Origin of the sequence: Winogradskyella sp., assembly GCF_028282165.1 — a bacterium.
Taxonomy (GTDB): Bacteria; Bacteroidota; Bacteroidia; order Flavobacteriales; family Flavobacteriaceae; genus Winogradskyella.
Map to the genome: position 1 here is coordinate 1 of NZ_JANQIM010000027.1, position 115343 is coordinate 115343.

Sequence of the window (115343 nt, forward strand, 5' to 3'; positions counted from 1 at the left end):
ACAGTCCACATTAGCAGTAATGCTATTTATAAGGGAAAGTTCACCTTTTACAATAGTTACAGAAAAGGAGTTGCTAAGCTTTTCAATCAATTAAAAAAGCATTTTGATTTGGTCATCCTGTCTGGAGACAATGAAGGAGAGCGCGAGAACCTGAAAAAACTATTGCCAGCAAAAACCAAATTGATTTTTAACCAAAAACCTGAAGATAAATTAGAATTCATTAAATATCATCAATCTGAAGGTGCAAAAGTTTTAATGGTTGGTGATGGTCTCAATGATGCTGGTGCTCTGGCACAGAGTGATGTAGGTATCGCAATTTCAGAAGATGTTAATATTTTTTCCCCCGCTTGCGATGCCATTTTAGACGCTACAAAATTCAAGGAATTACACCATTATATAAAAGCCTCAAAATCTGCAATTAAGATTATCAAATGGAGCTTTGTGCTCTCATTTATATATAATGTTATCGGCTTGTATTTTGCCGTTACGGGTCAATTAGCTCCAGTTGTAGCCGCTATATTGATGCCGTTAAGTTCTATAAGTATTGTAGTCTTTACAACCATTTGCACCAATCTTTTAGGACGAAAACTAAAATAAAAAAAATCGACATGATAAATGTCATGTTTTAAAAAAAGGTTCAACTGTAAATTTGGGCCATAACTTCAAACAGGTATGAGTGTTATATATATTGTCTTAACAGTAAGTGTCATTGTTGGCATAGCTTTCTTTATCATTTTTTTATTGGCTGTAAGATCTGGGCAATACGATGATAGTTACACCCCATCGGTGCGCATGTTGTTTGAAGACGAACTCGTAAAAGAACCTTCTAAAGAATCAACACATACAAAAACTGACTAATTTTTTTAATATGGAAATGCAACAATTCTATTACGATAATAAAATCGTCAAAAAATTCCTCTACGCTACCATTGTTTTCGGTGTGGTTGGGATGCTGGTTGGGCTAATTCTAGCCTTTATGTTTTTATTCCCAAACATGACCGATGGTATTTCGTGGCTGAGTTTTGGCCGATTAAGACCATTGCATACAAATGCTATCATTTTTGCCTTTGTAGGTAATGCCTTGTTTGCTGGTATTTATTATTCTATGCAACGTTTACTCAAAGCAAGGATGTTTAGCGATCTATTGAGTAACATTAATTTCTGGGGCTGGCAATTAATCATTGTTGGTGCAGCAATCACCTTACCTTTAGGTTTTACTACATCCAAAGAATATGCAGAACTAGAGTGGCCATTTGATATTGCCATTGCTTTGGTTTGGGTGGTATTTGGTGTAAATATGATCGGGACTATTCTTAAGCGTCGCCAACGTCATTTATATGTTGCTATTTGGTTTTATATCGCCACATTCGTAACTGTAGCTGTCCTTCATATTTTTAATAGTTTGGAATTACCTGTTAGTGGTCTTAAGAGTTATTCGGTTTATGCTGGTGTACAAGATGCCTTGGTACAATGGTGGTATGGCCACAATGCGGTTGCGTTCTTTTTAACAACGCCTTTCTTGGGATTAATGTATTATTTCGTTCCTAAGGCAGCAAATAGACCTGTGTATTCGTATCGATTATCTATTGTACACTTCTGGTCATTAATCTTTATTTATATATGGGCAGGACCTCACCATTTATTATACACAGCTTTACCAGAATGGGCACAACATTTAGGTGTTGCATTTTCAGTAATGTTGATTGCGCCATCTTGGGGAGGTATGATAAACGGTTTACTAACCTTGCGCGGAGCTTGGGATAAAGTTCGTACGGATCCTGTTCTTAAATTTATGGTAGTAGCTATTACTGGTTATGGTATGGCCACATTTGAGGGCCCAATGCTTTCACTTAAGAATGTTAATGCCATAGCACATTTTACCGATTGGATTATTGCACATGTCCATGTCGGTGCGCTAGCATGGAATGGTTTCCTAACCTTTGGTATGATCTATTTCTTAATTCCAAAATTGTTTAAAACAAAATTGCATTCTATTGGCTTGGCAAATGTTCATTTCTGGATAGGCACATTAGGTATTATCCTTTATGCTTTACCGATGTATGTGGCTGGTTTTACTCAAGCTAGTATGTGGAAGCAATTTAGACCAGATGGTAACCTAGTTTACGGAAACTTCTTAGAAACAGTAACAGAGATTATCCCAATGTATTGGATGCGTGCTATTGGTGGTACACTATATGTCATTGGTATGTTAATCCTAGTGTACAATGTGATTATGACAGTTGTCAAATCTAACTCTAAAGTGACTGATGAATTAGCAGAAGCCCCAGCATTACAGCGTGTATCTAAGCGTAGAGTAGCTGGTGAAGGTTGGCACACTTGGTTAGAGCGTAAACCTGTATTGTTAACTATTTATGCTACGGTTGCCATATTGATTGGTGGTATCGTACAAATTATTCCAACCATAGTTGTAAAATCCAATATTCCAACCATTAGTAGTGTAAAGCCTTATACACCTTTGGAGCTAGAAGGGCGAGATCTATACATAAGAGAAGGTTGTGTGGGTTGCCACTCGCAAATGATACGTCCGTTTAGAAGCGAAGTAGAACGCTACGATTGGACTAATGATAAGCAATACTCAAAAGCTGGAGAATATGTTTACGACCATCCATTCCTTTGGGGAAGTAAACGAACTGGTCCGGATTTACATCGTGTTGGCGGAAAATATTCAGACCCTTGGCACTTTAAGCATATGTACGATCCACAAGAAATGTCAACAGGCTCCATAATGCCAGCTTACCAATGGCTCATTAGAAATGAATTAGACAAGTCTATGACCGAAAAGAAAATGAAAGCTATGGTATCCTTAGGAGTACCTTATACTGATGAAGAAATTACCAATGCTCAAGAGTCAATGGATATGCAATCTGAAGCTATTATGAAAAATTTAAAAGAAGATCCTGATCTATTAGAATCATTTGAAAACGGTAAAAAAGAAGCCCTAGCTAGTGGTGAAGATTATGTAGAAATGAAGGATAGAGAGATTATTGCACTTATCGCCTATCTACAACGTTTGGGTACGGATATAAAAGTAAAAGACATCGCTAACGAAACCGCTCAAAACCAATAAGATTATGCTAAAATTTGTAAAAAATCATATGGAAAGTATTACGGGTATTGAAATATATCCGATAATATCGCTCTTAATATTCTTTATCTTTTTTGTAGGCTTGTTTTATTGGGTCATCACAGCTAAAAAAGAATATATCACGACTGTTAGTAATTTACCACTAGACCAAAAAACAACAAAATAACATCATGAGACATTTAATTCCATCATACATAAGAGTCCCCGTTGTATTTTTCGCTATCGTAGGGCTTGTAGAATACTTTATTGATTCTGGTGATCAACCAGCGTTTATGGAGCAACCTATTATAATGCTATTCTTATTATTAGTATTACTCATATTGTTAGCTATAGAAGGGATTGTAGGTTCTATGGACAATATTCTTTACCAAAGTTTAGATGAGGAAGCTAAAGCAAGATATGATGCGCAAAAAGCCGCACCATCAAAACTCGTACTTTGGATAAAAAAGACGTACAAAAAGCTTCTAGGCTCTAGACCAATGGAGGAAGAAGGCGAAATCATTTTAGATCACAACTACGATGGTATTAAAGAGTTAGATAATAGTCTTCCGCCGTGGTGGCTCTATGGTTTTTATATCACTATTATATTTGGGGTGGTTTATATGGCACGTTACCATATTTTTAATGCCGACGACCAGTTTGTAGAGTATGAAATTGAATATGCAGAAGCAGAACGTGCCATTGAAGAATACAAAAGAACAGCAAAAAATTTGGTGGATGTCAATACCGTTGAAGTATTAACTGAAGCTTCAGACCTAAAAGCAGGACAGGCAATTTTTGTAGAAAAATGTGTGGTTTGCCATAAAGCTGATGGCGGAGGTGGTATTGGTCCAAACCTTACCGATGAATACTGGGTATTAGGTGGTGGTATTAAAAATGTATTCCGTACGATTTCCGAAGGTGGTCGTGCTGGTAAAGGTATGGTATCCTGGAAAAAAGAAGGGCTTTCACCTCTTGAAATGGCGCAAGTCGCCAGTTATGTTTTAGAATTTCAAGGGACTACGCCTGCTGAACCTAAACCTGCCGAAGGTGATATATGGGTAGATGAAACCGCCAGTGAAACAAACAGCGACAATTCAGAAGATGGTTCGGATGCTATGAAAGCATCAGAAGACGAAACTTTAGTTGAAGACGCTACTGTAGCAGAAGCAGACGAATAAAAAGAGAAACCGTCCCAAAAACTATAAAATGGAAACGCCAGCAAACGAAGTTTTTAGAGATTCTATTGGCACCATCAATGAGGAAGGTAAACGCAACTGGATATATCCTAAAAAACCTTCTGGTTGGTATTACGATAAACGAAAAATTGTAAGCTACTTCTTGTTAGCGTTCTTATTTGCAGCACCATTTGTGAAAATTAATGGTAACCAGTTTTTAATGTTTAATGTCCTAGACAGACGTTTTAACATCTTTGGTTTTCCATTCTGGCCACAAGACTTCCATCTTTTCGTCATTTCTATGATAATCGGTGTGGTCTTTATCACGCTATTTACAGTAGGTTTTGGTCGTATATTTTGTGGTTGGATTTGCCCTCAAACCATTTTTATGGAAATGGTCTTTAGACGTATTGAATACTGGATCGATGGAGATCGCAATAAGCAAATGCGTCTGGATCGCCAAAAATGGGATGCTGAAAAAATAAGGAAACGACTCTTAAAATGGTTTATATTTTTGGTGGTGTCCTTTTTAATTGCAAATGTGTTTCTGGCTTATCTTATAGGAGGCGACAAGCTTCTTAATTATATTAAAGATGGTCCATTTGAACATTTAGGCACATTAATTCCACTTCTCATATTTACAGCAGTCTTTTATTTCGTTTTTGCTTGGTTTAGGGAGCAGGTCTGCATTATCGCTTGTCCTTATGGTCGCCTACAAGGTGTGCTCTTAGACAATAAATCAATTGTTGTTGCTTATGACCATAAACGCGGAGAAGGCAAAAACGGTAGAAAGAAATTTAGGAAAAATGAAGATAGAGTAGCTCTGGGCCATGGTGATTGTATTGATTGCTTTCAATGTGTACATGTATGTCCAACAGGTATCGATATTAGAAACGGCACACAGTTAGAATGTGTGAATTGTACAGCATGTATAGATGAGTGCGATACCATCATGGAAAAAATCAACCTTCCTAAAGGCTTAATTCGTTATGCTAGTGAAGAAAATATAGAGAATAAAACACCTTTTAAACTTACAGCACGCATGAAGGGCTATATTGCTGTGTTAGTTATTTTAATTGGTGTCTTGGCCGGAATGTTGACCTTAAGAAATGATATCGAAGCACGTATTTTGAGATTACCTGGTCAATCTTACGAACAAAAAGGCGAAAACATCATCAGCAATGTGTACACATACAAGTTGGTTAACAAAACTTCGCACGACATTGAAAATGTAAGCTTCAAAATAAGAGACATGGATGGTGAGATAAAAACGGTTTCGGCATCTAATGAGTTCATTGTGAAAGCTCAAGAGTTTGCAGAAGGGACTTTGTTTATCGAATTGAAAAAAAGTGATCTATCTGGCGATAAGAATAAATTGAGAATAGACATCTATAGTAATAACGAATTAATCGAAACCACTACTGTAGGCTTTCTAGGACCGAGAAACTATAATTAAGACGTTATGAAAATAAATTGGGGAACAGCAATCGTTATAGCATTTATAGGGTTTATAGGATTTATCATGTACTTTGTAGTAAACATGGCAACCAATGACAAATATGATCACGACTTGGTCGTAGAAGATTATTATCAACAGGAATTAAAGTTTCAGAACGATATTGACAAAGAAAAAAATTCAAAAACATTAAAGACCAATGTATCCTGGCAAAAAACCCAAGACGGTATTCTTATTACATTTCCAGAAGACTTAGATATAAAAGACATCAAAGGTAAAGTGTTCCTATATAGACCATCTAATAAACAACTAGATTTTGAAACTCCTATTTCATTATCTAACCACAATTTGCTCATACCTGACAATCGTTTACTAGATGGTCGCTGGAACATTACAATAGATTGGACTTACGACAACAATTCCTATCTCTTTAAAGAAGCCATCAATTATTAGCATGCTTTACTCTGCATTCATATTAGGTTTATTAGGCAGTTTGCACTGCGTTGGTATGTGCGGTCCTATTGCCTTTATGTTGCCAGTAGATCGATCCAATTCATTCAAAAAAGTAAGCCAAATTAGTATTTACCATATTGGCAGGTTATTGGCCTATAGTTTAATAGGCCTAGTTTTTGGCCTAGTTGGTAAAAGCCTTTACATTTTCGGTATACAACAACAGTTGTCTATAGCTATAGGCATTTTAATGATTGTTTTGGTATTGATTCCTTATAAAATGTTTGCCAAATACAATTTGTCAAAACCTCTTAACAAAGTTATTTCCAAAGTAAAATCTAATCTTGGTCAAGCACTTAAGAAAAAAACAGCTGATACCTTCATCACAATTGGTTTTCTTAATGGTTTTTTGCCTTGCGGTTTGGTCTATATGGCCGTTTTTGGTGCTATCGCTACAGGTAGTTTGTTGCAAGGTAGCTTTTATATGGTACTATTTGGTTTGGGCACTGTTCCTTTAATGACCTCTGCTATTTATTTAGGCAAGTTCTTAAACCAAACTATTAAGCAACGAATACAAAAGGCTATTCCAATATTTGTAGTGATTATAGGTACGTTATTCATCCTAAGAGGTTTAGGCTTGGGGATCCCATACCTCTCTCCTGCTCCCATCGTAGAAATGGCATCAAGTGCTATTGATTGTCATTAAAGGTTTATATTTAATCTCATATTCAATATCAACCAGAATTAATGCAAACTAAACAACCGTATCAGCCAAAGAGCATCATTAAAACGATGACCACTTTACACTATGCCTATTCTTTTGCAGTACTGGTTTTTGGAACTATTGCATTATACATCACTGATAATGCCACAATGAACCTTAATGATACTAATGACATCTTTTTTTATTTGGTTCCGATACTTGCTGTAGGTGGTGTTATGGCAAGTCATTTTCTTTTCAATAGTCTCCTGAAAACCGTTCATGCAAAGTCAACTTTAAAGGAGAAACTTACCAGTTATCAATCCGCGAGGATTATCAGATTGGCCCTAATTGAGGGACCAGCAATTTTAGGTATCGTCATCTTTATAACGACTAGTAATCTATTCTATCTTATTATTTCTGCAATATTATTGGTATACATGATTTTTCTAAGACCTACGCTTCAGATTATTAAACAAGATCTAAATCTTACAGTAGATCAGAACAAGGAGCTTAGAGAAGCCTTAAAATAAAAAACGCCAAGGAAACCAATCCTTAGCGTTTTAACTTGATATTAAATAACACTAACTAATAAACATCAAGAACTATATCTTAAAGGTCATAACCGGCAACGTAGAATGATTAGCGATATCTTCAGAAATACTACCTTCAAAGAAATGCGCTAAGCCCTTTCTGCCATGGGTTGCTACGGCAATTAAATCCGCCCCGATATTATTGGCAAAATTCAGAATACCTTTCTCTATAGAGTAATCTGAGACGATATGTACACTATCGAGATTATCTAAATCGCCATCGGCTTTTTTCAAGAATAAAGACACGCGTTTATCGATCTCAGTTGAACTTTTAAAGTTGCCATCAGGAGCATTCACATATACCAAATGCATTTTGGCTCCAAGTTTTTTAAAGGTCACTCTAGCATTAAGATAAGGCGTTATGGCCTCTTCAGAAAAATCGCTTGCAAAAACCCCATTTTCAAAATCCAACAAAATTGGATTGTGCTTAATCACTAAGACTGGTACATCAGCATGGCGAACTACTTTTTCTGTATTAGAACCTACCAACACTTCTTTTACGCCACTGGCACCGTGAGAGCCCATAACGATGAGATTGGCATCATACTTATTGGCAACCTCATTTACTTCGCTCCAAACTTTAAAATGCTTTACTATTGGGGTAATCTTAATGCCATCTAAATAAGGCTTATTTAAAAAAGCCTCAAATTTTTGCTCAGCCAACTTTAAATAAAACACAGCTTCTTCGTTAATAGAATTTTCATCCGAAACGAGTATTGCGTTAGATAACTCTAACATATGCAACACAAAGAGTTCTGAACCATATTTTTGGGCCAAGTTGGCCGCAGCCTCCAGAGCAAACTCTGAATGCTCAGAAAAATCTATAGGTACGATAATTTTTTTCATGGTATTCGTTTTATATGGTCATTGAAAATAATTGGGTATCTGGCTTTTTGCGTTGCAACAGCAAATCAAAGGCCATACAAATGTTTCTTATAAAAGGTCTCCCTTTTTCAGTTACGGTCATTTGCTTTCTTCCAAAAGCAATTAATCCGTCTTGTTCTAATTCTTTTAGTTTTATGAGGACATCCGGCAATTCATCAAACTTCATTTCTGGTGTTATCCATGATGTTTTGAAATGGCACATTAAATTGAGAATATGCTGTCTAATCTTAAGGTCCTCATCATTGAGTATGTGCCCCCTGTAAACCGGAATAATGTTCTCACTCACTAAATGATAATACTCTTCTATGGATTTTACATTTTGTGCAAAACCATACCAACTGTCACTAATTGACGAAACACCCAAACCAATCATAGCTTGGGTTTTAGATGCAGTATAGCCCATAAAATTGCGGTGCAAGGATTCACTCTGCATAGCTTTATATAAGGCATCTCTTCTAAGGGCAAAATGATCCATCCCTATCTCGACATAACCTACTTTCTCTAATAAGAATTTACCTGTCTCATATTGCTGGCGTTTAGATTCGGCACTCGGCAAATCCGTATCCTTAAAACCGCGTTGTCCATTACCTTTTATCCATGGCACATGTGCATAACTATAAAATGCGATACGATCTGGCATCAAGGCTTCGGTCTTTTTAATAGTCTCAATAACATCGGCTTCAGTCTGAAACGGTAATCCGAAAATGATATCATGGCCTACGGATGTATATCCTATTGTTCTGGCTAAATCCGTAACGCGTTTTACATTTTCAAAAGACTGTACACGGTTGATGGCTTTTTGAACAGTAAGATTATAATCCTGAACACCAAAACTAACACGTCTAAATCCTAAATCGTACAACACTTGCAAATGTTCGGCTGTAGTATTATTGGGATGGCCCTCAAAACTAAATTCGTAATCCTTGGCTATCTCAGAAACTTTAAGTAATTCAGAAATGAAGAATCTTAAATTTTCTGGTGAGAAAAACGTAGGCGTACCACCTCCAATGTGAAGCTCCTTTATTTTAGGTTTTGTCCCCAATAATTTTCGGTACAAGCTCCACTCCTTTAAAACAGCTTTGATATAAGGTAACTCAACTTCATGACGTTTGGTGATGCGCTTATGACAACCACAAAATGTGCAAAGACTTTCACAAAATGGCAGGTGCACGTACAAACTTATACCTTCTTCGTTGTTAGATTCATCAAAGGACTGTTTCAGCACTTCTTTCCATTCGCGTAACGAAAATGAATCTGCATTCCAATACGGAACTGTTGGATAACTGGTATAGCGTGGACCTGCCACATTGTATTTATTTACTAACTTTTGGCACATATTTATCTTTGTCTTATATCAAAATTACTCGTAAGGCATTGTAAAAAATATGATTTTTGTCATGTAACGATTTAATAAACAGATAAATGCTAAAAAGTTTTCCTTTCGAAGTCTCTCTTGCTGATAAACAGAGTATTATTTTACCCGAAGCTCCTATTGCCGATTTTGTAAAAAAGAATTACAAACGCATTAAAGTTTTAGCCTCTTTTGAAGATAAAACCATTGAATTTTATGCGGCTTTAAAACGTGAAAAATCGGGTCAATATAGGATTTATTTTAGCAAAGCAAAGCAAAAAGCATTAGGTATATTTGTGAATGATTATTTTGAGCTGCAAGTGTTTGAGGATACCTCAAAATATGGTGTGGAGATGTCTGAAGAATTGGAAGCTGTTTTGTTGAGCGATTATGATGCCTACACCGTTTTTGAGAAGCTTACACCAGGGCGGCAACGTAGTATCATTTATGCCATTTCTAGATACAAATCTCCTCAAATGCGTGTGGACAAAGCGTTAATATTCACCGAAAACCTAAAGCGCGGTATTACCGACCAAAAACTTTGGTTAAAGAAGCATTAAACACACTTGTTTAAAAAGGCTTATATCCTTAACTTTACTAACATCTAAAAAAACAAACCATGAAACATCTAAAACTTTCCTTATTAGCCTTCAGTATTATTTTTGCAACAGCCTGTAAAAACGATAAAAAAGAAACAGAGGAAGTAAAAGACACTACAGAACAAACAGCAACTAAGGAAACACCTAAACAATCAAAAATTGCAATTGCACCCCTTACAGATTCTCCTGCATATGCCAATGCAAAACTTATGTTAGATACACCAGAAACAATGACTATAGCTAAAGCTGGAGATGTTGATTTTAACTTTACACTTGAAGACTACGCTCTTGGAGATCAAACAGATAGTGCTAATGCTCAAAAATTGGCGAATTCTGGTAAAGGGCAACATATTCATTTTATTTTAAACAATCAGCCTTATTCTGCACACTATGAACCAAATATCAAAAAAGAAATTCCGGCAGGTGTACACCACCTCGTCGCTTTTTTAAGCCGTTCTTACCATGAGTCTGTTAAAAATGACAACTCAATGGTAGTTAGAAAATTAGTTGTTGGAGAAAACGCTCAAGACAGCTTAGGTTTAGACATGGACGCACCAACGTTGATTTACAGCCGACCAAAAGGAACCTATGTTGGGAAAGATACCGAAAATCTACTTTTAGACTTTTTCGTATTGAATACGGAATTATCAGAAACTGGTAATAAAGTATTAGCTACCATAAATGGAGAAGAATTTACTATTCATCAATGGGCACCACATGTAGTTACTGGTTTGCCTATGGGTGAAGTAACCATTAATTTACAATTAGTTGATGCTGAAGGCAATGTACTACCTGGTCCCTTTAATACGGTTGAGCGCAAGGTTACATTAAAAGCTGAGTAAAACAGAATTTAACTTTATATAATAAGAACAGGTGTAGCTAGTGCTGCACCTTTTTTGTTTCTTATATTATGTGATCATTTGATCATAACTTCTTGTGCTTTGATTGTTATGCTATAAATAAGTAATATATTTGCAAAAAAATATTATTGCAACTAAGTTGCATTAGGATTAATAAAAATAACACTATGAAAATAAAAAACGGTAATATAGATATTATTGCATTGACAAGTTCGCTAATTTGTGCCATACATTGTGCAGCCATACCCATTGTACTTTCATTTTCGTCATTAAGCAGTTTGCATTTTTTAGAAAACCCGTATATAGAGTGGTTTTTTATTTGTCTGGGTGTAATATTTGTTTTTATTTCGCTTTGGCCCAGCTATAAAAAAATTCATCACAAATTAAAACCGCTACTTTTTGCATCTTTAGGTTTTATTCTAATTGCAATTGGAAGGTTCGAATTTACCGAGTTATGGGAAATTAGCAATACAGTTCTTGGTGCTTCATTAGTATCAGTTGCACATTATTTTAATTGGAGAATTTTGAAAACGAAAAGAGACCATCAACATTAAATGATTACTACAAAAGATCTAACATTTTCTTATAAACAAGAAGCGCATACGTTTAGCTTTCCAGATATCGTTTTAAAAGAGCAAGAAAACTTACTTATTTTAGGTAAGTCAGGCATAGGAAAAACAACATTATTGCATCTTTTGGCAGGTTTATTAAAACCAAATGGAGGAAGCATATTTATAGATGATTTAGATATTAATTCGTTGTCAGCAAATAAATTAGATGCTTTTAGAGGAAAAAACATAGGGCTTGTGTTTCAAAAAAACCATGCCGTTCGTTCATTGACGGTTTTTAAAAATTTACAAGCGCGACTTTTTTTAAGTAGAAAAAACATCAAAAATACCGTCATTGACGGGTTACTGGAGGAGTTAGACCTAATTGAATATAAAAATCGTAGAATAAGTGCGTTAAGTGAAGGACAATTACAGCGTTTAGGTATTGCAATGTCTGTAATACACAATCCAAAAGTAATTTTAGCGGACGAACCGACTTCGAGCTTGGATGACGAAAACTGTAAGATTGTTATAGAATTACTTAAAAAACAAGCTGAAAAGAACAATGCTAATTTAGTGGTCATAACACACGATCATAGGATAAAATCATTCTTTCAAAATTCAATCACATTATGAACATCTGGAAGATTAGCGTTGAAAATATAAAATCAAAACCGCTCTACACCTTATTAAGTGTTTTCATGTTAGCATTGAGTATTGCTTTGCTCCTTGGAATTCAACAATTGAAAACCTCATTTAAGTACCAAATGGAAAACAACTTAGGAGATATTGATTTGGTAATCGGCGCCAAGGGAAGTCCACTTCAACTTGTACTATCTTCGGTCTTGCATTTAGACAATCCCACGGGAAACATTCCTTTTAAAGAAGCCAATAAATTTGGAAGAAATCCAATGATTAAAAAGGCAGTGCCCATTTCTTATGGAGATAACTACAAAGGCTTCAGGATTGTTGGCACTGCCCCAGAATTTATGACATTTTACGAAGCGGAGATAGAGAACGGTCGTCAAGTACAAAAATCTCTGGAAGTTATATTAGGCCATATGGTGGCAGAACAGCTTCAGCTTAAAATAGGCGATACATTTTTAAGTTCTCACGGATTAGTAGATAATGATGCCCATGTACATGATGACGAATTTACAGTAGTTGGTATTTTAAAACCTACACAAAAAGTAATAGACCGCTTAATCGTGACCAACTTAGAAAGTATATGGGATGTTCACGACCACGAAGACCATGAAAATCTGGACAATCACGAAGATAAAGAAGAACACGAGGACCACGAAGATCATGACAACCATGGAGATCACCAAGATCATACGGATGATGAACATCACGACCATGAAAATCATGAACACAATGACCACGAGGAAGACAAGGAAATTACTTCACTATTAATTTCATTTAGAAATCCAGCTGCACTTTTAACACTTCCGAGAAGAATTAATGAGGATACCAATATGCAAGCCGCATTACCAAAATATGAGCTAAATAAATTATATGAATATACGGGCATAGGATTTAAAACGATTTCTTGGATAGCTTATGTCATTCTTATTATCTCAGGAATGACTATCTTTATAAGCCTATATAAGATGATAAAAGAACGCGCTTTTGATTTAGCCCTTCTAAGAACATACGGTGCCAGTAATACCCAATTGATAAAAATGGTAACTTACGAAGGCTTAATCATTATATGCTTTGCTTTTATAATTGGTTTTATATTTACAAAAGCTGGACTATACTTTCTGTTCAATTATCTAGAAAGTGGATACCAGAAGACCATCGTACAGGCATTGCCCATAAGCGAAGCATTGCAAATTATTGGCTTGGTTTTTGCTATGATAATTTTATCAATTTCATTAGCAATATACCCAATTATAAAAATGAATATATCTACAATATTAAGTAATGAAAAATAAAATTATAATAGCTCTTATTTCCCTCACTTGCTTTACAAGTTATGCTCAGAAAGAAATTACGTGGCAAGATTTGGCCAACATAACATTTGAAAGAAAATACTTTCCTATTTATGATGAGTATTTTTTGTACCCGTATTTTTCTTCCGATATGAAGGCCCTAGAAGGCAAAGAAGTAACGATAACAGGTTATTTTTTGGATATCGATCCCAAGGGTGAAATATTCATTTTATCCAAGGGGCCAATGTCTTCTTGTTTTTTCTGTGGCATTGGTGGTCCCGAAACAGCTATAGAGCTTCATTTTTCATCAAAGCCCTCCTTTAAAATGGATGATGTCGTTACAATAACCGGAACTCTAAAACTTAATAGTGAGGATATAAATCACTTTAATTATATTTTGAATACATGTGAAGGTGAATTAGCCAATTAAAAAAGTATTGCTTATTCCCTGCAGATAAACGCAACTCGGTTGCGATTAAAGAATTCTTAGTAAATTTGTAATCACGTTTAATTTTTATCTTTTACCATCTATGCATATTTCAAAAAAACTTCCCGTAACAGTCCTAAGCGGTTTTCTCGGCGCAGGAAAAACGACATTGCTCAATCATGTTCTTCATAATAAACAAGGCCTAAAAGTTGCGGTTATCGTCAATGACATGAGCGAGGTCAATGTAGATGCCGAATTGGTAAAAAGTGAAAACACGCTATCCCGTACCGAAGAAAAATTGGTCGAAATGAGTAATGGCTGTATTTGCTGTACACTACGTGAAGATTTAATGATAGAAGTAGAACGATTGGCCAAAGAAGATCGGTTTGATTACCTCCTCATAGAAAGTACAGGGATTAGCGAACCAATTCCCGTTGCACAAACCTTTTCCTTTGTGGATGAAGATAACAACATTGACCTATCGCGTTTTAGCTATGTCGATACCATGGTTACGGTTGTGGATGCCTTTAACTTCTTCAAGGATTTTGGAAGTCCAGAGACCCTTATGGATAGGGAACTTACAGATATTGAAGGTGATTATCGTACTATTGTAAACTTATTGACTGATCAAATCGAATTTGCCAACGTTATTATTTTAAATAAAACAGATTTAGTCTCCGAAGATCACCTCGCCATATTAAAGGCAACCATTCAAAAATTAAACCCTTCGGCACGTATTCTCGAATCTAGCTACAGTAAAGTAGACCCTAAAGAAATTTTGAATACTGGTTTATTTGATTTTGAGGAAGCCGAACAAAGTGCGGGTTGGATAGAAGAACTCAACAAAGACGAACATACACCAGAAACTGAAGAATATGGAATATCTTCTTTTGTATATCGTACAAAAAAACCTTTTGATCCAGAACGATTTTTAAATTATGTTCAAGATAAATTCCCTAATAACATTATTCGAAGCAAAGGTTTGTTTTGGTTGGCCTCTCGACCAGATCAAGCTTTGATTTGGGGGCAAGCCGGCGGTTCCATAAAAGCCGATAGTGCTGGCGTATGGTGGAGCAGTATGCCTTTCGAAAATCGTATTCAGCAATTGGCATTTGTAGAAAATAAAGAACTAATAGAGTCTGATTGGGATGTTACCTTTGGCGACCGAAAAAATGAAATTGTTTTCATTGGACAAAACATAAACGAAGCACACATAAGGACACAACTAGATAATTGCTTGTCAACAGATGAAGAACTGTCTACTCAAGAATGGATGGATGGTTATGAAGACCTGTGGCCTATAGAAAGAGCTTATGCTTTGTGATTATTGGTTAATTAACGAACGTTTTGAATAGGTGATCGAAAATGAATAAGATATGAAAATAAGAATATCGATAAGCTCATTGCTTTTAGCTTCAACGCTTATTTCATTTTCCCAAAACTTTTATTTTCCTAAAAAAAATTATAATGATGGTACCATATTATCTAAATCCCTACCAAAACTAGCTGAGCAACTACAAGAATCATTGACGATATCTTGGACAGAAGTATCAATGAATACAAAAATGAATCTAGCTTTAGCGGCTAAACAATATGAGAATGCTCTTATTTACCTAGATTCGCTAAGACTACCTTTTAATGAAGATTATAAGTATGGTGTATTTGTCCCTTATGAACTCTATGCTAAAGTTCAAAATAATATAGATGATAATACTTCCTTTAAAACACTTTTAGAATCACAATTCACCCAAACATTTACTTCAATTAATGTACCATCGCAAGAAATTATTGAGAGTAATGCTATGGTTTCTGTTGATGGTTTTAAAAAGTCCTTTGAAACCATCTTAGAACAACGGAAGGCCAGTGATACCATTCAGATGAAAGAAGCGATTCAACTTATTAGAATGTTCAATGCTTATAACGTTTTTAAGGAAACTGTTCCAACACTAAAAAGTGTGATTGAAGCGTACAATCAAAAAACTTACACTATTGAAACAGCCAATATTAAGGTACGAGATAGCAGTAAATTACGGGCCCATATTGTACGGAAAAAGAACGGGTTAGGAAAACGACCAACAGTCTTTATTTTTAATATTTATGCCGATTCTATACGTGATATTGGGCGAGCAAAGTTTTATGCAAAAAAGAATTACAACTGTGTTGTTGCTAATACCAGAGGAAAATCAATAGAAGGCAAAGAAATTTCACCTTTTGAATATGATGGGAAAGACGCTCACGATATCATTGATTGGATAAGTAAGCAGAATTGGAGTAATGGAGAAGTGGGCATGGTTGGTGGCAGTTACTTAGGTTTTGGACAATGGGCAGCTACTAAGCAACTTCATCCTGCTCTAAAGACCATTATGCCTCAGGTGGCCGTGGGACCTGGAATTGATTACCCAATGAACGGTAATGTATTTATGAGTTACATGCTTCGCTGGATAAATTATGTAACCTCTAATAGAACAACAGACTATACAGACTTTTCAAATATCATAAAATGGAACAGTATTTATAAAAAATGGTATGAGAACGGAGCTTCATTTCGCTCTCTAGATAGTATCGAAGGACGGCCAAATACAGTTTTTCAACGCTGGTTAGACCATCCTTCATACGATTCATTTTGGCAAGACATGGTACCTTATAAAGCAGATTTTTCAAGAATTGATATTCCTGTTTTGACCACTACTGGTTATTTTGATGATGACCAAATGGGTGCTTTATACTACTACAAACAACATCATAAGCATGATCCGGACGCTGAACATTATTTGATTATTGGCCCTTATTCCCACAGCGGTGCGCAACTCTATCCAGAGAAAGAAGTATATGGCTACAAGGCAGATTCAGTAGCGACCTCATTTAATTTTAGAAATCGTTCTGTAGAATGGTTTGACCATATTTTAAAAGGTGCGCCACAACCGTCATTTCTTAAAGATAAGGTCAATTTTCAAGTTATGGGAACAAACACCTGGTACCATACTAGCTCTTTATCAGAAATGAGCAATGACACCTTAACCTTGTATTTTAGCACTACAAAATTGGATGCGAATTACACTTTAAGTCCAAATAAATCCACAGGTTATATTGAGCAAAAAGTAGATTTTAAAGATCGTAGTGATGCCGTGGATTTTAAATTTGAAGTGCTAAAGGATTCCATTACCTCTGATATCTCAAATTCGGTAAGCTATGTTTCAAAACCTTTTGAGAAACCTACCATTATAAGTGGTTCATTTATAAACTCCATTAAAGCATCGATTAATAAACACGATGTTGACATAGTCATAAAGGTTTATGAACTTATGCCAGATGGAAAGTACTTTAGCTTGTTTTCAGCTAGTGGCTTTAGTACCTTGCAAAGAGCAAGTTATGCCAAGGATAGAACCCAACGTCAACTGCTGTATCCTGAAAAAAAAGAGACCATAAATATTAGTACATCCTATGTAACATCCAAACAAGTGAGTAAAGGTAGTCGATTGGTAGTAGCTTTAGGTATAAATAAAAACCCTAATTGGCAGATTAATTATGGGACTGGTAAGGATGTTAGCGATGAAACCATAGTGGATGCCAATGAGCCATTAATCATCAAATGGTATGGGGATAGTTTTATTAAAATACCTATATTGAAAGAATAATAAAAAATGACTCATATCCATATCAAATTAAATATACAGGCTATAATGTCTAGACATTTTTTTCAAACAATACTTTTTTTACTTTACTGTGTTCTGGGCAACTTTCAAACAATAGCCCAATCAAAAAAAGAACCGCTTTCATTCAACGATGTTAGACAATGGCGTACCCATTCGATTAGCTTATCCGACAATGGAGAATGGTACACAAAGCTATACAGCTTGTTCGATAAGCCTGAGTCTGAAAAAGATACCATTACGGAACAAAAGTTGGAAAACTATTTTGATGATAATAATCAAACCGACATACTTTATATCTGTAATTCCAAGGAAGGCATCAAATATAAAGTTCCTGATGGCAGTAAACCTATGTTTTCACATTCATCAGACTGGGTAGCATATCAAATAAAGCCAAAATCCGAAAAAGATAAATCTGATAAAAATGAAAAAGAGGAAACCTTTATAGAACTCAAGCACCTCAAGTCTGGTTTTACGGTAAAATACAAGTCTAGTGCAAAGTATCAATTTCTTGAAGACAAAAATTACTTCATTACTACTGATAAAACTAGTCTTTTAATATATGACTTGGATCATAGAAAGGAACACTACATAGGCAATATTGGCGAATATGTAATTAATAAAAAATCAGATTACATTGCCTATACAATTAACTCAAAAGATAAGCGCGGTAACGGTATTTATTTATACAATCCAAAGCTAATGACTACCAAAGCCATTGAAACAGGTAATCGTGTATATTCTAACTTATCTTGGAATCATCACAACACGAAGTTAGCTGCTTATAAGTTTCAATTGCTTGATGATGAAGTGGACTATAAGAATATGGAAATTGTAGTATTTAGTACCTTGGATTCAAATCCCATAAAGACAGACAAATACACTGTGAAAGATATAAAAGGATTGCCTGAACTGATTGGACCAGCAACAAAATCTAGAAATAACATCGATGTGATTCGTTGGAGTAAAGATGATAGCCGTTTATTTCTTAAACTCAAAACATATCCAGCTGAAGAAGACAAGAATGATAAAAAGAAAAAAGATGACAAGGAAGAAGCCACCGTTCAGATTTGGCACTGGAAAGACAAAAAGCTCTTGTCTGAACGTATTATGGAATATGATGACAAAAAGAATGAGGTGTTCGATGCTATCTTCTTTAGAAAGACAAATACCATTGTACAATTAACAGGTGAAGATATTCAAAGATTAATTCTTAGCAAAGGAACAGATCAGTGGGCTATTGGTACGGATAATCGTAATTATATCTCAGATTGGGATATATACAAAAACGATTTATATCGAATTAATCTTACAACTGGTGATAAGACATTAATAGAAGAACAATACAGTTCTAGATATAGTACTGGAATAGAAATATCACCTAACGGAGATAATGCAATTCTATGGGACGGAACTCATTACTGGTCCTATAATTTTAAAAAGAATACAAAAACAAATATTTCAAATGACACAGGTATTTCCTTTGTAGATAAAGAATATGACAAATTTGGATACAATCCAAATTACGGCTTCGTAGGATGGGTTAAAAACCAAAACGCCGTTATAGTAAATCATAAACTAGACCTATGGCTATTGCCTTTAGATAAAAGTAAGAAAGCTCAAAATCTTACAAAAGATATCACAACTAAGGATTCTATTCGTTTTCGATTTGAAGATTATCGTTTTAAATATGAACCAGAGATTGAGGATCGATACATTGACCTTTCAAAACCAAATTTTTTATATGCATTCAATATGCAAACTAAACATGCTGGTTACTATAATTTACAAGATGGAAAATTAAAAAAACTTATTTATGGTCCAAACGGTTATGCAGACCCATACCGAAGATATGCTATAACAAAAAGTAAAAACGCTAAGGTCATCATCTTTAAAAAAGGAGATTACCAAAATTATCCTGAAGCTTATTTGACTAAGTTAGATTTTTCAGAACCAAAAAAAATAACCAACACCAATCCACAACAACAGCATTTTAAATGGGGTAAACGCATATTGATAGATTATACCAATGACGACGGAGTACCACTACAAGGTATTTTGAGTATTCCAGAGGACTATAAAAAAGGAGAAAAATCACCTATGATAGTGTACTCTTATGAAAAGCTTTCAAATCGGAGATATAACTATGCGATACCTTATTTAAATGGCGCTACAGTTCCTGAAATGCTATATGTGTCCGAAGGTTATCTCTTTCTAAGACCCGATATCCATTTTAATATTGGCACACCACATTCAGATATGCACGAAAGTATAGATGCCGCCATTGAAAAAGTGATTGAATTGGGCTACGTAAACGAACAAAAAATAGGTTATGAAGGCTTTAGTTTTGGCGGGCATTGTGGTATGTATATCTCAACGCAAGACAACAAATTTGCCGCTATAGCCGCAGGAGCAGGAGTAAGTAACCTCGTTCAAGGATTTAACATTGATATTGTGAGAGATGGTAGTAACGAACAAGATTATTACATGACAGGCCAAGGCAGGCTTGGTACAGATCCAACCACTAATACTAAAATGTATATTACGGAATCCCCCGTATTTAATGCAGCCACAATGAATACTCCTCTGCTACTATTCCATGGCACTGCTGATAAGGTTGTACAATGGGAACATTCATTTGGGTTCTACAGTATTTTACGCTATCTTAAAAAACCCGTTGTTTTTCTCTCTTATTTAGATGAAGGCCATGGTTTGAGAAAGGAAAGTAATCGACTGGATATTCAAAAAAAACTGAAAGCATACTTTGACCACTATCTAAAAGATGTAGAAGCAAAAGATTGGATGATTGAAGAAATACCTTACATTCCTAAAGAAAAACCAAAAGAAAAGGATGAGGAACAAAGGACACTTCCAAAATGGAAAAAGGCACAACCATAAGAAACATATAAAATGAAAACTTAATACTGGCAAAAGTAAAATATGGCTAAAAAGACATCTTATACTTTGTAAAATCTAAATACTAAAAAATTAATTATCACAAAAACCATCAATTCATAAAAAAATGAAAACTAAAATGAAACGACTAAACTATATTCTAATTGCCCTTTTGTTCACTATACCTACATCGATCTTTGCTAACGAAGGTATGTGGTTTTTAATGCATATTGAACGTCTTAACCACCGCGATATGCAGAAAATGGGCCTACAGTTAACATCCGAAGAAATCTATAGCATTAATAACCAAAGTTTAAAAGATGCTATTGTGCAATTCGGCGGCGGCTGTACAGCAAGTATTATATCGAGCAATGGTTTGGTACTTACAAATCATCATTGTGGGTATAATGTTATAGCCGAATTATCTACTGCCGAGCAGAACCACTTAAAAAATGGTTTTTGGGCAAAATCATTAGATCAAGAATTAAAACCGCAAAATCTATCCGTAAGATTTTTTGTGAGAATGGATGATGTAAGTGAACGAATTCTATCAAAAGTTAATGACTCCATGACAGAAAAAGAACGTGAAGCTGCCATCAACAAAGAGATTGCTAAAATTCAAGAAGAAAATAATGAAGGCGGAAAATACACCGTTTCGGTAAGATCTTTCTATCAAGGCAACGAGTATTATTACTTTGTATATGAAGATTATACAGATGTAAGATTGGTGGGCACACCACCTGAAAGTATCGGAAAATATGGAGGCGATACTGATAATTGGGAGTGGCCACGCCATACAGGAGACTTCTCTTTATTTAGAGTATATGGAGATGCTAATGGACAACCTGCGGAATACTCAACTGACAATGTTCCACTGAAAGCAAAATATCATTTACCCGTTAATATCAGTGGTGTAGAAGAAAACGACTTTGCCATGATTTTAGGTTATCCAGGACGCACCAATCGCTGGATGCCTGCGAAAGGTATAGAACAAAATGTTAAGTATGCTTATCCTGCATGGGTCGAAGGCTCTAAACTAAGTATGGATGTCATGAAAAAGTATATGGATAAAGATGAATCCATAAATCTAATGTACGCTTCACAGTATGCAGGGATTGCCAATTATTGGAAAAATCGCCAAGGCATGATAGATGCCTTAACCAAGCATGGAACTGCGGCTACAAAACGCAAAATAGAGGCGAAATTTGATAAATGGGCCAATAAATCAAAGAATAAGGCTACTTATGGTGATGTTATAAATACTATTAATAAATATTACAGCCTTACCAATGAAAAAGCACAACACGACAACTATTTATACGCTTTACTGCGGTCATGTAAATTCTCTATACTTCCTTACAGAATCGGTAGAGGACTTGAAAATTATACTGCTTCAAATGATGCAAAACGTAAAGACTTGTTGCCCCAATTATCAGCATTAATAAATAGTTCGTACAAAGACTATCACTTACCTTTAGAAAAAGAAGTCTTGGCAGAACAACTTAAGCTATATGCTACAAAGTCTAATTATCCGCTACCAGAACTAGTAAGTGAAGTAGCAACAAAACAGGATTTTGACAACTATGTTGAGGCTATTTTTAATCTGAGTATGTTCTCTTCTAAAGAGCGCGTAGAATCATTTTTAAAGTACCCAAATGCCGACTTATTGGCAAATGATCCGCTTTACAAGTTATCATCAGCCTTATTGGCAAAATATAGAGAAGAACCAGAAGATCTTCAGCAACCTTTAAATGATTTCCAAAGAGCATTTAGATTATTAGTCGAAGGATTGCGTACATCTGAAATAAGTAGAATCAAGTATCCTGATGCAAACTCTACACTTCGATTATCATATGGTAAAGTAAGAGCTTTACCTAAAGATGCAAGAAATGATGCTGCGATTAATAACTACACCACCTTTAAGGGCGTTATCAATAAATACAAGCCAAATGATCACGAGTTTGATTTGCCCAAAGACATGCTAGAGTTTTATGAAAAGAAAGACTACGGACGTTACGCTAATAAAAAAGGACAACTCCCAGTAAACTTCTTGACAGACAATGACATTACAGGTGGAAACTCAGGATCACCAGTACTTAACGGAAAAGGAGAATTAATAGGCTTGGCTTTTGATGGTAACATTGAAGCTATGGCAGGTGATGTAATATTTGATAAGGATTTACAACGAACAATAAATGTTGATATTCGCTATGTACTTTGGTTAATTGACAACTATTCTAATGCCAAGAACATTGTAGATGAACTGACAATTATAGCAAAGTAGGGTTAGTTTTTAATATTGAATGCGTTATAATGAAATTAAAAATTCATTATAACGCATTTTAATTTATAGGGTATGATATAAAATATCTTTCAAAGGATTATTTAACAAAAGTATTAATGTAACTGAGTTTTGCTTATAAAATAATATTGTATTTTTAATTGTGAAAAAATCAATCTTTTAATACCAATCTAGTTATGTTACAAAGAAAATTTGACGATCTAGTAAAATCAGAATTCCCTGGTGCCATGGATGCCAAAGACACCTCAATTCACTACTTAGGGAAAATGCAACTCGAATATAAGATAGACATTTCCAAGGTGTTAATGGCGACATCCGTATGTTCAGATGATATAAATGTCCCTTCCACTACGTTCTTTAATGTATTATTTGGTCCGTTTATTATGGGAGGATTAGGAGGGCTTCCTTTTGCCGGCCAAACTGGTATGACGGCATTTGCACACCATATTCCAGATGGAGGAAGTGCCTTCATTTTTTATGGTCCTCACATTGGTGTTACCCTTGATGGTGAATTGGGTAAAATGTACAGACCTCGCCAAGAAGAAACCGGAAATTCTTGCGGTGCACTGATGCTCGCCTTAAGTCGATTTGAAGACAGTAATTACAAACCTATAGTAAATGATGATGACTATCAACAAATGAAACTTGAAGAAAGTTTATTACCCTTCAGGGATGATATTCTAAATAGTGATAACCCACAAAAAGCTATCACCGAAGCCACTTATAAAATTATTGATAAAAAAGTTCATGAACATATTAAAACATGTAGAGATGAATTTCATGTGGATCGCGTTACTCTTTTGGGCGGTATCATCATTAATACCGACTACGGATTAGATGATTATTTTGCGGTAAGAAACTTTGAGGTCATCTACCTTAAGCATTTATAACACTAAACACTCACCAAATAGCATTATGGCATACAGTCGTAGAAAGTTTATTTCCTTTTTAGGTAAAGCGAGTATAGGAGCAGCAATAGTCCCTCCATTCTTAATCTCTTGTGGTAATACAAGTACACCTGCAGAGACTAAAGCTTTATCAAACGATGAGCTTAAAAAATTAAAGAGTTTTGTTTTAGAGGCACTGCCAGCCTCAGACAAGGATGATTTACTTCTAACTAAAGGGCTAGATTATCACACCATAATAAAATGGGGCGATAAGATAAGTAATGAAGATACCTTTGGGTTTAATAATGATTTCACCTGTTTTATTCCACTAGACAAAAACAATCCAAAAGATGGTTTATTATGGGTAAATCACGAGTATATCAACTCACTTTATATTGCAGGTTTTAATTATAGAGACTACGAAAATCCGCTGGAGCATATCACCTTAGAACAAGTCGATAAAGAGATGTACAATGTAGGTGGAAGTATAGTAAGAATTAAAGAAGAAAACGGTAAATGGAAAGTGATTGAAAACGATCCATACAATAGAAGAATTACCGGAAAAACACCAATTCAATTAAATTGGGACCACCCTATTAAAGGGAAAACCAGTGCAATAGGAACACTAGCTAATTGTTCTGGTGGAATTACACCCTGGAACACCTTTCTCACTTGCGAGGAGAACTATGATGGTTTCTATGGCGAAACTGAATATGATGAAAATAATATCGCCTCCAAGATTCCAAGTAATTATTATGGTTGGGAAAACTTTTATGACTATCCTCCCGAACATTATGGCTGGGTCGTAGAAATAAATCCGCAAGACGGAACCGCTCAAAAGCACATTGCACTTGGACGGTTTGCCCATGAGTGTTGTACCCTATATGAACTTGAAGATAAACGTGTTGTTGCCTATACAGGAGATGACAGTAATAACGAACATCTCTATAAGTTTATCTCGTCTAAACCAGGTTCTTTAAAAATCGGCACACTCTATGTCGCCGATACCATCAATGGCAAATGGCTGGCTTTAGATTGGGAAAATCAACCTTTATTGAAGAAAAAGTTTAAAGACCAAACCGAAGTGCTAATTAGAGCAAGAGAAGCAGCCAAAATATTAGGCGCTACACCTTTAAATCGCCCTGAGGATATTGAAATTGATCCTATCACAGGTAACATATTTGTATCTCTTACCAACAACAAGAGCAAAAATGATTTTCATGGATCCATCCTAAAAATTGAAGAAACCAATGGTGCATTTGATGCCTTAACCTTTAAAGCGTCAACATATAAAGCTGGTGGAGAAGAAAACGGATTTTCTTGCCCAGATAATTTAGCGTTTGATCAGTCTGGCAATTTATGGATAACCTCGGACATGTCTGGAAGCTGGATGAATAAAGAAGATAAGCCTTATATGCCTTTTAAAAACAATAGTTTGTTTGTAATCCCAAGATATGGCAAAGATGCCGGAAAAGTAATTAGAGTAGCTTCTGCGCCCAGAGATGCCGAACTGACTGGCCCATGGTTTTCGCCAGATGGAAAAACCTTATTTCTCAGTGTGCAACACCCAGGTGAACAAACGACAGACATTAACAACCCTACAAGCAAATGGCCCTTTGATGAAGACAACATTCCTAAACCTGCTGTGGTAGCTATTACAGGGGACTTAATAGAAAAAATGAACAAACTGAATCAAATTGAGGGCTAGATCTTTGCAATGAGATGACAGAATTAAAACTTAGACCTTGGAAGGAAAGCGATTTAGACAGTTTAGTCACATATGCCAATAACTGGAATGTCGCTAAAAATTTAACTGATAAGTTTCCACATCCTTATACACGCGAAAACGGAAAACAGTTTATTGATTATGCCTGTAGTTCTAATCCCATCAGGGTTTTCGCAATCGATCTTGGCGGAGAAGCTGTTGGTGGCATTGGTATTCATCCACAGGACGATATACATAGAAAAAATGCCGAACTTGGTTATTGGCTGGCGGAACCTTTTTGGGGTAAAGGCATTATAAGTGAAGCCATTAAGGAAATTGTTGATATTGCATTTAAGACCTTTGAAATAGATAGGGTATTCGCAAGACCATTCGGAACTAATATCGCCTCTCAAAAGGTTTTAGAAAAAAATAACTTCGTTTTAGAAGGAAGATTTAAAAAAGTGTTATTAAAAAATGGAGAACATTTAGACGAATTGGTTTACGCCATTAGGCGAGAAAATTAGTTGCAATAATGTGTTAGTTTAAGGTTAGTAGCCCGTTGATATAGTTAAATCCATTTTCCAATTATAAAAGACTGAATTGAGAATAAAATCCTAAATATCAATACATTCATCTAAATCAAATCAATGAAATTCATTAGATACATAATCATTTTAATGGTACTTATGCTATTTAGCTCATGTACCGATGATGACTCATCTCCTGGTACACAAACTAATACTGAACCTGATTATGAAAAATTAGTATTCGAAGAATCTACAGCTTATAATTGTGATGTGTTTACTACCATCGATATTGGAGATCTTAAAGTTGAAAACAACGTTTGGAATGCAGGAGGGCTTCCTCCTAATAGCTATTCACAATGTATCTATGTCTACGAAGATGACACCTTGAATCTTATAGGTTGGGAATGGCAATATCCCAATGAGGCCTCCGGAGTTAATGCCTATCCACAACTAATTTATGGTTGGAAACCATGGCAACCACCATCTACAACCCAAAACTTACCCAAGCAGATTTCTACTCTGACCACACTTAAAGTAACTTATGATGCGGAAGTAACAAGAAATAATGGTGACTATAATTTGGCCTTCGACAATTGGATAAATTCCTCTCCAAGTATTACGCCGCAGAATATTCTATTTGAATTTATGATATGGGAAGATACAAATAACTTAACACCTTTTGGTGAATTTCAGGAGAACGTTAGCACTACTAACGGCACTTATAAATTTTACATAGGAGAACCCGATTGGGAACCCGAAGGTAGTAATTGGACATATTTATGCTTTCAAAGAATTGGTTACAGAAGCCAAGGTACTGTAGATATAGATGAATTACTTTCGTATTTAGTTGATGAAGGCATCGTCTCACAAGATGATTACTTGGCATCGATTGAATTTGGTAATGAAGTCGGTAATTCAACTGGGCAAAGCATCATTAAGGCTTTTAGTGTAGAAATAGAATAGACTTTAAACTTAAAATTAACTTAAAACAATGCTCAACGATAGATTTTTGAACTATACTACTAATTACATCGATCTTAACAAAGATGAATTAGAACTACTGAATTCTAAAGTAACTGAGCGTACATATCTTAAAAATCAGTACATCGTTCAGCAAGGCGATATTTGCAGAAGTGCCAATTTCATTATTTCTGGCTGTACCAAAACGTTTTATATGGACGATGAGGGCCAAGAGCACATTGTAATGTTTTCCATTGAAGATTGGTGGACCTCAGACCTCGGCAGTTTTATCACCCAAACACCTGCCGATTTTAATGTGCAATGCTTAGAGCCCACAACGTTAATTCAGTTTACATACAATAATTTAGAAGAACTATATGCCAAAATTCCAAAGATAGAGCGCCTCTTCAGAAAAATTATTGAACGTGCCTACGTGGCTTCGCAAAAACGTATTATACGAAATTTTAGCCTTGATGCTAAAGAACGTTATAAATTGTTTAGATCTAAATATCATGAGATTGACCAACGTGTACCACAATATATGATCGCATCATATCTTGGTATCACTAAAGAATTTCTGAGCAAGATAAAAAGTCAACTACTTCAAGATTAGAAAAAGTTAATCTAGTTTAATAGCATTTCATATTCCAGTTTATTTTTTAAGATTATGATGTTAGAGATCTTTGTACCTAGCATTAAAAAATGAAGTTTAAAAAACAGATCAAAAACTAGAAATTATGAAAACAATAAAAAGAACAACGGCGATCATTGCTATTGCATTTCTGACCTTCTCATTTACAACTTTAGAGGATATCAATAAAGATGTGAATATAGACAAAAGCAAGGTGACTTGGAAAGGCTACAAAGTAACAGGTTCTCATACTGGAGAAATTACAATCAAATCTGGAACGTTAAACTTTAATAATGAGACGCTTACAGGAGGCAACTTTATTATAGACATGACTACTATAAGTGTCACAGATCTTAAAGGTGACTATAAAACACAACTTGAAGGGCATCTAAAATCTGATGATTTTTTTGGAGTTTCTGATCATCCCGAAGCAAAACTCGTCTTCACTGACGTGAAGGTAAGTGGAAAAAATGCCTATGAGATTACTGGAAACATCACCATTAAGGGCAAAACCGAAACCATAGCATTTGATTTGTCCATTTATGGAAACAAAGCTACAGGTTCATTAAAAATTGACAGAACAAAATTTGACGTAAAATATGGCTCTTCAAGCTTTTTCGACAATCTAAAAGATAAAGTCATTTATGACGAATTTGATATTGTAGTTGATTTGGAGTTCTAAAAAGTAAAAGATTAAAAAAGCAGCACCGAAAGATGCTGCTTTTTTAATTTATCTCTAATGCAACTTACCTAGAATAATTTGGTGCTTCTTTAGTAATAGTAACATCATGCGGGTGACTCTCATGTATGCCACTTGCAGTAATCTTCACAAAACGACCCGTTTCTTGTAGTGTGGCAATATCCTTAGCACCACAATAGCCCATACCGGCTCTGAGTCCACCAACAAATTGATGGATACTTTCAAATAATTCACCCTTATATGGAACTCTACCTACTATACCTTCGGGTACTAATTTCTTGATATCATCTTCAACATCCTGAAAATAACGATCTTTACTGCCTTGCTTCATAGCTTCTACAGATCCCATTCCTCTGTAAGACTTAAATTTACGTCCCTCATAAATAATGGTTTCACCAGGGCTTTCTTTTGTTCCTGCTAAAAGAGACCCGAGCATCACAGTATCAGCGCCGGCAGCAATAGCTTTTGGAATATCGCCAGTATACCTAATTCCTCCGTCAGCAATCACAGGAACACCAGAACCTTTAATTGCAGCAGCAACTTCTAGTACTGCAGAAAACTGAGGAAATCCTACCCCAGCTACTACTCTTGTAGTGCATATAGAGCCTGGCCCGATACCTACTTTAACTGCATCTGCTCCAGCATCAACCAAATATCTAGCAGCTTCACCCGTTGCTATATTACCAACAATAACTTCAATATCTGGGTATCTATCCTTTATCTGTTTAAGTATACCAACCACACCTTTGCTATGCCCATGCGCCGTATCAATGACTATGGCATCGACACCAGCATTAATAAGTGCTTCTGCCCTATCTACGGCATCACCTGTTACACCAATGGCAGCAGCAACGCGCAATCTACCTAAGTTATCCTTATTTGCAATGGGTTTTTGAGTGACTTTCGTAATATCTCTAAAGGTGATTAAACCAGCTAATTTATCACCTTCAACAATTAACAATTTTTCTATTTTATTGGCTTGTAAAATGGTCTCTGCATCTTTTAGCGACGTACCCACAGGAGCAGTCACTAAGTTTTCACCTGTCATTACTTCAACAATGGGTCTGTTATTATTGTGCTCAAAACGCAGATCACGGTTGGTTACAATCCCTTTAAGTGTACCATTATCATCAACAATAGGAATACCGCCTATACTATGCTCACGCATGGCATTTTTGGCATCTGCAACAACGGCATCCAAAGGTAAGGTCACCGGATCTATAATCATCCCACTTTCGGCACGTTTTACGCGTCTTACTTTTTGGGCTTGCTCTTCAATAGTCATATTTTTATGGAGTACGCCTATGCCACCTTCTTGTGCCATAGCAATGGCCATTCGGCTTTCTGTAACCGTATCCATCGCGGCAGAAATAACCGGAATATTAATCGTGATATTTCTCGTGAGTTTTGATTGAATGTTAACTTCGCGCGGAAGTACTTCTGAAAATGCTGGAACTAAAAGGACGTCATCATAGGTAAGACCTTCACCTAAGATTTTGTTTTCGTGTGCTGTCATGTTGCAATTAGATTCCTAATTTCTTAGGAATGACAATTTTAAAGTAAAATAGCTAGGCTATTTTGTTATTGTTTTCAATTAATTGCACGCAAAGATACGATTAATTAACTAATCTTTCTTAGTGTAACGTAACTGTTTTGCCAAGATTTCATAGTCCCAAACCTTTTCACCTTTTTGATTATAAATAGTTAAAACCAATTTACGGTCTGTTCTTGGACCTGTTACATTAATCAAACCAAAGTTTCTTTCGTAGAATGTCTTTCCTTCAACCTGTAACGTATTACCCTCATCCCTCGGCTTGTGAACTCCAGATGTTAAAGGCGAACATGTAATATCTATTAGCGGGTATGCTTCAGCACGGTCTAAACGCGATAGTTCGGTATGGTGTCTATCTCCACTCATAAAAACCACACCCTCAATTTTTTCTTTATGCAACCGTTCAATTAACGCTTCACGTTCCTCTGGATAGGTCGCATAGTTTTCGTACACAGCAGCATCAGAAATCGTTTGCCCACCGATACAAACCACCTTAAACGTGGCCTTACTCGATGTAAGTGCTTTAATTAACCAATCTAATTGCGCTTCTCCCAAGTAGGCCTTATTTGGTGTTTTTTGACGATTAGGGTCGCGATGATAACGGTTGTCCATCATAAAAAACTCAACATCATTCCACAAAAAATGTGAGGTAATACCACCTACTTTAGCCGCATCAGTATTTAAATTCCCCCAATAATCGTTAAAGGCTTTCTCAGTAATATCCTTGTTGACATATGACACATCAGAGTCGTTAGGGCCATAATCATGGTCATCCCAAATAGCATAATGATGTACACTTCCCAATAGAGGTTGTAGTTCTGGTGTAGCTCGGACATGTCTATGGCGATGCCTAATCCCACGCTCGGTTAAAAAATCGGGTGTTCGCAGATAAATATTATCACCTAACCAAACCATAAAATCAGGATCCTTTTGTAAGATATTATCAAAAATTTCGTAACCATCACCGTAGCCTTTGCCTGGTCTGTCATCCTTAGGTTCATTAGCATAAAAACAAGACCCTATGGCAAAACTAAAATCTGGCGGATCTGTACGCCATTGCCAAAGTGGTTGTGTTTTAAATTCTAGCTTGTAATCTCTAGGCACATAACTGTCGTTAATATATAGTTTGTAAGTGTAGGTCTTACCATAGTCTACCTGACTTGGAAATAGCTTAGCGATAAAGTCATTGTCTTTTGATGTGACAACAGATTCTGTAAAGTAGCTTTTCTGTTGATCTGTAGCCTTATATTCTATTTTAACTTTGGCCGAAGCTTTAGTTTGGACCCAAATCAACACTTCCCTAAAATCGGAATAACCCACCATAGGTCCTGATTGTAAGAGATCGTTTTGGGCTATGGATATAAAACCCATAAAAAGGACAACAAGAAATACAATATTTTTTTTCATTGGTTGGATAGAATTTTATCAAATATGAAAAAAATTAAGCACGATAAGATTACGGAAATATTAAGTTTGAAACTTGTACCTATTCTTATAGTTTTAGTCCTAAAGTAAGGTAGTAGCTTCTTGGCAATGCAGGTATTATACCTGGCCCTGGATATCCAGTAGCACGCTGTGTAAAATACACCTCGTTCAACAAGTTGTTGATACCTGTCTCTATAGTCCATTTTCTGTAGCGATACGAACATGAAAGGTCAAATACCGAATAAGCAGGAATTGTTCCTATGATACCACTAACACTATCCCCTCTATCTTGAGGTGCATTTGAAGCATCTGTATATTGCTCTGACAAATATGAATATTGCAGATCGACTAGTAAATTTTTATAACCCATTTTTAATCCTGTACGAAGATTTACATTGGGTACAAATGGCAATTCGTTACCTTCTACGCCTGGCACTTCAGATTCCGTGAATTCTGATTGGGTCAATGCTAAATTTATGTAGTAGTTCAATTTATACGCGTCACTATTTACAAAAAACGTTTCCCTAACATTCCAGTCTAGTAAACTTTCAAATCCATAGGTAAATGCAGTTCCTATATTTCCTCTAAATCTTACAATCCTACCATCTTCTACAGTTTCTCCAAAAGCATTGATGCGCGTTCCGGTTCGTATTACCTCATCAATACGATCATTGTATAGTAATCCAAATACATTGGCATCATAAGATAATACCTTTTTATAGCGTCCACGAATACCTAGGTCTGCGGTAAATCCACTTTCGTCGTCGATGTTCTCATCAACTTGAAACGATGGATTAATAATTCTGATATCGTTAAATGTCACTGATCTATAGTTTTGTGAAAAATTTGCATAGACTTCAAAACTTTCAAGTGGCTTATAACTTGCTCCTAACCCTAACAACAATATATTACGCTCTCGTGTTCGATTGTCATCAAAGGTGCTATCTAAAAGGACATTATCGGCTAGGTCTCTGTTAACGGAACGAAACGTCCCTTCGCTTTCGGTTTTAATGTATTCGAAACGAATGCCAGGTGTCAAAGATAACTTGTCGGACAAATAGAATATGTTTTCTGCAAATACGGCTATGTTAAGATTTGGAAAGTCAAAGTCGGACTGCCGTAGTTCTATAGGTAAGTCTTCTACTTCGTATTCGACAAAACTAAAATTAGCATCATTACCAGTTGTACCAGGGCCTTGACGCTCTTCGTTAAATGCTTGGTAGTATTTGCTTCCTACCAACAACGTCGATTTTTTATTGGCAATATTGTAATTCTTTAAATACCGTAATTCTGCTCCCCAATTGCGAAAATCACCAACCTGTAAGTCTCGAGGTTCTTCCAAATCGTCTATTTGAGATACGCGATTTGTTCTAAAACCTATTGCACTTCTTGAAGAATTCATTCCCCAAAAAATTGCATTAAAGCGCTCGTCTCCTGAAAATTCGTGATTTAGTTTTGCTGTTAATAAGTTCCAGTTAACACGAAACCAATTTCTTGTACGGTTACTAAATGTAGGATCTTCATAAAACTGGGCATCGGTTAGACCACCAGGTTGCTGAGCCGTATAGCTAAGATGTGTAAATTCTAATCCGATACTGGTTTTCTCTGACAATCGATAGTTCAGGTCTGTAAAGGCGTTAAATGCTTCTAATCCCATGTTTGGTCTAGGGGCTTCATCAAAGTTATTTTTGTAGGATACATAGGTATAATGGCTGAACTTTCCATTGGTGCCGCTAAAACTGTTAAACGAAGAAAAACCGCAATTGGTGTCATAAGATTGGCGTGTCACCACCTCTAAAGGTTTTACAGAAGGTGTTTTCAACTTAAAGTTAATCAAACCCCCAAACTGTGAACCATACTGCAATGATGCAGCACCACGTATCACTTGGATTTCTTCTAGTGCTTCAGCAGGCGGTGTATAGTAGCTTTCCGGGTAGCCGAGTACATCGGCACTAATGTCGTAACCATTTTGTCTGGTATTAAAATTGGATGTTCGATTTGGATCTAAGCCACGACCACCAATAGATAGTTGCAAACCACAATTGATGCTCTCATAAATATTCAAGCCAACGACCTGAGCAAATACCTGCCTTGCATTACTGTTAGATTTATTACCTACTATTTGATCTACTAAAACAAATTCGTTTTTCTTTCCTGCGTAAATAGTTGTGCCTTCTACATCCTTTGCCCGTTTTAGGTCAAAAACTTCCCTACGCTTTGCTTGTATAAGGACTTCAGACAGCTCGTTGGATTTTTTAATTTTAACGACCACAGTTTTATTGGCATCCATCACAAATGCTTTTTCAAACCAAGCATAGTCATCGTTGTAAAATACTATATGATGTATGCCTTCTTTTAGGTCATTTAATTCAAAATAACCATCAATATCACTAGATGTTTCTTTGCCCGACATTTTATCGTACAATTCCATAAAAGGAATTGGTTTTTCTGTCTCAGCATCAATTATCTTACCTGATAGCTTATACTGAGCGTTTACGACTGATGTAAGAAAAACTAAAACTACAATTAGCAGTGTTCTAAAATCCATAAATTTTGTCATTAAAAGGCAAGATCCAATCCTTGTGTTTCCAAGAGTCATTAATTTTTGTCAAGTCTACATTTGGGTCTATATAGCGTTGGCTCAACCTACCGTTTAGTGCGATATAACTATCTACATAAACTTCGGGATCTTTGATTCCTCTGTCTTGAAAGTGCTTTTCTAAAAAATGTGCAAATTCTAATATAAAATCTGCTTGTGTACGCAATTGCTTCTCTTGATAGTCGGTCAAGAATTTACTATGGTCTACATAAAACCAGTTGCCATTTTCTGGGTTAACAATTTTATACTGTACATAACCGCCTTTCTCTGTTAACATAACGCGCCAAGAAAAGCGATAACCTTCCTCGGTCCAGAACAATTCATCAGGATAAAGTAAATATCGAAAAGGGAATAAGAGTTGAAAGGTGAAAAAAACAATAAATAAGCCTGCAAGAAACCGATTCTTGGCATTCGGTATCCAAAACAAAGTGGTTGTATCTTTTAGTTTCCCTCTTAGTCTAAGTGCCTTTCTAAGTATATCTATTATTTTTTCGTGAAAGGATGCATCAAAGAAAATCAATGTGGAGCATATCATAACATAGGGAAAAACCCCTATCGGGAATAGTATTCGTGTCAACACATGAAATATCAAAACCAAACCAAAGGCAAACAGACGTGTTCTTTTATAGAATAGAAGAAAAGGAATCGATAAATCGTAAAGCATACCGCACCAACTCATTACATAGTGCATCCATTCTTCTCTAAAAAAATCCCCAATAATAGGTAAATAGTCTCGTGATGGGAGCCAAATCTGTAAGGGCATCGCTCTCAACAACCAATCGGAATTCGCCTTAGCCAAACCTGCATAGAAATAAACAATACATAGCATTAGCTGAATAACTAAAATATTGTATCGTGGAATTTTGGAATAGGCCATTTTTGGATTCCTGAAAGCGTCTAAGGAAAAATGACTATTTGCTGGTAAAAAAATGAGCAAAAATCCTATGAGACTAACAAAGTAATAGTGATTGAGGTAATAGGTTTTGTCTATAAGTTCGCTGTAAGTAAACGTCAAAAAGAATAATATGCAACTCAGTCTATAACGATATCCAATCGTTATACCCAGTGCTGCTACAAATGTTATGGCATAAAGGATATAGGTGTAGTAACCAAGTGTCGTCACAAACTCAAAACCAAAATACTTAAAATGAAACGCAGGCGCTATATAATACTTTTCTACCCAGTTGCCTGACACAAAGCGTAAGGTTGCAAACATCATCAAGCAACCAAATAAAATCCGAAAGACCGCAAGTGGAGCGGCCTTTACAGGATCTTTTAAATATGTAGTAATACGCCTTACCAAATCTTAGTCACCATCGCCACTATTAAACTCAACAGCAATACTCAATGCAGAAAACATATCCGATTTCAACAATACCACATTGGCTTGAAGCTCTTCGAAAGCAGCAAGCATAGCATTATTATCCGAAATGATCTGTTGATAAAAGTTATCATCTAAACTTTGAATAGCTAATCTAGAATTATTAAACTGATCATTGATAAGTGCTGATAAATCATCGCCGTCTTTCATTGTGTTTAAAAAGTCGAGATAACTTTCCAGACTCTCACCATTATTTGTACCGTTGAATATTCTTCCTCTGAAAAATGCCTGTAAGGCATCTAGGGCCTCTAAACATAACGTCTTGGACAAATCTCTTCTGTAAAATGCCTCTACTTTTTCTGCTTCCAGATTACCCTCCGAAAAAACACCAGCTGGAAAACCAATTTTTCCGTTCCTAAAAAACCGTTCATAGTATTCCATCCAATCGTTCACTAAACTATTTGTTGAACTGTTTGAAGATGCACCATCATTGTTAACAAATGTATCGCGATAATTACCTTGCCATGCTGACACAACTTGATCCGTGATAGCGTCAATTCTGTCAACAACTTCACTTAAGTACGCAATGTAATTACTTGAATTACTGTTTGACGTATAAAATTCAAGAATTTCTGCATCGGTAAGTGCGAGACCATATAATAAATAATCTAGTGCAGGAAACCCTTGTGCATCGTTTAGGTTAATATCCTGTAAGTTGTAATTTCCTGATGCGATGTTATTATCAATACTGTTGGAATTGGTTGGGTAGGTATTTACAAAACTTCTAAAAAAAGCTGTTTCAGCAGGACCAATATTAAACATAGATACACTTTGCCATGAGATGTAAGCCTCTTCCCAAGCCGTACGAAGCGCATTTAAGTTGTCTTGGCTTGGTGACAATTCAAATGCATCAGATGCTACTTTTAACGCATCCACATCCGCACTAAAAGCGACATATGAAGGCACAATAATATTGTCTGCCCAATTGGTCAGCATTACCTGCCGATTAAAATCATCATTATTGGAGCCAGAACCATCTGTGTCGTCATCACTACAACTCCAAACTATAATACCCAATAGAATAAAGGTGAATGGAACGATTAATTTATAAAGTTTCAATTTCATAGCTTTGGTTTTAATATTAACCAACGATAAACTACTATAATTATTGGCAATTTATCGTTGGCACAATGTACAACTAACTACTCAATAAGCATTATGGGTTATTATTTACATAAAAGCTCGTAACTTCTGCATCCGTGAAATCGTAAATATTCTGAATAGTATCGATTACCGTATCTAGATTTGAAAAAAGATCTGTTTCATTTAAAAATCTATGGCTTTCTGGATTTTGCCCTTCGATAGCTAATAACTCTGCGAGAATATTATCAATTTCAGTATCTGTAATCAGCTTGTCAGAAAGTCCCTTAAAGCCATGTGCAAAAGCAACTCCCTCTGCATAAGCGTGCATAGCATTTCCTAAAGCAGCATCTTTATCAGGTCCATCTGCCAACGCAAATGCAGCCGTTAATTGATCTTTAGTAGCATTGCAGTAATATATGACTGTTGCAAAATTGGACATTTCCCAATTCATAAGGTAGTCATCAAGGGCCTGATCTCTAATATCATCAAAATTACTTCCAGCTTCCATTGCTGCTTTGGCGGTGATTAAATTGTTTTGGATATCATAGAAAAATCCTGTTTCCGCTGATAGATTTGATCGTCTTCTAGAATATGTTGCAGCGGCCGTTGTTTCAGACGGATTAAAGGTAATTTCAGTACCATGTATTTCGACTAATTTATCTACAGCGCCACTACTAGTAAATCCTTCAGAACCGTTTTTGATACCATTGACCACGGTAATAGCATGATTATAAAGTGCCGCACCAAAAGATCCCTTTTGTACCATCTGTTCTAATTCTAACCCATATTCGTCTAACAGGCGTGTACCTAACAAACCGCCTTCATCTGATCCATCAGGGCTATTGCCAAATCCTGGATTTATAAACCCATCATTTGAGTTTGCAGCAGCAACTAACTCCACTAACCAGCTTTGCACTTGAGTTCTGTAACTCGATAATGTGACTGCTGATAGTGTTGATGGATATGTTATTGCAGCTACGGCTGTCATTTGAGCATCAGCTTCTGCGGTATCAGCAGCCAAAGTCATGGCTGCCAATTCATCGACTACGGTATTCTCTGCAGCAACATTTGTATTAAAGTTATCAGAAGTATATTCTGTAGGGATAGTTAAAGTAGGTGTATCATTATTGTTATCATCATCTGAACATGACGTGAATAAAGCTCCTAAAACTAATAGACTTAAGGTGATTTTTTTCATTTTTTATGGTTTTGCAATTCTTATTAAGACTTGTTTTAAATAATTTGATGCAAAAATAAACCTCATATCCAAATAGACAAAGTTTATTTAGATTAATTTTAAATTAAAATTTATCCGTATATCAAATCAGCTATGACATTGTCGAAATTCATGTGAAAAAGCGTTCCGCAAACAAGATCATCCAAAGCTCTTAATTCTGAAATATTAATATAAAACTCGTCTGTAGAACTATCTAAAAGAATAGAAATGGAGCAGTCTTCGGCCAAAGTATCTTCGGGGGTATTTAGAATTTTAAGCGAGGTTTGAACACAATCTTTTAGCACATAAAGCTCCTCTGAAGAAAGATGAAAAGCGCGTTTATTAAACACCAATTGTATTTTGTTTAATTCATTAATAGTACAGCGTTTTTAGGTAAAACGACGTCCCAGAATGATTATAATAGATTAAGTCAATATCATTCATCTTAATTAAGAATTAGTTTATAATCAATATCATCAATACCTATAAAATGTTCTTGATTAGTACCTTTGTGATTCGAATACTTCAACAGTGCCCTTAACTCTATAATCTCTTGTCGATTAAACATTACGACAAGGTTTTGTTGATTAGTGGCTAACGGTATTTTTCGTTTAAGATCCGAACATGCGTACTTATGCTCCCAATAGCCAATTTCCAATCCATCTATATAAGACTTAAGTCGTTTCAACTCTTCATGATTTAAGGCAAAAAATAAATTATTGAACATGAGGTGAAATGACTGGCAATTCTTGCAATACCATAAATCACCACTTTTAACTTTAGATAATAACTTCATTTGCTGACACATATTTTTATTTTAATAGCAGTCCATCTTAATCTGTTCATTATTTTCAAACGCACTTAATGGTTGCTTTAATCTTGATTTCGATATCTTATCTAGAACTTCCAGGACGGGATTCTGCATAGCTATAGCACCACAAATCATAATAACACCTTCATTGTTTAGTACTTTGCAGATCAGGTTTTCTTTTTCCTTTATAACATCTTGCACATAAACTTTTTCATCTTGCTCTTGTGAGTATGCGATATGAAAGCTATTTAAATAGTTTTTCTTAAATGCTTTATCGATAAATTCAGAATACAACTGAAACGACTCTTGCGTGCGTCCGCCCCAAAACAAATGGGTTTTTATGTCAGCAGTATTTTCGTTAATCATACCCAGAAAAGGTGCTATACCTGTCCCATTGGCTATCATAATCACTTCTTTGGCATATGTTGGAAAGTGGAAATCCAAATTCCTTTTAATTTTTGCTTTGGTCATTGTGTTTTGTTTCAGGGTACTTAGTTGTTTAGAACAAATACCTAATTCATGTTTCTTAATGCTCAATAGAATGGTATCACCCACTCTACCAATAGAATACTGACGCTCGATATGATCTTCTTCTGGATAGAATGCCAGTAAGTCTCCTGATTGAAATCTTTGTTTTTTTACTGGTTTTAGTTGCAGTAAAAAGGTGTTATCAACATTGCATCCTGAATTATGGATAACCTCTAAATCCTTGAGTTTTTTCCTGTTAACTTGAGGCTGACTTTGTACTATTTTTAAATCTTGATTTGTGCTTTCGTTCCATTTTTGCATCCAAGTTTTAAATGCTTCAAAGGACTGGTTATTGATTTTAAAAAGTGGTAAAACAGGTATATAACTAAGATGTTTTTGAAGCAAAGCGTCAACGACAATAGCATATTTACAAAAGTCTGGATACATTAGAGAGCCAAAACCAACCACAGCATAGGCTATTTGTTGCTTTTGCTTAACGGTTTCAAATAACTTTTCGAAGTTACTTGCACTTGATGGTGCCTCACCTTCACCATAAGTTGCGGCAAATACCACAAGATATTTCGCTCTTGGATAAGTAGCATAGTTATTAAGCTGGTCTAGATATACGGTTTTATTCTCATTGATCAATGCATCAAAAAATTGCTTTGCAAAACGTTGGGTATTCCCAGTTTCGGACCCTACCAAAATAATGAACTCGGCCTCATCCTTGGCATGCACATTTTTGAACTTCGTACGGTTCTTTCTTCGCTTCAAAGTCATGGCAAAGCCCGAATACATAAAGAATAATATAGCGAAGCAACTTAAAAGCAATACTATAGCCCATATTAAAGTTCCTTGACCTGTATGCAATATGAGACTCCAGTTTGAAGCCATGGTAATCAGAGGAATTTCGGCTTCGCTGGTAACATTCCCATTGTATTGATTAACATATAGTTCTTTATCCTTTAGCTCTAAAACGAAATAGTCCTCTTCATCCTCCGAAAAGGGAAACTCCAAGGTCTTGAGTAGCTCCAAGCTTGTGGACTTGAATATTTCGAAATCTTCAATATTGATTCTTTTTGAAGTGGGATCGCTATCATTTTCAATATGTACCAACTTATCTGATGGCAGCAAATCAAACTTTTCCAAGGACAGAAAAACACCTGTAAGCGTAATTATAATTATTGGAATTAAGGCATATCTGCCCAAAACCACATGATAGTATTGTTCAAAGTTTTCCTTAACGACTTTAGAAAAGAAGCGTTTGAATCCACCTTGACGCTTAAAAATTAATTTTATACCGGTAATCGTAATAAGAAATAGAAGAAAGGAAAATAAACCTACCAAGAAGCGCCCTGTAGATTTTAAGAATAGTGAACGATGTAGATTTGTGGCAAACTCGAAAATGGGCTTCTTTTTGAGAAGATTACCCAATTTTTCACCTGTAAATGGATCGACGTAAAAAGTTTCACTCTTTCCGTCTTTTGTAATGACTGACGCGATTACAAAATCATTGTCATCGACTGATAATATGAGAATCTCATCATATTCATTCTTTAAGGTCTTCAAAGTTTCAGACAAGGATAGATTCTGGGCATTATCTACAGCATAAGGTTGTATCTTATTTGAAATAGGCTCTAATGCCAAGATAATCCCTGTGACCGTTGCAATAAAAATGAATATGGCAGAAGATACTGCCAATACTAAATGACTGTATCTCCATATAGAAATCGTCATATCTAAAGTTTGATTACTGAGGCATTAACCGAATGTATCGGATAAATCCTTTACCTTCTACCTTGCTCTTTACAGACTCCGAGGTTAATTCGAACTCCACATCGTCTGCATAGTATTCTTGATCTTCAACAGCAGTTTCAAATCTAATTTTGTAGCCGCTATCAATCTTTTCATCCTCTATTTCAATAGCACTAATAGCGCGTTCACCACCACTGATAGTGGCTCCGGTAATGGCATCAATATCAGCACGTACCTTACCATGAAATTTCCACCATTCAGTAATATCAAAATACCATTCGTCATCATCGCCCAGCACATATAGTGTCTTTTCGTACTCCCCTTTTGGATTTAATAACGAAATCACAATGTAAGCACCTTCACCTGTATAATTCGTTAATTGAATCATACATTTATAAGTCGAAGTCGGTCGCTTTATAGTAAACCCAAATAATATAATGATGGCTAAGACGAGTAAAGGTGCTTTTTTTATTGTTTTAAAGTTTCGCATTCTATTCTAAAAAATTGATATTGACATTGTTTTTTTGAAGCAATTCATTTTCACTGGCTAAATCATAAACCGATTCTTCAAAATCTGTTTTAGCTGTTTTATCTGCGCCAATTGAGATGAGAAACTTTAAAATTTCCTGATTTTTGGCTTTCATAGCTGCTACATGCAAAGGTGTTAAGCCATCATTATTTTTTGCGTTGATATCATCAATTTTGAATTCATCATAAACACGCTTCAAAAGATCTAAATTGTTCTTTTCCACTGCCAAGTGATAAAGTGTTTTTCCGTGACCTTGAGTTCTTGACATATCCAAACCAGCATTGGTCAATAATTTTAATTTAGCATCAAATGCTTCAGTATCATTGCTCCGATAACTATTTAGCAAGTCGTAAACTAATGAATTTCCTTCTTCATCAATAATGCTTATATCTGCTCCTTTTTCTAACAAGAAGTTTACAACTTCAACATCGTTTCTGCTTACAGCCATGGTTAAAGCTGCTCGTCCATTTTTGTTTATTGCATTCACGTCTTTGACATACTGCAATAAGTATGTAATAACTTCTAGGGTATTTTGACCAGTAGCATTCATAAAAGGCGAATTGCCATCGTCATCTTGATGGTTTACATCTACACCATTATCTATAAAAAACTTAAATAGTTCTAAATCCTCACTATCGTAAGCGACATTATGTAATGGACTTTTACCGTTGTCACCGACTATATTAACAGCAATACCCTTACTTTGTAAATACTTGTAGGTTTCTAAAGTATTTTTCTTTCCTCTAGTACCTTGGCTTGCGGAAACCATTGCATTGCCTCCTTTAGTATTGAGGTTTTTATGAGGTAAGCCTTTTTCTATTAAAAGATCTAAAAATTTAATATTACCTCCTTTGGCTGCATAATAAAAGATGCCATTGCCATTATTATCAGTGCTCTTTAAATCAATGCCTTTAGAAGTAAAATAATTGATTAACCAAAAATCCTCTAAAAACGGAGCAACTAATAACAAGGCATTGGCGCCATCGTGATTTAGTTCTTTAAATGCATCCGGACCATGATCAAAGATAAAATCGTAAAGCTTGGTATTGGTCTGACCTGTGACCGCAACGAAATTCAACAAAGAATACCCGTGACTATCAATGATGTCTGTTTTGGCTCCTCTATCTACCAAATATTGCATCATCTCTAGGTTGTTTTTATAAGCCGCCCAGAAAATATAAGTTCTTCCATCGTGAGTTAACTTATTAACACCATTACCTTCTTTAGATAGCAAATACTTTACAGTTTCATTATCCACCTTTTCAATAAGTGCCCAAGACACCGCATCGAAAGCAAACCGATTGAGTTCTGCAATATCGTGTCCTTCCGCTATCTTTTGATTGATATTGGCGATAGAGGGATTGGATTTCCAATAATCCCTATTTAAGAAAATATTGGATTCTTGGGCAAAAAAAGGTATAATGAAAAGTATTACTATTATGATAGAAATACTATACTTCTTTTTTATCATGGCAAGTTTACTTTACAAAAGACTCAATAACTTCTTCTATGTCTTCCTTAACTATCATTTCTTCATCAAAAAGGTGCTTGAATAATACTTTATTATCCACTTTAGCTTCTAGATTTAGGTCTTTATTACGTCCATAAACATCTTCCCATTTAGTTCTTACCAAAGCCCACTTATCATAATTAGCTTTCCACCAATCTTGTGCTGCTTGGCAACGGCTGTCATCTACTTTTTTATAGGTGTTATAGCCTTTTTCCTTTGCAAGGATAATATCTTCTTTTCCAGTTTCACGAATCACTTTGTCATTATCCTGATCATGTACCCAACCAAAATCAGTAATCTCATGCCTATTCCCTCTCATGGTGATATTATAATCACTTCGTTTGGTGTACTCTCGCCTTGGAAGCGGGGCTGTTGTGGTATTTTCCCAATAGCTCTTTCCATCAACATGTACCCAAGTTCCTGAGCCTTCGTAGCGTGGACTATCATCTACCTGAAAGACTTTCTGTGTCCATTGCCCTTTTACATCATTTTTATCCTTTTCCACAAAAAGCCATTCGTTATCGCCATTATACATATAGAAGTCTGTATTCTCGAACAACCAATCTTGGCGCCAGTGTTTTACAATATAAGGTTCATTTGGTGACCCAACTTGTAGTAAGTGCTGAATAGATACCTTATCATTTTCATCTACCACTAATTGTGCCCACTCTAAACCTTTGTCTGTCTTCGTCTTTGATGGTTTATACAGAGAGTCTTCACTAAACTGAAATGTTTCTGCAAAATTAAAAGTCACTTCAAAGCAACCGCACATTTCCTTAATGGCTTGCTTATCTTGCTTTTTCTTTTTTTGTGCATTAACTGTTAATGATAACACGAAAATTAAACTGGTTAATAATACTATTTTTTTCATTTTTTTAAAGGTTTACTTTTTTGATAAAATTTCTATTCTTATTTAGATTAATTTAAAATAACTTATATATTTGCGACAAAATTAATCAAGAATGAGTCTAAATAAAAATAAAATCTATTTTTATTTTTCAATTTTTTTGAGTTGTGCACTTGGTGCTCAAGAAAAAGAAAGGGATACCACCAAAACAGAAAAACTGAACGAAGTTGTTGTCGTTGGCGAAAGTAATGTCATGTCTCTAAGCAAAAAGCTATTTACTGTTGGTACGATTAAAAGGGCAGATATTGAAAATGTAGCAGGTAACAATTTGGCTGATATCTTGTTTAATAGCTTAAACATCACCGTAAACCCAGATGCTTCTAATGGACGCTCTACAATTAGCTTGTTTGGTCTAGATGGACAATATGTTAAAATCTTAGTGGACGGGATTCCAGTTGTTAGTGATAATGGCTTAGGTAATAATATAGATATCACACAAATAAATGTAGATGATGTAGAGCGTGTCGAAATTGTTGAAGGTTCAATGGGTGTATTATATGGTGATAACGCTGTCGCCGGTGTCATAAATATTATTACCAAAAGAGGTTTAAGAGATGAAGGTTGGGAAATTCAATTATCACTTCAGGAAGAAACAGTGGGTAATGAATTTGAATTATTCGATCAAGGCAGGCACATTCAAAACTTTAGAATAACTAATCAGGTTAATGAAAAATTATCCTATTCTTTTGGTGCTTCTAGAAATGATTTTGCAGGCTTTTACAACAGTTTTAGAGGTCAGAATTACGCAAATATTGAAGATGGTACTGTTGTAAATGATGGTTTGCGTGGTACAGAATGGAATCCTAAAGAGCAGATAACTGTATCTGCTAGTGCTGATTTAGATTTAGGGAAGCACAACTTCTTTTACAAGCTTCAATTCTTCGATGAAAATTTAGACATTTATAACCGAACTGTAAATGGTAGGTTTGATAACGGAATGCTTAACCCTACTGCTTTAGACCAAAATTACGCAACTAAGAGATGGGTAAGCAATCTAAATGTTTCTGGTCCATTAAATGGTGCTACTAAATACAATTTTTCATTTTCATATCAAACTCAAAGACGCAACTATCAAGAGTATGTTTATAACATAATAGATCAGAGAACGCAGTCTGTAGAAGTTGATGCTTTGAGCCAATCGAGCCAAGTATTCTACTCAAAAGCTTTTGTTAACAATATTATACCAAAATCTAAATTCTTTGATTTTCAGTTAGGCTATGAATTCACCAACCAATCTGGTTTTGATGCCATTGCTACTGGAGACTATTCTAGTGACGTGGTAGAAAATACAATAACCAACTATGAATTGTTTGGCATAACCGAATTTAAACTGACTAAAAAGCTTTCTATAAATCCAGGAGGAAGATTTACGCACAGTACTCAATTTAACAACTTTCTTATTTGGTCTTTATCATCAACCTATGACTTTACGGAAAAACTAAAACTAAAAGCTGTGGTAGGCTCTGCGTTTAGAGCACCAAATTTTGAAGAGCTTTTCTTTTATTTTGTAGATGCCAACCACAATGTTAGAGGAAATCCAAACCTTCAACCTGAAGATGGAATTTCTGTTTTTGTCAACTTAAAAGATAACTATAGAATTGCTAAAGAAGGTCTCTTAAGTCCTAGCTTTAACTTCTTTTACATCGATTTAAGAGACGCCATAACCAGCATTGTTACCGAAGATGAAGATGGTAGGGTTCTTTTTACGCAAGATAATATCGACTTCAGTAAACGCTTAGGTTTTACTTTAGATAATAGTTTTATATACAAAAACTGGAATATTGGTCTCGGTGCTACATATCTAGGTATTACAAGTGCTATCAATGAAGCTCTTGAAAATGGTTCCGATTATCTATGGAGTCTGAACTTACAAACCTCTCTAATTTATCACATAGAAAAGTGGAATACTACCGTTTCTACACAACTAAAATATACTGGTAGAACACAAGGCGTATTTACCGATACTGATGGTGAATTATTTATTGGTGAAACCGAAGCTTTTACATGGTTAAATGCATCGATAAGAACAGACATTTCATCTAAAGTTAGTGCAACAATTGGTGCAAGAAACTTACTTGATGTTGTAAACATAAATACTGGGGCTTCGGCTGGAGCACATTCCGCTTCCTCATCAGTTTCGCAACTTATTGGCAATGGCAGATCTTATTTTTTAAAACTAGCATATAATTTAAATTTTTAACACTATTAATTATGACAAACAAATTTTTAACACTCATATTATTTATCGCAGTTGCACTTATAACAAGTTGCAGTAATGACGATGATGGTGTAAACCCCGTAACTCCTCCATCTTCTGGTGGTATAGAAGACCCGGAAGTAGGTGGTTTCAATCAGCCAAATCGTGTGTTTTTTGACTTAAGTACAGGGACACAAACAGCTGTAATGCGCGATACTTGGGAAATCGCAGTACACAACGGCTCTCAAAATAGAGTATATCTTAACAATACATTATTAGTATCAGCCGCAGAACTAGACGGTATTACTGATATTACATCTGTAACGGAAAGTACAGCCTTAACATCACCTATGACTTTAAACGCTCTAGACCAAACCTTTACACCTATAACTGTAACCGTTACTACGGTGGCAGAATTAATGCAAGGTTTACCTATAGGGTATACTCAATATGGTGACTTAAGTGCAGGTATCTCTTTTACAGATAGTAAGGAAGGTGAATTAACAGGTACGGCTTTTAATGAAATCTCAACTACTGATAGTAATAACAATGTTTACATCGTACATTTAGGAAATGAAATTCCTACAACAAATAATGGCTCATTAAATACTACAGGAGACTCAAGAGGTTTTTTAAAAGTTAGAATATTAACGGACGGAAATAATTACACCATTCAGTATGCAGAATTGAGCAATACAACTGATTTTTCTGAAATTACTGTAACCAAGGATAGTAATTATAACCTCACTGCTGTAAGCTTAACAGATGGACAAGTTGTTAGTGGAGAACCAATGTCTTCAGATTGGGATATAGACTTTGGTGGCGTATTTTCGTATTATGGTTTTCAAGGTCCTTTGGCTGCGGGCTTAACGTTCTCTGACTATACTGTTCATAACACACTTGGTGGCGCAGGTTTATATGAAATCACTGTTGAAGATGACTCTACTCCAAGTTATACCAATTTTGCATATAGTGATATTAATGAAACTAGTTTTGTATATAACGATCGTACGGTTGTCGGAAGTGGCTGGAGAAGTGTGGACTTCTCTACTGGCGAGACTTCTGTTAGAGAAGATCGGTATTATGTTATTAAGGATACTGATGGTAACTACTATAAATTAAGATTTACCGCTGTAGAAAGCGAAACTGGCGAAAGAGGTAATCCACAATTTCAATACGAATTATTATTAGAAGAATAAAATTGATTAAGTCTTTGTTAAAACAACAAAGCTTTTTAATGATACTTAGTAAAAACTTTAGTCGCCTCGTTATAGGCACTTTCAAAGCTCATGGCACTTAAATCATGGGCTTTTTTTTGCGTGAAGTAAGACAACATTTTTTCAGTAGGCATATTACCAGTCAGTTCGTCTTTTGCCATAGGACAACCTCCAAACCCTTGTATGGCACCATCAAAGCGTCTACAACCCGCTTTAAAAGCGGCATCTACTTTTTCAAACCAAGTAGTAGGCGTCGTGTGCAGATGAGCACCAAATTCTATATGTGGATATTTGGGAATGAGGTTAGAAAACAGATAATTAATATTCTCTGGGTTAGAGCTACCAATGGTATCACTCAAAGATAAAATACCGACTCCCATTTTTGCCAAGCGTTCTGTCCACTCCCCTACTATATCCACATTCCAAGGATCACCATAAGGGTTACCGAAACCCATAGAAATATAAACTACAACACTTTTGTTGGTGCTATCAGCAATCTCCAATATTTCTTTTAGGGTGTCTACAGATTGTGCAATGGTTTTATGGGTATTACGCATTTGGAAATTTTCGGAAATGGAGAACGGAAACCCCAAATAATCAATTTCAGGATGTTTGGAAGCATCATTAGCGCCACGAACATTAGCAATAATAGCCAAAAGTTTACTAGAGGTTGTACTTAAATCCAAACGTGCTAATACCTCAGCGGTGTCTACCATCTGAGGGATAGCCTTTGGTGATACAAAACTGCCAAAATCGATAGTATCAAAACCTACACGAAGCAATGACTGAATATACTGTACCTTAGTTTCTGTAGGAATAAAATCCTTAATACCTTGCATAGCATCGCGAGGGCATTCTATAAGTTTTACCACGTCGTTCATTGAGTCAAATATACGTTAAAAGAAGTTGAAGTCGAAGTTGAAAATTTCAAATTCCAAACACTAAATTCCAAAGTCCGGTTTTATTTATGACTGAGGCTCTCGAAGTCAAAATAGAGAATCTTTTTATATTAAAAATTTAAACCAATCCTTTGAAACTAATTACACTAATAAACACTAAAACTATCAACTATTAATGAAATTAGTGCAATTCGTGTATGTAAACTTTAACTTCTAAACGCCTCAACGTGTAAATTCAAATTAAAATAAAAATAGCAATACCAATAAAGACGATGATTTGAAGCCACTTAAATACAATACCTGAATTTTGATGCTCTAACGTAAAATCTTTGATCTTGGCCGCTAATAGCGCTATAGCTGAAAAAATAATAAACGAAACCAACATAAAAATCCCACCAAGGATATAGAACTGCCATACGGTATTCATGGTTTGCGAAAACAAGAATCCAGGAAAAAAGGCCAAAAAGAAAATGGTCACTTTTGGATTAAGGACATTCATAAAAAACCCTTGAACAAACAGTTCTCTTAAACTCTTTTTTGGTACTGCATCAGAATTAAAATCGAGTTTTGTATTGGATTTGTAAACTTTATAAGCCAAATACAAAAGATAAATAGCTCCCAAAACTTTTATGGTGAAAAAGATATTGTCATTGGCTTTAATAATCGCTGAGACACCGAACGCCAATAATGTTGTATGTATAATGCATCCCGTAATTAATCCACAAACAGTCGCTAATCCATAAGCCCTTCCATTGGTAATACTCTGTACCAAAACATAAATGTTGTCTGGTCCTGGTGATATGGCCAAGGCAGACGTTGCCAGTGCAAAGGATATTAAAATTTCAATATTCAAAAAAACTAACTAAACTTTATTTAATAGGGCCTTATTTATAGCTCTGATGAGTTTTGGCCCCTCATAAATAAAACCTGTATACAATTGGACCAAGTCTGCACCGGCATCTAATTTTTCCAAAGCATCTTCAGCAGAATTAATACCTCCTACTCCAATTATTGGAAATGCTTTTTTGCTTTCTTTTGCCAAAAACCGAATCACTTCTGTAGATCTTTTCGTTAAAGGTTTTCCACTAAGGCCACCCGTTTCAGATTTATTTTTACTCTTTAAGCCTTCTCTTGAGATGGTGGTATTTGTTGCAATGACACCATCAATTTTTGTAGTCGCCACTATATCAATGATATCTAAGAGTTGTTCGTCGGTTAGATCTGGTGCTATCTTTAATAAAATCGGTTTAGATTTTGGTCTCTGAAAGTTCAAAACCTGTAATGCCTTTAATAGTTCCGTTAACGGCTCTTTGTCTTGCAGTGCCCTAAGATTTGGTGTATTGGGCGAACTTACGTTAACCACAAAATAATCCACATAGTCAAAAAGTGCATTAAAGCAAATTTTATAATCTTCTACGGCATCTTCATTGGGTGTCACTTTGTTCTTTCCAATATTACCTCCAATCAAAACCCCCTTTTGCCTAAGTGCAGTCGAAGGGTTCTTAAGTCTTTCTACGGCTTCTTCTACACCGCCATTATTGAAACCCATTCGATTTATTATTGCCAAATCTTCCTTTAGTCTAAACAAGCGTTTTTTCGGATTACCGGATTGCGGTTTGGGAGTCAAGGTTCCGATTTCAATAAAGCCAAAACCAAAATTTGAAAGCTCATTATAGAGTTTGGCATCTTTATCAAAACCTGCGGCCAACCCCACAGGATTTTTAAATGTTAAACCAAATAGTTTTCGTTCGAGCTTTTTATCTTCAACAAGATACAAACTCCTAAAAAAGGGCTTAAGTCCAGGAACTTTGGAGACAGTTTTAATTAATGCAAATGTAAAATGGTGAACTTTCTCTGGATCGAAACAAAAAAAAATGGGTCGTACTAGTGTTTTATACATATCTGCTAAATTGCTATGCAAAAATAAGAATCTAAATAATTATTTGAGCCTCATGCAAATACTAAATATTTCACCATAAACTGTCAATTATCATTCTTTTTGAAGCAACAAATTCTTACATTTGAGCTTATAACTAATTATTAACAATCATGAAAAAAATCATAATTCCTGTAGATTTTTCTAAATATTCAGAATACGCTTTGGAAACTGGAGCAGCACTAGCCAAACAACATAATGCAGAGCTTATTGTTATGCATATGTTAGAGCTTTCAGAATCTATTTTCTCAGCGTCTAGTTCTGATAGAAATGAAGAAACGGCATTTATGCTTATGGTAGCTAATAAAGAATTCGAAAAATTCTTGGACAAGCCCTACCTAGAAGATATTACGGTAACACCTCTTATAAAGCATCATAAAGTATTAAAAGAAGTCGCAGAAGTTGCTGGTCATGAAAAAGCAGATCTCATTGTTATGGGTTCTCGAGGACATAGCGAACATGATGGTTTATTTACTGGTTCTAATACCGAAAAAGTAGTGAGATATAGCGACACTCCCGTTTTAGTTGTAAAATCAAAGCCAGAATCTATTAATTTCAAAAATATTGTTCTTAGTTGTGATTTTAGTGAAGATAGTATATCTGCTGTTAAAAACGCTCTAGAGTTATTGAACGAATTAGCAGATAAAGTGACGTTGCTTCATGTTAATCTCCCTAATTTAAGCTTCTTGAGTACTGATGAAATCAATGAGAATGTCTCAGACTTTTTAAAGCTCTCAAAACTAGAAGACGACGAGTTACATATAGCATATGCAGCAGATCATACCGTTGAAGATGGTGTACTTAATTATGCAAAAAGAGAAGATGCAGATGCAGTTTCTATCATCACTCACGGCAGAACTGGCTTAAGTCATTTCTTTGGAGGTAGTATTTCTGAAGATTTGGTCAACCATTCTAAACTTCCTGTTGTTACCTTTAAATTATAGATGTTTTAAAAACCCTAGATTTTCTAAATGAAATTCTGGGGTTTTTAGCTTTCTGAAGATGAGTGTTTAATATACTTCTCTACTACTACGGCCGTAATAATGACCAAATAAAACTGCCCTAAAAGTCCTACAAGTACAGCAGCTTTCTGGGCTATTGGAATAGTAGGAACAATTTCACCATAACCAATAGTAAGCAGCGTGATGTAAGCATAATATAAAATACCTTCAGATTTTAAAACAATATCATTAGTTTCTACTAAAGTCCCTGAGAATGCTCCAGGATTTGTCAATTCTATAGACATAAATAAAAAAAATGCTAAAAAGCCTAGTGATATATAACCGCTCATTAATCCCATAATCACATTTTTAGTAACGCGCTTGGCCTGCCAGATTTGTTTGATAATATTCCAGGCCACTGTAATATAAAAGATGAAGTAAATTGAAAGCCGTATTAGTATATTTTCTGTATTCTGTGTTCTCGAAATCATATCAAAACCAAAAACAAAAGTAGAAATAACAAACAATACAATAAACAACCACGTGAGCTTTTTGTTTTTGGAAATCATTAATATCCCGGCTGCAATGCTAATCATATAAAATAGTGGCAACAGTATGTATTCATAAAACTCTGGTGGAAAAAACAAGGATCCGAACAGTATAACTATTTGTGTGATTAGAAAAATCTCAAAACGATATGTATACAGCTTATCAATCATTTTGAAGGTTTAATCCTCTAAAATGGATTCATTAAATTCATAACCTTTGTAATTTACTTTGAATAAAATACTATAGAATGATGGAATAAATAAAAGGGTAATTACTGTACCAAATAACAGGCCTATCATGATGCTCACTGCCATGCCTTCCCACATTTCTCCTCCACTTAAATACAAAGGAATAAGACCTAAAACCGTAGTAAAAGTTGCCAAAAGGATGGGTCTAAATCGCTGCAGACAAGCCGCTATAATGGCATCTTCAATAGGTCTTTTAAGTTCTGTTTCTTCTATTTGAATACGATCGATCAGTACAATGGCATTATTAATTACGATTCCCGCCAAAGAAATCACCCCCAAAAATGGCATAAACCCAAAGGGTTCTTGAAATATGAGTAATCCAATGACAACACCAATAATTCCAAGTGGTATGGTTGAAGCTACCATAACCGTTTTTCTTACAGAGTTGAACTGAATGATTAATAAGAGAATTATTATAAATCCAGATAATGGTAAATAGCCTATTACAGCACCCATATTCTCGGCTGTATTTTCAGCATCTCCACCAAACTTATAGGTGTAACCTTCGGGCCAATTTTGAGAGACCTCTTTCATATAAGGCGTTATTACTTCCATAATTTCTGAAGCATTACCTGAAGCATTCAATTCTGAACTTACATTAATCGTTCTATCAATATCCAAACGCTTAATTTTTGCATATTGCCATTGCGGCTCTATGGAAGCCACCTGGAGTAATGGCACACTTTTGCCTGAGTTCTGCGCATAAATATTCAAAGTCTCTATTGAAGCTAGTGTTTGTTGCTGACTTTGATCACTGCGCATTAATATTGGTATAGACTTATCGTTCTCTCTATACTCACCAGTTTGAAAGCCATCTAAAACGGTTTGAAGCGACGTCGCCACATCAGAACTGGTTACACCGGCCAACTGTGCTTTATTCTGATCGATATTAACTACAAATTTTTTGGTCTTTGGTCCCCAATCGTCCTTAATATTTTTAGTGCCAGAAACGGTTTTCAATTTTTGTTTTGTCTGTTCCGAAAGCTGCGCCAATACATCAGGATCATCGCCAGATATCTTAATTTCAATTGGAGTACCGCCACCACCAGATCCTAGTAGACCTACTTTAATATCGGCATTTGGAAAATTATTAAAACAATAACCGTCGAGTTTCTCCACCATTTCATTATTATAAATAAAATCGGATGTGTTAACTAGAATATGAGCATAACTCGCATCTGGTTCGTCAGTAGTATAGCCTAAATCATAAGAAGAAGGTCCTTCTCCAACATAAGCAGACCAGTCTGTAATACCATTCGGTCTTGTATTATTTACCAAGAGTTCTTGGACTATATAATCTTCAATATCATGTATCACCTCTTTTGTAGCTTCAATACGTGTCCCTTGTGGCAAATTGATGTCTACCGTAATCATATTACGGTCACTATCTGGGAAGAATACAAAAGGAATGTAACCAAAACCAAATAAGGATAAAAAGAAAGCACCTATAATCCCAAAAAGTACTAAGCGTTTGTAAGAAAGCGCAGCCAGAATGAGGTTTTTATAATACAGCTTTAATTTATTGATGGTTTTATCTATTATGGTTTCCTTCTTTTCAGATTTTGGTGTGATTTTTAAGAACAAGAAACACAATAATGTAATCACTGTTAATGCAATAATCCATGAAGACAATAACGCCAATGAAATAACCACAAAAATTGGCCCAACGATATCTCCCATAGTTGACTCTGCCATGTAAAAGGCCAAGAAAGCTGCGGAAGTCGTTAACGTTGATATGAGTAAAGGTGTAAACAACTCGCTACAGGCATCTATAGCGGCCTTTTTGGCTTCAATTCCGTTTTCCATTTTCACCATTATGGTCTCAGCCACAACGATAGCATTATCTACCATCATTCCCAAAGCCATAATTAATGCTGCAAGCGTTACTTGGTTCAAGCCCATATCTATAACACCCATAAGCATAAGTGTCATAATGGTAACCATAGGAATTAGACTTGCTATGATACCTCCAGTTCGTAGCCCCAAGAATATAAGCATCACAATTAGAACAATGGTAATGGACTGAATTAAGTTGACAATAAAATCACTTATTTTGTTATCAATGTAAGTATCCAAAGATGATAAGCGCTTAAGTTCTAAGCCAACTGGTAAAATCTTTTCCCATTCGCTCATCACACCATTGATATCACTTCCTAACTGAATGATATTTGCGCCTTCCTTTAAACTCACATGCATGGATATGGCTTCTTGTCCATTGACTGTTACTAGTTGACTAGGTGGATCTATATAACCTTGTCTTACATTAGTGATATCACCCAAATAGACTAATTGCGTTCCATCTCCAACAGGAATGAGTGTTTGTTTAATATCCTCAATAGAATTAAAATTACCGGAAGGTTCTAAAATAATACGCTCGTCTCCCAAATTGACCTGACCACCAGAACTTAAAATATTAGTGGAGCCTATGATCCCTTGTAACTTAGAAGCTGACAGTCCATATTCTTTGAGCCGTGAATTATCAAATTCGATGAAAACCCGTTCATCCTGCACGCCACCAACCTCAACTTTGGCCGCTAAATCCAATTTGATTAAATCGTCTTTAATATCATCTACATAATCCTTGGCTTCAGCATAAGAAAATCCATCAATGACCAAACCCACTGCGATACCAAAAACTTCCCCAATACCGTCATCATTTAAATTGGGTTGAACACCAGAGGGTAAGCCTTGAATTTGAGATAGCTTACGTCTTAAACGGTCCCATACAGATTGTAGGTCCTCTGGTTTCACCTCATCTTTTAGTTCTACTGAAACTACAGACAATCCCGATCGCGATGTACTACTTACTTCTTTTAATTCTGGTAGTTCTTGAACTACTTTTTCAACTTTATCAGTTACCAACTGCTCAACACGCTCTGGACTTGAACCTGGGAACTGCGAAACAACGGTAGCAACTCTTACTGTATATGGAGGCATACTATCCCTAGATAAGGATTGATAGAAAACCATACCCATTATCATAATCGTAGTAAGCACCGTGAAAGTAATACGGTTTCTGTTGATGGAAAATGCAGTTAAATTCATTTAAGCTTAATTTAATTTTACTTCTTGTCCATCTAATAACGTCTGTAAGCCAGCTGTGGCAATTTTTTGACCTGCATTGAGTCCCGACTTCACTTCAAACCCATCAGCTGTTAGGTTACCTATGGTTATAATTTGTTTTTTTACGGTTGCCTTATCTTTATCGCCTTCTACTAAAAATACAAATCTGCCATCGGCATCTTCACCAACCGCATTAGCAGGAATTACTAACATTTTCTTTGCCAAATCCTCATCCACAAATTCGAATAATACATCTGCAGCCATACCACTTTTAATACGCTCATCAGAATCTGTTACCGTAACTGTGATTGGATAGGTAGACGTATTGGCATCTAAGGCTGGCGCCACCTCAGTAATTACAGCATTAAACGCTTCCCCTTCAATTGCAGTAAAAGACACTTTAACCTTCATACCCTTTTTCACGGCATTAATTACGGATTCTGGTAGTCCTAAACTTATTTCAATGGCAGTACCTGCATTTAATACACCTACTATCTGACCAGGGGAGACATTTTCATCGACCTCTGCAGACACAGAGGCAATAACACCATCTTCTGGTGCGTATAAATAACCAAATCGAATTTGGTCTTGTTGAATGGCCACACTTCGTTTGGATGATTCAAAACTCGCCACAGCAGTTCGATACGAATTTTTAGCAGCTTCATAATCACTTAAAGAAGCACTCCCTTTTTCATAGAGCGTTCTTACACGATTTAGCGAGAGTTTCGCCGTATTCATTTGAGATTCGGCACTATTTTTAGATTCAATAGAGGCCTCATAATTTAAGCGCGCCGCAACGTTATCTAAAGTCCCTAAAAGTTGGCCTTTTTTTACGTCTTGCCCCAACTTCATATCAAACTTTGTTATAATACCGCTACTACGAAAGCTTAGGTTTACGATTTTCTCAGTTTTGGCTGTTCCACTGAATTGTCTGGTTTTTTCACCACCCAAATACCCAACTTCAGCATATTTCACAGGCCGTAAAACAACTTCTTCTTTAACTTCTTTCTCACCACAACTAGATAGTAGTATGACTAAAACTATAGTATGGATTTTAAAGATTCTATTAGATAGCATTATTATAAATGTTTAAGTGTTAATCATTATTTTGAGTAAATTCTAAAAAGCGTTGTATAAATGCTTCACGCTCACTTTCATCCTGCAGCAAAAAGAATAATCCCAAGGACCGCTCTAATTGCATGGCACTGAGTAAATAGTTATAAGTGGCATTAGCTTTAGCTAACTGAGCCTGTAGATAATTATTTTGAGCGTCTAAAAGCTGTACAATATTTACAGCTCCATTGGCATAAGACGTTTGTGTTAAATCCAAAGCTTCCTTTGCTGTCTCCTCAAATACCTCAGACAATTGGATATTAGATATCTGATTTATCAATTCTAAAACTGAATCATTGATATTCTTTTCAATATTTAAGGTAATATTATCCCTTGAAACCTCTAACTGTTCCTTTTGTACTGAAGCGATTTGTTGATTGAGATTTTGCTTATTCTGATTAAAAATTGGAATCGAAACGTTAAGACCAACAGTATAATAACCCTCAGGAATTGCGGGAAAACCCATTGGAAAATCCGTTCCTACGCCTGATCTTGAAAATTCGTAATTGTATTGCCCTTGTAAGGCTACAGTTGGCAAAAAACGCCCAATACCAAATAAACGCTCACTACGATCAGTGGCTTCAATATTATAATTCAAGGCTTTTAGCTCTGGAGCATTATTGATAGCCTCTTGAATTAAGAATTTCACAAAAGGTGCCTTTAATGTTGGGTCGTCAAGAAACTGCCCTAGCTGCTCGTAATTATAATTACTGAAAATACCTTTTTGTAACTCTGCCTCTTCAACATCTATTTTGGTATCAATAGGATTATTCAATAATTGATTCAAGGTATAAAAACCTTGTTCTAATTGATTAACCGCCTCAACCATTTGTTGCGTATTCTGGGCTAACTCTGATTTAAAGCGTAATACATCAGATTTACCAGCTTGTCCTGCTTCATAATTTTCTGTAGCTATTCTTAAGTTATATCTGGTCAACTCCAAATTTTTACTTTGGATAGCAAGATTGGCTTTTAAAATTAATGCTGTGAAATAAGATGTAGCAACATTGAATACAGTATTTAACGCCTCACTATTATAATTTTCTTTTTGAGCTTCGCGTAAAGACCTCTGAATACTAATGTTTGCATTAACCGATTCAGAAAATAGGGTTTGTTGGAGTGCTACATTACCAGATGTACTCAATTCAGGATTTTGCCCATTACTAACCTCAGCTAAATCTGGATCTATGTAAGATCCTGTAGCATTTGCCGTAACATTAGGTAAATAATCACTATTGGCAATTTGAACATCTTTCTCTGCTAATGTTATATCACGCTGTAGAACCTGTAAATCTAAATTCTCTGTGATCGCCTCTTGCATAACGCTCACCAAAGTATACTTTTTGTCTGCTACGGTCTCATCAGGGTTTCCAACAAAAGTTGTCGTGGCGATTAAACTATATTTTAGGGGTAGTCCAATTTTCTCAGCAGTATTGAAATTAACGGTAAGATTACTATTGGTTTCGAGCTTGGTACTAACGCCTGAGAACTCATTATTTAAGACTACAGATTCAACAGTTAGTGCTATTCTTCTAAAAAATTGGTCGAGTTCGGATTGATCATGATTACTGGCTAAAATACCATTAGTAACGTCTCTAACAGGATTTGCAGTAAAGGATGGTAATTTCTTATCGATTAAAACTTGTGCTAAGTCTTGCATTTGTTCGTCAGTAAGGTAAAATCCCCCAGCTAAGTACAGTGCATCGATATTATCTAAACTAGAAGTAATGTCATTTAAACTTTCAAAAGAAATAAGTCGAAAATCCATATCTAAATCCGCGCTAATCTTATCAAAAGCTGATTCAATTGGCAAATTCTCCAAGAAATGCTTTTCTATGGCAACACCGACACGCTTAGGATTTGCTAATTTCTTTAGTAATTGCAAATCCTCGGCATAAGATTGCGATGTAGTAATTGACATAAAGTTTTTTATATTGGTATCAATCTTAATGTCAGTTACCAATTCTTCACTAAGTGCCCCAAAAACAATCGTCGGCTTTGGATAACTCTCACGTTTAGAAATAACCGTATTGTTAACAATTCCAAAGGCAATTATGATATCGGTATCGTTGTTTAACAATAGGTTATAATTAGATATGGCTTTATCTAAATTAAAGTCATTAACAAATTGATTATTCTCAGGAAATTGAAGTACAGCATCCTCTCCAACTACCGCCGAAATCTCACTAGAAAGTCCCTGAAGTAATCCTTCAATCTCTGGAGATGTTTTGTCTAATAAATATCCTATTTTATAGGTTTCAGATTGGCTAAAAGAAAATAAAAATAAAAAGAGAGTTAGTAAAACACTGTAATAATAGCGCATTGGTCAATTTATTTGGTTGATAGCTTTCAATAAAAGTAAAGTTTATTTCTTTAGAAACCAATAAATCGAAAAGTATTTGGGTTCTGTTTAATGTTTCCTGCCAATAGTTCTTATTTTTGATAAAAACTTTAAACATGCAGCATATTATTGACCGATTTATCAGTTATGTGACTATAGATACAGAGTCCGATCCAAATTCTAATACAACCCCTAGCACTAAAAAACAATGGGATTTAGCACATAAGCTCACCAAAGAGTTAATTTCGATAGGCATGAAAGATGTTTCTATTGATAATAATGCTTACGTCATGGCTACCCTACCGAGTAATGTCGACCATGAGGTGCCAACCATAGGATTTATATCTCATTTTGATACATCCCCCGACTTTACAGGAAAAGGCGTAAAACCTCGAGTCATCAAAAACTATGACGGTAAGGATATCGCTTTGAATGTTGAAGAAAATATTATTTTATCCCCAAGTTACTTTGAAGATTTACGACTTTACATTGGTCAAACCTTAATTGTTACAGATGGTACAACACTCTTAGGCGCCGATGATAAAGCCGGTATTACGGAGATTGTCACGGCGATGGAGTATTTGATTAATCATCCCGAAATTAAGCATGGTACTATTAAGGTGGCCTTTACGCCAGATGAAGAGATTGGACGTGGTGCCCATAAGTTTGATGTTGAAAAATTTGATGCCGATTGGGCTTACACTATGGATGGCAGCCAAATTGGTGAGTTAGAATATGAAAACTTCAATGCTGCTGCTGCTAAAATTAAAGTAAAAGGAAAAATTGTTCATCCTGGTTATGCTAAAGGTAAAATGGTGAATTCCATGTATTATGCGACTGAATTCATTAATGCCTTACCAAAAGAAGAAACCCCAGAACATACAGAGGGTTATGAGGGGTTTTTTCATTTACACAATATCGAAGGTAAAGTTGAAGAAACAACTTTACAGTACATTATAAGAGATCATGATAAAGACAAGTTTGAGGCACGTAAAACCTTCATGGAAAACATTGCTAAAGACTTAAACCAAAAGTTTGAATCGGATATTTTTGAACTGGATATTAAAGACCAATATTACAATATGAGAGAGAAGGTCGAGCCGATGATGCATATTGTGGATATTGCAGAAGAGGCGATGACATCTTTAGGCATTACGCCCTTAATAAAACCCATAAGAGGTGGTACAGATGGTTCTCAATTATCATACATGGGCCTACCCTGTCCGAATATCTTTGCAGGAGGGCACAACTTTCATGGACGCTATGAGTATGTACCAGTAGAAAGTATGCAAAAAGCCGTAGAAGTGATTTGCAAGATTGCCGAATTAACGGCTGAAAAGTATATTGAAAAATGAAAAAGGTAAACTCGGTTGAAGAATATATAGAAACCAATACGCATTTTGGCGAGGAACTTGCTATTCTCCGTGATATTATCAATGCAACAGAGCTTGAAGAAACCTTAAAATGGAGTGCACCAACGTATTGCATCAATGGAAAAAATGTAGTTGGTTTAGGAGCCTTTACGCATCATTTTGGTATTTGGTTTTTTCAAGGTGTCTTTTTAAAAGATGAACATAATCTCTTAGTTAATGCCCAAGAGGGCAAAACCAAAGCATTAAGGCAAATGCGCTTTGAAACTAAAGCAGACATCAACAAAGATTTGGTTTTAACCTACATAAAGGAAGCTATTGCCAACCAAAAAGCTGGTAAAGAAATAAAACCTCAGCGCCAAACTAAACCAGTCGTGATTCCCGCAGAGCTAGAGCATGTTATAAATACCAATGCAGAACTTAAATCTGGTTTTGAGGCTCTAACGCAAGGAAAACAGCGCGAATATTGCGAGTACATCACCCAAGCCAAAAGAAAGGCAACCAAACAATCCCGGATAGAAAAAATAACACCAATGATCATTAAAGGGATTGGTTTAAACGATAAGTATAAAAACTGAAGTAAAAAAGCCACTCAAAAATGAGTGGCTTTTTAATTTTATGTTAGTAAAAGACTATTTTGTTTTAGCAGGTGCATTCAATTTTTTACTCATTTCCATAGAAATTGCAGAACGCTCAAACTTAATCTTACCGGCCGACGTTTCAATAACACAGCTATGATCCTTATCATTTAATTCCACAACTTTACCATGCATACCGCTTTTAGTGATAACACGATCTCCACGTTTTAGTTCGCTAGCAAACTTTTTTTCTTGTTTCTGACGCTTCATTTGTGGTGCAATCATAAAGAAATACATCACAGCAAAAATGGCAATAAATGGTAAAAACGACCCTAATCCTTCCATTAATATTTATATAATTTTTATTATGCTCTTAGACCCAATTAAATTAGTTGGTCTTTGGCGTTGATGTAGACAAAGGGTTTGTTGGAGTCTTAACAGGCTCAGGTGCATTTGGATCTTTTTCAACCATAGCTGTAATCTTAACTACCTCTGTACCTTTTTCAGTATTAGTAGTCATAGTTAAGGATTTAGATACTTTTCCATTGCCTTTACCATTAAACTTTACTGTAAACTGTCCTGTCTCTCCTGGTGCAACTTCTTTGGTGTAGTTAGATGGCACTGTACAACCACATGTACTTTTAATATTACTCACTACCAGCATAGAATTCCCTGTGTTAGTATATTTAAAAATAGTTTCAACAGGAGTTCCATTTACAATAGTTCCAAAATCGTGCTCCATTTTATCCATCTTCATTACTGGGAAGTTACCAGCATTTGCATCTCTCTCTGCCGCAACAGCTACGTTTTCTGAATTCACTTTACTAGCCGCATTATCTTTACAAGATGTAAAAGCTATGAAACATAAAGCACTAAGTCCTAAGATTAACTTTTTCATTATTTATATTTTTAATTATTATATCCTTGTTTTTTTCAGTTGGCAAAGGTATGAATTATTCCTAGCAATTAAAACTTTTAGGCTGCTCTTAACAGGTTTGTGAAAGAATTACACTACAAAATACTTTACATTAGTCCTCGGCCTGCTTTTGGATACAATTTTTGAGATTGATATTCCTTAACGATTTTGTCTAATATCCCATTTATAAACAAGCTGCTTTTCGGTGTTGAATATTCTTTAGCAATTTCCAGATATTCGTTAATAGTGACCTTATGTGGAATGGATGGGAACTTTTGGAATTCGCACAATGCCATCTTTAATAGCAAACCATCCAAACTTGCCAAACGTTCCGTGTCCCAATTTGTTGTTTTTTTTGAGATTTCTTCGTCAAACTTAGAGTTGTTTAAAACGGTCTTTCTGAATAAATCCTTAGCAAATTCCTTATCTTCTTCGTCCTTGTACAAATCAGGTAGCAACTTAGTTTCGGGTGATGTCAGCTTTACCTTTCTCAATAGTTTTAGTAATAATGTATTAACAACAGGAAAATCATCCACCCAAGTTAACTTCTTATCTTCAAAATAATCGAATAGCTTATCATTTGGAGCAATCAATTCCGTGTAGATATCTATGATGAACTGCTTATCATGCTTAAAACCGACATTTGGATCATTCATATAATCATCATAAAGCTTACTTTTCCTTATCGTCTTAAAAAGTATATCGACATACTCAAAATCGAGATGCCAAAAGTTTAGCTTACGCTTGGCAATCACATCTTGCAATATTTTATTGTTACTAATAAAATTCAGCAATAAATTTTCTTGAAACTTTGTATTAGGGTTTCTATCAGAGTCGGCATTCAAAAGCTTTTTTTGAAGTTTTTTATTGTACTCCTCACTTTTTTTATGCAATTCGGTAAGCAAAGCAATAACCGATAGATATAAATCTAGCATACCATCTAGACTATGAAGCAAAAACTTTTCGTCTTTAACCAAATCGTCACTTTCATGACCTTTAAAAGCATACAAAGACTGCATGACTTTTATTCTGATGTGTCTTCTATTGAGCATCTAGAAAGAGCTGCGTTATGTTGGTTACTAAAAAAGGTGAATCCACTGTGATTCACCCTGCAAAAATACTATTATTTAATTCTGAAAAAAATTATTTAGAATTTTCTCTCTTACGCGTTTCAATACGTTCTTGAGCTATATTAAAAGCTGCTTCGTGCGTTGTTAAATCGTTGGTTTTGGCATTATCGAGAATCTCTAAAGTGGTATTATATATGTTTTCCGTTTTGCGCATTATCTCTTGCCTATCGTAATTCTCTAGCTCTGCATACACATTGATAATTCCTCCTGCATTAATTAAAAAATCTGGTGCATAAACGATACCTCTTTCCTGTAGAATTCTTCCATGCCTATTCTCTTCTGCCAATTGGTTGTTAGCTGCTCCAGCAATAATACTAGCTTGCAACTTGTAAATGGTATCGTCATTTATAGTTGCTCCTAAAGCGCAAGGTGCATAGATATCCATGGCTTCATTGTAGATATCCTGTCCATTATAGATTTTAACCCCATATTTAGAGCTAACTTCCTCTAGTCGTTCTTGATTAATATCCGATATGGTAACGTTAGCGCCTTCATTGCTTAAATGCTCCACCAAGGCCTCACCAACATTACCTATGCCTTGAACAAATACATTTTTATCCTCTAAAACATCCGAACCATATTTAAATTTAGCGGCTGCTTTCATACCCATAAACACACCATATGCTGTAATTGGAGAAGGGTTTCCGGCACCACCTTTGTTTTGAGAAATTCCTGTAACATAAGGGGTGACCTCTCTTACCGTATCCATATCCGCAGTTTCCATACCAACATCTTCTGCTGTTATATATCGACCGCTTAAAGAGTGTACAAATTCACCAAAACGCCTCATTAACTCAGGCGTTTTTTGGGTTTTGGCGTCCCCTATAATCACAGCTTTCCCTCCACCAAGGTTTAAACCTGTAATTGCAGATTTAAAGGTCATTCCGCGAGACAAGCGCAGTACATCATTTAGAGCTTCCCATTCGTTCTGGTAATCCCACATTCTTGTACCTCCCAAAGCAGGTCCCAAAACCGTATTATGTATACCAATAATAGCTTTTAAACCAGTATCTTTGTCATTGCAAAATACAATTTGCTCGTGATCGTCAAACGAATTTTGACCAAATACTGGATCGGCTTTTGAAAGTTCATTAGAACTTATTATTTCTGAAGTCATTTAAGATTTAGATTTAAGGCTATTTGAAGATTATCTAAAAACAGCGAGCAAAAATAAATTATTATTAGAGGATTAGCAAAATATTAACGTCGAAATAGGATTATCGTTATACTTTTGACTGACCAAATGCACTATGAAAGCACTAAAGCATCTCAATAAATACTTCTATAAATACAGATACCGATTAATCATCGGTGTGATTATTACCGTTGTTGCAAAGATATTTGTATTGTTTACACCACGTTTTGTTGGCGACTCCATAAATGTTATTTCTGATCGTTTGGATGGAAAAATCTCGTACGAAGTTTTTAAAACTGAATTAATCACCAATATATCATACATTGTTGGAGCTGCTATTATTGCTGGGCTTTTTACATTTTTGATGCGCCAGACCATTATTAATGTTTCGAGATACATTGAATATGATTTAAAAAATGAAATCTACCAACATTACCAAGTACTTTCCTTGAATTTCTACAAATCCAATAGAACAGGTGACTTAATGAACCGAATTAGTGAAGATGTAGGAAAAGTACGCATGTATGCTGGGCCTGCCTTAATGTACAGCATAAATACCGTAACATTGTTTACCGTAGCTATAATTTACATGATAAGCACGGCGCCAAAGCTTACTCTATACACGTTAATGCCATTACCCATCCTTTCTATTGCGATATATAACTTAAGCAGGCTTATTAACAAACGGAGCACAATTGTACAACAGTCTTTATCTACCTTATCAACCTATTCGCAGGAAGTCTTTAGCGGTATCTCCGTAATTAAATCCTATGGCATAGAACCAAATACAATTAATGAATTTGATGGACTTTCAGCCGAAAATAGACAGAAACAAATTAACTTAACCAAGGTACAAGCACTTTTCTTCCCATTGATGATTTTATTAATTGGCATAAGTAATCTTATTGTCATTTATATTGGTGGAATGCAATATATGAGTGGTGAAATTGAGAATATTGGTACCATTGCAGAGTTTATCATTTATGTTAACATGTTAACATGGCCAGTAGCTACAGTGGGTTGGGTAACGTCGCTTGTCCAACAGGCCGAAGCTTCTCAAGAACGTATAAATGAGTTTTTAAAGACCGAACCAGAAATTAAAAATAGAGCAAGTGAGTTGACTCCTATTAAAGGTTATATCGAGTTCAAAAATGTCTCTTTTGTATACCCAGACACTAATATTGAAGCTTTAAAAAATGTGAGCTTTTCAATCAAATCAGGTGAAACCCTAGCCATTTTAGGAAAAACAGGTTCTGGAAAATCAACAATTTTAGATTTAATCGGCAGACTGTATGATATTGATAAGGGCAATGTCTTAGTTGATAGTACACCTATAGCCGATTTACACCTTACTAGCCTTAGAAATAGTATTGGTTATGTACCTCAAGACGCATTCTTATTTTCAGACACTATAAAAAACAATATAAAGTTTGGTAAAGAAGAAGCATCCGATGAAGAAGTGATTGAAGCCGCCAAAAATGCCAGAGTCCATAAAAACATTATTGGTTTTAAAGATGGCTATGATACTGTCTTAGGGGAACGTGGCATTACATTATCTGGTGGGCAAAAACAACGTGTTTCTATTGCTAGAGCGATAATTAAAAAACCCGAAATTTTACTATTTGATGATTGTCTATCGGCAGTAGATACTGAGACCGAAGAAAAAATCCTTAAAAATCTCACTAAGATTACTAAAAACAAAACTACTATAATAGTAAGCCATCGTGTATCTTCTGCTAAAAATGCAGATCAAATTATTGTCTTAGAGGATGGTAAGATAATCCAAAAAGGAAACCACGGGAGCCTTATTAATGTTGAAGGCTACTATAAGGAACTTTACACAAAACAACTCTCTGAAAAAGAAATGTAATAATTTATTTGTCAGTTAACTTTTTTTTTAGATTTTTGGATTGAAATTTAAAATAAGATATGATATATGAGCGATAATGAAATGATGGATAAAGAAGAAATATATTCAAAAGTGCTGCGAGCTGGAAGACGTACTTATTTCTTTGATGTTAGAGCGACAAAAGCAGGAGATTATTACCTAACCATTACTGAAAGCAAAAAATTCACTAACGACGACGGGTCTTTTCATTACAAAAAGCATAAAATTTACCTTTATAAAGAAGATTTTTCTGAGTTTAGGGACATTTTATCCGAGATGACAGATTACATTATTAGTGAAAAGGGCGAAGAAGTAATTAGTGAGCGCCATCAAAAAGATTTTAAGCGTGAAGATGACTTTGTAGCACAAGAAACAAATACATCCGAAGACTCACATAATACTGACAGTTTTACTGACATTAGCTTCGACGATATCTAAGTTTAACTTCTGTTAAATAATAATAAAAACCGTTACTAACCGTAACGGTTTTTTTATTTTTAGCATTTAACCAACTCCTAAATATATGCATCGTATTGCTTTATTTTTTGTTTTAGCAACCTCTACTCTTTTTTCGCAATCAATAACTGACCTATCCTATTATCTCCCAAAAGACGTACAGTACGATCAAAGCATACCAACACCAAAAAGCGTGATTGGACATGATGTTGGCGAATGGCATATTACACACGACAAGCTTGTTCAATATATGTACGAACTCGCTAAAGTATCAGATCGAATAACAATTAAAACCACAGGTAAAACTTTTGAAGACAGACCACTATTATTGCTAACTATTACCTCACCAAACAACCATCAAAATATAGATAACATTAAAGAAGCACACATAGAAGCCACTGAGACTAATGATACAAATATAGAAGATAGACCTGTTGTAGTTTACCTGGGATTTTCAATACATGGTAATGAACCTAGCGGTTCAAATGCTGCTCTATTAGCAGCGTATCACCTCGCAGCTGCCAAAGGTTCAAAAATTGAAACCTTATTGAACGATACAGTAATTTTGTTTGATCCATGTCTTAATCCAGATGGGTTACAGCGTTTTGCTTATTGGGCAAATACCAATAGAAATATGACACTTAATCCAGACCCAAATGATAGGGAGTATAGTGAAGTATGGCCTGGTGGGCGCACCAACCATTATTGGTTTGATTTGAATAGAGACTGGCTACCTGTGCAGTTACCAGAGTCTAGGGCACGTATTGAGACGTTTCATAATTGGCTCCCAAACATCTTAACAGACCATCATGAAATGGGAACCAATTCAAGCTTCTTTTTTCAACCTGGCATTCCATCTCGCACGCATCCTTTGACTCCAAAGATGAATCAGGAAATAACAAAAAGTATTGCAAAGTATCATGCCAAAGCATTCGACAAAATTGGATCTCTATATTATTCCGAAGAAAGCTTTGATGATTTCTACTACGGTAAAGGCTCTACTTTTCCTGATATTAACGGAGGGATCGGAATTCTCTTCGAACAAGCCAGTTCGCGTGGTCATGTACAAGAAAGCAATAATGGCATATTGACGTTTCCATTTACTATAAGAAACCAATTCACTGTAGTTTTATCTACCCTCGAAGCAGCCAATAGTATGCGAAAAGAGCTATTAGAATACCAGTACAATTTCTATAAAAATGCTCGTAGTGAGGCTTCAAAGGAGGGGAATAAAGCTATTGTTTTTGGTGATGAGAAAGATGCAGCAAAAACCTATCATTTGGCCGAAATATTAAAACGGCACAAAATCAAATTTCATGATGTTAAGTCGGACTTTTCCATCAGTGGAAAAAACTTCAAGAAAGGTTACAGCTATATTGTTCCAAAAAATCAGAAAAACACACGATTAATCAATGCCATGTTTGAAAAACGCACATCATTCCAAGATAGCTTATTTTATGACATTTCTGCATGGACTTTCCCTCTAGCTTTTAATCTAGACTATGCCGAAACTACTGCATCTTATGCTGGAGACGAAATCGTTAATCTCAAATATCGAAAAGGAAGTGTCACTTCAAAAAGCGAATATGCATACTTATTTGCTTGGAACGAATATTATGCGCCAAAACTCTTGAATAAAATCCTTAAAAAAGGGCTCAGAGCTAAAGTGAGCATGAAAAACTTTAAAGCCAATGGTAAATCGTATGATTATGGCACCATTATGATTCCTGCAAAGAATCAAAATCTATCTACTTCAGAGATATATCACTTTTTGAATCAGCTAGCCGTTGAGAGCCATATAACCGTCGATGCCGTTTCAACAGGTCTGAATGATGGCATTGACTTAGGAAGTAATAATTTTAGAACCTTGGAGCTTCCTAAAATTGCACTTTTGGTAGGAAATGGAATAACATCTTACGATGCAGGTGAAATCTGGCATTTATTAGACACGCGTTACGATATTGTTGCCACTAAGCTTGACACTAAGAATTTTGGACGCACAGATCTAAGCAGATACAATACCATCATTATGGTAAATTCTTATTCTGGCTTAAATGAAAGTAATACCAAAAAACTAAAAAGCTGGATTGAAGACGGCGGTACTTTAATAGCTTATAGAAATGCTTTGAGATGGTTAAATTCCAAAGAAATCATGAAGATTGATTTTAAGAAGCGAAATAACATTACGGCCAAAAATGTTAGTTACGAACAACGCAGAAACTTTAGAGGTGCACAGCTTATTGGTGGTGCTATTTTCGAAACTAAACTAGACCGCTCCCATCCTATCAATTTTGGTTATAATAACGATAAATTGGCAATGTTTAGAAACACTACCCTTTTCATTAAGCCTAATAAAAATAGTTACGACAATCCCATTCAATACACTAAAAACCCTTTATTGAGCGGTTATATTTCTGAAGAAAATTTAGATAGCCTAAGTTTATCCATACCGCTTAAAATAGGAGATACAGGAAAAGGCACAATAATTGGCTTTACTGACAATACAAATTTTAGGGCGTTTTGGTATGGCACCAATAAATTGCTTATGAACGCTATCTTCTTTAGGCATGAGATGTAGAGGTTAGGAGTTAGGAGTACAAAATAATGCGCTTGTCATTGCGAGGACGTTCGGGACGAAGCAATCTTTTGAGTTTGGCATTTGGATTTTTGGTTTTGGGTATTTGGTTTTGTGAGTTAGGAGTTAGGAGTAAAATTATGAACGTTTCAACAAATCAACAACTATACAAATCAACAATTAAACAAAATCAAGACACTTGCGATCCATTTTTAATCTTGGTTTCAGGATGCAATAAAAATACATCATTCTCTTTAACAGCTCCCATTACCAAACACTCGCTCATAAAATTAGCTATCTGTTTCTTAGGGAAGTTAACAACAGCAACGATTTGTCTTTTAAGCAGATCTTCCTTGCTATATTGAGTGGTAATCTGAGCAGAAGATTTTTTCATTCCTAAATCTCCAAAATCAATGGTAAGTTGATATGCTGGCTTTCTGGCATTGGGAAAATCGTTGACTTCGAGAATAGTTCCTATGCGCAAATCTATCTTTGTAAAGTCTTCAAATGTTATTATCTTTTCCATATTAAAAAGTCTAATTTTACCGTAAGGTTAAGCGCGGTTAAAACCTATTCAAATCTAAAGTTTTAAAAACCTTTCGACTGCACTCAAGGTAACAATATAGCACTAATTATGGATTTTAAAAATAATAAATATTATGGCCTTAACACCATCTAACATGTTGCCTTTAGGCACCAAAGCTCCTGAGTTTAGATTAATCGACACTAAAGACGATCAAATAAAATCACTAAACGAATTAAAAGGTGATGCGGGAACATTAGTCATGTTTATCTGTAACCACTGCCCTTTTGTTATTCATGTCAATGAACAATTAGTCCGATTAGCTAAGGATTATAAAGTGAAAGGTATTCATAGTATTGCTATTTCGAGCAATGATGTGGTTAATTATCCGCAAGATGGTCCTGATAAAATGAAAACACATGCAGAAATCAACCAATACCCTTTTCCATATTTATATGATGAAACACAAGAGGTTGCTAAAGCTTATGATGCCGCCTGCACACCAGATTTTTTCTTATTTGATAAGGACTTAAATCTAGTTTACGCTGGGCAATTAGACGGCTCAAGACCTGGAAATGGTATTGCCGTTACTGGAAAAGATTTAAGAGCCGCTATGGATGCTTTAGTAAAAAATGAAACTATTGACCCTAACCAAAAACCAAGTATGGGCTGTAACATTAAATGGAAATAGGTTTTTTGAGTGGATGGAAAAGAAAAAAATATAGAGAAGAGAAAATCAATTCCTCTGACAACCTCCGAGTCGCTAACCTTTTTCTTCATCCCTTTTCGATTTTTTGGACCTGTGATCTCTAGAAATAATGATTTTAACGAAACTGAAATAGAGCGCTTTCGAAAATTCGGATTTGATTTAAAGATTAAACAAGCAAAAGAGCTAACAATCTATGGTAGAGTATTTTATCTAAGCATCCTCATAATCATTATATATTTAATAAGTTAAAATGAATGTAAAACTAGAAACCAAGCGTCTGTATTTAAGACCCATCACCCAAAATGATGCGCAAGATTTTTTTGAGATGGACTCTAATCCTAAGGTTCATATCTTCTTAGGTAACAACCCAGTAACATCTGTTGAACAATCCAAATCAAAAATTGAAGGCATACTGCAACAATATAAGGATTATGGTGTAGGTCGCTTAGCTATGTTTAAAAAAGATACTGGAGAATTTGTAGGGTGGTCTGGTCTAAAGTATGAGCGAGAATTACGCAAAGAATTTAATTATTACGATTTAGGTTACAGGCTAAAAGAAGAATTTTGGGGTAATGGTTATGCCACTGAAGCTGCAATAGCATCACTTGATTATGGCTTTAAAGACTTAGAACTTGAAGAAATTTGCGCCGCGGCCCACATAAACCATATTGTCTCAAACACAATTCTTAAAAAAATCGGTATGCATCCTTCTGGTACTTTTGAGTATGAGGGTGATTTATGCAATTGGTATACTTTAAAAAAGATTTTTACAAATAGCAAAACCCCTTTTTAAAAAGGGGTTTTGGCATCAATCAAAAATTTGTCTAAACCAAGTATTACTGTTTAGTTTATTGTTCTTGCAATTTAAAGTTTATAGGGATACTGTAAGGCACACCAACGGGTTTGTTACGTTGTTTTCCTGGTTTCATTGCAGGCAATAAGCTAATGATTCGCTCTGCTTCAGTTACCAATAACTTATCTGGTCCTCTACTTTTAATTTTAGAAACTCTACCTGTTTTATCAATTATAAAGTACACAAATACCTTACCTTGGATATTGAGTTCTGAAGCAGCATCAGGATATCTAAAGTGCTTTTGTAAGTGCTTGTTCATCATTTCTTGGAAACAAGCTCTTAATTCATCATTACTGCCCTCACATCCAGGGAATTGAGGTACTCTCTCTATCACAGCAAATGGTACTTCTATATCTTCCTCTACCTCTTCTACCTCAACTTCTTCTACAGTGACTACACGCTCTTCAATAATATCGTCCTGACCTACCTCTGTACTCTCAATAAAAGTTTCTTCAACTTCCTCGACATCCTCAACTATTGTGATTGCTTGAGTTACTACTTGTTTAGGTGGAGGTGGTGGTGGAATATTAATAGTAGTAATTGGTATATCTTCTTCCAATTGTTCTGTCAACATTAAGATATCTATCTTAGCAGCTTCTGTTTCGTAAGTCTTATGTTCTAATCCTAAGTATGTAAGGAGTAACATTACGTTTAAGCCAACAGCAAAGTATAAACTGCTGTTTCGACCTACATTGGCTCTTGGGTTCTTCTTGAGTTCCATGACGTTTAATTTTATACCTTAAAGTTACCCATCAAAACCCATATAACTTATGACAAAAGTCATGTTTGCCTCAAACTCACTATTTTAACGTTTACAAATTATCTAATTGATTGTCCATACCATCTTCACTAATCGTCCAAAAGAACCCTACAAAAAAGAACTGATCTGTACCAGGTCTTATAGCTCTTCTATTGAATTGCCCATTGATATCTGGTGTATTTGCATACTGATACCCATTTATATTTCTAAACCCAAAAACATTATTTAAAGAGAAATATAAAATCTTTTGTTGATCAATTAAATACGACCAGTTTAGGCTTATACTATTAAAAGGTTTTGCGCGTTCTGCCAAAAACTCATCTGAATTAGGATTATCGTAAGGCCTACCTGATGAAAAGATATAATCAAAACCCAATTGGCTTTTTAAACTCTCAATCCAATATTTTCCAACAATGGAAAAATTATGGTTGGTTGCGAAGTTGGGTTGCGCGGAAGTTTCAAAATTGAGATAATTCCGTTCTGTATCTAAATACGAGTAGCTTATCCAATAATCCAAGTCCTTAATACTAGTATTATCGCGCCAGAACAAATCTATACCTTGGGCATAACCATTTCCGCTTGAATCATAATTGCTGTCAAAGCCTGCAAACTCTGTATCAAACTTTACCAAATTATCATAATCCTTTCTGTAAGCTTCTGCTCTAAATATTCTTCCCTTATCGACATACTGATAGTTCAATATATAATGTGTCGTCCTTTCCGCCCTTAAATCTTGTTCAAACTTTAAAATAGAACTATTTGGATTTTGAAAAAAGTTTCCATAAGCTAATGATACCTGTGCATTCTTTGAGGTCTTATAAGCTAATGCTGTTCTTGGGGCAATGTCTACGTCATTAAAGATAGAACTATAGTCTGCTCTTACACCTACTTTTAACGCTAGGTCTTTTGAAAAAACCAAATCTGCTTCCGCAAAACCTGCAGTAATGTTGTTTTTAAATCCATAGGTCACATCAATGCTTTCTTCTTTAAAATTCTCATCAAAGTCGGTAATGAATTGCTCTGCACCAAAACTTAGCTTAAACCGACTGTTAAAACGCTTTTTTAATTTAAGTTTTGCATGGACCGAATTTTCAACATCATTAATATCGCTGGCCATAATACCGATTTCATTCTTGGCATAAGTATAGCTTAAACCTGTATTCAGTGTCCAGCTATTTCCCAAAACACCTTTATAGGATGTATTGACATAAAAGTTGTTATTGTTTAGCTTAAAATCCAAACCATCTTCAAAATTTATGTCTTCTTGGGTAACTTGCAAATCCGTAATATCAAAAGCTGCATAGAGTTTTAGTATACCATTATCTAATCTATGCCTGTAAACCGTTTCACCTTGTGCTGCCTGTAATGGTCTTTGCCAGTTGTTTCTATTGCTAAAGAGATCAAAATATGGTCCTAAATTGATATAGGAAGTATTAAAACTGAGTGAGGATTTTTCCCATTTTTGGGTATTTCCTAAACCTGCTCCAACTGACATGATACTTATCTCAGTTTTTTCTTGAATAGGTTCATTTATAGTATTTAGAAGAAGTACACTAGATAAGGCTTGCCCATACTCCGATGAATAACCTCCTGTTGAAAAAGTGATACCGTCAAATAAAAATGGGGAATATCGACCTCTTGCAGGCAAATTATTTGTGGTTGGTGTGTATGGTGTAAAAACTCTTATTCCATCAATAAAGATTTGTGTTTCCTCAGCATTTCCTCCACGCACAAATAAACGACCATCTTCGGCATTAGTAGAAGTTCCTGGAAGTGTTTGTAATGCTCCAACAAAGTCACCAAGAGCACTTGCTGTAGTAACCACATCTAAAGGTTTTAAAACGGATACTTTACTATTGTCATTGGCTTCAAAAGTCCCAGCACTGAGAACAACGGTATCTAAGGATTCTACATCTTCTCGTAGCTTTATTTGCAAATTGGATAGCTTAGTTACCTCATCTACTATGGTTTTGGTTTCATAAGACAGAATGGATACCACTAAAGTCTGCATACCTTTTTCTTCTGTTGTAAATAGAAATCCTCCTTCTTCATCTGTTGTGGCGCCATCATAGGTACCATCTAAATAAACATTGGCACCTTCGATAGGCTGGTTCTTGCTATCTAAGACTATTCCAGAAATAGTGGTTTGCCCGTGTGTAATAATCGACAAAAAGAAGATTATAACTATGGTAAGATTTTTTCTCACTGTATTCTTATCATCTGTAATGTGTGGGTGAATTTTTGATTTCATCTTTTGATTGGTAATAATTGTTCGTATTCTGATTGTTGTACAAATTTCTTCTATCTTTAATTCAATAGAAATTGTATTTTACCGAACTGTTGTTATTCTATGACGAATTGATTATTACCTATTAAATCTAACCTCAATGCTAACCAACACTGAAAAAAAATTTAGTATCCTGTTCTTTATTATTGTGCTTTTTGAGCTTATTACCGGAAGTACGGAAATATTACAGAACGCACATTATGTGGCTAAGCCGGCTATTGTTACAAGTTTAATTTTTCTCTTTGTTAAGACCTCAAGTGCTATTGATACACCAATTAGGAATCTTACGATTGCGGCATTAGCGTTTTCTTTATTGGGAGATATATTATTGATGTTTGTAAAGCAATCGCAACATTTTTTTACTGTGGGCTTAGTGGCTTTTTTAATAGCACATGTTATGTATACCCTTGTGTTCTTAAAACATAGAAACAGAGAGAATTCCATGATTGGATTTTTAGTATTTCTCTTGGCCTATGCTTCTGGTCTGTTTTATTTACTCAAAGATGGCTTGGGCGTAATGCTGATACCAGTAGTTATTTACATGATTATTATTTTGAGTATGGCAACAACAGCATATCTGAGAAAAAACAAAGTAAGTAGCTTAAGCTATAATTTGGTGATTGTCGGTGCCATATGTTTTATGATTTCTGATAGCATTTTGGCACTTAACAAGTTCTATAGACCGATCCCTTTATCTAATGTGAGTATTATGGTAACTTATGCTTTGGCACAATATTTAATTGTACTTGGTATTTTAAAAATTAGAAAACTATAGAATTTTATTTTCTAAAAGGCCTTATAATCAATCGTGCTGCTTTATCAAAATTAATGTAATTATAAGTCCAATTAAATAGTACGACTACTCTATTTCTAAAACCTACAAGAGACATTAGGTGAACAAACATCCAAACAAACCAAGCAAAAAAACCACCGAATTTATACCTCTTTAAGTCCACAACTGCCTTATTTCTTCCTATAGTAGCCATGGAACCTTTATCGTGGTATGAAAAAGCCTTCATAGGTTTATTACGAATTAAATTCAATATGTTTTGGCCTAATAATTTCCCTTGTTGAATAGCAGGTTGGGCTACTTGAGGGTGACCTTTAGGATAATTGTCCGTTATCATTAATGCTATATCGCCAATTGCAAAAATATTGTCGTAGCCTTCCACCTGGTTGTACTGATTAACACAATATCGATTGGCTTTTTCTAATATCGCATCAGCTTTCAGTCCTTTAACTGGAGCGCCTGTAACTCCTGCTGCCCATATTAAGGTCTGTGATTGCATTTCTAGATCAGAATTTGTCTTTACATTCAATCCATCATAGTTTTCTACAAACGTATTGCTGTGCACCTTTACACCAAGTTCCTTCAGAAACCGTTCCGCCTTTTTGGAGGCATGTTTGCTCATTGGTGGTAAAACTCTATCTGCTCCCTCAAGCAAATGGATATTCATGTCGCCTGGATTTAAATCGTGATAATCCCTAGGTAAAATATGGTTCTTAAGTTCTGCTATAGCTCCTGCCAATTCAACACCTGTAGGGCCTCCACCCACAATAACGAAATTTAGAAATGCTTCTCGTTCTTGTTTTGAGTTCGCTATTGCTGCTTTTTCAAAATTCTGCAAAATAAGACTTCTTATATTTAGCGCTTGAGGTACCGTTTTCATTGGCATGCTGTGGGACTCTATAGCTTTATTACCAAAAAAATTAGTCCTAGTTCCTGTGGCGATTACTAAATAATCATAAGATACCTTTCCAATAGTTGTAGAAATTTCATTGTCTTCTGGTATAATCTGTTTCACTTCGGCCAAACGGAAAAAAGAAGTCCTGTGCTTTTTTATTATTTTCCGCAATGGATAAGCTATAGAATCTGGCTCTAGTCCAGAACTGGATACTTGGTACAATAAAGGCTGAAAGGTATGATAATTATGCTTATCAATTAGTACAACCTGAATATTTTTATTAGCTAATGTTTTCGCTAAATTTATGCCAGCAAAACCTCCACCAATAATGACAACCCTTGGTAGATTAGACTCAGGAATATTCATAAAGTTTATAGGTTGAATTTGCACTTACAAAAATACGATTTAATGATCGAAAACTTTACTTTTTAAAAAATTGTGTAACAATAACAGAAGTACTACTACTAATAGACAACTAACCGTTTTCATCAATTGAACAAAGAACTCGAACATAGTTTTGTTGAGCAGTTGCAAAAGCATCAAAACATTGTACATAAGGTATGTCGTTTATATACCAACAATGCGGATGCACATAACGATCTGTTTCAGGAGATAACCATTCAACTTTGGAAAGCATATCCTAAGTTTAGAGGTGAATCTAAATTTAGTACATGGATGTACCGTGTGGGGCTTAATACGGCTATCACGCTATATCGGAAATCGAAACGTAGAATCAATACACAGGAGTTTGATAATGTACAATTTAAGATAAAAGCTGAAGAATATGATGATACTGAAGAACAACAATTAAAACTATTGTATAATGCGGTGCATCAATTAAACGATATTGAAAAAGCATTAGTGTTTATGTATTTAGAAGATAAAGACTATAGGGAAATTAGCGAAACACTGGGAATAACAGAAGTTAATGCGCGCGTAAAGATGAATCGTGTTAAAAAGAAATTAAAAACAATATTAAATCCGTAGGCTTATGGATGAATTAGAATTATTAAAAAAGGATTGGCAAAAAGGCGCAACAGAATTTAAAAGTTATACTGATTCGGACATATACCCAATGTTACACAAAAAGTCGTCCTCAATTGTAAAAACACTTTTTTATATCAGTATTGGAGAACTAGTGTTTTGGCTTTTGGCCTCAGTTTTACCCTATGTTCTATCAACAACCTTTAGGGAAAAGCTTGACGAGAGTTATGAGAACCCTTTTTTTATTGGAGCAAGTATTTTTAGCTACGTTGTAATTCTAACATTTATTTATTTGCTATTTAGGTCTTACAAAGGTATTTCTACTACTGATAACGCCAAAAAATTAATGGAAAGCATTTTGAGAACCCGAAAGATTATAAAATACTACGTGATTTTTAATTTATCGCTGTTTTTCCTTTCCATTCCTATATCACTTTATTTTGAGTACCAGGATAATCCAGAATTTCATCAACAAATTGTTGAAGCTAGCACAACACAAATGTTAGCGTTTTATGCTGTTTCTGTAGTCATAGCTATTATAATTATATTGATTCTTTTGTTGTTTTATAGAATCATCTATGGAATTTTGCTCAAGCGTCTCAATAGAAACTATAAGGAATTAAAAAAATTAGAGGTCTAATTATTAGCCCAATCCCTTAGTTCTCTATTAAGTCGTTCTTTTTCCTCTAATTCTTCTTGAGGAATTACCTTTAAGAAAGAAGGGTGTTGCTCTATAGCATATTCAATCTTTTCAACAATTTCTGCTATGGTTTCATTCTCGTAGTCAATTTCAAGAGGTTCTTTAATCTCGAAGGATTGATAGATATTTTTCTTTTTTATAAGTAGTCCTTTTTTATCAAATGAGCGTCTAAAGCCATCAATAACAATAGGTACAACCATAGGCTTGTAGTGCTTTATGATATGGGCAGTTCCTTTTCTAATGGGCTTAAAAGGTGTTGTAGTTCCTTGCGGAAAGGTCACAACCCAACCATCATCCAATGCTTTCTTGATATTACTGATATCGCTCATTTTTACTTGGCGATTCACATCCTGTCCTTTAGATCTCCAAGTACGCTCAATACTAATTGAACCGGTATAGGCAAATATTTTTGGTATGAGTCCAGATTTCATGGTCTCCTTGGCGGCGACATAGTACATATTTAATTTAGGATTCCATAAATAGCCAACATTTTTAATACTGTCTAAGCGTCCATTTAAACTAGCATTAAATACATGAAACATAGCGATAACATCTGCAAAATACGTTTGGTGATTCGAGATAAACAATACATTGGTATCGGGTAATCTTTTAATAATCTCAGAACCTTCAATTTGTAGTTCATTAAAACCTCTAAAACGTCTGTGGGTTAAAAGGCCCAAGATTCTGATCAGCCATTTTTTTACCCAAAGTATATGCCCAAAAGGATTGGTTTTAAATAAACCCATTATTAATTTTTGATGTTAATCAGTGACAAATGTAACAAATATGCTGTGCTATAGCACTTGTTTTAACAAGTCTTTTATTTCTCCGAGCATCATTGCTGTGGCTCCCCAAACCACATGACCATTTAACTCAAAAGCTGGTACATCGACTTCAACATTAAAAGACGTAGGTACTCTTGTAATTATTGTATTGGCTTCATCTAAAAAATCCTGAAGCTTTACTTCAATGATATCTTCGACCTCTTCGTCTTGCTTTATAAAATTCGGTGTACTGTTAGAAATTGCAAAAAAAGGGTGCACTAAAAAATTACTCGGGGGAATGTATAATGGCGATAAGGCTTTAATTACATCTAACTGCTTTTCTGGCACACCTACCTCTTCTTCTGTTTCTCGTAGCGCGGTAACCATTAAATTCCTATCCGATTCTTCATACTTTCCTCCAGGAAACCCAACTTGTGCAGAATGTACACCTTTATAGGTTTTTCTAAGAATTAAAACCAGATAGGTTTCACCCTCTAAGTTAGGATAAAACAATGCCAATACGCCAGCTATTTTAGCATTTTTAGCCTGCTCTCGCATACGCTCTGCCAATTGTAATCGGTATGGCGGTGACATTTTAGCATGAGATTGTTCACCAAAAAGTTCGAGATGTTTTATCTTTATTACAGATTCTAAAAACGTTTTAAAAAGCATACGTTATACAATATTATGCAATCGTTAATTCTAGTTTAATTAACAAAAATACGTTTTACAATCCATATGCTTTTTTATACATTTAATATCATTTTTAAGATTTAATTCTTGTTGACAACAAGATTGCATAGCTCCCTTAAAGTTTGCAATGTTGATAGAGATCGAAGATAGCTCTCTTTTATTTCGAATTATTAACTATTAAATCTATATATCATGAGAAATTTATTTTTAGCTTTTTTTTTATGCCTTGGCTTTACATTAATATCTGCACAGCAACAGTGGGATGGATCAGCTACTACAACAGGTGAGATAGATCGTAGTGGCGACGTAAGAATTTCTAACAATCAAGCAAATCTAATTCTAGAGAGCAATGGAACGGGAAATTACCATGGTGGTTTTTTAAAGTTTAATGCGAACGGTGTCTCTACAGGTCTCCATACATCTTCTCAACTATATTTTGCCAGAGATATTAGTGGAATAGGAACTTTCGTATTGCAGAGAAGGGGCATAACTGATATATTTTATGGAAATCTTTTTATATACAAAGACGGTTATGGTTGGGACTTCAACGTAGCCAATTCAGTTACAAGTACAGGAACTTCTACCGCTTTAAAAATCCTTAATAACGGTAATATAGGAATTGGTATTAGCTCACCTTCCTCTAAATTATTTTTACAACAATCGACAAATGATGTAAATGGTGGTCTTACCATTCAAGGTACAGGTGGTAGAAGAATTCAACTATTTGGGGAAGGAGCAAGTGGAAGACAAGTCCTTAGCACAAATACCTTAAATCCTTTGGTTTTTGATCTAAATGGAAATGAACGTGTAAGGTTTGCAGCAGATGGTAAAGTTGGTATTGGAACAACTAATTTATCTCAAGATAATGGTAACTCAAAACTATTGGTGGATGGAAAAATTCTTTGTGAGGAAGTCGAAGTCATTCAAAATGTACTACCTGACTATGTTTTTCAAAAATACTATACAGGTTATTCAGAACTAAAAGAAGATTACAAGATGCCAACCCTAGAAGAAGTTGAGGCATTTACAAAAGAAAACCACCACTTGCCCGAAGTGCCATCTGCAGCAGAAATTAAAGAAGAAGGCTTACAACTCAAAGAAATGACAACTTTGTTACTCCAAAAAATTGAGGAGCTCACCCTTTATACCATTGAGCAAGAAAAGCGCATAAAAGCATTGGAAATAGAGCTAGCCAAAAAGCAGTGATAGTTATGAAAGCAAATATTTTTAAACTAGCACTAAGTATAATAATATTAGTTAATACTCTTTGTTATGCGCAACTTGAAAATGCGAATTGGTATTTTGGGCAAAATCAGTTTGCTAGTCAAAATGGAGCAGGGCTGAGTTTTAACAATAATACTGTAACCGTACTCACTGATGGTGAAACAGAAAATGATTTATACTTTACTGCAACTGTTAGTGACGAAAATGGTGACCTTTTATTTTATACAGACGGAAGTTCTGTTTGGAATAAAAACCATAACAAAATGCCTAATGGTATAAATACACTCAATGGTAGCTTCAGAACCGTATCTATCGTTCCGTTCCCTGGGAATGATTCTAAATATTTCATTTTCACAATAGGTGTAGACGGTTCGAGTCATGATTATTTTTATTCAATTATAGATATGAGTTTAGATAATAACCTAGGAGATATAGAATCAAATAACTTAAATGTCAACTTAAATCTTCTACCATACATTGTGTTTGACCAAAATGGTTCACTTGAAATTAAAAGTGAAATGCAAAGAAAGAATAACATAGTAGTTGCTAAGCATTCTGATGATGAGTCTTATTGGTTAATTTTAAACCCATTTGATGTGTTCTTTGTTATAAAAATTGACAGTAATGGTATATCGTCCAATTCAATTGAATATGACGAAAATAATCCTGAATTAGACTACAATTCCAATATTCGTGGTACATCTGGAATGAGTATATCACCCAATAGTGATAAATTGAGTTACTATTGCAATCGCTCAAATGGTGGCAACCAATCCAATTTATTTACGATCTTAAACTTTGATAACTCAAATGGTGATTTGAGCCCTGCCTTCTTTACGTTCGATGATCCAAACTTTACATTATTCCCAGGGTATGCTTCTGAATTTTCTGGAAATAGCAATTATTTATACTTATTAACTGGAAATGGTAATTTTGGTCACTGGATTTATCAGTTTGATCTACAAAACACAAATAATAGCCCACTTTTTATTGGCTCTTCTTTATCTGGTGACGCAGAAACCGATTTACCTACACTAGTAAGAGGTATTGATGACAAAATATATGTGCCAAACAGTAATAATTTTTTAGGAGTGATTAATAACCCTAACTTGTCTGGAACTAGCTCAAACTATGTAAATAATCAAATAGATTTAGGTACAAATGTTATAGCGAAAAAGCTTCCTCAGCAAGTTCAGGTTCAAAATAATAATAATTGCCCAGATAATTTAACTATAACCCAAACAGTCTCTAATGGAACTAATGACATCCAAGAGGCTTCTAATTGGATTGTTGCACTTAATGTAATTGAAAACGCCGCAAACGCTGAGTACGATGCTGGCAAATTTGTAAAACTTGAAAGTGGATTTCATGCAAGAGCAGGGTCAACATTTAGAGCTTATATAGATGGCTGCTTAATTACGCAACCAGTCTCCAAAAATTCTATATTCAATAATAACGAAATATTAGATAATCAAATTATTATTTTTCCAAATCCTGCTAAGGATAAGGTTTATTTGTCGCATAGTAAACTAAACATTAAATCGTTTGTTTTATATGATATTCATGGAAGATCTGTGACTAAAAATGACCTAAACTCAAATAAGCACACAATTGAGGTGAGTAAATTTAAAGATGGCCTTTATATATTAAGGATTGTATTGGAAGATAATTCTGTTATCACAAAAAAATTAATTCTAAACTAAAGTCGTAATTCTGTTCCTAAAAAAGCCAATTAGTAAAACTAATCGGCTTTTTTTATTTTTGACTTATGAGATTGAGAAATATTGTTGTTTTGCTTTTACTATTATGGAGTTGTTCTGAGAAACAAACTTCAAAACAAACAAATCCTTCTGTTCTAAAAGACACTAGTATTGAAAAAGTAAAAGATATTCCTAAAAAAGCAGCATCTGAATATCCACTATTAACGGATAATAATGCCATGGAGTACTTTTTGGAATATGAAAAAGAGCACAAAGAGGATAAAGTTAGAATTACGACAGATTTTGGAATCATCGACATTCAGCTTTATGATAAAACCAAATTCCATCGCGCCAATTTTATTTATCTCACCAAACGCAAGTACTTCGATGGAACTCAATTTTATCGCGTCGTCAAAAACTTCGTCATTCAAGGTGGCAGTAGTGACGACTACAACATTGCAAAACGTCGTCGAAAAATAGGAAAGTATCTTCTACCACCAGATACCAAACGGGGTTACACGCACAAACGTGGTGCAGTATCCATGCCAAGTAGTGAAATAGAAAATGCCTACAAACTAGCCTCACCGTTTCAATTCTTTATTATTAACCGTATTGGCGGCGCAGACTATTTAGACAAGGACTATACGGTTTTTGGAGAAGTCATCCGTGGTATGGATGTCGTCGACAAAATCAACGCTGTAGACACCGACGAAGGGGATTGGCCATTACAAAGTGTGTATATAAGAAAAGTAGAAATTATAGAATAATTAAGCCTTATTAATCTGCAGAATACTTATGGAATATCCTGATGTAGACAAGCTTAAAATTCAATTTAAAAAGCATAAGATAAAAATATCCCAAGGCTTCAACCATATAAGGAAAGATTCGTTCTTTACCACCTTAACTATAGGATTACAATCATGGGATATACTTATTGACGATGAGTTTGGGGATTTTTCTAAACACAATTCCATTTTCGATTGGTTTTTAGTACTCTATGCCTTAGAAACCTATGATGAATGTGAGGATATTGTAGAATGGAGCAACTTCCATGGTATAGATACTATTAGTTTATTAGACTATTACAAATCATTAGCAACAATCTATCTAGAGATTGAAGCCATAATTGGGCCCATAGATCCCCTAATCTCTTCGTTTGATTATACCTTAAGGACTGGCGTAGTGCGTGCTTTAGCAAATATTAATCTATAAATACTTAATCTTCCGATTTATAAAGGCTCGGTAAGCTAATCTTAAATATAACGGCTAGCAATCTAATAACGATAACCACCAAACCAGCTATTACAAAAAGATAATTTTGGTCTTTAAGGAATTCCCTAAGAAAAAAATACGTCAATCCTCCAATAATGCATGCCGTTGCATAAATCTCTTTTCTGAATATCACAGGAATGTCATTGCAAAGGATATCTCGAATAACACCACCAAAGCAAGCCGTCATAGTACCAAGTGCTATGCAAATAAAAGGGTGTAAACCTGCAATTAAGCCTGTTTCAATACCAACAACAGTATATAACCCAATACCTATGGTATCGAATAGAAATAAGGAACGCCGTAAATGCTTTATTTGATTTCTAAATACGATAGCAAATATTGTAGAACCTACTATAACATAACCATAGATCATATCTTGCATCCAAGATACTGGTGTTACACCAACTATGATATCACGTAATGTACCTCCACCGACTGCTGTAACAAATGCAATAATGAGCACACCAAAAAGATCCATTCGCTTATTCATAGCTACCAGAACTCCAGAAATTGCAAATGCAATAGTACCCAATATGTCTAAAGTTTGAAAAAACATTTTTTTATTTTATTCCTGTCTAGGCAGGAATCTATTTCTAATTTCATTGCAACACTGGTAATATTCGCCTATGTTTGATTAAACCTAGTTCCCAAGGATACTTCGACTCCGCTCAGCATAAGCGATTCACACAAGTTCTATAAATAAAACTTGGTTCTCAAGGATACTTCGACTCCGCTCAGCATAAGCGATTCACACAAGCTCTATAAATAAAACTTGGTTCTCTGCTTACATGTTTTGGGTGTAGTAATTATAATCCTTAATCACCTTTGCTACAAAGTCTACCGGTTTCTCTTTTGGCTCAACAGCCATAACCTTTGCCAATCTGTAATGTAAATTTAAGATGACATTGTGATTTCCTCTTACAACGGCATCATCATACAGATTCTTAACCTTCTGCATATCACTATCATTCAATACAGTGACCTGACTATAAGTAGGTACATAATCAAAAGGTATCTCCTTTAAAATAGTATCGTTAATAGTAACTTTTTGGCGTTCGCTTATAACGGTCGTACCTGCTGCAATGTCACCGATTCGCTGGCCGTTGCCCTTCACTAAAATAGTTAGTGCAGCAGCGCCGCCAAAGGTTATTACCACATCTACTATACGTAATATCCATCTCACAAAATAGTTTGCAAAACTTGGTTTAGAACCATCGAGTTTCACAACTCTAGTTTTCATAATATTTTTGCCAACTGTCTTACCATCCCAAAAAGTTTCTAAGAGTACATAATACAAAAATGCAGGAAGATTAATAAGCAAATAAATTGCCCAAGTATCTCCCATATCTAAATCTAAAGCACCCAAAAGTAAGATAGAACCTAAGACATAGATAAAGATAACAGTACTGTCTATAAGGTAAGCCAATAAGCGGTCTCCAATACTTGCAACGCTTTGATTAATCCCTACATTTTGAGCGGTTTCTATTTGAAATTCATCCATATTTTCTTTTCTTTGAAAACCTAAAGGTTTAGAACATGCGTGAGGCAGCTTTTGTGAAGCAAAATAAAGATAAATGGTTAGAATTCGAAAGCATTCTCAAAAATAAAGCCGACATTGATCCCGATTTACTTTCTGACTTATATATAGAACTAACCGACCATTTAAGCTACGCCAAAACCTTTTATAAAAACAGTAATACGGAGCGCTATCTTAACCAGCTCGCCTCCAAAGCTCATCAAAATATTTACAAGACCAAGAAAGAACCAAAAAATCGAATTATCTCTTTTTTTACAACTGAGTTTCCGATAATGTTCTACCAACATCAACGTGAATTATTGATTACTTTTTTAGTGTTTGCTTTTTTCACATTTGTTGGAGCTTATTCAACCGCTGGTGATGGAGATTTTGTTCGTGTCTTTGGTTTAAATGATGGCTACGTAAACATGACCCTAGAAAATATAGAAAAAGGAGACCCTATGGCTGTTTACAAAGAACAAGGTGAGTTTAACATGTTTTTAGGTATTACCTTAAACAATATCAAAGTAGCACTATTTGCTTTCGGTTATGGGATTTTGCTCGGTATTGGCAGCCTCTATTTTATGATGAGAAATGCCATTATGTTAGGTAGCTTTCAATATTTCTTTTATCAGCAAGGACTCCTTTGGGAATCTGCGCGTACAATTTGGATTCACGGTACAATAGAAATATCCGTAATCATTGTTGCTGGTTGTGCTGGCCTCGTAATGGGTAACGGTATATTATTCACCGGTACGTTACCTAGATTACAATCTTTTAAACGTGGGGTAATTAATGGACTTAAGATTTTAATGAGTACGATACCTTTTTTTATTGTTGCGGGTTTTTTAGAAGGGTTTGTAACCAGACATACCGAAATGCCAGACTGGCTAGCTATATTCATTATCAGCAGTTCTCTAGCATTGATTTTATATTACTATGTCTACTACCCCATAAAATTGCACAAAAAGTCTAATCAAGCTTTAACACTCAAAAGTATCATAGATTTAGAGAATCAACAACCCAATTAACATGAACAGACCTTATATAGAATTTAGAAAGAATAGTGATTTCAGTGGGATACTCACAGATACATTTGGTTTTATAAGAAATGAGTTTAAACCATTTATGAAAACCATTTTTAATGTTGCCGGCCCAGCTATTTTAGTTTTTATGCTTTCACTTGCTGTATACAACTATGTCGTTGGAGACATCTTTGATTTTACAAGTTATGGCGGTGCCAGATTTGATGGTGGCAATATAGTCCTTACACTTTTTGCAATGCTAATATATCTTGTCTCTGCTGTCGCAGCATACATACTAACAGGTGCAGCGGTTCTATTTTATATAAAATCATATGTAGAAAACAAGGGCACTACAGACTTAGCAGAAATTAAAAGAAACGTTTACAGGTCGTTTTGGTCTTTTTTTGGTTTAGGCTTTCTTAAAGGCATAACATTGACCATAGCAACTTTGCTCTGCTTTTTACCTGTACTTTATGCTATGGTACCAATGGCCGTGGTATTTAGTATTTATGTATTTGAACCAAGACGCTCCACAACGGAGGCTTACAGTCAGAGTTTTAGTTTGGTGAGTGTAGACTTTTGGACGGCTTTCGGAGTTTACATAGTTCTTTTTATCATTTACTATATCCTTAGCTTTGTTTTGGCCTTACCTAGTGCTATCTATACCATGCTGGGTACTGGTATCTTTTCTGGTGAAGTTGATCCTGCTAATCTCAATGATTTTTACCAAGACCCTATCTTAATACTATTAAATGTGTTGAATACTTTCTTTCAATTTATTCTTAATATTATACTTGTAGTAGGAGGTGCCGTTATTTATTTTCATCTTCACGAAAAAACAAACTTCACTGGTACTTACGAGCGTATCAATGAAATTGGTAAAATTGAAGACTAAATGAACACCTTTAGAATCTTAGTATTTCTATTGTCGTTTTGCCATTTATGTATAGCGCAAGAAAGAGCCCCTGTAATATTGGACGACACACCCGTAGAACGGCAAGTCATTACGGAAGAAGACTTAGATACTTACAAAACCGATAAGGACTTTAACTATATAGAAGTTGAGTATAAAGAATCGTTTTTAGATAGAGTTTACCGTTGGTTCAGGAATATCTTAAGAAGATTCTGGGAAGCCATTTTTGGAGTAGGAACAGCTAGTGGTTTCCTATATTTTGTGTTTAGGATTTTACCTTACATTCTTCTAGGGCTTTTAGTGTTTTTACTTCTAAGATTTTTCCTTAAAGTGAATTCCAATAAAATTTTAACAAAGTCTAAAGAGAAAGGGAGTGTCGCCATTACCGAAGAAGAACAAATTATAAAAAATGAAGATATTCCTGCATTAATACGAGAAGCAATTCATCAGAAAAATTATCGCCTCGCCATAAGATACTACTACTTACTATCCTTAAAATATTTAACCGAAAACGAAACCATTTCTTGGCAACCACAAAAGACCAATGAGGACTATATTAAAGAGATAGATAAAATTAACCTAAAAGACAGTTTTAAAAACATTACTAGAATTTATGATTATGTCTGGTACGGGGAATTTGGAGTGGATGCTTTAAAGTTTGAAGCCTTAAAACAACCTTTCGAAAATTTAAATAAATCAATAAGAACTCGTTGAGCAGAAGAGGAAATATATACGTATCATTGATTGTATTCACTATCCTGACCATAGTGGTATTGGAAATGACAAAACCAAAAAAAATAAATTGGTTTCCTTCCTATGCCCTGCACCACAAAATCCCTTTTGGCGCTTTTGTTTTTAATGAGCAGATTCAGCGTATTTCAGAAACTGTAAAACTGATAGATAGGCCTCCTTTTGAATATCTAAAGGACAACACTATTAACGGCACCTATATTTTCTTTAATGGAGGTATTAATTACGGAAGGGAGGAACTCAACGCTTTGCTAGACTGGGTCGATAAAGGTAATACGCTTATGGTCTCTGCTGTAGACTTTGAACCCAAATTATTAGATACGCTTCACCTTAGTACAGAGTCAGTGAGTACAGTTGCTAATTTTAACAATGAGTATCAAGTACAACTGGTTAATCCTCATTTGGATAACAACACCTTTAAGTTCGATAAGCCTACCACTTTTTTTCATTTTAATGAAATTGACACCTTAAATACACGGATTATTGGTTTTATTGATACTTACAGAGGTGAAAATCAACCCATCAAAGATTCTTTGGTTAACATCATTAAGCAATCTTTTGGAGATGGAGAAATTATACTGAGCACATTTCCACAAGCGTTTACCAATTATTTTATACTCAATTCACCAAACCAAAATTATACTTCAAGTTTGCTATCGTATCTCGATACTAAACAACCCATATTTATTGACACTTACTATAAGAGTGGTAAAAAATTCTATACCTCACCAATGTATCTTTTCTTAAATAACGACGCCTTAAAGTGGGCTTATTACCTGGTACTTATAGGTGTATTAATTTATGTCATTTTTGAAGGCAGACGCAAGCAACGTGCTATACCGATCATAAAACCTTTAAAAAATCAGACCATTGCTTTTACAAGGACTATTGCCAATATGTATTACGAAAAAGGGCAACATAAGGACATCGCTACGCACAAAATTCAACATTTCCTAGACCATATTAGAAGTACTATGTATCTTCAAACTTATTTCATTGATGATGAATTTATCACAAATTTAGCTGCACGAAGCAATAACAGTATCGAAGACACAAAAGCACTTTTCGATTATATAAATACCATTAATTCCTCTGAACAGATAAACGATAAAGCATTAGAAAAGTTAAATACTTTGATAGAAAATTTTAAATCCCAGAACACATGGAAAACGAAGCCATAAACGAAGACTTAAATTTTGATAACAGAATAGAGTTAGACGGTCTCAGAGATGCCGTAGAGCGCATAAAAAAAGAACTTAGCAAGGTTATTATTGGCCAAGATAATTTTGTAGAATTACTTATTGTAGCGCTATTGGCAGATGGGCATGTCCTCATCGAAGGTGTTCCCGGAATAGCAAAGACTGTTACTGCTAAGTTATTTGCCAAAGTTCTTAAAACTGATTTTAGCCGAATTCAATTCACGCCAGATTTAATGCCTAGTGATGTCTTAGGAACTTCGGTTTTAAATATGAAAACTTCAGAATTTGAATTTAAGCAAGGTCCTATCTTTTCTAATATTGTTTTGATTGACGAAATAAACAGGGCACCAGCAAAGACTCAAGCTGCTCTATTTGAAACCATGGAAGAGCGACAAGCTACTATTGATGGTATAACCTATAGTTTTAGTAACCCTTTTATGGTATTGGCGACGCAGAACCCAATAGAGCAAGAAGGAACATATGCACTTCCTGAGGCACAATTAGATCGATTTATTTTTAAAATCAAAGTTGATTATCCATCTCTAGAGGATGAAATAAGAATTATAGCATCACATCATGAGCGTAAAGGTGCAGCGCCACAAACGTCAATCAATCCTATATTAGATACAAAATCCCTCGAAGATTATAAATCTAAAACCCAATCTATTGTCGTTGAAGAAAAAATCATAAAGTACATAGCTGAGATTGTTTCCAAAACTCGCAACCATCCTCATTTATATTTGGGTGGTTCACCAAGAGCTTCAATTGCTATTTTAAATTCATCAAAGGCTTATGCTGCTATAAATGGAAGAGATTTCGTCATTCCAGAAGATGTTAAGAAAGCTTTGAACCCTGTTCTTAATCATCGTGTTATACTAACACCAGAACGTGAAATGGAAGGGATGACGACAGAAAATGTCATAGAAATGATCGTACAATCTGTTGAAGTACCAAGATAGTATTTAGTTTACAAAAGCAGTATACAGTAATCGATTGTAAAACATAATGAAGTTCTTAAAATCTTTATATATACACAAACAGCTTTATATTTATTTAGCTATGGCTTCAATATGCTTTTTACTCTCATATTGGTTTGATGTGCTATACGCTATTGCATGGATAATAACAACCCTTGTCGTTGTACTGCTGTTTATTGATTTACTTATGCTTTACGGTTCTAAGCAAGCAATAATGGCAAGACGATTGCTGCCAGATAAGTTTTCTAACAGCGACAATAATCCTGTTCCTATCACTATAACATGCAACTACAACTTTAAGACATATTTAGATATTATTGATGAATTGCCAGTGCAATTTCAGAAGCGAGACTTCTCTTATACAACTTCCCTAAGTCCTAATGAAACACATACTTTCGAATATATAGTGAGACCTGTAGATCGAGGAGAGTATTACTTTGGCCATCTCAATATTTTTGTATCGTCCATGTTTAAGATTATTAAGCGAAAGTTTCAATTTCAGAATGAACAAATGGTTATGGTATATCCATCCATCATTCAGATGCAGAAGTACGATTTTTTAGCTATCAGTAATTCATTGACACAAATCGGATTAAAGAAGATAAGGCGTATTGGGCATACTTCGGAATTTGAACAAATTAAAGAGTACGTCCTAGGTGATGATTTTAGGACCGTAAACTGGAAAGCCACTGCAAAACATGCTGAGCTGATGGTTAATCAGTATCAAGATGAAAAGTCACAGCCTATCTATTCGATAATCGATACTGGTAGAGTGATGAAAATGCCGTTTAATGGCCTAAAACTATTGGATTATGCCATTAATTCTGCACTAGCTTTTAGCAATGTAGCACTAAAAAAGCACGACAAAGTAGGTGTGTTGTCATTCTCAAAGAAAATTGAAACCTTTTTGCCTGCGTTACATAAGCTTACCTACCTAAACCGAATCCTTGAAGCATTATATAACATAGATACTCAATTTACAGATAGCGATTTTGGCCTTTTATATGCGCAATTAAAACGTAAAGTAACACACAGAAGCCTTTTACTTCTATATACAAATTTTGAGCATTTAAGTGCCCTAAAAAGGCAAATGCCTTATCTACAAGCCATTTCTAAAAAGCATATGTTGGTTGTTGTGTTATTTGAAAACACAGAATTAGACACCATCATTAAAGAAAACACGGAAGACTTGCAGTCTATCTATCATAAAACTATTGCAGAAAAATTTGCATTTGAAAAACGCATGATGGTTAAGGAATTGCAGAAACACGGTATACAATCAATTTTAACAGCACCAGAGAATCTAACCATTAATGCCATTAATAAATACATTGAAATAAAAGCACGTGGATTGTTGTAGGCAGTTGTAAGTTATATGCCTTATTCTAAATCAATTAGCCAAATTCCAAATGCATACTGTTCACTGCTTACTGCTTACTTCCAACAACCAACTCCTAATTCCTAATTCCTAATTAACAATTCATCCGTATAAAAATACATTTCGGTTAGGATGATTATGTGTATCTTTATGTTTGTTGGATATTTGAATCATCAAACACAATAAACCATAAAACATTAATACGATGAAAAATTTAGTTTTAACTTTAGCTTTAGCCTTAACAACTTTACTTGGTTTCTCTCAAGATGACGGCATCACCATTACTGTTACTATAGATAATGTTACGAGTGATAAGGGAAAAGTCCTGATGTCTCTCCACACCTCCGAAACCTTTATGAAAGGTAATGGTATTATGGATGCAGAAACAGAAATCAAAGACGGAAAAGTTAGCATAAAATTCGAGAATGTATTACCTGGCGAATATGCAGTACTAGCAATGCACGATGTTAATGACAATAAGCGTATGGACTTTGAGGAAAATGGAATGCCTTCGGAGTCTTTCGGAACATCAAACAATGTAATGGCTATGGGCCCACCACAGTATGATGACGCTAAATTTAAAGTAGAAGACGAGGATTTGGATTTAAACATTAGATTCTAACATATTATATCATCAATCAAAAAAATAAAGCCTTCAATATGCCATCAATATTGAAGGCTTTTTTATGCTACCAATATAACCTGAACATAAAGTTTGGCGTAATACCAATAGAAAAACGCTCAATCAGTTCAACAGGATCATTTAAACTATTATTTCCTCTATACTCTCGAGAGATAAGGTTATTTCTATTATAAAGATTTCGAATAGAAACACCAACCTTACCCCTTAACTTATTATGTTGGGATAGCTTAAAGGTATAAGTAGAAGACAAATCCAAACGATGATAAACAGGTAACTGACCAGTATTAACACCGTTATTAAACTCGAGTCCGTCGGCACCTTCATCGGCAACCGTATAGGGTCTTCCTGTTTGCCATTTCCAACCCAAAGCCACCTGAAAACCATTTAATTTATAGCTCAAGGCCGAAGAAACAGCATGGGTAATATTTGACTTGGATTTAAAAGACCTGCCATCATTTAGATCATTGAACTGACTTCTGGCTCTATTGTACGAATAACTGATCCAAGAATCGAATCCATTGAACTGCTTTTTTAGGAATACGTCAACTCCAAAAATATCTTGACTACCAATATTAAAACCAATATTTTCTGGATTTAAATACCCTAGAGACAACGCAGAAACATTTTCTAGGCGTTTATAATAGGTGTCTGCATCAAAACTAAAACCACTTTTAGAATAAATGAAGCCTAAGGATGCATGCTTACTATTGATTATTGGAGAATTGTCGCCATTGGCCAATCGCCACACCCTATTTTCTAGAGATAAATCACTAAAAACAGTCTCGTCGATCTCATTAATTATCTGATTTTTTATTTCTGCACTTGCCTGAAGCTTGAATCGTTCGTTAAGGTCTTTAAACACCAATAATCGGGGTTCTAATCTAACAGCATCCAATTCTTGAAAATATGTACCCCTTAACCCAAAAGAGAGATCAAATAACTTAGGGTTTTTATAGTTTATATTAGAGTACGCACTATGTGTTTGTACAATCTGCTGTTCAGAATCGAGCACAAAGCTCAAATTAGTAGTGTTTATAAATGCGTAAGCCACATCCTTTAATGTATACTGATACCCAAAATCAAAATTGAATCTATCGGAAGCCCTATAGCTTAGCTCAGTGGAAACACCAGAATCAAATATGGTATTCCTTTTTTCAAAGTCCGATACCTGTGTGCTATTTTCAAAAGTAATGAAGTTATAATTGAATGAATAATCCGAGAAAAAGGCCTGAGTGGATTGTTTTAGTTTATCATTCCAAATAATATTCCACCCTGCGCCATAACCTGTATTTCTAATGGTAAGAAGATCGTTGAAATCCCTATTGGTATCTGATTCGTTAGAGGTATAATCTAATTGATTATCAATATTAATAATACTTGCAAAAAGATGGTTTGAAGCATTTGGCCTGTAGTTTAATTTTATATTATAATCCAAAAACGAGAAGTCATTGTCCCCACTTTCATTCTGACTGATCTTAGTACTTTCAAATACCTTATCGGCCAGTTGATCGAACGTAAAAGTTTCCAATTGGTTAATATAGCTGTGTCTCAGTGATGCTTGTACACTTAATTTGTCTTTGATTATGGGCAATTCTAAAATAGCATCTGCATTAACACCATTGACTCCTATTTCTGCTCTGAGGTTATTAGTTATCTCGTTCTTCGAATTGATATCAATAACACTCGATAGGCGCTCTCCATAACGCACATGAGACCCTTTGTTTATAAACTTTATCTCTGATGCTACATTTGGATTTAAGGGAGATATCATCCCAAAGAGATGGCCCTTGTGATAAATATTTATACCATCCCAGATTAAACGATTTTGGTCTGCATAACCACCTCTTACAAAAAAGCCTGATGCTGTTTCATTTGGACTTAATACCCCTGGTAACAATTGGATACTTTCGAGAACATCGGGTTCTATCAATCCAGGTAAAATTCCCAATTGTGCTGGATAAAGATTATAGGTTCCATCTCTGTTCTTTTCAATTCCTTTGGCTATGTAACTCTTTACCACAACCTTATCTAAAGTTGAGGTGGCCATATTTACATCCTCAACCAAGCTTACGATAATATAGCGCTTTTCAACAAGTTGATAGTTAAGATTTGTTTGTGTTTTTAGCTCGTATAAAACTTCAGATAAGGTGCGTTTCATGCCACTAAGAGAAACGCTTTTGTCTTTTACATAATCATCCTTAAATGAAAAAAGAACGTCATAGGTATTCTCAATGTTCTCAATAGCATCCTTTAAGTTAACATCATCAAACTCAATGTAAAAAGCCTCTTCTTGAGAAAAGGCTAGTGTAGGAAGTAACATTAAGACCAAGATATATATTAACCTCATTCTTTATACCTCAGTTTAATGTTACGGTTTTCTTTTTCATTATAAGTTATATTAAGCGTAGTAAAGACCGTCTTTAGAGCTATGTTTAAACTATCATGCGGAAAACTACCTGTAAAAATATCTGACTCATCAATAGCACCAGAATCAAAACTAACATTATATTGAGCTTCTAATGCCCCAATTACTATGTGTAGTGGCACACTATCAAAACTACTTTCTCCATGGATCCATGTTGGCATTTTTCCTGAGCTATTAGTCACTTCAATATGTCCATCAACACGTCTTACTGTATTATTTGGCAAAAGGATATGATTAGATCCCGAGGTCTTTACACCTACTTTTCCTTCATAACATACAACATCAAAAAAATCTTCTGTTGAATTAACATTAAATTCTGTACCCAAAACCGATACAGTTCCATTCTTGGTATTAACAACAAATGTTTCGCCTTTCGCGACTTTAAAATAGGCTTCACCTTCTAAGACTAGCTTCCGGTCATTATTCCAGGTATCTTCATTATAAACAATCTTAGATCTTGCATTTAATACAACTTCAGAGCCATCTAAAAGTGCAATGGTTTTATTCTCGCCATAACCCGTTTCAACAACAACTTCTGAGGTATTCAAAAATGTAAACAAGCCAAATAAAACGACTATTGAAGCAGCAATACCAATAGCCCAATTAGTATAAAGTGGTTTTACTTTGGTTTCCTTTTTGGCAATACGCTTTTGAATTTTTGAAAACGACTCATCGACCGGAGCATTGAGTTGATCACTAACATCCAACCCTTTTCTTAACTTTAAATAGGCTTCATAATCAGCTTTCCCCACAAGATCTTTGAGATCTTTGTCGGTAATATCACCTTCTAACCATTTAGCTAAAAATGTTTCTGAATCCTTATGTAAATTCTCTTTTTTCATGGTATTCTACAAAATTAAGACAACTAAAACTTTAAAAACCCTACCAAAAGAAAACAAATCTAGATGTTTCCTATCTCTTTTCTCATGGTTAGAAGAGCCTGATGCATGCGTTTTTCAACAGCCTTTACGCTAATGTTAAGCTGTTCCGCTATTTCCTTGTACTTCTTTTTTTCTATTCTATTCATCAAAAAAACCTCGCGCTGTTTTTCCGGTAAATTGGCAATTGTAGCTTCCAATTTTTCCATAAACTCTTTCTCCAACATAATATATTCAGGAGATTCATTAGTGGCTTCACTTTTATTGAGCTTATTATAATTCTGAACTACTTTTTCGTGCTTTACAACATTCAAAAACATATTGTTGGCAGTACTAAACATATAACTCTTCACCTTGTTATAATCTACTTTACTACAATTATCCCATAGCTTAATAAATACATCCTGCATTAAATCCTCTGCTTTCTCAATATCCTGTATTTTAAAAAAGAGAAAACGCCTAATATCTTTTGCATATGTATTATAGATGGACTCAAAAGTTTTTGAGTTACAAATATTGCGGTTATCGTTAGGCATTATTGGTTTTGAAGTTTATATCTCAAAGCTATGAAAAAAAAATATTTGAGAAAAAAGTAGGGTTTTTATTTTATGCATTGTCTTATGGATGATTAACCTCAATAAATTAATTTTAACCTTTCAAATTTAACCAAAATGAAAAAATTTAAATTAGTACTTTTTAGCTTGGCTTTTTCTTTATTGATGTTTACATCGTGTACCAACAATGAGCCTGTTGATGATCCACAAACTGCAGCTACCGAAGAGAGTGAATCAATTACAACATCACTCAATCAATTAATGACTCAGTTTGATTCAAATGGATATGTTTCTGAAACAAATAATCCTGCTGGTAATATTGTTCTGGATTTTTGCTTTGATTTTGTTTTTCCCTTAACACTATCCTATAATAATGGCACAACTGTAACTGTTCAAGATTTGGACGGGTTAATCGACGTTATGCTAGCCTCGAGTAACGACTTATATATCAATGGAATTGCATTTCCTTTTGATGTAGAAACATTTAATGACGATACAGATACCATTGAAATACAAACAATCAATAACGAGGCAGAATTTATTGAGCTGTTGCTAAGCTGTGGTTTTGATGAGGATATTGATGATGATTGCTATGAAGATGACGATCCTGTATGTGTGGAAGTTACAGATCCAAGTGGCGTTACATTTGTTGTTACTTATCCTAACGAGTGTTATGCAATAGAAGATGGCTTTACAGAAGACGATTTTATAGATGACTGTGAAGAAGATTATTATTCTAACGGCCCTGATTGCTTTACGCTAAACTTCCCTCTAGATATTATTGTAAATGACGATACCGTAATTACAATAAACTCCGAAGAAGAGTTAGGAACTGCCATATATGATGTGTATGATTTTGACTTTGTTTTTCCTATTGAAGTTACTTTAGAAAATGATGTAGTCGTTACCATAGAAGATGAAGATGATTTTGAAGATCTACTAGAAGACTGTTATGATGACTATGACGGTTATGAAGATGAGTGCGATGAATGTGAAGACGAAGGTTTTGATCCTGTATGTATTGAAGTAACTACAGCAACTGGCATAACTGAAATCGCAGTTTTCCCGAATTTATGCTATGCTTTGTGCGAAGGATTTAGTGAAGATGATATCGTTGAGTGTGAAGATGATAGTTATCCTGATGACTGTGATGAGTGTGAAGAGGAAGATTACGACCCTGTTTGTGTAGAAACAAATACAGGCTCTGGTGTAACTGAAATCGTAGTTTTCCCAAATTTGTGCTATGCATTGTGCGTTGGATTTAGTGAAGATGATATTGTTGAGTGTGAAGATGATGATTATCCTAATGACTGTGATGAGGATGATTTAATCGAATTCGTAATTGAGTGCGATCATTATGCAACACCAATAGGTAGTAATGACACATATGTCTTTGATTTTTATGGAGACGCAACACTAGAAATTGAAAGTCTTGATGGCAGCGTCACTTACTATGGCGAATGGATTATAGCAGAAGATCCTACTTCAGATGATCTTACTATCCTTTTAACCTCAGACTTTGACATATTGGCAAATAATCCTGAAAATGGCGCATGGAAAATAACATGTGGATCTGCAGCAGGGTTAATGATGTACTCTATAAATCAATCCTTTAGCATAGAGTCCGATTGTGACTAAAAATAAATAATCTGGTTAGGGTTATTTGATTACAAATAAAGTTTGTAAGTTGATTAGTGAGCCTTCAAGGTAATTCTTGAAGGCTTTTTTTATTATATCTCATTATAGATTAGAGTAATGCTTTTTGTATTTTTATAGCCTAAATCAATTACAATGACCATCACCCAACTTAAATATGCACTTGCTATAGCGGAACATAAAAACTTCACCAAAGCTGCAGAAAAGTGCTTTGTAACCCAGCCTACCTTAAGTACACAGATACAAAAACTAGAAGACGAACTCGATGTAGTTATTTTCGATAGAGGCAAAAAACCTATTGAATTGACAGACGTAGGACGGAAAATTGTTTTTCAAGCTCGTAACATTGTCAATGAAGCAGAGCGCATCCAAGATATTGTAGACCAACAAAAAGGCTTCATTGGGGGTGAATTTAGATTAGGTATTATCCCAACTATAATGCCAACTCTACTACCCATGTTTTTAAAGAACTTCATTAAAAAATACCCAAAAGTGAAGTTGAAAATAGAAGAGCTAACTACTGAAGAGATTTTAACACGTATCAATGATGGGCATTTAGACGCTGCCATTGCTGCCACGCCATTAGAAAGTGACAATATAAAAGAGCGTGTTTTATATTATGAACCTTTTGTAGCATATATCCCTAATAGTCATAGATTAAGAGACAAGAAGACTATTGAGGTTTCTGATCTTGAAATTGAGGATATGCTCCTTTTAGAAGATGGCCATTGTTTTAGGGAAGGTGTGATTAATTTATGTAAAACCTTCAAAGATCAAATCGATGATCATTTTCAATTGGAAAGCGGAAGTATAGAAACGCTAATAAAACTTTCAAATGAAGGTATGGGAATGACATTACTTCCCTATTTACACACGTTGGATATCAAAGAAAAATTGAATCCTAATTTAAGACATTTTACTGAGCCTTCACCTGCAAGAGAAGTAAGTATTATTTATCACAAAAGTGAATTAAAGATGCAGATCATAGACGCAATGCATAATGTCATTTCTGGTATCATACGAGGGGCAATAGCCTTTAGTGATGTTGAGATTATTAGCCCACTACCTAAATAAAAAAATCCCTCTAGTTGAGGGATTTCCTTTATCTTACAAGGCAAAATTTACATAGACCGAAAAACGTTGTATAGACTCTACATTATCACCGAATAAATTTTGATTTACCGGTAATGTGTAACTCACTCCAAAAATAAATTTTTCGATAGCTAACTCAGACCCAATAGAAGCATTTAAAATATCGCCATCTGTGTCTGCTAGTGTTTCACCATATTGTATTATAGAATCATACACATCCCCAGATAAACCTGCAAATGGCATAATATTCATTTTATCTGTTGAAAAAACTGTATATACATTTACAGAATAGCTCAACTGATTTCCAAACTGGTATTCATTTTTATTTTCTCCTTTTAGGTAGTAGCTCATTAGTGTGTTTACACCTATTCTATCTCCACCATAATTATAACCCAAAGAAAAAATCCCATCTACACTTCCTGTGCCTACCTGAAAACCTGGATTTACATTATCGGTTAGTGCTTCTTCAAACTTACCTGTTGGTAACTTTATACCAAGACCAAATTGCAAGGAATGGCCAGAAGATTCTTTTGGAGAATTATAATTAACATCTGAAGCATCTAATTTGCGTCTCTTAAAAAATTCCAATTTGTACCATCCAATAGCACTAATATCCCCAAGACCATTTAGATTCTCATTACGTCCTTGAAACCTTCTGGTCAAATCTTGATACGGTACATTAGCTGTTATGAAAAACTTGTTATTTATCGGTACTTGAGCCCAAATCTGATAGGTATTAAAGGTTTCTTCACTTTTAGGTGAATTTTCAAAAATACCATTGCGTGATTCAAAGCTTTGATAGATATATCGTACACCCACAAAATTAGCATTGCTTAATGTCCCAAAGCCAAAACTACCACTGCTAGTAGAACAACCACAGAGGTCGCAATCCAAAAAAGTTTCAGTCCTAAAATTTTCAGGACACAATGGGCATGTATTTGCATTTACTGTTATGCTAGATAAGACCAAAAGTATTAACAAATAAAACTTAAAATTCCGAAAAACGCTCATCTTCTAAAAATTCGTAATCTGTTAACGTCTTTAAAAAAGCAATCATGCTTTCTTTTTCATAGTCCGAGAGTGAAATACCCAAAGTGCCATCTTCTCTTAAAAAGGCAGGATCAACATTTCCATTATCTACCATACCAGAATCGTAAAAATCCATTACCACTTCTAGCGTTGTAAATCTACCATCGTGCATATAAGGAAACGTATATTCTACATTTCTTAAACTAGGTACTCTAAATTTGTATAAATCATTAGGATCTTCTAATAATCTATAACGCCCTGTATCATTTAATTGAGGATTTACAGGCAAACCATTGTTTCTAAAACTCTGATCTGTAAATAAGTCCGTAGCATGGCAAGAAGCACATTTGTTCTGAAATGTATTTAAACCATCTAATTCTACCTGCGACAGAGTAATATTATCTTCTCCTCTAACATACTTATCGTATTTTGAGTTAGAAGACACCATAGTTAACATAAATTGAGACAAAGCCTTTAGAATATTTTCACTGCTTATTTCGCCATCTTCAAAAGCTCTAACAAACTGATTTTGATAATTGGAGTCGCTTTTTAGCTTTTGAACTATATTAGCTAAAGTCTCATTCATTTCTAATTCGCTCGTAATAGGAATAATGGGCTGTAAATCTAAATGCGATGCAGCACCGTCCCACATAAAAGAATTATAAAATGCCATATTTTGAATGGGTTGCGAATTTCTAAAACCAATTGCTCCATCAACACCATGGCTTAGATTATGCCCATGATGTGTAAAAGCAAAAGCTTGCTCATGACAAAATGCACAAGCTATAGCATCATTAGAAGATAATCTGCCATCATAAAACAAGTCTTTTCCCAATTGAAAGCCTGCTTCGGTAACGGGATTATTGTCTAGATTGTATTCTATATCAGGAAAGTTAGAAGGCCTTTCGATCTCTAATAGTACAGGTTCATATTTTGGTACTTCATCACTTTCTGAACAAGACAAAACTAAAGCTAGCAATACTAGCATATAATTAATATTTCTCATAATCAATAAGCATTATAAACCACTAAAGCATTATGTTTAGTGGTTCTTATTAATATTGATTAATCGTTGTGTACGTGATGTACCATAAACATAGACTGTACATTAGATGCTATAACTGGAGTTTTTTGTGCGTCTGTGTGTACTTGGTCATAACCATCAGCAAAATTTACTGAAGTAACCCCATCAAATACCTTAGAGATATCAGCAACGATATGGATTTCTGGTGTTTTACTTTCTCTTACCAATACTGTATTTGGTAAACTTAATGTAACTTCTTTATAGTTATCTAATGAGGTACCAACACTACCCATATGAATATTTAGGGGTTCATCTGTAAGAGATGTAGTTGAAAACGTACCATCAAATCTTACAAATTTATAACCAGCAGCCCAACTCCACATCATGCCTTCATCTGTTGCCATATCTAAAAAATCGCCTTGCCCCTCAGCTCCCAGAGCAAAGCGATCTTGGTCTATACCAATACCGAATGTGATTTCAGTATAATTAGCAGCATCAATATTATCTAGTACTACCCAGATCTCACCAGCATTGTTACCATCTTCTTCATTTATAATAAAGGCATTGTCTTCTACCGGAAACATAAAAGTATTACCTTCACTATCTTTTACTCTTACATTACTTATAATGTATTTTAGTGTACTAAGTTGAAAAGATTCGTTATTGGATTTATTATAGGTTGTACCAAAAATAAAATCTTGGTCCCCTACTGCATTATCAAATTTTAGAACGACACTTCCTGTTTGTCCTGTTAAATCTTCATTATTATTATCATCGTCTGATGAACAGCTCGAAATCAATGCACATAACGCTAGTGCAAACGTATATTTTATAAGTTTCATTTTGTATAAGTTTAATATTTATAATTGATTAATGTGCACGAGACTTTAATGTAAATACAACATAGTCTGTATATTCTAATTTATTTTCAAAAATTAGAATACAGTCTCATAGCATTGAAGGCCTTAGCCTAATCTGAATATGAAAACTTATACAATTGGAGGCTTAAAATGAGCATACTCAAAACTAAATTTATAATTTTGAATAGGTGATGATATGTTCTTTTTGGAATCCCTTAAAACACAACTTACAACTTTATAATCTTGCATTTGTTCTGAAAAAACAGGAAAGAAAGATTCAGATAAGCTAATAACAGCTTTGTTACTATCGTCTGTAGTGTTATTTACCACAGCTAGTTGTTTAGTCAAATGACATTTACCATTACATTGCAGTTCTGGCTGATCCTTGTTAATACAGTAAGTCTCTATGATATAATCAATATTAAGTTGATAGTACAACACATTACCAACGAAGTATATTGGTCGTAGAGCAAAGGAGAAAAGTAATATGAAAAAAAATAGTTTTTTCAGCTTCTACTAATTTTGAACAAAGATAAGTTTAAGAATTAAAAAAAGCGACTCGTGAGTCGCTTTTTTCTATGCTTTTAGATAAATTAAGCTTTTGTTTAATTCTGGGTTTTGATTGATTAGGGACAGAATAAAAATTCTCAGTTCTTCTAGTTCGTGAGGCAGTAACCGCTTTACTGCTTTTTCCACTTCTTTACAGAATAATGTCGCATCAAAACTCACCTTTTTAAGTACCGTTTTAGTGTACTCAAACATTGCTCTCGCCATAGGTAATTCAAAGTTTTAGGTTCAACAATAAAAGGTAATTTTCTCTATAGGCTAATAATTAAATTCTTTCCCCAAGATAGAAAAAAAACGTTTTCGATCTAAAACCAGGTCTAAAGTTTAACAGCATATTATGTTAAAAGTTGAAATAAACAGATGAACACAATAAAAAAGAAAAGAGGATTCTGACAGTTTAATATACTGATTTGCTTACCATTAAATCAAAACCTATTATCACCGTCCAACAAATCTCCTAAGCCTCCTAGTATGCTTCCTTCTCCTCTATCTTTTCCGCCAGCTTTTGGTGCAGAGGCGATAATACGATTTGCCAATCGACTAAAGGGCAAGGACTGTATATAGACTTTTCCTGGACCTCTTAACCTGGCAAAGAACAGTCCTTCTCCACCAAAAATAGAATTCTTAATACCGCCAATAAATTCGATATCATAATCCACATCTTGCGTAAACCCAACAATACAACCTGTATCAACTCTAAGGGTTTCGCCAGGTTGTAAGGTCTTTTCTGCCATGGTACCCCCAGCATGAACAAAGGCCATACCATCGCCTTCTAATTTTTGCATAATAAAGCCTTCACCACCAAATAAGCCTCTTCCTAATTTTTTAGAAAACTCTATCCCCACACTAACCCCTTTTGCGGCACATAGAAAAGCATCTTTTTGGCAAATAAACTTTCCTCTAAACTCCGTTAAATCTATAGGTATAATCTTGCCTGGATAAGGAGAGGCGAAGGATACATTTCGTTTTCCTGTAAGATCATTATAAAAGGCAGTCATAAATAAGCTTTCGCCTGTAAGGATTCGCTTCCCAGCGCCTAATATTTTACCAAGAAAACCTTTATCCTTTTGAGAACCATCTCCAAATATAGTATCCATTTTTATACCATCTTCCATCATCATAAAACTTCCCGATTCTGCAATGACGGCCTCTTGCGGGTCTAGTTCAATCTCTACGTATTGCATTTCCTCACCATAAATACGGTAATCGATTTCGTGAGCATTTCTGTCTGTAAAATCTGGTAATTTTTCCATAATATTTTTTCGTTTTAAGGTTGACGTGTATATGTTGTGTAAAACTCTATTTTGTTACAGTTGCCTTTTAAAGAGATTACTTCATTCTTTATCTTCGCAATGGCATAATCCTTTTAACTCCTAACTCTTAACTTTCAATGTCCATTCAAAATTAAAGGAAGACACCTCTACTCCATCTTTATTAACGCCATTAGCACTCAGCCATACGGTTTGCCCTTCACCTGTTTCTATAGCTTTACTTATAGCTTCGTCGATCTTATGGCCTTCTTCACATCTAAATGTAATCCTTCCAGTCGCTTTTTTTGTAAATGTAGCATTATTATTAGCTACAAGCATGGATATTTTTTTTCCGCTATCCCTTATCTTTTTCATTACCAAAGCACCTGTGGTCAACTCTGCAGCCATGCCTTGCACCGCCCAAAACATAGACTTAAATGGGTTTTGATTGATCCATCGATGCTTTACCGAAACCACACAAGTTGTATCATCAATATGCTTGGCCCTTACGCCAGTAAAATAAGCTGAAGGCAGCTTAAACAGTAGGTATGTATTGAGTTTTGATGGTGTAATAGTCATACAATGAGGTTAGATTTTCCACTAAAATAATCCAAATATTCCAACTCAACTAATGTTAAAAATATGTTAATTTTTAGTACTATGCGTAACATAATACCTGTTTTTAGACATATATTTGTATAAGAAACTATTATATACTTTTAAAATGGTAGACAATCATCATAAAAATTTAGCCACTTTTATACATCTTTCAACATTTTCAAGATTTATAATACCGTTCGGAAATTTTATTGGCCCAATTGTATTATGGGCTGCAAACAAAGAAAAATCCGAATTTGTAGATCATCATGGAAAGCAAGCCATAAACTTTCAAATTAGCATTTTGTTATATGCTATAATTATTGGGACCATTAGTGTTCCGTTTTTCATCTTTAAACTTTTTAGAGGACTAGACGTGATCGATTTTCATGGGTTCCACAACTTTCACATTAATGTTGGTGAACCTTCACCTCTATTGTACATAGGTGGTGGTTTAGGCGCCTTGGCCATCATTGCATTTATAATTGAGTTAGCGCTTATCGTTAAAGCAAGCTTATCTGCCAGAGATGGGGAAGTTTACAAATATCCATTAACCATCAATTTTTTAAAGTAATATTCATCAATAAATACACCTACGCTTTAAGCTTCGGTGTACTCAATCAATCAAAAAATGAACAGTTTAATCGAATTTAAGACACTCATGATATGAAAATAGAAAACACAAAAGCACAAATGCGTAAGGGTGTTCTAGAATACTGCATCTTATCCATCTTAAAAGATGAAGATGCTTATGTCGCAGAGATTCTGGGCACACTAAAGGACGCAAAAATGCTTGTTGTAGAAGGAACCATATATCCACTATTGACAAGATTAAAGAATGCAGGATTGCTCAGCTATCGTTGGGAAGAATCCACATCAGGGCCGCCAAGAAAATATTATGGCCTTACCGAAACAGGAAAACTGTTTCTTAAAGAGTTAAACACGACTTGGAGTGAATTACAAAATGCAGTCAACCTAGTAACACGTACAAAAACAACAAAAAATGAATAAAACAGTCAATATAAATTTAGCAGGTATTTTCTTCCATATAGATGAAGATGCATATCTTAAGTTATCACGCTATCTTGAGGCTATAAAACGTTCATTTACAGACTCTCAAGGTCGCTCTGAAATCATAGCAGATATCGAAGCACGTATCGCTGAATTATTTTCAGAACGCATTCAAAACGAAAAACAAGTCGTAGGCATTAAGCTCGTTGATGAAGTTATCGCCATAATGGGACAGCCAGAAGATTACTTGGTCGATGATGAAATCTTTGAAGATAGCCCTCATTCAAAAACATCCTATAGTTCTAGACCTACAAAAAAACTTTATAGAGATACGGACAACTCCTACATCGGTGGTGTTGCTGCAGGATTAAGTCATTATTTTGGTATAGACTCCATTTGGATGCGACTCATCTGGTTATTATTGGCCATAGGATCTGGAGGTACTTTTATATTTATATACCTCATCTTTTGGGCCTTGGTACCAGAGGCAAGAACTACAGCCGAAAAACTGACCATGACTGGTGATCCCGTGAACATCAGTAACATTGAAAAAAAAATTAAAGACGGCATTGATTCGGTCTCAGAAACCGTAAGAAATGTCGATTTTAAAAAACATGGCGAAAAAATAAAGGAAGGCTTCGAAAATGTATCGGATAACATTTCAGAAACCGTTAAGAGTGTTGATTTCCAAAAGCAAGGCAATCGCATAAAATCAAGTTCTCAGACATTTTTTGATACAATTGGAAGCATTATGATGTTTTTCCTAAAGGTCATCGCTAAGTTCATTGGTATTATCTTAATCATTGTTGGTATTAGTACATTGATTTCCTTAATAGTAGGTCTATTTACTGTGGGAATTACCGATGCTTTCCATTTCCCAGGTTTTGACTTACTATATGTAGCCAATGCGGCAAATATTCCGATTTGGTTAATGTCTTTGCTATTGTTCTTTGCCATAGGCATTCCTTTCTTCTTTGTATTCTATTTAGGTCTAAAGATTTTAGTGAATAACCTTAAGTCCATTGGGAATGTTGCAAAATTCACTCTATTAGGGCTTTGGTTTATGGCTATCATCGGTCTTATAATTATGGGGGTTAAACAAGCTACAGAACATGCTTTTGATGCAAAAGTAACTGCTAATAGCGAACTTAATATTAAAGCAGATGATACACTGGGCTTAACTAGTATTGGATTGAACAATTACAATAGCTATCGTTATAACAATAACGATGATTTTAGAATCGTAGAAGACGACAACGGACGGAGTCTTGTGTCTTCTGACGTGAGATTTATCGTAAGGTCGACGACCGATTCAATAGCTTCAATATCTATAGAAAAAGAAGCAACAGGCAGAAATTATGAAAGAGCAAAAAAGCGAGCAGAAAATATCAATTATGGATATAGTCTAACTGATCATATCTTAAAGCTAGATAAGTTCCTACAAACAGATATAGAAAATAAGTTTAGCGAACAAGAAGTTAGAGTAACTATTAATGTCCCTGAGGGAACGATTCTCTATCTAGATAAGAACTTTACAAGATCATGGAGATATGGTTATTTAAGGTATGGCAAAAATTTACTGAATGACATCAAATATGGCCACTACTATAAGGTTGCGAAAGACTCAGTGGAATGTATGGATTGCGAAGTTGAAAATGAAGATGAAACTAATGAAACCACAACACAAGAACCACCGTCTAACCCAGAAAAACCTGATGTAAGCCTTACCATTGATGAAAACGGTGTGGATTTAGAAGTCAATGATAATGACAATTGAGACCATAAAAATGACAGCTCAGAACAATTAAATTTAAATCAATCAATAACCTACAGATATTTGTAGTGTAATTACAGCACCCGTGCTATTTAAGCTTAGGTGCAAAAAAATCAATCGAAAAATGAACCAATCAATCAAATCACTTTTGCTAAGCAGTATCGGATTACTTATGTTATCCGGTATTGCTTTAGCTCAGGTGGACAAAAATTCTGAACTTTTTAAAATCCTTAAAGAGAAAGACAGTATCTTATTTAAGATAGGATTCAATAAATGTGAAGTAGAACGGAGTGCAGAATTAATGTTTGACGATCTGGAATTTTACCATGATAAAGGTGGAATTACAAACTCTAAACAAGAATTTGTTAATATTATGAAAAATGGTATCTGCAAATCTGATAATCCGGAAAAGGTCTACAGATTTCTTGTTGAAGAAAGTTTAGAAGTATTTCCGATGTACAGCAATGGTGAGCTTTACGGCGCACTTCAAAATGGAAAACACTACTTCTCTCCTAACCCATCAACAACTTTTAAAGAGAGCGACAATTATGCCTTGTTCTCCCACCTTTGGCTTATTGAAGATGGTGTTTGGAAGATTAAACGTGTTATCAGTTATAATCACACATCAAAAGAAGTCGAAAAAAATTAAATCACAAAAATATCAATCAAGTAAAAAATAAAAAAAACATGAGCACATTAGTAAGAATTGTAGTAGCTAGCATTGTAAGTATTTTAATGCTATCCTGTAACTTTTCCATGAATTTTGGAGAAGGCATTGATGGAAATAGAAATGTAGTCGTTATGGACAGAAATATTTCTAGTGACTTTGAGTCTATAAAAGTAAGTCAAGGCTTAGATCTTTATATTACTCAAAGCAATGAAGTAGCATTAACCGTTGAAGCTGATGAAAACCTTCACGAAATAATTATGACCGAAGTTGAAAATGGTGTATTGAGGATTTATACAACAGAAAACATTAGGAGAGCTAAATCCAGAAGGATAAGTCTAAACGTTAATGAGATTTCAGCAATTAAAGCAACAAGCGGTAGTGATGTTTTTTCAACAAATACTATAGAAGTAGACGAATTAGAGCTGAACTCCACAAGTGGTGCAGACATAAAGTTAGATGTTAAGACCGAAACCCTAAATTGTCATTCTACGAGTGGAAGCGATATAAGACTTAGCGGCACAACAAAAGTATTAATAGCTGAGGCTACTAGCGGTAGTGACATAGAAGCCTCAACCTTAAGCGCAGAAACATCTAAAGTAAAAGCAACAAGTGGTGCAGATATATCTGTAAATACTTCGAAAGAACTGACAGCTAGAGCCACAAGTGGCGCAGATATTAGATATTCCGGAAATCCAGAAAAAGTAGACAAATCTGATAGTTCTTCTGGAAGTGTTAGAGGGAATTAATACAATTACAAACGTAATAGGCTTACTTTTCCTAACATAATTAAACAACTCACAACCAGTTAATTATAAAACCATCTCAAATTCTTTATAGAGTTTGGGATGGTTTTTGTATATATTTGTTTGAAGCCTCAAAAGTGACATAATCATTGATTTGTGTCATATTAGTAGCGAAATAAAGATATACAAATGAAAAAAGTATTACTTATTCTGGTCTTAATGATAGTTACATTGCCAACCATCATGGCACAAGAAAAAATTAAAGGCAATAGAAACGTTACCATTAAACAAACCTATGTAGACGATTTTGATACTATTGTTGTGAATGGTGATTTTTCTATTGAAATTGTATACAACAGCAAACCTTCTGTTAGTATAGAGACAGATGACAACCTACATGATGTTATACAGTTTGATGTCGTTAATGGCGTACTCACTTTTGTAGAAACTGTGCGCATCACATCAAAGAAACGACTAATTATTACTGTAAACTATGGAGATGCCTTGCAGCATATTGAAACTCGAGGTGATGGTGAAATTAGATCATTAACCTCTATGGAGCTTGGCAATGCAACTTTAACCACTTTAGATAATTCCAGAGCCTACTTAAATGTTAAAGCCAAAAGTTTTGTTTATAAAAGTTCTGGTAAATCCAAAACACGTTTAAACCTGACTGCTGATTCAACTAAGATTGAGCTTAGTGATAATAGCAAGTTAGATGCGCTTATAAATAGCAAAGTTGCTAATTTTGATTTATACCTACGGGCTGATGCTGTTATCGAAGGTTCGGCTACTAGTGCATTAATTAGACTGGATAACTCTACGAATTTTAATGGCCCAAAGTTCGATGTCCAAACTATTGACGCTACCCTTGAAGGTAATAGCGACCTTACTATAGATGCAACAGATACTATTACAATTGCAGCTTCTGGTAATAGTGAGATTTATCTCTATGGAGGCCCCGCAATTACAATTACAAAATTTGAGGATACCGCTAAACTCCAAAAGAAGCAACAATAGCAGAATTAGAATAATGAAAAAGCCGGAGTTTGTTACTCCGGCTTTTTATTTTATTCGTAATGTTCTTTTATTAGTTATAAGTTGAAGTTGACACTTCAAAATCAGCTTCCTTAGCTGCTAGATAACGTTCTGCATCTAAAGCGGCCATACAACCAGTTCCTGCTGCAGTGACGGCCTGTCTATAGACATGATCAGCAGCATCGCCACTAACAAAAACACCATCAACATTGGTCTTACTAGTTCCAGGTACTGCGTTAATAATATAGCCTGTTTCATCTAAATCGAGATAATCCTTAAAGATATCCGTATTAGGCTTATGACCTATAGCTACAAAGAAACCCGTTGCTTCAATATCAAAAACATCGCCAGTAACATTATTTCTTGCCCTAACACCAGTAACAACTTGTCCATCTCCTAAAACCTCTTCTGTTTCAGTATTCAAAAGGATTTCGATATTTTCGGTATTTCTAACACGAGCTTCCATAATTTTTGATGCTCTAAACTTATCTCGTCTCACCAACATCGTTACTTTTTTACAAAGTTTAGAAAGGTAATGCGCCTCCTCACAGGCAGAATCTCCTGCTCCGACAATTACCACCTCTTGATTTCTGTAAAAGAACCCATCACAAACAGCACAAGCAGAAACTCCACCGCCTAGCTGTAAATATTTTTGCTCGGACGGTAAGCCTAAATACTTTGCCGAGGCACCAGTAGAGATAATTATAGTAGAGGCATGAATTTCCTTCTCGTCATTGACCCAAACCTTATGAACATCTCCAGAAAAATCAACCTTTGTAACCCAACCATGGCGCACATCTGTTCCAAAACGCTCAGCTTGCTTTTGTAATTGAATCATCATTTCTGGGCCAGTAATACCATCGGGATACCCAGGGAAATTCTCAACATCATTTGTCGTGGTCAACTGACCTCCTGGTTGTTCACCTTGGTATAAAACAGGCGCCATATTTGCTCTAGAGGCATATATAGCAGCTGTATAACCTGCAGGTCCAGATCCTATTATCAAACATTTTACTTTTTCAATCGTATCAGACATATATTTCGTATTTATTCCTCAACAAAAGTAGGTTTTTTGACTAAATCCTTACATAGAAGTTATTAACACTGATTATGGTATCATAAAATTTATGAATTGCTTCATTCTTTGGATATAATTTACTAATTTAAAAGTGTTTAATAGTAAAACGGACTAATCATGAAATCAAAATCCTTATTGCTAATCATTGTATTGTTAGTAGCATTATCATGCAAAAACGAATCTACTAGTAAAGAAGAATCCTTGGATAATAATCCAACAACTATTGAAGAAAAAAACAATCATCTTAAAGGTACTTGGGAACTCACAGGGTTTTATAATTACAAGGACAATGTTGTTGTAGATTCATTTGAAATGAATCCAGAATTTAGGCAGCTCAAGATGTATACCGATACTAAAGTTATGTGGTGCAAGCATAGGCCTGCAGATTCCTCAGAATGGTTTGGTTATGGGACTTATAAATATGATGGTGGCCAACTTACCGAAGTGCTAGACTTTGGATCTGCCGTTATGGACGAGGTTATTGCTGAGAAAAAAGAATTCATTTTTGAATTAGACCTACATCCAGATAAATTTCAGCAAATTGAATTAGACGAAGATGGCAATAGAATCTATTCTGAAAATTATGTTAGGGTAGAATAAATAATATTAGATTAGAGTTTGAAACCAAACTCACGTTTCATCCTTTTGGTAATGCGTTTAAAACCATAATTACTGATTTTTCCATTATTCTTAATAAGACATAAAAATAAAGCCTTCCCGTAAAAAGGGAAGGCTTTTTGTAGATATGAATTAATTGTAAAAGGAGTTATCTTTTAATAAACTTCTTTACAATCTGATTGTTTTCAAAATTAATTCTAACAAAATAAACACCTGATTCAAAAAGGTTTACATCTATACCTTCGTTAGAAATATCGCTCTTTATTGTTTTTACAAGTCTACCGTTTATGTCATAAATTGCTATACTTTCATACGGCATATTGGTTCCAATGTAAAGTAAATCCTTAGCAGGGTTAGGATATAAAGTAACGCTATTTTGGTCAAGATCATTATCTGTTATAGACAGTGCAGACAAGTCATATTCAATAACCAACTGAGGAGCAGCAGTACCATCAAAAGACTCTGCTTCACGTTCGCCACTACCATTTATGATAAATGTTACAGGATTTAGCAAATCCCAGCCAGCCTGTCCTAAAATTTCCTCTAGTAATACACTAATATTAGGCGTACGCTGATCGGGACCAGCAGTTCCAACATCTGCAGTATTCCATGCAGGTACATTGTTCCAAGGCACCATATTTGTACTTGTTGTTCTAGAAGAAATATCAAAATCTGTAAGTGTAAACTCTAGTGAGTTTGCATTAGCCTCAGCTCTAATTTCTAAATCTGTTTGTCCTGTATTGTCATCGTCTACTGTAAACTGAATGTAAGCATTGGTAATATCAGCTCCCGCTGGAAGGTGTATATTAGTAAATCTAATTCCTACCAACTGGTTGGTCGAGCCACTTTCATCAACTAATTCTAAATCAGAACTACCTATACTCATATCTCCATTCGCTACTTCTTCTTCAGCATCATTATTAGAAGCATTAACTTGGTAAGTTAATGTTCCTGTTTCTGGAATACCAGCACAATTACAATTGCCGTCTTCAATATCAAACAAGGTATTGGCGTCTCCATCATCACAAGGTGTTCCAGATGGTTGGCACGGAGTGAAATAGAACAACTTTAGTATTGGCGCTGCAGAACCATCCCTGGCTTCAGCAACACGTTTTCCACTTCCGGAGATAATGAAGGTAATAGGATTTCCTTGAGACCAATCTTGCTGACCTATCACTTCTTGAACTATATCTGTTACATATGGTGTTCTTTGTAACAGCCCTGCTTCTCCTACATTATCCCAAAGACCAATATCATTCCAAGGTATTGAGGTGTTTGTCAAGACTCTAGAAGAAATATCAAAATTTGTACTTGTAAACATGTTACTATTTGGAGATAATTCTCCATGAATTAACAAATTAGTTGGGTCTTGATCAGAAGCATCTTCGTCAGTTTGGAATTGCAAATAGGCTCTGTAAAGTATTGAACCATCAGGGATTTGAACATCATCAAAGCGTATTCCTACAACTTGGTCTTCATTGTCCCATATCAATTCTAAATCAGAACTTGAAAGATCTACAGAACCAGTAGAAATAGTTTCTTCCGCATCATCATCATTATTTAAGACTGCTAAATTATTTTCAACAGCATCATTTGGGATACCTGAACATCCGCAGCTGCCATCAGATTCATCATAAATAGTGTCTGGGTTTCCATCATTACATGGTGTACCTACCACCGGACAACTTATTGAATCAACAATTCTCATATATGTACTTTCAGAATTTCCAAAATCACCGCCTTCTTTTATCACAGTACCGTCATCAAGCGATAGCGTATAAGCTCCAATTCCATAATCACAACAGAATCCATCCCCATAAGCGTCAAAAACCGTAAATGTGTAGCATGTGTCCGAGTTTACGTTAAATGTTTCTGTGATTGTAGTATTGTTAAAAGAATCATCATAAGATTCGCCTTGAGCGATAACGACTCCATTCTCATCTTCAAAAATCCATGAAGTTTCCGAAGCATAATCATCAAAAGTTAGAGACAGGTCAATCTCTGTCGTTACATAATTTGGTGCCTTGCTAAAGCTTGTACTAAAGGTACTATTCTCAGGAAATTCATCAGAAACACCATTTACAGAAGTGATAGAGGCTGTCAAAGTATTTACGCCATCATCTATTGTAATTACCGGATTACCTAAATTTGCTGTTTCACCTGGTAGCAGATTGCCATTCCAATTTATAACTACTGGAGCACTACCATTGATTTGATATGTCAATTCAGCAGTTGTAATTGGGTCTAATCCCAGATTTTCAATTTGGAATAGGGGTTGTATGTCGTTACCACAAACTTGTTCAAATATATTTGAAACGATAAGGCCTGCATCATTATTAAAAGTCTGAGTCGTATAATTTATTACCAATCTTGGTGCACTATCTGGTTCACCATTGTAGGATTCAGCGGCTCTAGAGCCCGATCCTGTTATAATAAAAGACATCCCATTGAAAATAGACCATGTAGGTTGGTCAACTATTTCTTGAACAATTGTGCTTAAATCTGGTGTTTTTTGATCGTCCCCTTCGTCATTTACGTTGGTCCATGCTGGTACATTGTTCCAATCTACAGAAGCTGTGGTCGTAGTTCTGTTTGTAATATCAAAGTCCGTAAGGGTAAATGTAGGACTATTTCCAATTAATTCTCCATGTATAGTCAAATCCGTTTGTTCAGAATCTGTCTCATCAACCGTAAACTGAATATAAGCCTCAACGATGTTAGCACCTTGGGGAATAGTAACGTTCGCAAAACGAATCCCAACATGTTGATTGTTTTGACCAGCAAAGGAATCGAACACCATCTCCAAATCCGAACTATCAAGATACATAGCACCACCAGTTTCAGCTTCTTCTGCATCATCAGAGCTTTGTTGAACAGCAAATGTAAGAGTTCCATTAGCAGGTAAACCAACACAGTTACATTCTCCATCTTCCACATCTAAAGTGGTGTTAGGATCACCATCATCACAAGCTGTACCTGCATCGGGACATGGTGGTTGGTAAAATAGTTTTAATTGTGGTGGAGCAGAACCGTCAAAAGCTTCTGCAATTCTTTGTCCAGTACCAGAAAAGATAAATGTCATAGAATTTCCAACTTGCCAATCGACTTGGTTTATGATTTCACTTACAATTGGTGTAAGATATGGTGTACGCTGGTTTATATCCGCTTCACCTACTGTATCCCAAAGAGGTATTTCATCCCATGTCACAAAACTATTTGTTTTGGCTCGGCTAGAAATGTCAAAAGCAACATCTAGGAAAGTTGAGCTATTTGGAGATAGTTCGCCATAAATATCGAGCATGGTTGGTTCGAAACCTGCATTAGTTTCATCGGTAGTAAATTGAATATATGCTCTATACAAGGTAGAACCATCAGGGATCTGAATATTATTGAATCTTATACCAACAACTTGCTCAGAACTACCATCTTGAATAAGTTCTAAATCTGTACTTGTTAAGTCTATTACCCCTGTTGGTACATCTTCCTCAGCATCATCGCTAGATGAATCAACATCTATTGTTTCTACCATAAGGTCTGTATCGAGTACGCCTTCACAATTACAGAATCCATCTTCTTCGTCAAAAGAGGTCATGCTGTCTCCGTCGTCACATGCTGTTCCTACTATATTACAAGGATTATTGGTATCGTTGTTTGTTATTATAACTAAATCTCCAGTTGGTGGGCTAAAAACATCAAGGTTTGCTGGCAGTATAAATGGATCGTCGTTTGAAACTTCGCCTACACTATCTGCGTTATCTACCTGAATTGTCCTTAGATGAATTTCTTGTGTATCTATGAAAATAAGTTTGAATTGATTGAATGATCCAGAATTTCTCGTCCAACTTTTATCATCATCGTTAGGTCTAAGTGGCGCGCCCCACGCACCTTCTCCTGCATAAACCGTCCCGTTGGCTACATCAATTTCAAAGCCTTCGTCATTTCCTGCTTCTAATGAAGGTCTTACTGGCCAAGTGGTTTTGGTCATATGAGAATCACAATCTATAACAAGTCTTACATCATTATCATAAAACAATTGTGCCCAAGACTCATACTGAAATGGTCTTCCTTCAGATTTAAAAGCAGTATGAGGACGCATTGGTTTATGGTATTGCGCCATATTCCAAATGTGAGTGCTAGAGTTAGTTGCCAAATCGTTCTGCAACCATGTAAGCTGGTTGCCCAAGATAGAAATTTCAGTATTCAGTGTATATGCTCTGACTAAATTTTGTCCAAAGGTCAGAGCAAAATAAGAATCTGTGTTAGGCGTATCAAAAAGATTGTAAACTACAACTGGGTCGTATTCGTGATTACCTCTGGCTGGTACAATAGGAAACATTCGACCGTCTGCAGCAATGGTAAATTGCCAATCATCAAACCAATCTTGCCATTCGGAATTGGTATCATCATCTGTCATGTCTCCACCAAAAAGCACAGCATGGGGTTTCAGTTTTGCAACAAGTTTATTAGCATTCTGCCGAGGTGTTCTGTTGTTTCTCGAATCTCCTCCGGCTATAAAAGATAAGCGACTATTATCGTTTGGTGCGGTTTTAAACCAATACCTATTACTTGTACCTTCACTATCATTTATTACAAAATAGTAAGCCGTATCTGGTAGTAATCCAGTAAGACGAACAAATCTATTATCCATACCGCGGTAGACCTCTGTTCTGTCTACAGATTGGCTAAAAGGGTAATTAGCGAAAACGGTTCCTTCATCTGTTGTACCGTAGTGAACGACAGGATTTGTCCCACTAATTTGGTTCCATGCTATTGTAATTGTCGTAGCAGGATCGTCTACAAGTATAATTCTATACTTATCATTGTCGGCTTTCAGTGTGTTTGCCAGAAGGAAAACGAAAGCCAAAATTAAATAGTTTAGGTTTCTCATTTTTAGTCACTGTTAATTTATTAGTTCTTATTAAATACAAAGTCGCTAAGGGTATAAGTCCATGGGGCAATCTATATATTGTAAGAAAAAGACTGTTGTGCAGAGTCATGCCGGCTAATTCAGGTATAAATCCGACATAAACCCTAGCAAATGCAGTTACAAAACCCCAAAACGCAAAATAGTAAAGTATAAATTTGACCATTCTATGGGGAATAAAAATCAAAATAGAACCTAATACGTCTATGAAGCCTACAACCCATAAAAATATTCTGGCTTCGTCTTCTGAGATTTTTAAAATTGAAATTGTCATATCAATAAAATGACCAGGCACAGGAAGAATGCCCATAGCAAATAACCCATGTGGAATAAAAGTCAATGCAATTGCTATTTTCAAAAAATTGGTCAAAAAACTAATACTGAGTTTTTCTATATTTTTCCAAAATGCTAATAGTACAATAGGTGAAAGCTGTATTGAAAGTTCAAAGACCGGTAACCAAGAGTAGTTTTTTTCTTTAAACATACTCAGTGCCATAAAAATTAAAAAAACGAAGCTTATCCAGATCAAGCTCTTCTTAATAATCATTGAAGAAACCTTAAACCAAAAAAGTGCAATGAATGATGTGATGAGAAAAATGACTGCAACTATCTTCGTTAAAAGCTCAATACGGTAATTAATTGTTGGATCAGTAGCATAAGCATTCCAGCTATCATAAAAATAAAGAACTATGGGTGTGAGTAAACTCTCATCCCATAAAAAAGCTCTATATGGTGAACCAAAAAAATAAAACTGGTAAAATCTACCAAATAGAACTAAAGCACAACTAATAAGAATTATCTTAATACTTTGCTTTTGTAATAAAGTGAAGTTAGTATCCATATGTAACAAATTTATTTTGTAAGTATCTTAAGATGAAATAATATG

General features: G+C 35.1%; 104 protein-coding genes. 58 read left to right on the plus strand and 46 right to left on the minus strand.

What is annotated here, in order from left to right; translation table 11 throughout:
- The 9 genes from Q0972_RS10535 to Q0972_RS10575 all read left to right on the plus strand — a co-directional run.
- Window positions 1-597 (plus strand): HAD-IC family P-type ATPase (locus tag Q0972_RS10535; protein WP_299365607.1); only part of this gene is annotated, 597 nt, incomplete at its 5' end.
- 75 nt (window positions 598-672) lie between these two features.
- A complete protein-coding gene (gene ccoS / locus Q0972_RS10540) occupies window positions 673-858 on the plus strand; it encodes a cbb3-type cytochrome oxidase assembly protein CcoS (RefSeq protein ID WP_299365609.1) in 186 nt (61 codons plus the stop codon).
- 10 nt (window positions 859-868) lie between these two features.
- On the plus strand, window positions 869-3088 hold the full coding sequence (ccoN, locus tag Q0972_RS10545; protein ID WP_299365610.1) for a cytochrome-c oxidase, cbb3-type subunit I: 2220 nt from the start codon (window positions 869-871) through the stop codon (window positions 3086-3088).
- Between the two features lie 4 nt (window positions 3089-3092).
- Entirely contained in the window at window positions 3093-3272 is a 180-nt protein-coding gene (locus tag Q0972_RS10550; RefSeq protein ID WP_299365611.1) for a CcoQ/FixQ family Cbb3-type cytochrome c oxidase assembly chaperone, read from the plus strand.
- Window positions 3273-3276: 4 nt separating this feature from the next.
- On the plus strand, window positions 3277-4266 hold the full coding sequence (locus Q0972_RS10555; RefSeq protein ID WP_299365612.1) for a cbb3-type cytochrome c oxidase N-terminal domain-containing protein: 990 nt from the start codon (window positions 3277-3279) through the stop codon (window positions 4264-4266).
- Window positions 4267-4294: 28 nt separating this feature from the next.
- Window positions 4295-5719 (plus strand): cytochrome c oxidase accessory protein CcoG, encoded by a 1425-nt coding sequence (gene ccoG / locus Q0972_RS10560; protein ID WP_299365613.1) that lies wholly within the window; start codon window positions 4295-4297, stop codon window positions 5717-5719.
- A gap of 6 nt (window positions 5720-5725) precedes the next feature.
- Window positions 5726-6172, plus strand: a complete 447-nt coding sequence (locus Q0972_RS10565) for a FixH family protein (RefSeq protein WP_299365615.1) — start codon at window positions 5726-5728, stop codon at window positions 6170-6172.
- 1 nt (window position 6173) lies between these two features.
- The gene (locus tag Q0972_RS10570) at window positions 6174-6875 is read left to right on the plus strand and encodes a sulfite exporter TauE/SafE family protein (protein ID WP_299365617.1); all 702 of its coding nucleotides are present in this window, start codon (window positions 6174-6176) and stop codon (window positions 6873-6875) included.
- Window positions 6876-6916: 41 nt separating this feature from the next.
- A complete protein-coding gene (locus Q0972_RS10575) occupies window positions 6917-7402 on the plus strand; it encodes a hypothetical protein (protein WP_299365619.1) in 486 nt (161 codons plus the stop codon).
- Window positions 7403-7474: 72 nt separating this feature from the next.
- On the opposite strand, the gene Q0972_RS10580 is transcribed toward Q0972_RS10575, so the two are convergent.
- Together Q0972_RS10580 and hemN are read right to left on the minus strand one after the other, a co-directional pair.
- The gene (locus Q0972_RS10580) at window positions 7475-8308 is read right to left on the minus strand and encodes a universal stress protein (protein WP_299365621.1); all 834 of its coding nucleotides are present in this window, start codon (window positions 8306-8308) and stop codon (window positions 7475-7477) included.
- A gap of 10 nt (window positions 8309-8318) precedes the next feature.
- The gene (gene hemN / locus Q0972_RS10585; RefSeq protein WP_299365623.1) at window positions 8319-9683 is read right to left on the minus strand and encodes an oxygen-independent coproporphyrinogen III oxidase; all 1365 of its coding nucleotides are present in this window, start codon (window positions 9681-9683) and stop codon (window positions 8319-8321) included.
- Between the two features lie 86 nt (window positions 9684-9769).
- Between hemN and Q0972_RS10590 the strand changes: the two genes are divergently transcribed.
- The 16 genes from Q0972_RS10590 to Q0972_RS10665 all read left to right on the plus strand — a co-directional run bounded on the left by Q0972_RS10590 (window position 9770) and on the right by Q0972_RS10665 (window position 28308).
- A complete protein-coding gene (locus tag Q0972_RS10590) occupies window positions 9770-10258 on the plus strand; it encodes a YdeI/OmpD-associated family protein (protein WP_299365625.1) in 489 nt (162 codons plus the stop codon).
- A gap of 59 nt (window positions 10259-10317) precedes the next feature.
- Entirely contained in the window at window positions 10318-11139 is an 822-nt protein-coding gene (locus Q0972_RS10595) for a hypothetical protein (protein ID WP_299365626.1), read from the plus strand.
- Between the two features lie 185 nt (window positions 11140-11324).
- Window positions 11325-11711 carry a MerC domain-containing protein gene (locus Q0972_RS10600; protein ID WP_299365628.1) on the plus strand — a complete coding sequence of 129 codons (387 nt, stop codon included), beginning with the start codon at window positions 11325-11327 and terminating at the stop codon, window positions 11709-11711.
- Entirely contained in the window at window positions 11712-12341 is a 630-nt protein-coding gene (locus tag Q0972_RS10605) for an ABC transporter ATP-binding protein (protein WP_299365630.1), read from the plus strand.
- A complete protein-coding gene (locus Q0972_RS10610; protein ID WP_299365632.1) occupies window positions 12338-13645 on the plus strand; it encodes an FtsX-like permease family protein in 1308 nt (435 codons plus the stop codon). The genes Q0972_RS10605 and Q0972_RS10610 overlap by 4 nt, the downstream gene beginning before the upstream one ends.
- Entirely contained in the window at window positions 13635-14072 is a 438-nt protein-coding gene (locus Q0972_RS10615) for a hypothetical protein (RefSeq protein WP_299365634.1), read from the plus strand. The genes Q0972_RS10610 and Q0972_RS10615 overlap by 11 nt, the downstream gene beginning before the upstream one ends.
- 100 nt (window positions 14073-14172) lie before the next feature.
- Complete coding sequence (locus Q0972_RS10620) at window positions 14173-15393, plus strand: GTP-binding protein (RefSeq protein ID WP_299365636.1); 1221 nt, start codon at window positions 14173-14175, stop codon at window positions 15391-15393.
- A gap of 52 nt (window positions 15394-15445) precedes the next feature.
- Complete coding sequence (locus Q0972_RS10625; RefSeq protein WP_299365638.1) at window positions 15446-17704, plus strand: CocE/NonD family hydrolase; 2259 nt, start codon at window positions 15446-15448, stop codon at window positions 17702-17704.
- Between the two features lie 45 nt (window positions 17705-17749).
- Entirely contained in the window at window positions 17750-20617 is a 2868-nt protein-coding gene (locus Q0972_RS10630) for a prolyl oligopeptidase family serine peptidase (protein ID WP_299365640.1), read from the plus strand.
- Between the two features lie 136 nt (window positions 20618-20753).
- Window positions 20754-22898 (plus strand): S46 family peptidase, encoded by a 2145-nt coding sequence (locus Q0972_RS10635; RefSeq protein ID WP_299365642.1) that lies wholly within the window; start codon window positions 20754-20756, stop codon window positions 22896-22898.
- Window positions 22899-23092: 194 nt separating this feature from the next.
- The gene (locus Q0972_RS10640) at window positions 23093-23806 is read left to right on the plus strand and encodes a hypothetical protein (protein WP_299365644.1); all 714 of its coding nucleotides are present in this window, start codon (window positions 23093-23095) and stop codon (window positions 23804-23806) included.
- Between the two features lie 25 nt (window positions 23807-23831).
- Entirely contained in the window at window positions 23832-25511 is a 1680-nt protein-coding gene (locus tag Q0972_RS10645) for an alkaline phosphatase PhoX (RefSeq protein ID WP_299365646.1), read from the plus strand.
- Between the two features lie 14 nt (window positions 25512-25525).
- Complete coding sequence (locus Q0972_RS10650; RefSeq protein WP_299365648.1) at window positions 25526-26032, plus strand: GNAT family protein; 507 nt, start codon at window positions 25526-25528, stop codon at window positions 26030-26032.
- Between the two features lie 123 nt (window positions 26033-26155).
- Window positions 26156-26998: a hypothetical protein gene (locus tag Q0972_RS10655; RefSeq protein WP_299365649.1), complete on the plus strand. Its 843-nt coding sequence runs from the start codon at window positions 26156-26158 to the stop codon at window positions 26996-26998.
- A 28-nt stretch (window positions 26999-27026) separates the two neighbouring features.
- Window positions 27027-27608: a Crp/Fnr family transcriptional regulator gene (locus tag Q0972_RS10660; RefSeq protein ID WP_299365651.1), complete on the plus strand. Its 582-nt coding sequence runs from the start codon at window positions 27027-27029 to the stop codon at window positions 27606-27608.
- Between the two features lie 124 nt (window positions 27609-27732).
- Window positions 27733-28308: a YceI family protein gene (locus tag Q0972_RS10665; RefSeq protein ID WP_299365653.1), complete on the plus strand. Its 576-nt coding sequence runs from the start codon at window positions 27733-27735 to the stop codon at window positions 28306-28308.
- A gap of 64 nt (window positions 28309-28372) precedes the next feature.
- On the opposite strand, the gene guaB is transcribed toward Q0972_RS10665, so the two are convergent.
- The 12 genes from guaB to Q0972_RS10725 form a co-directional block, all read right to left on the minus strand.
- The gene (guaB, locus tag Q0972_RS10670; RefSeq protein WP_299365654.1) at window positions 28373-29842 is read right to left on the minus strand and encodes an IMP dehydrogenase; all 1470 of its coding nucleotides are present in this window, start codon (window positions 29840-29842) and stop codon (window positions 28373-28375) included.
- 108 nt (window positions 29843-29950) lie between these two features.
- Window positions 29951-31285: an alkaline phosphatase gene (locus Q0972_RS10675; RefSeq protein ID WP_299365655.1), complete on the minus strand. Its 1335-nt coding sequence runs from the start codon at window positions 31283-31285 to the stop codon at window positions 29951-29953.
- An 85-nt stretch (window positions 31286-31370) separates the two neighbouring features.
- Entirely contained in the window at window positions 31371-33851 is a 2481-nt protein-coding gene (locus tag Q0972_RS10680) for a TonB-dependent receptor (RefSeq protein ID WP_299365656.1), read from the minus strand.
- On the minus strand, window positions 33841-35205 hold the full coding sequence (locus tag Q0972_RS10685; protein ID WP_299365657.1) for an HTTM domain-containing protein: 1365 nt from the start codon (window positions 35203-35205) through the stop codon (window positions 33841-33843). The genes Q0972_RS10680 and Q0972_RS10685 overlap by 11 nt, the downstream gene beginning before the upstream one ends.
- Before the next feature lie 3 nt (window positions 35206-35208).
- On the minus strand, window positions 35209-36348 hold the full coding sequence (locus tag Q0972_RS10690; protein ID WP_299365659.1) for an imelysin family protein: 1140 nt from the start codon (window positions 36346-36348) through the stop codon (window positions 35209-35211).
- 91 nt (window positions 36349-36439) lie between these two features.
- A complete protein-coding gene (locus Q0972_RS10695; protein WP_299365661.1) occupies window positions 36440-37564 on the minus strand; it encodes a hypothetical protein in 1125 nt (374 codons plus the stop codon).
- 110 nt (window positions 37565-37674) lie between these two features.
- Window positions 37675-37932 carry a hypothetical protein gene (locus tag Q0972_RS10700; RefSeq protein ID WP_299365663.1) on the minus strand — a complete coding sequence of 86 codons (258 nt, stop codon included), beginning with the start codon at window positions 37930-37932 and terminating at the stop codon, window positions 37675-37677.
- Between the two features lie 95 nt (window positions 37933-38027).
- Window positions 38028-38378 carry a DUF6686 family protein gene (locus tag Q0972_RS10705; RefSeq protein ID WP_299365665.1) on the minus strand — a complete coding sequence of 117 codons (351 nt, stop codon included), beginning with the start codon at window positions 38376-38378 and terminating at the stop codon, window positions 38028-38030.
- A 21-nt stretch (window positions 38379-38399) separates the two neighbouring features.
- Window positions 38400-40598, minus strand: coding sequence for a PepSY domain-containing protein (locus Q0972_RS10710; RefSeq protein WP_299365666.1), 2199 nt, complete (start codon window positions 40596-40598; stop codon window positions 38400-38402).
- Window positions 40599-40611: 13 nt separating this feature from the next.
- Complete coding sequence (locus tag Q0972_RS10715) at window positions 40612-41106, minus strand: DUF2271 domain-containing protein (protein WP_299365668.1); 495 nt, start codon at window positions 41104-41106, stop codon at window positions 40612-40614.
- A 1-nt stretch (window position 41107) separates the two neighbouring features.
- Complete coding sequence (locus tag Q0972_RS10720) at window positions 41108-42616, minus strand: ankyrin repeat domain-containing protein (RefSeq protein ID WP_299365669.1); 1509 nt, start codon at window positions 42614-42616, stop codon at window positions 41108-41110.
- Window positions 42617-42623: 7 nt separating this feature from the next.
- Window positions 42624-43526, minus strand: a complete 903-nt coding sequence (locus Q0972_RS10725) for a DUF6607 family protein (RefSeq protein ID WP_299365670.1) — start codon at window positions 43524-43526, stop codon at window positions 42624-42626.
- 91 nt (window positions 43527-43617) lie between these two features.
- Between Q0972_RS10725 and Q0972_RS10730 the strand changes: the two genes are divergently transcribed.
- Complete coding sequence (locus Q0972_RS10730; RefSeq protein ID WP_299365671.1) at window positions 43618-45762, plus strand: TonB-dependent siderophore receptor; 2145 nt, start codon at window positions 43618-43620, stop codon at window positions 45760-45762.
- Window positions 45763-45773: 11 nt separating this feature from the next.
- Window positions 45774-46958, plus strand: coding sequence for an HmuY family protein (locus Q0972_RS10735; protein WP_299365672.1), 1185 nt, complete (start codon window positions 45774-45776; stop codon window positions 46956-46958).
- Window positions 46959-46993: 35 nt separating this feature from the next.
- On the opposite strand, the gene Q0972_RS10740 is transcribed toward Q0972_RS10735, so the two are convergent.
- The 3 genes from Q0972_RS10740 to Q0972_RS10750 form a co-directional block, all read right to left on the minus strand.
- Complete coding sequence (locus Q0972_RS10740; protein WP_299365673.1) at window positions 46994-47857, minus strand: hydroxymethylglutaryl-CoA lyase; 864 nt, start codon at window positions 47855-47857, stop codon at window positions 46994-46996.
- A 253-nt stretch (window positions 47858-48110) separates the two neighbouring features.
- On the minus strand, window positions 48111-48728 hold the full coding sequence (locus Q0972_RS10745; protein WP_299365674.1) for a LysE family translocator: 618 nt from the start codon (window positions 48726-48728) through the stop codon (window positions 48111-48113).
- Window positions 48729-48737: 9 nt separating this feature from the next.
- Entirely contained in the window at window positions 48738-49775 is a 1038-nt protein-coding gene (locus Q0972_RS10750) for a quinone-dependent dihydroorotate dehydrogenase (protein ID WP_299365676.1), read from the minus strand.
- Window positions 49776-49924: 149 nt separating this feature from the next.
- Between Q0972_RS10750 and Q0972_RS10755 the strand changes: the two genes are divergently transcribed.
- Complete coding sequence (locus tag Q0972_RS10755) at window positions 49925-50755, plus strand: universal stress protein (protein WP_299365678.1); 831 nt, start codon at window positions 49925-49927, stop codon at window positions 50753-50755.
- Window positions 50756-50799: 44 nt separating this feature from the next.
- On the opposite strand, the gene Q0972_RS10760 is transcribed toward Q0972_RS10755, so the two are convergent.
- Genes Q0972_RS10760 through Q0972_RS10775 form a run of 4 tightly spaced genes read right to left on the minus strand, consistent with a single transcriptional unit; the run spans window position 50800 to window position 58048 of the window.
- Complete coding sequence (locus Q0972_RS10760; protein WP_299365680.1) at window positions 50800-51471, minus strand: ion channel; 672 nt, start codon at window positions 51469-51471, stop codon at window positions 50800-50802.
- Window positions 51472-51480: 9 nt separating this feature from the next.
- Window positions 51481-54594: an efflux RND transporter permease subunit gene (locus Q0972_RS10765; protein ID WP_299365682.1), complete on the minus strand. Its 3114-nt coding sequence runs from the start codon at window positions 54592-54594 to the stop codon at window positions 51481-51483.
- A 6-nt stretch (window positions 54595-54600) separates the two neighbouring features.
- Window positions 54601-55689 carry an efflux RND transporter periplasmic adaptor subunit gene (locus Q0972_RS10770; RefSeq protein WP_299365684.1) on the minus strand — a complete coding sequence of 363 codons (1089 nt, stop codon included), beginning with the start codon at window positions 55687-55689 and terminating at the stop codon, window positions 54601-54603.
- 19 nt (window positions 55690-55708) lie between these two features.
- A complete protein-coding gene (locus tag Q0972_RS10775; protein WP_299365686.1) occupies window positions 55709-58048 on the minus strand; it encodes a TolC family protein in 2340 nt (779 codons plus the stop codon).
- Window positions 58049-58182: 134 nt separating this feature from the next.
- Between Q0972_RS10775 and pepT the strand changes: the two genes are divergently transcribed.
- Complete coding sequence (pepT, locus tag Q0972_RS10780) at window positions 58183-59421, plus strand: peptidase T (RefSeq protein ID WP_299365688.1); 1239 nt, start codon at window positions 58183-58185, stop codon at window positions 59419-59421.
- On the plus strand, window positions 59418-60014 hold the full coding sequence (locus Q0972_RS10785; protein ID WP_299365690.1) for a YdeI family protein: 597 nt from the start codon (window positions 59418-59420) through the stop codon (window positions 60012-60014). The genes pepT and Q0972_RS10785 overlap by 4 nt, the downstream gene beginning before the upstream one ends.
- 54 nt (window positions 60015-60068) lie before the next feature.
- Here Q0972_RS10785 and yajC read toward each other — a convergent pair whose 3' ends face one another.
- The 4 genes from yajC to Q0972_RS10805 form a co-directional block, all read right to left on the minus strand.
- A complete protein-coding gene (gene yajC / locus Q0972_RS10790) occupies window positions 60069-60359 on the minus strand; it encodes a preprotein translocase subunit YajC (protein ID WP_299365692.1) in 291 nt (96 codons plus the stop codon).
- 43 nt (window positions 60360-60402) lie between these two features.
- Window positions 60403-60912, minus strand: coding sequence for a DUF1573 domain-containing protein (locus Q0972_RS10795; RefSeq protein WP_299365694.1), 510 nt, complete (start codon window positions 60910-60912; stop codon window positions 60403-60405).
- Window positions 60913-61037: 125 nt separating this feature from the next.
- Window positions 61038-61982, minus strand: a complete 945-nt coding sequence (nusB, locus tag Q0972_RS10800; RefSeq protein ID WP_299365696.1) for a transcription antitermination factor NusB — start codon at window positions 61980-61982, stop codon at window positions 61038-61040.
- 91 nt (window positions 61983-62073) lie between these two features.
- Window positions 62074-63177: a Glu/Leu/Phe/Val dehydrogenase gene (locus tag Q0972_RS10805; protein ID WP_299365698.1), complete on the minus strand. Its 1104-nt coding sequence runs from the start codon at window positions 63175-63177 to the stop codon at window positions 62074-62076.
- 133 nt (window positions 63178-63310) lie between these two features.
- Between Q0972_RS10805 and Q0972_RS10810 the strand changes: the two genes are divergently transcribed.
- The 3 genes from Q0972_RS10810 to Q0972_RS10820 all read left to right on the plus strand — a co-directional run bounded on the left by Q0972_RS10810 (window position 63311) and on the right by Q0972_RS10820 (window position 68117).
- Entirely contained in the window at window positions 63311-65065 is a 1755-nt protein-coding gene (locus Q0972_RS10810; RefSeq protein ID WP_299365700.1) for an ABC transporter ATP-binding protein, read from the plus strand.
- Window positions 65066-65131: 66 nt separating this feature from the next.
- Window positions 65132-65521, plus strand: coding sequence for a PUR family DNA/RNA-binding protein (locus Q0972_RS10815; protein WP_299365702.1), 390 nt, complete (start codon window positions 65132-65134; stop codon window positions 65519-65521).
- A gap of 85 nt (window positions 65522-65606) precedes the next feature.
- Entirely contained in the window at window positions 65607-68117 is a 2511-nt protein-coding gene (locus Q0972_RS10820) for a M14 family zinc carboxypeptidase (RefSeq protein ID WP_299365703.1), read from the plus strand.
- A gap of 187 nt (window positions 68118-68304) precedes the next feature.
- On the opposite strand, the gene Q0972_RS10825 is transcribed toward Q0972_RS10820, so the two are convergent.
- A complete protein-coding gene (locus Q0972_RS10825; RefSeq protein ID WP_299365704.1) occupies window positions 68305-68640 on the minus strand; it encodes a tRNA-binding protein in 336 nt (111 codons plus the stop codon).
- 133 nt (window positions 68641-68773) lie between these two features.
- Here Q0972_RS10825 and Q0972_RS10830 point away from each other — a divergent pair, with 133 nt between their 5' ends.
- Complete coding sequence (locus Q0972_RS10830; RefSeq protein WP_299365706.1) at window positions 68774-69328, plus strand: thioredoxin family protein; 555 nt, start codon at window positions 68774-68776, stop codon at window positions 69326-69328.
- Between the two features lie 268 nt (window positions 69329-69596).
- Complete coding sequence (locus Q0972_RS10835; RefSeq protein WP_299365708.1) at window positions 69597-70139, plus strand: GNAT family N-acetyltransferase; 543 nt, start codon at window positions 69597-69599, stop codon at window positions 70137-70139.
- 55 nt (window positions 70140-70194) lie between these two features.
- Here the strand turns inward: Q0972_RS10835 and Q0972_RS10840 are convergent, their stop codons facing one another.
- Complete coding sequence (locus tag Q0972_RS10840; RefSeq protein ID WP_299365710.1) at window positions 70195-70920, minus strand: energy transducer TonB; 726 nt, start codon at window positions 70918-70920, stop codon at window positions 70195-70197.
- A 91-nt stretch (window positions 70921-71011) separates the two neighbouring features.
- Window positions 71012-73210, minus strand: a complete 2199-nt coding sequence (locus tag Q0972_RS10845) for a TonB-dependent receptor (protein WP_299365712.1) — start codon at window positions 73208-73210, stop codon at window positions 71012-71014.
- A 136-nt stretch (window positions 73211-73346) separates the two neighbouring features.
- Between Q0972_RS10845 and Q0972_RS10850 the strand changes: the two genes are divergently transcribed.
- On the plus strand, window positions 73347-74021 hold the full coding sequence (locus tag Q0972_RS10850; protein ID WP_299365714.1) for a lysoplasmalogenase: 675 nt from the start codon (window positions 73347-73349) through the stop codon (window positions 74019-74021).
- Between the two features lie 4 nt (window positions 74022-74025).
- Here the strand turns inward: Q0972_RS10850 and Q0972_RS10855 are convergent, their stop codons facing one another.
- The gene (locus tag Q0972_RS10855) at window positions 74026-75297 is read right to left on the minus strand and encodes an NAD(P)/FAD-dependent oxidoreductase (protein WP_299365716.1); all 1272 of its coding nucleotides are present in this window, start codon (window positions 75295-75297) and stop codon (window positions 74026-74028) included.
- Window positions 75298-75423: 126 nt separating this feature from the next.
- Here Q0972_RS10855 and Q0972_RS10860 point away from each other — a divergent pair, with 126 nt between their 5' ends.
- Entirely contained in the window at window positions 75424-75918 is a 495-nt protein-coding gene (locus tag Q0972_RS10860; protein WP_299365718.1) for an RNA polymerase sigma factor, read from the plus strand.
- A 4-nt stretch (window positions 75919-75922) separates the two neighbouring features.
- Window positions 75923-76555, plus strand: a complete 633-nt coding sequence (locus tag Q0972_RS10865) for a hypothetical protein (protein ID WP_299365720.1) — start codon at window positions 75923-75925, stop codon at window positions 76553-76555.
- Here the strand turns inward: Q0972_RS10865 and Q0972_RS10870 are convergent.
- Both Q0972_RS10870 and Q0972_RS10875 read right to left on the minus strand, forming a co-directional pair.
- On the minus strand, window positions 76552-77361 hold the full coding sequence (locus tag Q0972_RS10870; protein WP_299365722.1) for a 1-acyl-sn-glycerol-3-phosphate acyltransferase: 810 nt from the start codon (window positions 77359-77361) through the stop codon (window positions 76552-76554). The two genes, Q0972_RS10865 and Q0972_RS10870, sit on opposite strands and share 4 nt — an antisense overlap.
- A 48-nt stretch (window positions 77362-77409) precedes the next feature.
- The gene (locus Q0972_RS10875) at window positions 77410-78051 is read right to left on the minus strand and encodes a CoA pyrophosphatase (protein WP_299365724.1); all 642 of its coding nucleotides are present in this window, start codon (window positions 78049-78051) and stop codon (window positions 77410-77412) included.
- 213 nt (window positions 78052-78264) lie between these two features.
- Here Q0972_RS10875 and Q0972_RS10880 point away from each other — a divergent pair, with 213 nt between their 5' ends.
- The 4 genes from Q0972_RS10880 (at window position 78265) to Q0972_RS10895 (ending at window position 82208) form a co-directional block, all read left to right on the plus strand.
- On the plus strand, window positions 78265-79278 hold the full coding sequence (locus Q0972_RS10880; protein WP_299365726.1) for a hypothetical protein: 1014 nt from the start codon (window positions 78265-78267) through the stop codon (window positions 79276-79278).
- 5 nt (window positions 79279-79283) lie between these two features.
- On the plus strand, window positions 79284-80999 hold the full coding sequence (locus Q0972_RS10885) for a 3-coathanger stack domain-containing protein (protein WP_299365728.1): 1716 nt from the start codon (window positions 79284-79286) through the stop codon (window positions 80997-80999).
- A gap of 65 nt (window positions 81000-81064) precedes the next feature.
- Window positions 81065-81763 (plus strand): peptidylprolyl isomerase, encoded by a 699-nt coding sequence (locus tag Q0972_RS10890; RefSeq protein ID WP_299365730.1) that lies wholly within the window; start codon window positions 81065-81067, stop codon window positions 81761-81763.
- Window positions 81764-81791: 28 nt separating this feature from the next.
- The gene (locus tag Q0972_RS10895; RefSeq protein WP_299365732.1) at window positions 81792-82208 is read left to right on the plus strand and encodes a hypothetical protein; all 417 of its coding nucleotides are present in this window, start codon (window positions 81792-81794) and stop codon (window positions 82206-82208) included.
- A 4-nt stretch (window positions 82209-82212) separates the two neighbouring features.
- On the opposite strand, the gene Q0972_RS10900 is transcribed toward Q0972_RS10895, so the two are convergent.
- Together Q0972_RS10900 and Q0972_RS10905 are read right to left on the minus strand one after the other, a co-directional pair.
- Window positions 82213-82824, minus strand: coding sequence for a trimeric intracellular cation channel family protein (locus tag Q0972_RS10900; protein ID WP_299365734.1), 612 nt, complete (start codon window positions 82822-82824; stop codon window positions 82213-82215).
- A 228-nt stretch (window positions 82825-83052) separates the two neighbouring features.
- Window positions 83053-83769: an RDD family protein gene (locus Q0972_RS10905; protein WP_299365736.1), complete on the minus strand. Its 717-nt coding sequence runs from the start codon at window positions 83767-83769 to the stop codon at window positions 83053-83055.
- Between the two features lie 35 nt (window positions 83770-83804).
- On the opposite strand from Q0972_RS10905, the gene Q0972_RS10910 reads away from it, so the two are divergent.
- The 7 genes from Q0972_RS10910 to Q0972_RS10940 all read left to right on the plus strand — a co-directional run bounded on the left by Q0972_RS10910 (window position 83805) and on the right by Q0972_RS10940 (window position 90648).
- Window positions 83805-84815, plus strand: coding sequence for a stage II sporulation protein M (locus Q0972_RS10910; RefSeq protein WP_299365738.1), 1011 nt, complete (start codon window positions 83805-83807; stop codon window positions 84813-84815).
- Between the two features lies 1 nt (window position 84816).
- Window positions 84817-85704, plus strand: a complete 888-nt coding sequence (locus tag Q0972_RS10915) for a hypothetical protein (protein WP_299365740.1) — start codon at window positions 84817-84819, stop codon at window positions 85702-85704.
- The gene (locus Q0972_RS10920; protein WP_299365742.1) at window positions 85705-86436 is read left to right on the plus strand and encodes a DUF4129 domain-containing protein; all 732 of its coding nucleotides are present in this window, start codon (window positions 85705-85707) and stop codon (window positions 86434-86436) included.
- Window positions 86437-86501: 65 nt separating this feature from the next.
- Window positions 86502-87653, plus strand: a complete 1152-nt coding sequence (locus Q0972_RS10925) for a DUF4350 domain-containing protein (protein WP_299365743.1) — start codon at window positions 86502-86504, stop codon at window positions 87651-87653.
- On the plus strand, window positions 87635-88630 hold the full coding sequence (locus tag Q0972_RS10930; RefSeq protein ID WP_299365745.1) for a MoxR family ATPase: 996 nt from the start codon (window positions 87635-87637) through the stop codon (window positions 88628-88630). Before Q0972_RS10925 ends, Q0972_RS10930 begins: the two co-directional genes overlap by 19 nt.
- Before the next feature lie 46 nt (window positions 88631-88676).
- The gene (locus Q0972_RS10935) at window positions 88677-90008 is read left to right on the plus strand and encodes a DUF58 domain-containing protein (protein ID WP_299365747.1); all 1332 of its coding nucleotides are present in this window, start codon (window positions 88677-88679) and stop codon (window positions 90006-90008) included.
- 223 nt (window positions 90009-90231) lie between these two features.
- On the plus strand, window positions 90232-90648 hold the full coding sequence (locus tag Q0972_RS10940) for a DUF2141 domain-containing protein (protein WP_299365749.1): 417 nt from the start codon (window positions 90232-90234) through the stop codon (window positions 90646-90648).
- Between the two features lie 67 nt (window positions 90649-90715).
- Here Q0972_RS10940 and Q0972_RS10945 read toward each other — a convergent pair whose 3' ends face one another.
- Genes Q0972_RS10945 through Q0972_RS10955 form a run of 3 tightly spaced genes read right to left on the minus strand, consistent with a single transcriptional unit; the run spans window position 90716 to window position 94508 of the window.
- Entirely contained in the window at window positions 90716-93016 is a 2301-nt protein-coding gene (locus Q0972_RS10945) for a TonB-dependent receptor (protein ID WP_299365752.1), read from the minus strand.
- Window positions 93013-93936 carry a FecR family protein gene (locus tag Q0972_RS10950; RefSeq protein WP_299365754.1) on the minus strand — a complete coding sequence of 308 codons (924 nt, stop codon included), beginning with the start codon at window positions 93934-93936 and terminating at the stop codon, window positions 93013-93015. Before Q0972_RS10950 ends, Q0972_RS10945 begins: the two co-directional genes overlap by 4 nt.
- A 59-nt stretch (window positions 93937-93995) precedes the next feature.
- Complete coding sequence (locus Q0972_RS10955; protein ID WP_299365756.1) at window positions 93996-94508, minus strand: RNA polymerase sigma factor; 513 nt, start codon at window positions 94506-94508, stop codon at window positions 93996-93998.
- 135 nt (window positions 94509-94643) lie between these two features.
- Between Q0972_RS10955 and Q0972_RS10960 the strand changes: the two genes are divergently transcribed.
- Both Q0972_RS10960 and Q0972_RS10965 read left to right on the plus strand, forming a co-directional pair.
- Complete coding sequence (locus tag Q0972_RS10960) at window positions 94644-96164, plus strand: hypothetical protein (RefSeq protein ID WP_299365757.1); 1521 nt, start codon at window positions 94644-94646, stop codon at window positions 96162-96164.
- A 153-nt stretch (window positions 96165-96317) separates the two neighbouring features.
- Window positions 96318-97256, plus strand: a complete 939-nt coding sequence (locus tag Q0972_RS10965; RefSeq protein ID WP_299365758.1) for a LysR substrate-binding domain-containing protein — start codon at window positions 96318-96320, stop codon at window positions 97254-97256.
- A gap of 33 nt (window positions 97257-97289) precedes the next feature.
- Here the strand turns inward: Q0972_RS10965 and Q0972_RS10970 are convergent, their stop codons facing one another.
- From Q0972_RS10970 to Q0972_RS11000, 7 genes are all read right to left on the minus strand, one after another.
- Complete coding sequence (locus tag Q0972_RS10970) at window positions 97290-98285, minus strand: hypothetical protein (protein ID WP_299365759.1); 996 nt, start codon at window positions 98283-98285, stop codon at window positions 97290-97292.
- Window positions 98263-99309: a cytochrome c peroxidase gene (locus Q0972_RS10975; RefSeq protein WP_299365760.1), complete on the minus strand. Its 1047-nt coding sequence runs from the start codon at window positions 99307-99309 to the stop codon at window positions 98263-98265. The genes Q0972_RS10970 and Q0972_RS10975 overlap by 23 nt, the downstream gene beginning before the upstream one ends.
- Window positions 99310-99368: 59 nt before the next feature.
- Complete coding sequence (locus Q0972_RS10980) at window positions 99369-100169, minus strand: MbnP family protein (protein WP_299365761.1); 801 nt, start codon at window positions 100167-100169, stop codon at window positions 99369-99371.
- Window positions 100170-100316: 147 nt separating this feature from the next.
- Complete coding sequence (locus tag Q0972_RS10985; protein ID WP_299365762.1) at window positions 100317-100535, minus strand: hypothetical protein; 219 nt, start codon at window positions 100533-100535, stop codon at window positions 100317-100319.
- A gap of 228 nt (window positions 100536-100763) precedes the next feature.
- Entirely contained in the window at window positions 100764-100961 is a 198-nt protein-coding gene (locus Q0972_RS10990) for a hypothetical protein (RefSeq protein ID WP_299365763.1), read from the minus strand.
- A 218-nt stretch (window positions 100962-101179) separates the two neighbouring features.
- Complete coding sequence (locus tag Q0972_RS10995; RefSeq protein ID WP_299365764.1) at window positions 101180-102007, minus strand: TIGR00266 family protein; 828 nt, start codon at window positions 102005-102007, stop codon at window positions 101180-101182.
- A gap of 120 nt (window positions 102008-102127) precedes the next feature.
- The gene (locus tag Q0972_RS11000) at window positions 102128-102583 is read right to left on the minus strand and encodes a DUF4442 domain-containing protein (RefSeq protein WP_299365765.1); all 456 of its coding nucleotides are present in this window, start codon (window positions 102581-102583) and stop codon (window positions 102128-102130) included.
- Between the two features lie 145 nt (window positions 102584-102728).
- Here Q0972_RS11000 and Q0972_RS11005 point away from each other — a divergent pair, with 145 nt between their 5' ends.
- The 6 genes from Q0972_RS11005 to Q0972_RS11030 all read left to right on the plus strand — a co-directional run bounded on the left by Q0972_RS11005 (window position 102729) and on the right by Q0972_RS11030 (window position 107819).
- Window positions 102729-103175: a DUF4870 domain-containing protein gene (locus Q0972_RS11005; protein WP_299365766.1), complete on the plus strand. Its 447-nt coding sequence runs from the start codon at window positions 102729-102731 to the stop codon at window positions 103173-103175.
- Between the two features lie 92 nt (window positions 103176-103267).
- Entirely contained in the window at window positions 103268-103612 is a 345-nt protein-coding gene (locus tag Q0972_RS11010; protein WP_299365767.1) for a PadR family transcriptional regulator, read from the plus strand.
- Complete coding sequence (locus Q0972_RS11015) at window positions 103605-105389, plus strand: PspC domain-containing protein (protein WP_299365768.1); 1785 nt, start codon at window positions 103605-103607, stop codon at window positions 105387-105389. Before Q0972_RS11010 ends, Q0972_RS11015 begins: the two co-directional genes overlap by 8 nt.
- A gap of 121 nt (window positions 105390-105510) precedes the next feature.
- Window positions 105511-106035, plus strand: a complete 525-nt coding sequence (locus Q0972_RS11020; protein ID WP_299365769.1) for a nuclear transport factor 2 family protein — start codon at window positions 105511-105513, stop codon at window positions 106033-106035.
- A gap of 38 nt (window positions 106036-106073) precedes the next feature.
- Window positions 106074-106802 (plus strand): head GIN domain-containing protein, encoded by a 729-nt coding sequence (locus Q0972_RS11025; protein WP_299365770.1) that lies wholly within the window; start codon window positions 106074-106076, stop codon window positions 106800-106802.
- A gap of 186 nt (window positions 106803-106988) precedes the next feature.
- The gene (locus Q0972_RS11030) at window positions 106989-107819 is read left to right on the plus strand and encodes a DUF2807 domain-containing protein (RefSeq protein ID WP_299365771.1); all 831 of its coding nucleotides are present in this window, start codon (window positions 106989-106991) and stop codon (window positions 107817-107819) included.
- 70 nt (window positions 107820-107889) lie between these two features.
- Here Q0972_RS11030 and trxB read toward each other — a convergent pair whose 3' ends face one another.
- Window positions 107890-108873 (minus strand): thioredoxin-disulfide reductase, encoded by a 984-nt coding sequence (trxB, locus tag Q0972_RS11035; protein ID WP_299365772.1) that lies wholly within the window; start codon window positions 108871-108873, stop codon window positions 107890-107892.
- A 159-nt stretch (window positions 108874-109032) separates the two neighbouring features.
- Here trxB and Q0972_RS11040 point away from each other — a divergent pair, with 159 nt between their 5' ends.
- Complete coding sequence (locus Q0972_RS11040) at window positions 109033-109515, plus strand: hypothetical protein (protein ID WP_299365773.1); 483 nt, start codon at window positions 109033-109035, stop codon at window positions 109513-109515.
- 166 nt (window positions 109516-109681) lie between these two features.
- Here Q0972_RS11040 and Q0972_RS11045 read toward each other — a convergent pair whose 3' ends face one another.
- Together Q0972_RS11045 and Q0972_RS11050 are read right to left on the minus strand one after the other, a co-directional pair.
- The gene (locus Q0972_RS11045; RefSeq protein ID WP_299365774.1) at window positions 109682-114397 is read right to left on the minus strand and encodes a T9SS type A sorting domain-containing protein; all 4716 of its coding nucleotides are present in this window, start codon (window positions 114395-114397) and stop codon (window positions 109682-109684) included.
- Window positions 114351-115298, minus strand: a complete 948-nt coding sequence (locus Q0972_RS11050) for a hypothetical protein (protein WP_299365775.1) — start codon at window positions 115296-115298, stop codon at window positions 114351-114353. Before Q0972_RS11050 ends, Q0972_RS11045 begins: the two co-directional genes overlap by 47 nt.
- Between the last annotated feature and the right edge of the window lie 45 nt (window positions 115299-115343).

What these genes read in the sequence shown, in the direction of transcription:
- Q0972_RS10850 (WP_299365714.1), top strand. Translation starts at nt 73,347, where the DNA reads ATGCTAACCAACACTGAAAAAAAATTTAGTATCCTGTTCTTTATTATT.
- Q0972_RS10955 (WP_299365756.1), bottom strand. Translation starts at nt 94,508, where the DNA reads ATGCCTAACGATAACCGCAATATTTGTAACTCAAAAACTTTTGAGTCC.
- Q0972_RS10555 (WP_299365612.1), top strand. Translation starts at nt 3,277, where the DNA reads ATGAGACATTTAATTCCATCATACATAAGAGTCCCCGTTGTATTTTTC.
- Q0972_RS10735 (WP_299365672.1), top strand. Translation starts at nt 45,774, where the DNA reads ATGACAAACAAATTTTTAACACTCATATTATTTATCGCAGTTGCACTT.
- Q0972_RS10660 (WP_299365651.1), top strand. Translation starts at nt 27,027, where the DNA reads ATGCTCAACGATAGATTTTTGAACTATACTACTAATTACATCGATCTT.
- Q0972_RS11005 (WP_299365766.1), top strand. Translation starts at nt 102,729, where the DNA reads ATGGTAGACAATCATCATAAAAATTTAGCCACTTTTATACATCTTTCA.
- Q0972_RS10875 (WP_299365724.1), bottom strand. Translation starts at nt 78,051, where the DNA reads ATGCTTTTTAAAACGTTTTTAGAATCTGTAATAAAGATAAAACATCTC.
- Q0972_RS10705 (WP_299365665.1), bottom strand. Translation starts at nt 38,378, where the DNA reads ATGAAGTTATTATCTAAAGTTAAAAGTGGTGATTTATGGTATTGCAAG.
- Q0972_RS10730 (WP_299365671.1), top strand. Translation starts at nt 43,618, where the DNA reads ATGAGTCTAAATAAAAATAAAATCTATTTTTATTTTTCAATTTTTTTG.
- Q0972_RS10870 (WP_299365722.1), bottom strand. Translation starts at nt 77,361, where the DNA reads ATGGGTTTATTTAAAACCAATCCTTTTGGGCATATACTTTGGGTAAAA.
- Q0972_RS10840 (WP_299365710.1), bottom strand. Translation starts at nt 70,920, where the DNA reads ATGGAACTCAAGAAGAACCCAAGAGCCAATGTAGGTCGAAACAGCAGT.
- Q0972_RS10975 (WP_299365760.1), bottom strand. Translation starts at nt 99,309, where the DNA reads ATGAGAAATATTAATTATATGCTAGTATTGCTAGCTTTAGTTTTGTCT.
- Q0972_RS10965 (WP_299365758.1), top strand. Translation starts at nt 96,318, where the DNA reads ATGACCATCACCCAACTTAAATATGCACTTGCTATAGCGGAACATAAA.
- Q0972_RS10605 (WP_299365630.1), top strand. Translation starts at nt 11,712, where the DNA reads ATGATTACTACAAAAGATCTAACATTTTCTTATAAACAAGAAGCGCAT.
- Q0972_RS10575 (WP_299365619.1), top strand. Translation starts at nt 6,917, where the DNA reads ATGCAAACTAAACAACCGTATCAGCCAAAGAGCATCATTAAAACGATG.
- Q0972_RS11010 (WP_299365767.1), top strand. Translation starts at nt 103,268, where the DNA reads ATGAAAATAGAAAACACAAAAGCACAAATGCGTAAGGGTGTTCTAGAA.
- Q0972_RS10690 (WP_299365659.1), bottom strand. Translation starts at nt 36,348, where the DNA reads ATGAAATTGAAACTTTATAAATTAATCGTTCCATTCACCTTTATTCTA.
- Q0972_RS10710 (WP_299365666.1), bottom strand. Translation starts at nt 40,598, where the DNA reads ATGACGATTTCTATATGGAGATACAGTCATTTAGTATTGGCAGTATCT.
- Q0972_RS10590 (WP_299365625.1), top strand. Translation starts at nt 9,770, where the DNA reads ATGCTAAAAAGTTTTCCTTTCGAAGTCTCTCTTGCTGATAAACAGAGT.
- Q0972_RS10760 (WP_299365680.1), bottom strand. Translation starts at nt 51,471, where the DNA reads ATGATTGATAAGCTGTATACATATCGTTTTGAGATTTTTCTAATCACA.
- Q0972_RS10930 (WP_299365745.1), top strand. Translation starts at nt 87,635, where the DNA reads ATGGAAAACGAAGCCATAAACGAAGACTTAAATTTTGATAACAGAATA.
- Q0972_RS10900 (WP_299365734.1), bottom strand. Translation starts at nt 82,824, where the DNA reads ATGTTTTTTCAAACTTTAGACATATTGGGTACTATTGCATTTGCAATT.
- Q0972_RS10970 (WP_299365759.1), bottom strand. Translation starts at nt 98,285, where the DNA reads ATGAGCGTTTTTCGGAATTTTAAGTTTTATTTGTTAATACTTTTGGTC.
- Q0972_RS11050 (WP_299365775.1), bottom strand. Translation starts at nt 115,298, where the DNA reads ATGGATACTAACTTCACTTTATTACAAAAGCAAAGTATTAAGATAATT.
- Q0972_RS10805 (WP_299365698.1), bottom strand. Translation starts at nt 63,177, where the DNA reads ATGACTTCAGAAATAATAAGTTCTAATGAACTTTCAAAAGCCGATCCA.
- Q0972_RS11025 (WP_299365770.1), top strand. Translation starts at nt 106,074, where the DNA reads ATGAGCACATTAGTAAGAATTGTAGTAGCTAGCATTGTAAGTATTTTA.
- Q0972_RS10830 (WP_299365706.1), top strand. Translation starts at nt 68,774, where the DNA reads ATGGCCTTAACACCATCTAACATGTTGCCTTTAGGCACCAAAGCTCCT.
- Q0972_RS10825 (WP_299365704.1), bottom strand. Translation starts at nt 68,640, where the DNA reads ATGGAAAAGATAATAACATTTGAAGACTTTACAAAGATAGATTTGCGC.
- Q0972_RS10715 (WP_299365668.1), bottom strand. Translation starts at nt 41,106, where the DNA reads ATGCGAAACTTTAAAACAATAAAAAAAGCACCTTTACTCGTCTTAGCC.
- Q0972_RS10820 (WP_299365703.1), top strand. Translation starts at nt 65,607, where the DNA reads ATGCATCGTATTGCTTTATTTTTTGTTTTAGCAACCTCTACTCTTTTT.
- Q0972_RS10865 (WP_299365720.1), top strand. Translation starts at nt 75,923, where the DNA reads ATGGATGAATTAGAATTATTAAAAAAGGATTGGCAAAAAGGCGCAACA.
- ccoN (WP_299365610.1), top strand. Translation starts at nt 869, where the DNA reads ATGGAAATGCAACAATTCTATTACGATAATAAAATCGTCAAAAAATTC.
- Q0972_RS11040 (WP_299365773.1), top strand. Translation starts at nt 109,033, where the DNA reads ATGAAATCAAAATCCTTATTGCTAATCATTGTATTGTTAGTAGCATTA.
- Q0972_RS10785 (WP_299365690.1), top strand. Translation starts at nt 59,418, where the DNA reads ATGAAAAAGGTAAACTCGGTTGAAGAATATATAGAAACCAATACGCAT.
- ccoG (WP_299365613.1), top strand. Translation starts at nt 4,295, where the DNA reads ATGGAAACGCCAGCAAACGAAGTTTTTAGAGATTCTATTGGCACCATC.
- Q0972_RS10815 (WP_299365702.1), top strand. Translation starts at nt 65,132, where the DNA reads ATGAGCGATAATGAAATGATGGATAAAGAAGAAATATATTCAAAAGTG.
- Q0972_RS10895 (WP_299365732.1), top strand. Translation starts at nt 81,792, where the DNA reads ATGGAATATCCTGATGTAGACAAGCTTAAAATTCAATTTAAAAAGCAT.
- Q0972_RS10995 (WP_299365764.1), bottom strand. Translation starts at nt 102,007, where the DNA reads ATGGAAAAATTACCAGATTTTACAGACAGAAATGCTCACGAAATCGAT.
- Q0972_RS10720 (WP_299365669.1), bottom strand. Translation starts at nt 42,616, where the DNA reads ATGATAAAAAAGAAGTATAGTATTTCTATCATAATAGTAATACTTTTC.
- ccoS (WP_299365609.1), top strand. Translation starts at nt 673, where the DNA reads ATGAGTGTTATATATATTGTCTTAACAGTAAGTGTCATTGTTGGCATA.
- Q0972_RS10940 (WP_299365749.1), top strand. Translation starts at nt 90,232, where the DNA reads ATGAAAAATTTAGTTTTAACTTTAGCTTTAGCCTTAACAACTTTACTT.
- nusB (WP_299365696.1), bottom strand. Translation starts at nt 61,982, where the DNA reads ATGCTCAATAGAAGACACATCAGAATAAAAGTCATGCAGTCTTTGTAT.
- pepT (WP_299365688.1), top strand. Translation starts at nt 58,183, where the DNA reads ATGCAGCATATTATTGACCGATTTATCAGTTATGTGACTATAGATACA.
- Q0972_RS10665 (WP_299365653.1), top strand. Translation starts at nt 27,733, where the DNA reads ATGAAAACAATAAAAAGAACAACGGCGATCATTGCTATTGCATTTCTG.
- trxB (WP_299365772.1), bottom strand. Translation starts at nt 108,873, where the DNA reads ATGTCTGATACGATTGAAAAAGTAAAATGTTTGATAATAGGATCTGGA.
- Q0972_RS10765 (WP_299365682.1), bottom strand. Translation starts at nt 54,594, where the DNA reads ATGAATTTAACTGCATTTTCCATCAACAGAAACCGTATTACTTTCACG.
- Q0972_RS10655 (WP_299365649.1), top strand. Translation starts at nt 26,156, where the DNA reads ATGAAATTCATTAGATACATAATCATTTTAATGGTACTTATGCTATTT.
- Q0972_RS10855 (WP_299365716.1), bottom strand. Translation starts at nt 75,297, where the DNA reads ATGAATATTCCTGAGTCTAATCTACCAAGGGTTGTCATTATTGGTGGA.
- hemN (WP_299365623.1), bottom strand. Translation starts at nt 9,683, where the DNA reads ATGTGCCAAAAGTTAGTAAATAAATACAATGTGGCAGGTCCACGCTAT.
- Q0972_RS10980 (WP_299365761.1), bottom strand. Translation starts at nt 100,169, where the DNA reads ATGAAACTTATAAAATATACGTTTGCACTAGCGTTATGTGCATTGATT.
- Q0972_RS10645 (WP_299365646.1), top strand. Translation starts at nt 23,832, where the DNA reads ATGGCATACAGTCGTAGAAAGTTTATTTCCTTTTTAGGTAAAGCGAGT.
- Q0972_RS10910 (WP_299365738.1), top strand. Translation starts at nt 83,805, where the DNA reads ATGCGTGAGGCAGCTTTTGTGAAGCAAAATAAAGATAAATGGTTAGAA.
- Q0972_RS10600 (WP_299365628.1), top strand. Translation starts at nt 11,325, where the DNA reads ATGAAAATAAAAAACGGTAATATAGATATTATTGCATTGACAAGTTCG.
- Q0972_RS10615 (WP_299365634.1), top strand. Translation starts at nt 13,635, where the DNA reads ATGAAAAATAAAATTATAATAGCTCTTATTTCCCTCACTTGCTTTACA.
- Q0972_RS10570 (WP_299365617.1), top strand. Translation starts at nt 6,174, where the DNA reads ATGCTTTACTCTGCATTCATATTAGGTTTATTAGGCAGTTTGCACTGC.
- yajC (WP_299365692.1), bottom strand. Translation starts at nt 60,359, where the DNA reads ATGGAAGGATTAGGGTCGTTTTTACCATTTATTGCCATTTTTGCTGTG.
- Q0972_RS10630 (WP_299365640.1), top strand. Translation starts at nt 17,750, where the DNA reads ATGTCTAGACATTTTTTTCAAACAATACTTTTTTTACTTTACTGTGTT.
- Q0972_RS10675 (WP_299365655.1), bottom strand. Translation starts at nt 31,285, where the DNA reads ATGAAAAAAAATATTGTATTTCTTGTTGTCCTTTTTATGGGTTTTATA.
- Q0972_RS10610 (WP_299365632.1), top strand. Translation starts at nt 12,338, where the DNA reads ATGAACATCTGGAAGATTAGCGTTGAAAATATAAAATCAAAACCGCTC.
- Q0972_RS10880 (WP_299365726.1), top strand. Translation starts at nt 78,265, where the DNA reads ATGAGAAATTTATTTTTAGCTTTTTTTTTATGCCTTGGCTTTACATTA.
- Q0972_RS10680 (WP_299365656.1), bottom strand. Translation starts at nt 33,851, where the DNA reads ATGGATTTTAGAACACTGCTAATTGTAGTTTTAGTTTTTCTTACATCA.
- Q0972_RS10810 (WP_299365700.1), top strand. Translation starts at nt 63,311, where the DNA reads ATGAAAGCACTAAAGCATCTCAATAAATACTTCTATAAATACAGATAC.
- Q0972_RS10580 (WP_299365621.1), bottom strand. Translation starts at nt 8,308, where the DNA reads ATGAAAAAAATTATCGTACCTATAGATTTTTCTGAGCATTCAGAGTTT.
- Q0972_RS10755 (WP_299365678.1), top strand. Translation starts at nt 49,925, where the DNA reads ATGAAAAAAATCATAATTCCTGTAGATTTTTCTAAATATTCAGAATAC.
- Q0972_RS10775 (WP_299365686.1), bottom strand. Translation starts at nt 58,048, where the DNA reads ATGCGCTATTATTACAGTGTTTTACTAACTCTCTTTTTATTTTTATTT.
- Q0972_RS10890 (WP_299365730.1), top strand. Translation starts at nt 81,065, where the DNA reads ATGAGATTGAGAAATATTGTTGTTTTGCTTTTACTATTATGGAGTTGT.
- Q0972_RS10750 (WP_299365676.1), bottom strand. Translation starts at nt 49,775, where the DNA reads ATGTATAAAACACTAGTACGACCCATTTTTTTTTGTTTCGATCCAGAG.
- guaB (WP_299365654.1), bottom strand. Translation starts at nt 29,842, where the DNA reads ATGACAGCACACGAAAACAAAATCTTAGGTGAAGGTCTTACCTATGAT.
- Q0972_RS10935 (WP_299365747.1), top strand. Translation starts at nt 88,677, where the DNA reads ATGAAGTTCTTAAAATCTTTATATATACACAAACAGCTTTATATTTAT.
- Q0972_RS10835 (WP_299365708.1), top strand. Translation starts at nt 69,597, where the DNA reads ATGAATGTAAAACTAGAAACCAAGCGTCTGTATTTAAGACCCATCACC.
- Q0972_RS11020 (WP_299365769.1), top strand. Translation starts at nt 105,511, where the DNA reads ATGAACCAATCAATCAAATCACTTTTGCTAAGCAGTATCGGATTACTT.
- Q0972_RS10620 (WP_299365636.1), top strand. Translation starts at nt 14,173, where the DNA reads ATGCATATTTCAAAAAAACTTCCCGTAACAGTCCTAAGCGGTTTTCTC.
- Q0972_RS10740 (WP_299365673.1), bottom strand. Translation starts at nt 47,857, where the DNA reads ATGAACGACGTGGTAAAACTTATAGAATGCCCTCGCGATGCTATGCAA.
- Q0972_RS11030 (WP_299365771.1), top strand. Translation starts at nt 106,989, where the DNA reads ATGAAAAAAGTATTACTTATTCTGGTCTTAATGATAGTTACATTGCCA.
- Q0972_RS10635 (WP_299365642.1), top strand. Translation starts at nt 20,754, where the DNA reads ATGAAACGACTAAACTATATTCTAATTGCCCTTTTGTTCACTATACCT.
- Q0972_RS11000 (WP_299365765.1), bottom strand. Translation starts at nt 102,583, where the DNA reads ATGACTATTACACCATCAAAACTCAATACATACCTACTGTTTAAGCTG.
- Q0972_RS11015 (WP_299365768.1), top strand. Translation starts at nt 103,605, where the DNA reads ATGAATAAAACAGTCAATATAAATTTAGCAGGTATTTTCTTCCATATA.
- Q0972_RS10640 (WP_299365644.1), top strand. Translation starts at nt 23,093, where the DNA reads ATGTTACAAAGAAAATTTGACGATCTAGTAAAATCAGAATTCCCTGGT.
- Q0972_RS10650 (WP_299365648.1), top strand. Translation starts at nt 25,526, where the DNA reads ATGACAGAATTAAAACTTAGACCTTGGAAGGAAAGCGATTTAGACAGT.
- Q0972_RS10990 (WP_299365763.1), bottom strand. Translation starts at nt 100,961, where the DNA reads ATGGCGAGAGCAATGTTTGAGTACACTAAAACGGTACTTAAAAAGGTG.
- Q0972_RS10885 (WP_299365728.1), top strand. Translation starts at nt 79,284, where the DNA reads ATGAAAGCAAATATTTTTAAACTAGCACTAAGTATAATAATATTAGTT.
- Q0972_RS10920 (WP_299365742.1), top strand. Translation starts at nt 85,705, where the DNA reads ATGAACACCTTTAGAATCTTAGTATTTCTATTGTCGTTTTGCCATTTA.
- Q0972_RS10565 (WP_299365615.1), top strand. Translation starts at nt 5,726, where the DNA reads ATGAAAATAAATTGGGGAACAGCAATCGTTATAGCATTTATAGGGTTT.
- Q0972_RS10915 (WP_299365740.1), top strand. Translation starts at nt 84,817, where the DNA reads ATGAACAGACCTTATATAGAATTTAGAAAGAATAGTGATTTCAGTGGG.
- Q0972_RS10695 (WP_299365661.1), bottom strand. Translation starts at nt 37,564, where the DNA reads ATGAAAAAAATCACCTTAAGTCTATTAGTTTTAGGAGCTTTATTCACG.
- Q0972_RS10845 (WP_299365712.1), bottom strand. Translation starts at nt 73,210, where the DNA reads ATGAAATCAAAAATTCACCCACACATTACAGATGATAAGAATACAGTG.
- Q0972_RS10795 (WP_299365694.1), bottom strand. Translation starts at nt 60,912, where the DNA reads ATGAAAAAGTTAATCTTAGGACTTAGTGCTTTATGTTTCATAGCTTTT.
- Q0972_RS10550 (WP_299365611.1), top strand. Translation starts at nt 3,093, where the DNA reads ATGCTAAAATTTGTAAAAAATCATATGGAAAGTATTACGGGTATTGAA.
- Q0972_RS10625 (WP_299365638.1), top strand. Translation starts at nt 15,446, where the DNA reads ATGAAAATAAGAATATCGATAAGCTCATTGCTTTTAGCTTCAACGCTT.
- Q0972_RS10960 (WP_299365757.1), top strand. Translation starts at nt 94,644, where the DNA reads ATGAAAAAATTTAAATTAGTACTTTTTAGCTTGGCTTTTTCTTTATTG.
- Q0972_RS10770 (WP_299365684.1), bottom strand. Translation starts at nt 55,689, where the DNA reads ATGCTATCTAATAGAATCTTTAAAATCCATACTATAGTTTTAGTCATA.
- Q0972_RS10950 (WP_299365754.1), bottom strand. Translation starts at nt 93,936, where the DNA reads ATGAAAAAAGAGAATTTACATAAGGATTCAGAAACATTTTTAGCTAAA.
- Q0972_RS10725 (WP_299365670.1), bottom strand. Translation starts at nt 43,526, where the DNA reads ATGAAAAAAATAGTATTATTAACCAGTTTAATTTTCGTGTTATCATTA.
- Q0972_RS10925 (WP_299365743.1), top strand. Translation starts at nt 86,502, where the DNA reads ATGACAAAACCAAAAAAAATAAATTGGTTTCCTTCCTATGCCCTGCAC.
- Q0972_RS10945 (WP_299365752.1), bottom strand. Translation starts at nt 93,016, where the DNA reads ATGAGGTTAATATATATCTTGGTCTTAATGTTACTTCCTACACTAGCC.
- Q0972_RS10595 (WP_299365626.1), top strand. Translation starts at nt 10,318, where the DNA reads ATGAAACATCTAAAACTTTCCTTATTAGCCTTCAGTATTATTTTTGCA.
- Q0972_RS10905 (WP_299365736.1), bottom strand. Translation starts at nt 83,769, where the DNA reads ATGGATGAATTTCAAATAGAAACCGCTCAAAATGTAGGGATTAATCAA.